We start from the raw sequence: 104,831 nt of genomic DNA on the forward strand, positions 1-104,831 counted from the left end.
AGTGCGATTTCAATATCACGGCTTGAGTTTTCAGCTAAACCTTCTACTTTAAGCGTGGTGCTTTGCAGTGTTTCGCCTTCAGCACGGATCTCTGCGGTAATGGTGTAGTCATCAAGATTTGAGAACCACAGTTTGTTATCTACCGTGAAAATGCCGTTTGCTGCGTCTTTCGCTTGGATTTTAACTGGCGCGATAACTTGTTTGTACTCTTTCAGGCCTGGACCTGGAGTTTGATCTGAGTAAACTAAGCCATCCATACAGAAGTTGTAGTTGTTTGGATAATCGCCGTAATCGCCACCGTATTTTAAGAACTCAGTGCCGTTTTCATCTTTAGCTAGGATGCCGTGATCACACCATTCCCAAACATAATGTCCTTGAATAGAGTCATGCTTGTAGAACACGTTTTGGTATTCAGTTAACCCACCTGGGCCGTTACCCATTGCGTGTGCGTATTCACAAATGATGCGTGGTTTATTATGAGGGTGCTCACCAAAGGCATTCATTAGTTGAGCACGAGAGTACATAGTACTGATGATATCAACCACTTCTGCATCACGGTCTTCTTCGTAATGAACTAGGCGTGTGTCATCAATCGCTTTTGCAGCATCGTACATTGATTTGATATTACAGCCGTAACCCGATTCATTACCCAGTGACCACATGATGATTGATGCGTGGTTCTTTTGAGCGTGAATATGGCGCTCAATACGTTCAACAAATACGTGTTCCCATGCAGGATCATTGGTGATGCGGCTTAAATCTCCAACGTTAGCAAAGCCGTGTGTTTCTACATCGGTTTCACCCATAACAAATAAGCCGTATACATCACACAGTTCATAGAAACGAGGATCGTTAGGGTAGTGAGCAGTACGTACAGAGTTAATGTTGTGTTGCTTCATCAATACGATGTCTTTCTCAACACGATCCATACCTACAGCACGACCTTTTAAGTGGTCGTTATCGTGACGGTTTACGCCATGCAGCATTACGTATTTGTTGTTGATGTAGAACAGGCCATCACGCACTTTAATGTCGCGGAAACCAACGCGGTTTGGGATGATTTCTAGTGTTTTACCGTTTTCATCTTTTAGAGTCAGAACCAATTGGTATAGGTAAGGATTTTCTGCCGTCCAATGCGTTGGGTTTTCCATATCAATCTTGATATCGACACTATGGTTCGCATCAAAAGAAAGCGAATTTACAGAACCTTCAGAAATGGCAGTCTTACCGTCAAACAGTGCATACTCAAGTGAATAGTTAGAGATTGAGCTGTTTGTTAGGTTTTCTAATTCAGCTTTACAAGACAATGTAGCACTTTGATAGTTTTCATCAAAATCAGTGCGAATAGTAATGTCTTGAACATGAACTTGCTCTTTACCAACTAGGTAAACGTCACGGAAGATACCGCCTGTCCACCACATATCTTGGTCTTCAATATAGGTTGAATCAGCCCATTGCATTACACGAACAGAAAGCAGGTTTTCACCTTGTTGTGCAAATTCAGAGATATCAAATTCAGCAGTTAAACGACTGCCTTTACTAAAACCAACGTAGTTACCGTTTACGTACACTTCAAAGTAAGTTTCTACGCCATCAAATTTGATAATAGTTTGTTTGTCGTTCCACGTTTCGCCTAGAGTGAATGTACGTTGGTAAGCGCCTGTTGGATTATCACTTGGTACAAAAGGAACATCGATAGGGAAAGGAAAACCTTCATCTGTGTATTGAAGATCGCCATGACCTTCCATTTGCCACATGTTAGGAACAGTAATATTGCCCCAATCGCTCATGTGATCAGAGTAGAACTCGTCAGGTACAAGCAGTGGGTTAGTGAAGAAGTTGAAAGTCCATTGGCCACTTAATAGTTGGTAGTGGCTGCTTAATTCACGTTGGAATGTCTTTGCAGTTTGAACTGAGTCGTATGAGAAGAAGTAAGCGCGTGGTGCCATGCGGTTCTCATTTAAACGGAAGAAGTTTTCCCAATTGTTCACGTGTAGCCTCCCGGTCGATGCCGATAGTTCTTATAAATAGGTAATAAATCAATCTCTGGTAAAAGATATTAACTAAAGTTTTAGTAAAACAAATCGGTAAATTGTTTTACTTTTAACTTGGTCACATAATGAACTGAGCTTTGTGAGCTTGGTAACGTTAATCTGAGTTGTAGAAACAATTCATTAACTTTAATTGATTAATAAATAGATAAAATAAGTGTGAAGTGATGCGGTATTGTGCAGGAATAGAAAAGAGTAGGGTAATTCGTTAAAATTTAGATGTAAAAAAAGCAACGTATCAACGCTGCTTTTATAAAAGTGAATCAGTGTATTTGTAATTTATTTTTTAGTGGTATCACGTAAACGTAACTTACTAGGAATATACGCTCTGATTGGGATGACTCGTTCATCACGGCGACGTTCTATCAATAAGTTAACGCCTTGGCTTCCCATTAATTCTGAATGAATGCGAACGGTAGAGAGAGAAGGGAAGGTAAACTTCGCTGTCGGAATATCATTCACACTGATTAACGCGATGTCTTCAGGAATACGTAAGCCTTTCTCATGAATTGCACGCAACACACCAATAGCGATTGAATCTGAGGCAATAAATAACGCACTTGGGTGATCGGTTTCTAACATGATTTTTGCAAGCTTATAGCCTGATGAGCTTGAAAATGCACCACGATATAAATCAGATTCAGATACTACGCCTTTTAATTGGCCGTATTCAGTAAAGACTTCTTCTCGAATATCAGAGCAATCAATATCATCTTGCCCACCAATAAAGCCAATGCGATCGTAGCCTTGATTGATAAAGTAGTTGATCACTTCTTTACTGATCCTTGTTAGATCAATATCAACAGAATCAAACTCTTGGTCGTGATCAGTGTAATCAATATAAACAATATTATTGCAGATCTTTTGAATCTCTTTCAGCTGCTTTTTATTTTGGCGGCCAACGAGTAAAATACCATCAACGTTATGGTTTTTAATATCAAGATTACTTTCATAGCTATTGGTTAATGCGATATCAAATTTATCACATTGGGTTTCAATACCATGACGTATAGCGAGGTAGTAGGGGTCATTTACTTCTGTTTCTTGCTTATAATTATAAAGCGCTAAAAAGTGAAGATTCTCTTGTACTTGTTTTGGCAATGCGGCTGCTAGTTTTCTGGTGCTGCTGGTCTTGTACTCTAGCTTTTCTGCAATTTCAAAAATACGTCGTCTGGTTTCTTCTTTTACGCTTAGCGTTGGATCTTCATTTAATACACGAGATACTGTCGCCAATGAAACTCCAGCTTCGTTGGCTATTTCCTTTAACGTTGCCATTCATCCTCCAGCCATAACGTTTTTAATCTATTACTTCTCATAGTACTGAATTAGCACTTACTACGATACTAAAATTATCATGAATTTAGTAAAACTTTTATTATATGAGAGACAAAGTCATCGTATGTTATCGAAGACCCGCTGAGTTAGTCTCCTTTTTAGTTAACTGATTAATATATTGTTGCTATAGCGTGTATTTAATCCATTTTTTTGCTCGCCAGCGATAAGCCATAATCAATCCTCTAAACCACTCATCCATCGCAACGGCAAGCCAGGCACCTAATACGCCATAACCCCAATGTATACCTAAGAAATAACTCATTACAACACCGATGCCCCACATACTCAGTATCCCCATCTGAACAGGGAATTTAATGTCTCCTGTCGCTTTTAAGGCAGAAATAAAGATGAGATTAAATACACGGCCTGCCTCAAGCAGTATTGAGCCTGTAATTAAGCTTGCAACCAAAAGAATAACCTCAGGATCTTGGGTAAATACATCAATGATCTCGAACCGGAAAAGATAAATCATGATCGTTATCAGTAAAGAGGCAATAAAGCTGACGACAAAGTATTTTTGTACTTTCAAGGTGATGTCATCTATCCATCCTTTGCCGACAAAATAGCCAGTCTGAATTTGACTGGCTTGGCCGATAGAAAGAGCAAAGGCAAAAGAAATACGCGCAATATTCTGTGCGTAAGTGAAGGCAGTTAATGACGCGGTACCCATTTGAACGATAAAGAATACAATCGCCATTTGCGCCATATTATAAGAAAGCACTTCGCCTGAGTTCATTGCACCAATGGTTAATATTTTTTTGTATATTGCTTTTGGTACGTCACGATACTGGACTAATGGTAAGGTAATTTCTTTTTTTCGCAGCACAACTAAAAATAATAAGGTGCCGATGCATTGACTAAATACGGTTGAGATAGCAACACCAGCAACGCCATAAACAGGCAGTCCAAAAGGTTGGTACAAAGCACAGTAATTGCCGATGATATTAATCGCGCCAGCAATGAGGTTAATGACCATTGGGGATTTTGCGTATCCGTGGCTACGTAGAATTGTCGAGAATACAATACCAATGGTGATAGAGAAGGTGAATGCCCCGCTAATCAGTAAGTATTCGGTTGCGTACTGTTCTACTTGGGCTTCTAAATTATACAGAGGGATCAAATACTCAGCACCGACTACGGCAAACAAGCTGAGAAATAGCCCGACAATAATAGCCAGAAACACACTGGCAATGCCTACATGGACTACGTCGTCATAACGACCTGCACCATTGTATTGAGAGATTAATATGCCAGTGCCGCTGCTGACCATGCTAGAGACTACGATTAGGAAAAAGGATATTTGAGAAATAACCCCAACCGCAGAAACAGCGTGATCAGAATAACTAGATAGCATGAAAACATCACTGGTATTAATGGCAGTGCGAAGTAGTGTTTCAATGAATATTGGCCAAGTTAAGGCAATAATATTCATTCTTTTATTCATTGTAGCTTCGGTTCTTGGCATGGAAATACGCTCTAAATAAGAAAGCGATTAAAAATAATGACATGCCGAGGGGTCAGCATGCCATGAAAAGTGATTCAGGTTTATAAGTAACGGTTGAGATTACCGATTCTACTTAATTTGGTTATTGTGATTTTTGATATAAAAGCCCAATAGGAGCAATAGCTTGATTAAATAGTCGTTTTCTTTGTGCTAAAAAAAGTTCAGCCGTCGCAATTGCATCGACTAAGGCATGGTGAGCAGGGTAGTTAGGCAGTTTATATTGACGTCTAAGAGAGAATAAACGGAAATCTCTTTGATAGCGATTATGCTGAATTGTATTTTGCTCAATTCTCAACGTGTCTAACCAAATTATGGGTAGGGTTGGAAGTTGGTGTGACAGAAAAAATTGCTTTAAAAAACGCTGTTCTATTGTGGCACCATGAACAATTAAAATACTGTTTGGAAGGCTGGTAAAGAACCATTCCATTGCCTTTTCAATTGATATACCTGTCTTTTGCTGTTCAGGTAGTATGTGATGCAACGAACGAGCGGTATGATCTACCTCTGGATGTTCAGACCGCGAGCTTTCTATTGTTGGTTCATTGATAATGTAATGTTGAGCACTGCTAAGTTTAATTGTATTTTTAATAATATGAACCCAGCCGATACTGACAATATGGTCGCTTTCAGGGTTAAGCCCTGAGGTTTCAAAATCTACGACAGTAAAGGTCATGTTATTACTGTCTTCTTTTGGGCTTGGATAAGGAGATTTAAGTAAAACGTGTAAGTAGTTAGGCAATGTTGGACCTTGGGTAACAATTGCTTGTCTCTGTTCTTCTAAACGCGTTAATGGGTGGCGGTTAGAAAAAAGATCCATCATATGGTTAATTATGTTTTTACGCTCTAATGAGTTGTCTAACATTTTTACACACCAAACTTCATTTTCATTAATTCTTGAAAGGTTGACACAATACGGAACGCATCTTTTATATGCTGACGTTCAAAACTACCAAATAAATCTGGCTGCAATTGGTTATCAATGGGTTTTTCATTTTGTATCGCTTGTAATTGGTGCTGAAATCTCAGGCGATTAACGTAATTATAGGTTTCACTGAGATCTTGGTAAGTGACATCATTTAACACGTTATTCTCATGCAAGAACGCCATTCGCTCACTCGTGTTTAGTGCTGTTCCTCCTTCCATTAATGAATGAATACGAATGAAATCGACCATGCAAGAAATAGCGGCTTTTTTGATATTTAATACTTTATTATTATTGCCGTCCTTTTCTAATACCAAGTTTTTAAATATCCCCAGTGGTGGACGCGTTCTCAAGGTATTACGAAGCATTGCGATAGTGAGCGACATATTTTTACTTACCAATTCATGACGGCAAGCATCGACGTTCTCAAATAGGTCGTCATCACCATAAACCGGACGAATTTCTAAAAATACATTTAGATTAAGCAATAAATCGTATTCAGGATTAGTACTCCATTTACGATAATATTCCTGCCAGATGTGCGCTTTTTGGCACCATTTTGGTGTTGCTGCCATAAAGCGACCAGTACATAAGCTGTAATTTAATTCAGAAAGCGCTTTACATACGTACATTGCAAAGTGATTGAAGTAAATCCTATCAGATCCCGTAGCATCGTCTGCAAGGATGATTGCATTATCTTGATCTGAGGCTAAGTGAACTTCATTTCGAGCATGAGAGCCTGCAACTATCCAAGTAAACTTACAAGGTGGTTGACCGAATTGTTTGATCGCGAGTTCGATTAATCGATAAGTGAAGGCATCGTAAATCATACTCAGAACTTGTCCGATGATGGTTGGTGATGCGTTACTCCCCATCATGCTTTGAAATACGGCACTGCGCTGCTTAGATAAATCGATTAAAGCTGCAATCGAGTCAGCGTGACGAATTTTATCAAGTAAGAAAATAGATTGAACGCTATCGTTTTGAATTAAATGCTGCGGAGTGATAAATCCTGTGACTTGTTTTTGATTATTGAGTACAGGAATGTTTTGAATATTGTGCTTCATCATTAAATGAACGGCACTCATTACTAGCTCATCTTCATACACAGTATGGATATCTTTAGTCATGATAGAACTGATGGGTTCATGCACGTTTTTGGCTTGAGCAACAACGCGCTTAGTCATGTCTTTATCAGTAATCATTCCTATTAAAATTCTGTTTTCATCCACGATAAACGCGCAAGAAACCCCAATAACATTGCGCATTTGATGGGCGACTTCTTGAATCGTATCCGTTGGAAATACGATAGCTATTTTAGGATCTGCAATATCACTATTAGGACGAAGATAGTTTTGATGGGTATGTTGGTCACTGTCTTGTTTAGCATCTTGTGCTCGTAAGCGTGTTTTTAAACTTAGAGCAAGAGATGAAGTGACCTGAGGATAGGCATCAACAGAGGCCATCAATGACGCGTAATCAAAACGATAAAGAAGTGTGTTCTCTAAAGCAAAAATAGAGTAGCCAAATTCTGAGTCATTTTGTTGTAGGTTAAAACCAAAAATATCTTCTTCCCCTAATTTGGCTCGTAGTGTTCCATCAAGGTTATTCTGCTGCATAACGCCCGTTCGAATAATATAAAGATAGGTAGAATTATCGTCATTTGTGATGGTTTCTTCAGGACCAAGTAATAATATATCGACAGTTTGAGCGATGTCATTGAGCGCAGTGGAAGGCAATAAGTTAAAAGGATAAATTGTTTGTAAGAAGGAAACAATGTTAGGGAGGAGTTCATTATTCATAGTGGTTACACCTTCTTATTTATTCATTATGATTGTTAATTACACTTTATTTTAACCAAGTATTGAAGGCTATTCATAGTAATTACAAGGTTCAGATGATTACTATGAATAGCCTCATCACACGATGAGGCTAGAGAAGATTACCAGAATACTGAATACAGCACTGCAAGAATAATCACAACTACATAGGCTGCAATATTAAAGCTGCGCTCAGTGGTAAACATTGAAGAATCTAATGCGATAGCTTTAGGGTCATCATCATTTTCAGAAGAGCTCAAACTGGTAAATGCGATCACTGCCATTGTAAACAGTAGCGTGTAAAGCATTTGGTCCATGAAAGGCATATTCAACGGCATAAACTTCAAGAATAGCGCAAATGGGATAGATACAATCACACCAATAACTGCACCTTTACTGTTGGTTTTTTTCCAAAATAGGCCAAGTAAGAACACAGCTAAGATACCTGGGCTAACTAAACCTGTGTATTCTTGAATATATTGGAATGCTTGACCAAGATTGCTTAGCAGTGGTGCTATTAAACAAGCAATGACCAATGCAACAACGGCAGAAATACGGCCAACATTTACTAATTTATGATCACCGGCTTTTGGTCCAATAAATTCTTTGTAAATATCCATAGTGAAAATAGTGGCAGTTGAGTTCAGCATTGAAGCCAACGATGAAACAATGGCAGCAGCTAGCGCTGCAAATACGATACCTTTAAAGCCAGCAGGTAGGAATTGAGTTAGCCAAGGGTAGGCTTTATCTGCATGAGCAAGAGAGGGAACGTTAACCGTTGCTATATTTCCAAGTTGGGACATAAGCTCTGGTGAAGTAGTGATGACATAGGCGGCAATGCCTGGAACAACAACAAGGAAAGGTACAATTAGCTTTAAGAAAGCGGCAAATATAATGCCTTTTTGTGCTTCAGCAATTGATTTCGCAGCTAAGGTTCGTTGAATTATGTATTGGTTGAAGCCCCAGTAATACAAGTTTGCTACCCATAAACCACCAATGAGAACTGCGATACCCGGTAAATTTATATATTGAGGATTACTTTGGTCTAGAATCATCTCAAAGTGTTCAGGTGCTGCCGCTGCCATTTTAGACAATCCACTGAGCCAACCATCATCGCCACCAATAAAGTCAACTGCCATATAGGTAGTTAGCAGTCCGCCTAGAATAAGGAAGAATACTTGGATGACATCCGTCCAAACTACGGCAGATAAGCCACCGTAAATTGAATAAGCTAATGCAAAAACCGCTAACCCGATAATGGAATACATTAGTGGAATACCAAGGATTGTTTGTAAGGCAAGTCCGCCCAAGTATAAAACAGAGGTTAAGTTTACAAAGACATACAAGCCAATCCAGAATATAGCCAAAATGGTTTTTAAGTTTTTGTTAAAGCGTTTTTCAACAAACTCTGGAATGGTATAGATACCTTTATCAATAAATATAGGCAAAAAGTATTTACCAACAATAATTAAAGTAATTGCTGCCATCCATTCATACGAAGCAATCGCTAAACCAATCGAGAAACCTGACCCTGACATACCAATAAACTGTTCTGCTGAAATATTGGCTGCAATTAGTGACGAGCCTACTGCCCACCAAGGCAGAGATTTTCCTGCGAGGAAATAATCCTCAGTACTTTTTTTAGTGCCTTTTTTATCTCTGGAAACCCAGAGTCCCACACCAATGATGATTGCTACATAGAGAGCAAAAACAATGATATCTACAGCACCTAATCCATTTTCTACATGAGACATAGCATTAAACCTACCATTTGTTATTTTCGTTTGGATCTGGATTGTAAACGTTTACAATTTGAGCTGTGGTGATAAATGTCACAAATTGTTACATATGATTTTTATTTTAAACCTAGGAAGTAAATGACTATTTTTTTGTATTTTCGCTATTATTTACGATTCAGTGTAAACGTTTACATTTTTTGAAAGTGATCACGATATTGTTTTAAATTCGCTGATAAACTTTACTAAAATTCAGTAGGAAGGTTTAACCATGAAAGTATTAGTAACCGGCGGAATGGGCTACATCGGCAGCCATACCTGTATCCAAATGATCGAAGCTGGCATTGAGCCGATTATTCTTGATAACTTAGGAAACAGCAAAGTGGCGGTGCTTGATCGTATTGAAGAGTTAACTCAAGTTCGTCCTGTCTTTTACCAAGGTGACATTCGTGATGAAGCTGTTCTTGATGGTATTTTTGCAGAGCATACTATTTCATCGGTTATTCACTTTGCCGGTTTAAAAGCCGTGGGTGAGTCTGTTGCAAAACCTCTAGAGTATTATGACAACAATGTTAATGGCTCATTGGTGTTGGTTCGCTCAATGCGAAAAGCGAATGTGAAAAGTATTGTATTTAGCTCATCTGCAACGGTTTATGGCGACCCTGCGATTGTGCCTATTACAGAGAACTCTCCAACAGGGGCAACAACCAATCCTTATGGTCGCAGTAAATACATGGTTGAAGAGTGTTTTTCAGATTTGTTTGATGCAGAGAACGATTGGAGCATTACCTTACTTCGCTATTTCAATCCAGTAGGCGCACATCCATCAGGCACTATGGGTGAAGATCCGCAAGGCATTCCAAATAACTTAATGCCATTTATTGCACAAGTGGCTGTTGGTCGTCGTGAATCACTATCTGTATTTGGTAATGATTACCCAACCCCAGATGGCACAGGCGTTCGTGATTATATTCATGTGATGGATTTGGCGGACGGACACATTGCCGCACTAAAAACCGTGGGTGAAAAATCAGGGCTTCATATTTACAACTTAGGTACGGGTAAAGGGTCAAGTGTTTTAGAAATGGTTGAGGCGTTTGCACAAGCATCGGGTAAACCAGTTCCTTATACGTTGTGTCCTCGTCGTGCGGGTGACATTGCAGAGTGTTGGGCAAGCACAGAAAAAGCAGAGAAAGAATTAGGCTGGAAAGCGACTCGAAACGTCATGGAAATGAGCGCAGATACATGGCGCTGGCAGTCAAATAATCCAAAGGGTTATTGAGAGAGCCAAGGTTTCAGGAAGGAGAATTATAAGATAGCCCTTCCTTGAATTAGCTAATCACTTTTAAAGAATTGAGTATGAAAATCATGTCAAATGTTGAATTTAACCCAGTAGATCATCCGCATCGCCGTTATAACCCATTAACGGGACAGTGGATTTTAGTCTCACCGCACCGAGCTAAACGTCCGTGGAGTGGTCAAGATGAAAAACCATCAACGGCTGAGTTACCGCAATACGATAAAGGCTGTTTCTTATGCCCAACCAATGATCGTATTTCAGGTGATACGAATCCTGATTACAAAGGCACTTACGTATTCAGTAATGATTTTGCTGCACTGATGACGGATTCACCAGAAGCGCCAAAGTCAACAAATCCCTTATTTAGAACTGAGGGCGTTCGTGGGTTAAGTCGTGTGATTTGTTTTTCGCCAGATCACAGCAAAACCTTACCAGAGCTGCCAGTTGGTCAAATTCGTAATGTGATTGAAACGTGGAATGACCAAATTGAAGAGCTAGGTAAAGAGTACGTTTGGGTTCAAGCGTTTGAAAACAAAGGTGAGACAATGGGTTGCTCTCAACCGCACCCACACGGCCAAGTATGGGCAAACAGCTTTTTACCCAACGAAATTGAGCGCAAAGAAAAACACTTAAAAGAATATTATCAAGAACACGGCTCAAATCTATTGGTTGATTATGTTGAATCAGAATTAAACGATGGCGAGCGTACGGTTGTAGAAACAGAACACTGGATAGCGGTGGTTCCTTATTGGGCTGCATGGCCATTTGAAACCATGCTATTACCAAAAACACACATTCGTCGTATGAGTGAGTTAACAGATGAACAACGTGATGACTTGGCGTTGGCGATTAAAAAACTAACCAGTCGTTATGACAATCTATTCCAGTGTTCATTCCCATATTCAATGGGTTGGCATTACGCGCCTTTCTTTGAAGAAGGCACTGATATTGAACACTGGCAATTACATGCACTGTTTTATCCGCCACTGCTTCGCTCTGCATCGGTTCGTAAATTTATGGTGGGCTACGAAATGTTAGCCGAAAGCCAACGTGATTTAACCGCAGAGCAAGCCGCACAAAAACTGCGTGATGTGAGCGATGTGCATTATAAGGATTAGGGACTAGAGCAGGGCGCTTGCGACCGACCTGAAACCTAAAAATAGAATTCCCTACACAATTTGAGAACAAGATTATGACAAACCTAATTCAAAACGTAAAAGACGCATTCAATTTAGTACTTTCTTATGCACCAACACACATTATTCAAGCGCCGGGTCGTGTGAACTTAATTGGTGAGCACACCGATTATAACGACGGTTTCGTATTACCTTGTGCGATTAATTATCAAACGGTAGTGGCAGCAGCAAAACGTGATGACAACATCGTTCGTGTCGTGTCGGTTGATTACGGTAATGAAACCGACGAGTTTGATATCACTCAAGAGATTACCTTTCAAGAAAACAAAATGTGGGCGAACTACATTCGTGGCGTAGTTAAATGCTTAATTGGGCGTGGTTTTGAATTCAAAGGCGCAGACATTTCAGTATCAGGAAATGTTCCTCAAGGTGCTGGTCTTAGTTCATCAGCCGCGTTAGAAGTGGTTATCGGTCAAACGTTTAAAGAGCTATATAACTTAAACATTAGCCAAGCAGAAATTGCCCTAAATGGTCAGCAAGCCGAGAACGAATTTGTGGGTTGTAACTGCGGCATTATGGATCAGATGGTTTCAGCAGAAGGTAACGAAAATCACGCGATGTTACTGGATTGTCGCTCATTAGAAACAACAGCGGTAGCAATGCCAGAAAACATGTCAGTGGTTATTATTAACTCAAACAAAAAACGTGGCTTGGTTGATTCAGAATACAACACCCGCCGTGAGCAGTGTGAAGAAGCAGCCCGTATTTTTGGTGTAAAAGCCCTGCGTGATGTGTCGATTGACATGTTTAATGCCAAAGCGCATGAGTTGGATGAAATGGTCGCAAAACGTGCGCGTCATGTCATTACTGAAAATGATCGCACCGAAGAGGCCGCAAAAGTGTTAGCGTCAGGTGATATGAAACGCATGGCTGTATTGATGGCAGAATCCCATGCCTCTATGCGTGATGATTTTGAAATCACCGTAAAAGAAGTTGACGCTTTAGTCGATATCGTGAAAAACGTGATTGGTGAGAATGGCGGCGTTCGCATGACAGGTGGTGGTTTTGGTGGCTGTATTGTTGCTTTAGTGCCACCAACATTGGTTAATGACGTAAAAGCGGCAGTTGAAGAATTGTACGAATCGGCAACTGGCTTAAAAGAATCTATTTATGTGTGCCAAGCAAAAAATGGCGCAGGTCTGGTTGAAAAACACTAAAGGACAAAACATGACAGAACAATCAACATTGTTCGAAACCATGACACAGGAGGCGGCCAGAGATGGTCGCCTTGCTCAGTTATTCGAACTTAAAAATAAAAACGGAATGCGTGCCGTGTTTATGGATGTTGGCGCAACGTGGTTAAGCTGCAAAGTGCCAGTAAAAGGTCAACTACGCGAAGTATTGCTTGGTCAATCATCAATGGCTGATTTTGATAAACAACAAAGTTACATGGGCGTTACCGTTGGTCGCTATGCGAATCGAATCGCTAATGGTAAGTTTAAAATTGATGGAACTAAATACCAAGTAGATACAAATCAAGCAGGTAATACACTTCATGGTGGTACAGAAGGCTTTAATCAACGACGTTGGTCAGTGATTGAAGAAACCCCGAATAGTGTTGAATTTAACCTAGTATCTCCCGATGGCGATCAAGGGTTTCCTGGTGAATTAACCGTTAACGTAAAATACCTGCTCACTGACGATAATGAAGTTGTGATCCGTTATAACGGCAGCACCACTAAATCAACGCCGATTAACTTAACCAATCATGCGTATTTTAATTTGCTTGGTGCAGACAGTGAATATCTCGCTCTTGATCATATCTTAAGTATCAATGCCAGTGAGTATGTTCCAACAACAGACGTTGGCATACCAAAAGGGTTATGGAAAAAAGTAAAAGATACCAATTTTGATTTTACTGATCCAAAAGTGATCTCCCAAGATTTCATGCTCGATAAAGATCAAGAAAAAGCCAAAGGTTACGATCACTCATTTGTGCTTGATAAAACCTGTGCAAAAGGGGAGTGTGCCGCAAGCTTAACGTCTCCAGATAGCTTAGTTACTCTGCATGTATTGACGACAAAGCCTGCAATGCAATTGTATACAGGAAATTGGCTAGCAGGAACCCCGAATCGAGTAGGTGGGGAATACCAAGATTACTCAGGGGTAGCATTGGAAACGCAGTTTTTACCCGATGTGCTTAATCACCCTGAATGGCCGCAACCAAGTGCCCTTTTATTTCCTAGTGAAACGTATCAGCACGAGACTCGTTACCAGTTTATTGTGTAATAAAATTATCACTTATTCGTCATCTTCCCTAGCTATTACTTTGCTAGGGATTTTTCGATCAAAAAATTAATGAGGCTTAGATCATAATTAGACATGCTTTTTTATGACAAAATGCCTATGCTGATTATAGTTAATAACTATACAGATAAACTAGGTGCTGGATTTTTTATGAGTAAAGATATGTCACTAAAGAAGAAAAGCATTCTTGCATTGGGTTGTTATGTTTGTTTTTTAATTGCGATTATCGGTAGTATTACTTACTACGTTGTCGAACCGCCGATCCGCCAGAATCTAGAAAATAACCTTGATTTAAGAACGCAGTTACTGGCTAGAGAAATAGAAGACCCCTTAAATCACTCTATTTCGACGATGCATGCCTTGGTTGGTGTGGCGGTTAGTGGGTATTCCCCCAATATCATTCAAAACATGGTCTCCTCAGTGTTTAAAGAAAGTGATGACATTATCATTAGCGGTGGTATATGGCCTGAACCCAACACACTCATTCCTTCTCAGCGTTTAGCTAGTGTATTCTTCTCACGAAGCGATGATGGCAAGGTTACGTTAATTAATGATTACAACACTCCTAGTGCTTCTCCTTATCAAAACGAATCTTGGTACACGTCAGTCGCTCATGAAAATAGCCGCAATATTGAGTTTTCTTGGTCAGAAGTTTATATCGACCCATTTACTAAGCAAAAGATGATCACCGCTTCTCAGCCCTATTTCGATGACGGTAAATTTGCGGGTGTTGCGACGATTGATATTTCATTAAAAGGCTTAATTGGTGTTATTGAATCTCAAGCTGAAAAGCATGAGCTAGGTATTATCATTCATAATGACGATACGACTATCGCAGAGTATAAATTCAACATACAAGAGAATATGTACATTGTTAAGCACATGATGAATGAGCTTAATTGGAAAATACAGGTTGTAAATTCTTATCACACTGTTGCCGATGAAGTGTTTGCTCAAATTATTCGAGTTGAACTGAGTATTGTGCCGATCTTATTGCTGTGTGTGATTATTGGTTATTATGTAATTAACCGCGGTCTGATTAATCCTATTATTTTAATCTCAAATCAAATTAATGAAACGGGTTCGAAAGAACATATTAATATTGATTACACTTCTAAAGATGAAATTGGTCATTTGATTTCATCTTTTAATAAGAAAACAGAATTCCTTGAAATAGAGAAAGTCAAAGCGGAATCCTCAACCAAAGCGAAAAGTTCTTTCTTAGCGAATATGTCTCATGAAATACGAACGCCGTTAAATGGCATTATCGGTATGTCTGATATTTTAGCGGATACGGATTTGAATCCAGTTCAAACAGAGTATTTGCATACCATTGATACATCTTCGCAAACTTTACTGTTATTAATTAACGATATTCTTGATTTATCTAAAATAGAATCCGGCAATCTTGTGCTTGTTCCACAAGAGTCTAATGTAGCAGAAGTGGCTTACGACACGTTAACCGTAGTATTAGGTAAAGCGTCAGATAAAGGGCTTTCCCTGCAAATTGAGTTGGCACAAAACCTTCCTGAATTGGTGATGTTAGATGAACATCGATTACGTCAGGTTCTGATGAATCTCATGTCTAACGCGGTTAAATTCACGAAAAATGGGGCGGTAATTCTCTCTATTAATTATGAAGAACGTGGAAACTCTCGTGGGGCCTTATTGTTCTCTGTAAAAGATACGGGCATTGGTATTAGTAAAGACAAATTAAAACAAGTGTTTGAACCTTTCATTCAAGAAGACAGTTCTATCACTCGTCAATTTGGCGGTACAGGACTAGGGTTAGCTATTTGTCGTCAATTGGTTGAGCTATTAGGCGGTGAAATTAAGTTGGATTCAGAAAAAGGATTCGGCAGTAAATTCTATTTTATGCTTGATGTTGAGGTGGTTGAATCGACCACTGAAAAATTGAATGAATGCAGTGGAACTACGTGCTTAATTGTGGGTAATAATAAAAATTATGCGTCTCAGTTAAATAGAGAATGCACGAAATTAGGATTACTAACGACGATAGCCGCAAGTAATGATGATATCGAAACACAAGCGGCTCGCTACGATGTGGTTATGTATTGCCAACACGCGCTTACGCCAACGCTTGATGATGTGAAGAAAATGAACGAGATGCATCGTCGTCCGGTCTTAGTTATTTGTAGAAAACAAGAAGATGAAAAGGTCGACTTCAATCATTCGATTGATGGGTTAGTCATGTATCCTTTGCTTGGTAAGCGATTTAGTAAAGTCATGACCCAAGCATTAAAAACGGCGAAACTTAAACAGCAAGAAAGTGAAGAAGGGCAGATAGAAGATGCGTCTTCGATTGATTTAGTGGCAGAGCAAAGCAACGTTGTAGAGCAAAAAATCATACTTGTTGTAGAAGATAACTTAATTAACCAAAAAGTGGCGTCGTTGTTACTGAAAAAAGAAGGCTTCCGTGTTGATCTTGCCAATGATGGTAAAGAAGCGGTAGATATGATTAAGGCACAAACGACATCCTATTCTTTGATACTGATGGATTGCATGATGCCTATCATGGATGGATTTGCGGCGACAGAAGCGATTCGAGAGTGGGAGCAGCAACAGAGCCAAAAACGATTGCCGATTATTGCCTTAACCGCGAGTGTATTTGTGGAAGATATCGATAAATGTTATCAGTCAGGAATGGATGATTATGTCGCAAAACCGTTTAAGAAAGAGCTTATTTTAGAGAAATTAGAGGCATATACTTAGCAGAGTTAACATATTCCTCATATAAACAAAAGGCCAAGCATCATCATGCTTGGCCTTTTTGTTAGCGTTTTTTTACAGACAGACGCTCAACTAACGTTGCTTCAAAAGTTTGACCTTGGGTTTCCCTTGAGTTTCCTTTTGCTAAGGCAAGTGAGAGTTTTACTGCTGTTTCTGCCATCGCCTGAATAGGGTAGTGAATTGTAGTCAGTTTTGGATGAAGGTATTTCGCGATTAAGCCGTTATCAAAGCCCATTAAAGAGATGTCATTGGGTACGGAAATATGCTGTTTCTCTAAGGTAGATAATGCTCCTGCTGCCATGTAATCGTTATAACAAACCACCGCAGTTATTGGCAGATTACGTGTTAACAGCTCCGCCATAGCTTGTTCTCCCCCTTCATCACTTGGCTGAGCTTCTGTAATGTAGTCATGATTGAGCGTGATGTTACGTGCGTTTAATGCTTGTAAATACCCTGCTTTTCGGTGATGTGAATCGTCAATGTCGTGTTCTGAATTGATGTATGCGATATGTTCATGACCTTGAGACAATAAATATTCTGTGGCTACGAATGAGCCATGTTGATTATCAAGGGCAATACATCGGTTTGTAATTTCAGGGATATGGCGATTAATGATCACCAAACCTGGGACTTCTTCTGCAAACTGGATCAGCTCTTGGTTGCTTAATCCTTTGGAATGAATAACAAGAGACTCACAGCGGTTATTAATAAGCAGTTCAAGGGCTTCTTTTTCTGTGGTGGCATCGTGGTAGCCATTACCAATTAATAAATGTTTTTGATGATCTTGAGCTACATTATCTATCGCTTTGATCATGGAACCAAAAAATGGATCAGATACGTCACCGACCATAACACCAATGGTATTGGTACTTTTACTGACTAAGGCGCGGGCATTCGCGTTTGGGCGATAGCCGAGTTTTTTCATTGCTAAACTGACTGATGCAATGGCGGCTTTGCTTGCTTTTGGTGATTTATTTACGACTCGAGAGACGGTGGCAACTGACACACCGGCTTCCTTTGCGACATCTTTAATGGTTGCCATAATCGTTATTTATACCTGTAGTTTGATCAAGTTAAAGTTTTAGTAAATATTTAATGTTGTTTTCTTGCTCAATTGATTATTACTGATTAATGTAAACGTTACCACTCAGTTAAGCTAAGGATAAAGTAAAATGGAAACAATTGCATACGGTGATTTCGCAAAACTGGATATTCGTGTCGGTAAAATTACAGACGTAAAGCGTCATGATAACGCGGACAAACTTTATATTGTTCAAATTGATGTCGGAGAACAGAGTTTACAAACCGTCACTAGCCTCGTTCCTTATTATACAGAAGAAGAATTAATGGGTAAGCAAGTGGTTGTATTGTGTAACTTGGCAAAGGCGAAAATGCGTGGAGAAACTTCAGAATGCATGTTGTTGTGTGCAGAAACAGAAGATGAATCAGAAAGCGTGTTATTAACGCCAGAACGTTTGATGCCTGCGGGCGTAAAAATCGTTTAATTGAATAGGCCTAGAAATAACACAGTTCTAGGCTTTTCTCTTCGTAAGCTCTATTTTTAGTAACTAACCTGCCTAATATTGACTAAATATCATCCAAACCCTGTTTTGGTAGTGTAAATAATCACCAATTCATATCTTCTTAGTTTTATCTATTCGTTTAGTTTATCTTTTTCGTTATTTAGTGCTTTAATTCACATTTTTGTGTCTAAGACTCTTTTCTTGTTAACTTATTGTTACGCATTAGGGTATGGTTTGGTTAAATATTAAACCATATTCATAAACTGAAAAGGATTTTATATGCAAGGTATCGTTGATTTTCTTAATAGCATCATCTGGAGCCCGGTCTTGATTTACCTGTGTTTGGGGTCTGGATTGTTTTATTCCATTCAAACTCGATTCGTTCAAGTTCGACATTTTAAAGAGATGTGTCGTTTGTTGGTATCGAACAAAGAATCAAGTAAAGGGATCAGTTCATTCCAAGCATTAGCCGTTTCATTATCTGGTCGTGTTGGTACGGGGAATATCGCAGGGGTTGCTGCGGCGATCGGTTTTGGTGGCCCAGGTGCTATATTCTGGATGTGGGTAGTGGCCTTTTTAGGAGCAGCAACCGCGTATGCAGAATCCACTCTTGCTCAAATCTATAAAGAAGAAGATGAAGGTCAATTCCGTGGTGGTCCAGCGTACTATATTGAAAAAGCAATGGGTCAAAAGTGGTATGCATGGATATTTGCTATCGCGACGATTTTTGCGTGTGGTGTGTTACTTCCGGGTGTGCAATCAAACAGTATCGGTAATGCGGTTGAAACTGCATTTGGTACGGGTGGTATGATTGACACGGGTATTGGCGTGTTCAGTTTTGCGAAAATTTTCACTGGTGCGGTTATCTCAGTGATTCTTGGTTTCATCATTTTTGGTGGTGTTAAGCGTATCGCGCATTTCACTCAAATTGTCGTGCCATTCATGGCATTGGCTTATATTATTTTAGCGTTTGTTATCATCCTTCTTAATATCAGCGAAGTGCCAGCCATTTTCAGTATGATTATTGGTGATGCATTTACCCCAATGGCAGGCTTTGGTGCCGCAATTGGTTGGGGTGTTAAGCGTGGTGTTTATTCTAATGAAGCCGGTCAGGGTACCGGTCCTCATGCGGCAGCCGCTGCAAGTGTTGAACATCCTGCTCAGCAAGGGCTAGTGCAATCGTTTTCAATCTACATTGATACATTGTTAGTGTGTTCTGCAACAGCATTTATGATTCTAATTACGGGAACTTATAATGTTCAGGGCAGTGGCGAAGGTGTTTTCTTAGTACAGAATATTTCTGAGACGATTGGGGCAAATGGCCCTATGTTTACCCAACTCGCGATTGAAAGTACGTTACCGGGTATTGGTAAAATCTTCATTGCATTTGCGCTGTTCTTCTTTGCTTTTACAACGATTCTTGCTTATTACTACATTGCAGAAACCAACATCGCTTACATTCGTCGTACCGTTAAGGTTGATGGCATGATGTTTATCCTGAAATTGGTGATTATGTCTGCGGTCTTCTATGGCACGATTAAAACTGCCAATATGGCGTGGGCAATGGGGGATATTGGCGTAGGTTTAATGGCATGGCTGAATATCATTGGTATTTTGATTATCTTCTTTATGTCTAAACCTGCACTAAAAGCGTTGAAAGATTATGAAGATCAGCAACGACGAGGGGTGACGACCTACACGTTTAACCCTGTTAAATTAGGGATTAAAGGCGCAACGTATTGGGAAGGGAAGTGGAAAAGAGACCAAGCAAAAAAGAAATAATTAAGTAATTAAATAAATATTAAAACGCCAAGTAGAAATGATCTACTTGGCGTTTTTTATTTAAGGAATAGAAAGAAACATTAACGTTCTAAATATTCATTTATAGAATGGCGTTGACTGTATTATCAACAATGTCTACTGATGTTTTAATCTCATTTCCTAGTGCTGAAGGGTACCAAACTTCTACCCAGATTTTATCTACGTGGTTTGGTAGCATCACATTCGTCGTGAACTCTGTTGTATCATTCATCGGAGTCAGAATAATCTGAGAGGTGTGGTCTACAATGCCTTCGTTAAATTCCGTATAAATAGACATGAATCCTCTATCACTTTGAGAGCTAGCAACAGAGAGGTTAAAACTGACTTCTCGTTCCGTTGAGAAAGAAAAACCTTCAGGAGCCGACAATTCACTAGTACTTACCCCAACTTGTGTTTCAGGTATTGCACTCACGTTTGAGGGAGTAGACCCCGGTGTTGAACTACCGCTACTGCCGCCGTCACCTCCGCTATCACAAGCTGAAAGAAACGTAAGAGTGACAATGCTTAGTAATAAATTGATATTTTTCATAAATCCTCCTTGTTAGTCAGCAGTTGACCAAGTTTTGTTAGATTCTGGGTTAAGGTACCAAGTTGGTTTAGAGACACCTCCTGAAGTTACCCATTCGGCGAAGTCTGGATACGCATGACTAATATCAATGTATTCTGAAGGATGATTCCAAGGTGATGCAATTACGATCCCCCATGGTATATTTTCAGTCGTACGGTAGTACTTAGTACTTGCTGCATCTGAATCGTCTTGAGCGATACCGTAGAACCCTTCAACCAAAGTACCTCTGGTCGTTGGCGGGAAATCTGCGGTATGGATCTCTAGCTCTTTGCCCGGAGGACTAGAAAAACTATCACCATGGTACAAGCCTTGACCTGCTCCAAAAATGAATGGGTCTGCAGCACCAAGTGGGGTTAATGAGACTACGCTTGGTTCAGAGCCACTATTAAAAGGAAGAGAGATACTGAACGTCATTTGTTCTGACTCTAACGATGCACTGCATGATGGATTGGTACGATGGAACTTACATTCCTCATTAATGATAATATCATCGCGTAGATTCAAAGAAGCCACAACGATAAGGTCTCCTGAAGGAGAAGGGACTGCCTTGTCTTCACCAGTGAATGGCGAAATATTTGGTCGAGTAACGCCGTTTTTTTCTACTCTAGATAGTGAAAGGTTTATATCTGATTCAGCGAAACCATCCAATTTCCAACCTAATCCATTACCATAAGATGCACCATAGGCAGTAATGCTACCGGTGAGATCAAATCGTAATACGTCCCCATCTTTGCTTATGATGGTTGTACGATAGTAAGTGACGACATCGTTGAGATCGAAATCCCCAACTTCTGGCCAGTTATCTTCGAAAGCGGCAGTGTAGTAGCCAGAATGTTGAATCGTTGTGCCGGGATCGGTAACATTAAAGACATAGTCTTCGACCTCGCCATCACCCACGTATCCAGAGTTCGGTATATTGGGATTGCTCGATAAACGGAATCGAGTTTGGACTGAGCCAATAACCGCGTTGTCACCGACACGTATTGGGATCACTTGTTGTCCATTAACCACCGGACTGTTTGTTATTATTTGTTCACTGTCCTCAAAGCTGCCATTCATATCCCAGTCGGCCCAACCTTGCAGATAACCACTGCCGGTAACGTTAATATTAAGCAAAGAATCAAGACCTCTTTCTAAGCTTGTTAATACCGTAATACCGTCGTCATCGTTACCACTAATATCGAGATCGTCACCATTTGAGGCAATGCTTGGTTGTCCATCGGTATCTGCATCAATAGTAGAACCTAGATAAAGCGTAGGTGAGATGGCATGTTCGGCACCATTGCTTGCTTGCAATGTACCGTAGCTATCAGGTGCATCACCGAAATCAGATTCGTCAGAGCTTTCTATTGGGGTTGTGAAACCACTTAAATCCCAGTTACCGTCAAACGCAGAGAAAATGGGGTTTGGTAAAGGACTGTTCGCTGCGGTAACGGTTTCAAATTGGAGTGTCACAATAGAGGTGTTTTTGTATGTAAATTTAACGGCGCCTGATGTGTCCGTTTCACTGTAATTGGTTCCTGGGCCGGTGAATAACACGGATAGGCCGTCAGAGCTTTCTTCTGCGGTTAGGCTTGCTCCTGCTGAGCCGGTTTGATAGCTGTAAAAGCCTTCATTTTTGAACACACGAACTTGCTCTGATTGTACCGGCTCACCATCAATATCGTAACCGATCATATCGAACTCAGGGACCGTGTAGGGAATAGAGAAGGTGCCTGATAAACCGTCAGTTCCATCATAAAATTCAAAGGTATAAATAAGACCAGCAGGCCCAGGAGAGTTGGTTTGATAAAGAAAACCTATATCACCAGAGGGCTGTCCAGCACCGTTATCTTTGTAATTTGGAGTGTGGTATCGAAACGTCGCGTCCCCAATTATTCGGCTGCTAATCTTAGCATCAATGATCTTTCCATCATGAGTACCCACATTGAGAAAGTGCATAACAGGGCCATCATAAGACGGTCCAAAGCTGTTACTTAAATTAGTGGCCTCAATATGATTAGAGAAATCCAAGTCTACAGAGGTTGCGTAAACCGGGACAGTTGTCATTGTGAGAGCAACGAGAGCTAAAAGTTGTTTATATTTCATAATAAGCCTCTACTTTTACTTTAATGAGGGATAGCCTCAGCATAATTAATAGATTCATAAACTTGAAATTACGTGTAAATAAAAACAACGAGGTTTTTTAATCAACGAAACCGTCATAACTCTGTGGAAATCATTATTAATGAATAGGGTCAGTTAATTTATTTAAAGCACCGTTTTATTCAAGTAATGAGAGTAATGCAATACATATACCAGCCATTGCTCTGTTAATGTTTTATCGAAGGGGAAGATAAGGCTGATCTTATGTGTATTAAGGTCTGAAGCCATGTAAATAAAAATGAAGGTATGGCTTATGTGTGATATACAGAAAGGCGTAATCAGATTTTTTTTCAAAATAAGAATCAATTTGCTAGATAAAATCGCACCTTATTTATCATGAAACATGTCGCTGAATCAGCTCAATCGCATGTTAGGTTTCTATTGGTAGATAATATAATTATGTCGATTTATGTGCCGACATCGAGTTTTCATTCGTATTAATAATAAAGGTGATACGCCAGTTTTGTTTTATTCTCGTAATTATTGAGGTGTAAAACAGATAACTAATTACAATAATCGCTTATAGCTTGTAACAGTAGAGTATTAATTGAGCATTTTATAATTAGTCTTTACAATCTGTGGTGTTTCCTTTATTTTAAGGATAATTATTTTTCATAGAGTGTGTAAGTTATGTCTACAGGCATCAAAAAACATCAAGCAGGCTCCATAACTGCTTCTAAGCACAATGCTTATGCGCTCGTCTCTGTCGTCGTTGTCATTAACTGATACTGACGATTTTTTATTCGTCAGTTAGGCTGGCGGATAAGAACCTTTCTTTATAATCTTCTAGCCAAATTGACACCACGCTTCATTTTAAAAGGTATGTCGTTTGAACAGAAGAGATCTTGCCGCTATCGGCTTTATGACATTTGCACTATTTCTAGGTGCAGGTAACTTAATTTATCCACCCTTGATGGCACAACAAGCAGGCGACAATTGGCTTATGGCTATTGCTGGCTTTCTATTAACTGCCGTTGGTTTACCTGCCATCACTTTGGTCGTATTAGGCCGTTTATCTTCTGCGGATAAACTGACGTCATCATTACCTAAATGGATGGATCGTTCATTCTGGTTTTTGGTGTTAACGACGTTAGGCCCTGCATTTGTATTGCCTCGTGCGGTAACTGTTGCTTATGAGATGGGCATTAAACCGTTCTATTCTGGTAATGGATTGATGGTGTTCTCGGCGTTGTTCTGTGCACTAACGTTATGGTTGGCATTAAAACCGGGTAAGTTGGTTGATTACATTGGCAAGGTAATGACACCTGCATTGATTGCCATGTTGGCATTATTGGTGGCCGCTGCACTGCTTAATCCTTTGGGTTCTCCAACTCAAGCGATTGATATTTATGAGCAAGCACCGGCGGTTAATGGCTTGATTCAAGGTTACATGACATTAGATGCAATCGCAGCGGTAGCGTTTGGTTGGGTGATTATTCAAACCATCCGTAGTAAAGGGGTTGAGAGTAAAAAAGCGATTTCTTACTACACATTACGCATTGCGGTTATTTATGCGGTACTAATGTCATTGTGTTATTTAGCGATGGGTTATTTAGGCTCAACATCTTCTCAAATTGCACCAAGTGCAACTAACGGAGGTGAGATACTAACAAGCTATGCGGCGGGTGAGTTTGGCGTATTAGGTCAAATCCTATTGGCAGCGATTACCTTGATGGCGTGTCTAACAACAACGATTGGCTTAACGAATGCGAACTCCGAATATTACAAGAATACTTATGGTGTTACGTTTAAAGTAAGTGCTACGGTAATTATGGTATTAACGGCAATCATTTCAAACGTTGGATTAGAAACGATTATTGAAGTGAGCTTACCTGCAATCCTTATTCTGTGTCCGATAGCAATAGCATTGATCATTGCGATGATATTGATGCCAGAGAAAACAGAATCAGAGAAACGTAAGATCTCAGTGAGCCACACAACAGTGGTATGTATTGCGGCGTTGTTTGGTACGGTTGATGCTTTGCATATTTTAGAGAAACTTCCAGAAGGCATTAGCACTTTCTGTGACCAATGGTTACCGTTATTCTCTTCGCACACTTCTTGGTTGATCCCTGTGCTTATCACGATTTTTGTGAATAAAATGGCAAGAACAATGAAGCCAAAGAAAGTGATGGTAAGCAACTAGCCTTATCCTTGTATATTCTTAAAGAGCAGCCATAATAGCTGCTCTTTTTTTATTTCAAATAGGGGTTCTGTGGTCATGTTGCCGTTAATTTATCATCCAATTTATTCGCAATTAGACCTTCCAGAAGGGCATCGTTATCCTATTCAAAAATATCAACGTTTATACCAAGCAATCCAATCCCTTCATTCTGATGATCGCCTTTGTTATTTTGAACCTACCGCATTACCTATCCGTGATATCAAACAAGTGCATGAAGCGAATTATGTTGATGCGGTAATGAATGGCACATTGCCAGCTGCAAAAATGCGACGAATTGGTTTTCCTTGGAGTGACTTTTTAATTGAGAGAACGTTAACGTCTACTGCGGGCACCTGTTTAACGGTAGATAAAGCCGTAGAGTATGGGGCTGCGATTCATTTGAGTGGTGGGTATCACCATGCGCATTACGATTTTGGGAGCGGCTTTTGTTTATTTAATGATTTGGTTGTGGCCGCGCATCATGCATTAAAGCAAGAGTGCATTGAAACCGTCTTGATTGTCGACAGCGATGTGCATCATGGCGATGGGACTGCCACATTATGTGCAGATAAAGAGGATATTATTACCGTCTCTTTTCACTGTGATAAAAACTTTCCTGCTAGAAAGCCGATGTCGAATTATGACGTTCCTTTATCGATTGGTACTCAAGATGCCGAATTCTTAGAAGCGTTTCAACAAGTGGTTGAAATGGCGATTAATCATCATCAACCTGATTTGATCATTTATGACGCGGGCGTTGATATTCATTGTGATGACGAACTGGGTTATTTAAATGTGTCGACTGAAGGCTTATATCAGCGTGACTGTTGGATGAGCACTACGGCAAAGCGGAAGAATATTCCCATTGCTTGCGTTGTTGGTGGGGGTTATCGAAGTAATCATCAAGATTTAGTGGAACCGCACCGACAGTTAATTCAGGCATTTTTAGATTGTGTTTAAAATAAATAAAATTTGGATTGAATATCACAGAATAGAAAACTATTAATCAGAATTACCTATCTATATTAATAAGTCATTAATAGATTTAATGTCTGCATTGATAACGAGTTGTTATGTATTTGACATTGATTTGTCAAAGCTCGATTTATTGGCGCGTCAAATAAAGAACACTAAGGTAAATAGTGAGATTAAATAGTTATTCATTAATCTTGTCTTGTTTTTATTTTTATATTTCCCCTCTGGGTTTTTCTTTTATTTTCTTGTTAAGTTTTTGATTTATATTTAATTTATTGTTTTATTTATTCTTTCGTTTCAATTGAAATGCCAAATGTTAATATCTTTGCTTACTGTTTGTTTTTAAATTTAACGTATTGACAAATAAGATTTTAAATTGGTTTTGTTTTTATTATGTGTGTTTATTGTAAATTTAATGGATTTTTTTATATTGTTTTTCTGCTACAAATTCTTACATTTCTCTTAGTAGCCAGTAATAACATCTGGGACTATTATCTCGCTCCAAATAACTATAAATGAATACGTTAATATTCATAGAGATATAAGTGGATGAACAAAATTAAAACCTCATTATTTGCTCCAACATTGCTTGCTATGTCATTAGGCATGACTTTTTCTATGCCTGCCTTAGCGCAATTACATGTCGATGCAGCCCCTGTTGGTGCTGAAGGGGAGTGGTGGAATAACTACCAACTGACAATTAAGAATACGAGTGCCACCAGTGTCGAATTAAAAGGGGCAACCATTCAATTTGATTCAATGATTGTTGCTTCAACGCCTTCTTGGGCAGCGACGGGGGTGAGCTATCCTAAAATGAGTTTCATCAGTGTTGCTCAAGGTGACACATTCCGCAATGAGTTGTCTTTAAGTTTTGATGAAGGAAGCTGGGTAAACACAACGCTTCCTGCTGGCAGCGAGATTTTATTAACATTGGGTGTTAGTGGTCAAATTGGTATCGATTTGGTCCGTGACACCTTAATCATGACAACCAAAGACGGTGGTGGAGAATTACTGCCTGAACTGGATCTTGCTATTACTTCACCAACCGCAGATGCTGTGTTTATTGAAGGTCAATCCGTCACGTTATCTGCGACCGTCAGTGCCATTAATACCGAAACGGAGTCGGTGACTTTTTATATTGATGGAACTGAAGTAGCAAAAGATACGGCAGCACCATATCAATCATTATGGACAGCAAAAGGCGAAGGCGTGCACACGGTAAAAGCCATTGTTGTTGATAAGAATGGATTAAAAGCCGAGCACGTTGTTTCTATTCAAGTTAAAGCAGAAGACATTCAAGAACCAACCGTAGCTCCGACAGTTAAAGTGACTTCTCCAGTGGCTGGGACGTCGTATTTTGAGCACGATGTCATTACGATTACAGCAAATGCACAAGATGAAGATGGCGATTTAGACCGCGTTGAATTTTGGTTGGGAGAGCGTAAATTAGGTCAAGTATCTAAAGCACCGTTTAACTTTATGTATGTGGCTGATCAAATCGGTGAATTAACGTTAGCGGCAAAGGCTATCGATAAAACAGGATTAACTGCAACAGATTCCGTGAAGGTGTTGGTAGAGGAAGCAATGATAGTGCCTCAACCACCAGTGATTGCGTTAACAAGTCCTCGTGATGGCCAAACGGTGTTCATTGGTAAAGTAATGACATTAGGTGCTGAAGCGACGGATGTTAATGATGATTTAACGAATGTTGAGTTTTTCGTTAGTGGCGTATCTGTTGGATCTGCTTCTGAGATGCCATTTGTTGCGTCTTGGACACCTATGACTGAAGGTGCGTTTATTATCACTGCAATTGCGACAGATGCTGAAGGCCATAAAACCACAGCAGCAAGCGTAACGGTACAGGCACAAGAAGCCGGTAACGGTAATTTAAGTTGTGATATTAAACAAGTGTATCGTGCTGATGGTTCGGAATGTATGGGAGATGATCACCCTCGTCGTATTATTGGTTATTACACATCATGGCGTACAGGTAAAAATGGTCTTCCTTCGTACTTAGCTCACGACTTACCGTGGGAAAAATTAACGCACATTAACTATGCGTTTGCGGGAGTAGCTAAAGATTCATTTGAACTAACGGTTGATGACTCTGCAACGAAAATGACGTGGGAAGGTGTCGCCGGTGCAGAAATGGACCCTGAATTTTCTTACAAAGGTCACTTCAACCTATTAAGTAAATTTAAGAAACAATACCCAGATGTTAAAACACTTATCTCTGTGGGAGGCTGGGCTGAAACAACCAATCTTTATCCGATGACGACGAATCTTGCAACTTGTGAAGTGAACCTTGACGGTATTAAAGCGTTCAATCAATCGGCGGTTGAGTTCATTCGTCAATACGGCTTTGATGGCGTAGATATTGATTATGAATACCCATCGTCAATGAAAGATTCAGGTAACCCTAACGATTTCGAATTATCAAACAAATGTCGTGGTCAATTATGGCCAAACTACATGGAGATGATGACTCAACTTCGAACTGATCTTGATAAAGCGGGCAAAGAAGACGGTCGCCGTTATATGCTGACTATTGCTTCTCCTTCTTCTGCGTATTTATTACGTGGTATGGAAGATTTTGGGATGCAAGATGTGCTTGATTACGTAAACATCATGTCTTACGACCTACACGGTACGTGGAATGAATTTGTTGGACCACAAGCGGCATTGTTTGATGACGGTAAAGATGCGGAACTGGCAAAATGGGGCGTTTACAATGAAGCGTCTTATCAAGGTATTGGTTATTTAAACCAAGCGTGGACGCATCACTTTTTCCGTGGTGCATTTAAACCAAGCCAAATCAATATGGGTATTCCATATTACACGCGCGGTTGGCAGGGCGTAACGGGCGGTGATAAAGGGCTATGGGGTAAAGCCGTAGAACCAAATCAATCGACGTGTCCGGCAGGCACAACCGTCTGTGGTTGGGGGGCTGAAGGGACAGATAACATTTGGCACGATAGCGATGCAAATGGCAACGAAATCAAAGCGGGTGTTGTTCCAATGTGGCATGCAATGAACCTTGCTAATGCCACTAAATTAGGTATTGATGGTATGCCAAGCTACGGCGAAGCATGGGGTCTTGATCCTAATAATCCTAAAGACCTAATTGAAGGTGAATACGAGCGTGTTTGGAGTAATGAACTGCAAACGGCATGGTTATGGAATGAGAGCAAAAAAGTATTCTTATCGATAGAAGACAAAGAGTCTCTAAAACCAAAATTAGACTACATTGTTGATAATGGCCTAGGTGGCATGATGGTGTGGGAAATGGCGGGTGACTATAGCTATGATGCCGTAAAACGTGAATACAAAATGGGAACAGACATGACCGATTTTGCTCATGATGTATTTACACAAGCAACACCAATGGATATTAATCACAATAACTTACCAGCGCCTGATTCTGTCATTGATGTAACCGTATCAACAACAGATTGGCCTGAAGGTGACAGTAATTATCCGATTAACCCAACGTTGGTATTTAAGAACCATTCATCAGTGGCTATCCCTGGTGGGTCAACCATTGAATTCTTAATGCCAACCTCTACGGGTGATATCGTTAAAGACTGGACAGGTGCTGGCCTTAAAGTGATTAAAAGTGGTCACACGGGGTCTAACTTTACGGTTGATGGTGAAAGAAAACTGTTCCATACCGTTGCTGTAACGTTACGCGCTTCAGAGTCTATTCCTGCCGGTGGCGAGTACACTATTTCAATGGTTTACTACACACCAGTATCAGGCGTAGCCAATGGTATTCGCTTTAACGTTGGCAGTGAAGTAGTTGGTCTGAAAAAAGACTTCCCAACATTATCTGAATTTGAAGGCGGTGAAGTTGGAACTGGCCCTGGAGAACCAAGTGCTCAAGGTTGTGCAGAACAAGGGCTAGACATTTCAGGAATCGTTAGCTACCCAACATTCCCTAATGGCGACCATGCCTCTGGCGGACAACAAATCATTCATAATAATATGGTTTGGGCAGCAAATTGGTGGACAAGTTCTGAGCCTTCGTCGGCAGACAGTTCATGGAAATCAGTATGTAAGATCACCGAATAGTTAATGTGTTTTTATAATACGTAATTTAAAAAAAGCCAATTCACACAGTGGGTTGGCTTTTTATTATTCGCATTAATTTTATTGTGGATAAAGAATAAGGGCGTATACTCCTTTCTTTTTTTAATGTGCAAAATGAAAAAAATAATATTATTTATTGCGGGGATCGTTATCCTCACTAGCGCCATGTTTTTTACGGTGAACGAAACTGCATATAATCATAATGATGCCGTACTTATTGCGACTTACAATCAACGCTTAAATTCTTATGAAATAAAGTGTGAAGCACTCGAGTGCGATGTTATTCGTAAGTTTAGGCGTTTGAAGCATGAAGAATATGGCCGCCACCTTGATGATATTGCCGAAAGTATTCGTCCTCTCCTTGCTTATAAGAATGGCGCTAAAATTGGGACGACCATTTTAAACCTCGCATTTTATAGCGGTGGGCTTAATGACGATCAAAAATTACTGGCGTTAGATAAGATATCAACGCTTCGATATAGAGATAATGATCTGTATGGAATGATTGAACCGACGCTAAGGTACATTCGAATAGCACAAGAAAATGGAGATAAACTAAAGAGCGCAAGAGGAGATCTAGATCTCGCGTTGATTATTTCGTATTTTCAAGGGTATGACTTTGCGAGCGAAATGATTGAAAATATGGATCGCAAAGCAGAAGGCCATACCCCCGAATGGTATAGGTTGAAAACTCAAGCAATAGTGAGTTTAGCTGAGAATCAACTCGCAATAAGAGAGCCTCAAAAAGCGTTAAATTCATTAAGTAACATTGAATTAAATAGCTGGGCTTATAATGAAGAAGACTGGCGAGATTATTATATTTATAGTACGGCGCTTAAAGCCGAGGCCTACCTGTATCTGAATGAATTAGATAAATCTAAAAAGAACATAGAATTGGCAAAGTTAACGTTAAGCCAAGATAAATCCCGTTTATTATTAGATAAAAGTATTCTTATTGCTGTTGTCGAGTTTAAGTTGGCGTTTAGAATGCATGACTTTGATTTTATTAAAAAGAATGAAAAGTATTTATTATCAATAGCAAATACAACGAATCAAATTCGATACACAAAAATGGTGTATAAAACGATGTTTGATTACTATCTTGCAACCGATAATATCAAAGCATTTTATGATCTGAATGTGAATTACAATACACTGACCGACGATTTTCAAAGTGCCAGTTATCATTTACTTATCTCTAATAAATTAAAACAAAGTGAAAACAATAATTTAAATGATGACAATGAGCAATCCATGCTATTTCTTAAGATTGGATTTATTGCGTTGTTGGTGACCTCTTCTTTATTGCTTGTAATGATCGTGAAGATTAAATTTTTAAATATCGAAAATGATACGGACCCACTTACTCGTTGTTTTAATCGAAGAAAGTTCATGAGTGATTTTGATGTAATTGCAGAAAAAGAACATGGTTTTTTAATTTTAGATATCGATAATTTCAAATCCATTAATGACTGCTACGGGCACGATATGGGAGATGATGTATTAGAAAAAATTGCGAGTGTGATTGTTCTTGTTCTTGGTAAAAAACACAACTGCTACCGTATTGGTGGAGAAGAATTTGTCGTGATATTTAGAGGTGTGAGCAAGCTAACAACTGTTGAAATATCAGAAGATATTCGTGCTGGAGTTGAAGCTCTTCGATGGGATAATTCTCTTACCGTCACCATTAGTGGTGGGCTAAGTTTCTCAGCCACAGGCAAAGTGACCTACAAAGCGGCAGACAGTTTACTCTATAAAGCAAAACGAACGACTAAAAATACCATAGTGAATGATGCTTATTAAGCAATAGGTCAATCGCGTAAAAAAGCCGTTGGTAATCATCAGCGGCTTTTTTATGAATAGAATATAGAGTTTCTTATATTTCACTTTACTAATAAATATAATTATTTAATACCGTATAACGTTAATTATTTTGTGACCAATATCTAATTAATGCTTTGGTTCATTTATTAATAGTGATTTCAATCACTATTGAATCGTCTTTAAATACACGTAAAAGTTAATTCCTACCTTTCTAGTTCAATAATTGTTACTAATCTCACACTTTAGATTTGACGGTACAAAAGTCCAGTAAATGCTTTAAATATCGACTTACCAATAATCAAATAAATTCATATTATCTATGCATCAACTCGTAACCACTTGAATGTCGTTACTATTTTTATGACGAGATGCATGTCTTCTAAACATTTTATGTGAAATGAAAAGCTCACATAGTGATGTTGTGAGTTTGAGTGGTTAGCTTTCTAAGCTAAATTTTAAATTTAACTTCTTTTATTAAAAAGGAAAAAAAATGATTACTACATTAGTGAATACAGACTTAATTAAACTTAATTTAGATGCAACTACAAAAGAAGGTGTATTTTCTGAATTAGCTGAAATGCTATTTAAAAACAACAGAATTAATAATAAAGAAAACTTTTTAGAAGGTATTCAGGCTCGCGAATCTCAATGTGTGACTTCTGATATGGGTATAGCGTACCCTCATGCGAAACATTCTGCGGTTATTACTCCTGCGATTGCCATCGGCGTATCAAAAACAGCGATTGAATACGATGCTGAAGACGACCAACCTACGGTATTTTTCATGATTGCATCACCAGAAAGCGGTGATCACCACATTTATGCTCTACAAGCTTTGTTTGAAAAATTTGGCGATGACCTAATTGCCGACATGCACAAGGCGACAACGGAACAAGAAATTTTAGACCTACTGACTAATTAATCACACTTTTAGGAATACTTCTTATGTCAACGATGACTGCAACGCAAAGTCCAAGTGATTGGAAAAAAACATTGTCTACCCTTAAAGGGCACTTACTTTTTGGTACGTCTCACATGCTTCCGTTCGTGGTTGCTGGTGGGGTTTTATTAGCACTAGCGGTAATGGCAACAGGTAAAGGCGCGGTTCCTGATACGGGTGTTCTGGCTGATATTTCTACTATTGCTATTAAAGGTTTAGTTCTTTTTCCAATCATCCTTGGTGGCTTTATTGGCTACTCAATTGCTGATAAACCTGCATTAGCTCCTGCTTTTATTGCATCAGGCATCATGGCTGATTTAGGGGGTGGTTTCCTTGGTTGTATCGTTGCTGGCTTCATCGCTGGTGGTGTGGTTCTTCAACTTAAGAGACTTCCTATTCCTGCGCATCTTAGTGCATTAGGGGTTTATTTTATCTACCCTCTAGTTGGTACATTGGTGTCTGCGGGTATCGTAATGTGGGGCCTAGGCGCAGCTATCTCTTCATTCATGATTGTGATGAACGAATTCTTAGCATCAATGGCGGGTTCTTCTAAAGCGGTTCTTGGTGCGATTCTTGGTGGTATGACGGCATTTGATATGGGTGGTCCAATCAATAAAGTGGCAACCTTATTCGCTCAAACTCAAGTAAACACACAACCATGGTTGATGGGTGGTGTTGGTATCGCGATTTGTACTCCGCCGCTAGGCATGGCACTTGCTACTTTCATGTTTAAGAAGAAATTCTCTAAAGAAGAGCAAGAAGCAGGTAAAGCAGCTGCAATCATGGGTTCAATTGGTATCTCTGAAGGTGCAATCCCATTCGCAGCAAATGACCCAATGCGTGTTCTTCCGTCTATTGTTGCTGGTGGTATGGTTGGTTGTGTGTTCGGCTTTATGACTGATGTTTTACTTCATGCTCCTTGGGGTGGATTAATTACCGCTCCGGTATCTAGCAACATCCCAATGTACGTGGTTGGTATTGTTTTAGGCTCACTAACAACGGCATTAATTGTTGGCTTCTGGAAGCCAGTTTATGTCGAAGAAAATGACGCCGTTGCAGCAGCAACTCCAGTACAAGCACAAACAGCGGCACCAGTTGCTGGTGAAGGCGAGTACGATGTTCTTGCGGTTACTTGTTGTCCTTCAGGTGTTGCGCACACATTCATGGCAGCAAAAGCGCTAGAGAAAGCGGGTGCAGCAGCAGGTATCAAGATTAAAGTTGAGACACAAGGTTCTAATGGCTTAATGAATAAACTGACGGCAAAAGATGTTGCGAACGCTAAGTTCATCATCCTTGCTCACGATATTCCAGTCAAAGAAGGTGAGCGTTTCACAAGTATTCGTCAAGTTGAATGTTCAACTAAACAAGCAATGAAAAATGCGTTAAGCCTTATTCAAGGTTAAGTTTCAGCCTAGTAAGTGGGGATCGAAAGGTCCCCATTCTAAAGACAGTTTCGCTATTAATCTTGATTAAGGTTAATACCAAAATTATCAAAGGGGGTGGGTTTACTCATCCTCTTAAACTTTAGAATAAAAGGTATAATAATGAAGTTTAAACGCAGTGCACTTTCGCTTGCTATATTTGTTGGCTTAATAGGATTAACAGGCTGTAATGAAGAAACAACGAACATTACCAATGTAGAACCCAATATATCAATCCCTACAACACCAACAACGCCTCTAGAGCCAAGCACCTCAGTCACGCCTATTGTCGTCGATATGTCCTTAATTCAATATGTAAACCCTATGATTGGAACTGCGGCCAGTGGTCACACGTTTCCGGGTGCGGTCGTTCCTGCCGGTATGGTTCAATTATCTCCTGATACGTTTATTGGTTCAGGGAAAGATAACGAAGTAGATCAAAACCCATGGCATTCCGCATCGGGTTATTGGGATTCTTCAGATTACTCGGATATGGGTATTGTCGTAGATAAAGATGTGCCTATTTACGGTTTTTCACACACTCATTTATCAGGAACCGGGGCGACTGATTTAGGGGATATCTTAGTTCTTCCTTATAGTGATATGAAAGACAATATGATTAACTCGTTTGATAAATCAAATGAGGAGGCGACGGCAGGTTATTACAAAACAACGTTAAATAAAGGCAATATTGATGTTGAGTTAACAACGACAAAGCGTGTTGGCTTGCATAAATATACGTTTGAAAAAGGCGCAGATCGTAATATTAAATTCGATTTAGGTCATACGTTGTTAAATAACAATGGCGAGACGCTCAACAGTAAGATTGAAATTATTGATGATTACACGATTCGCGGGCGTAAGACATCGACAGGTTGGTTCCAAGGTCAAGATCATCAAGGCCAAGATATTTTCTTTTACGCTAAATTCAATGAGCCAGTTGCTAACGCGTTACTAGGTATTGGTGATAATGAGCCTATTCGTGAGATGCGCCAAAATTATGTGTACAAAGAGAGTGATCTTACCGCTTACCTTAACTTTGGTATTGGCGATAAAGAGATAGAAGTTCGTGTTGGTATCTCTCCAGTTAACTGGCACGGCGCGCAAAAAAACCTAGAAGCGGAAGCAATGGTTTATGATTTTACCAAAGTACAAGAGAGTGCAGAGTACGCATGGGCAGAAAAATTATCGAAAGTAAAAGTAGAAGGTGGCTCTAACGCTGAGAAGACGAATTTCTATACCGGCCTATATCATACGATGATCGCGCCTATCGAATTTTACGATGTCGATGGTAAATACGTTGATATGTTAGGGACAACTCGGACTTTAGCGAAAGGTGATACTCCAAATTACTCAATTTACTCTACATGGGATACTTTCCGTGCAGTGCACCCACTCTGGACAATCATCGATCCTAAACAAGCGACCTTGTATGTTAACGATTTAATTCGTAAATCAAATGACGAGTTTGGCATGCTTCCAAAATGGGAAGGGCATGGTTCAGAAACAGGAACGATGATCGGTTATCCAGCAACCGCCATTTTGGGTGACGCGGTAACAAAAGGATTAGCGGACGCTCAAACGGCGTTAGACGCCTCAATCAAATCGGCTCGTTATCGTCCGCATGATTTCCCTCAAATTAATGATGGAATTTTAGGTTCTTTAATGGCAGGACAATTGAACTACCATGAAAAAGAGCAATGCGTTCGCGCGCCCAATTGGAACTCGGTGTCTTATTCTTTAGAGTTTTCGTTCTATGATTGGACGATTGCGGAAATGGCGAAAGCCGCAGGAGACAAAATAACGTACAACGAATTTAAAGCGCGTTCTTATAACTCGTTAACTCATTGGGATTCAAGTGTTGGGTTCTTTGTTCCGACTGAATTGAAGGATGGGGACCCGTGTGTCTTTAAGTATTCAACAGAAACATTTAATCCATACAAAGCAGACCCATTGTACTTTACTGAGGGCAATGCGTGGCAGTGGAAGTGGTCGTTCATGCAAGATTTGGACAAGCTAACGGAAATCATGGGTGGGACGGATGGTCTGAATACTCAATTGAATGATTTGTTTGCGGCGGATTCAAGTAGTGGCGATCAGCATCAAGATATGACGGGTTACATTGGGCAGTATATTCATGGTAATGAACCTCCACACCATGTTATTTACCTTTACCAACGCACAGAAGAGTCATACAAAACGCAAGAATATTTAGACAAAGTGTACAAAGAATTTTATACCCCAACGCCTGATGGGATTATCGGAAACGAAGATGTTGGACAGATGTCGGCGTGGTACATCATGTCTGCGTTAGGTTTCTATCAGATATCACCAACCGATCCAACGTACACCATTGGTCGACCGATCTTTACTCGTGCGACGATTAACTTTGGTTCTGGTTTGTTCACTGTGGTGGCAGAAAACAACAGTGCTGAAAACATGTATGTGAAATCAGTCAAAATTAACGGTAAGCCACTGAACGACTTTAATACTTTTGAGCACGAAGAGATTAAGGCCGGTGGTGAATTACGTTTTGTGATGACTGGTGACAAAGCGCAAGCGATGAAAGCCAACCTTCCTAAGTAACCATCCATATCAATTAAGGGGTGTCGACCCCTTTTAATGAAAGAGACAAATCGAAAATGAAATTTAAACGGAATTTATTATCAATTGCCGTACTTATTGGTATGGTCGGTTTAACGGGTTGTAATGAAGAAACAGTGAACGTCAGTGTTACCAACCCTAATATCTCAATACCAACAACGCCTATTGGTCCTAGTATCTCTAGCGATAGTGTATTGAAATACGTCAATACACTGATTGGTACAAAAGGTCTTGGTAACGTGAATCCATCCCCTGTGATGCCAGAAGGAATGATTCAACCTTCACCAGATAATTATGATCCAAACGGATGGAATGGCAAAGGCTCACCGTCTGAATACGACCCTTCTAATAAGTACCTTTCCGGTTTTACCATGACGCACATTTCAGGTGCAGGAAAAGGGGACTTGAACGATTTCGCATTTTTACCGTATTCAGAATTCAATACCGACGCACCAACAATGAACAAAGAAACCGAAACCGCGGAAGTGGGTTACTACTCGATTGAATTGGTTGAAACGAGTGTGAAAGCTGAATTAACCGCAACGGATCGTGTTGCGTTTCAACGTTTTACCTTTAATAAGGGCGGCGATCGTAAAGTTCGTATCGACTTACAGCATGAGTTATTAGAACAATACGGAAACCATTCACGCAGTATTTATTATAAACGAATTAATGACACAACAGTGGCAGGGGCTCGCACCTCAAATGAATGGGGCCAATGGCAAACCGTGTTCTTTGTGGCTGAATTTTCAGAACCTATTATGGAAGAAAATTTATACGCAAAACTGGCATCAGAAAGTAAATTAACTCCGGTTGATGCAACTGAAATAGGCCTTGCTGATTATCGTGGCTATGCTGAGCATCAAGTCATGCCAAACGAGCCAGAACCGGATACATCGCGTTTAGCCCGTCGTGCAAACGATGTGATGACACACCTTAACTTCGGTTCAGGCAGTGCTCCAATCACGGTTAAAGTGGCAATTTCTGGAACGAGTGTGGAAGGCGCAATTAAGAACTTAGACGCTGATGAAAATGACTTTAATTTTGATTCGGTTGTGACGAAAAACCGTCAAGCATGGTCAGAGGTTCTGGGGGATTTCGAATTAGAAGGCGGAAAAATTGCGGATAAGACCATGTTCTTTACCTCACTGTATCGTACTTTTGTTGCTCCTTTTGTGTATCAAGATGTTGATGGGAAATATCGCGGAATGGATGGCAAAGTACATCAAGCAGACGACGGTTTTACGAACCTATCTGTCTACTCTATGTGGGATACTTTCCGTGCGTCACATCCACTTAAAACGATCATCGATAAAGATCGCTCAATTGATTATGCCCGTGATTTAATCAATAAATTTAAAACTGGTGGAGTACTTCCTAAGTGGGAACTTCATTCTGATTATACGGGAGAAATGGTGGGGTACCCTGCGGTGTCGGTCATTGCCGATATCATGGTTAAGCATCCAGAAGCCTTTACTCAGGCTGAATTTGAATTGGCGTTGAACGCGGCTGATGTCTCTGCGAATTTTGATGAATCGATTACTAATAGTTGGGTTCCTTACAAAGATGCATGGAGTGGAGATAAGCGATTTACAGTAATGACTCGTCATGGTGAATACGCAGAAAAATTAGGGTATGTGCCTGCTAACGTTAAATGGAATGCCGGTGAGGGCAATAAACCCGCTTATGTAGAAGGCTTAAAACAAGACAAATATGATGAGTTGGTGAATGAGTCGGTCGCGTATGGTTTAGAAAATGCGTATTACGATTGGACGATTGCACAAATCGCACAATTAGCGGGCAATGACGAAATGTTTGGTCGTTATATGAAGCGCTCTGAAACGTTCAAAAATTATTTTGATTATAACCCTGATTATTACGGAAAAATGCAGGGTAAAGATAAACAAAGCCTAGGCGCAACAGGGTTTATGCGTCCACTGTATCAAGTATCTGGTTCTGTTGACCCCGTGTTTGCAAATAACATGAGTAGCCAATGTTTGGATGAGAACCTGACGTTATCTATTCCTGAAGGTAAAGATTACGACTGGTGTAAAGATCGTAAAAATTTAATTCAGGGTGATAGCTTTTGGCCTTATCGTGCAGAACATCGAGGGGAAGATTTTACGGAGGGTAATCCGTGGCAGTGGACATGGTTCGCCCCACAAAACTTAAATGGTTTGGCGAACGTCATGGCGGGTGAAGTGATAGATCGTACGGATTACACCTTACCTGAGCAAATAACAGATCAAGGGAAGGCGGCATTCTTAGCGAACTTAAATGCTTTATTCAATGCCGATTCAAACGCAGACACGACTCAGTCTCATGATATGTCAGGTTTCATTGGGCAGTTTGTTATGGGTAATGAACCAGATCATCACGTTCCTTATCTTTATAACTGGACATCTGAGCCTTGGAAAACTCAAGAATACGTGAATCAAGCGATGAACGAATTTTATCATCCAACTCAAGAAGGTTTGATAGGAAATGAAGATGTAGGACAAATGTCCGCTTGGTACATCATGTCGGCATTAGGCTTCTATCAAGTCACACCAGCCGATCCAACGTATACGATTGGACGACCTATTTTCGATAAAGCCGTCATTCCTGTTGGGGATAATGGGTCCTTTACGATCACATCAACGAATAATTCTGAAGAAAACATTTACGTTAAGAGCGCCACGATCAACGGCAACGAACTTGGTGAAAACCTATCGTTCAATCATAGCGATCTTAAGGATGGCGGTGTTCTTCACTTTGTAATGACAAATGATAAATCTCAAGCTTTGAAATCTAATTAATTTGCACACTAAAAATGAAGGGGAGAGTTCCCCTTTTTACTAACAATAAAGGCATAAAATGAAATTTAAACGGAATTTATTATCAATTGCTGTAGTAATGGGCGTGGTTGGGTTAGCTGGCTGTAATGAAGAAACGGTGAATCATAATTACGATGGGAATACTGATGTTGCCCCGCCAACGATTGATCCTGATGGTGAGAAACCAGTGTGCCCACCCACAGATGACGATTGTGATGATAAACCAAGTACAGAGAATCCGGTTATTGACATGGGAGTTCATGTTCCAGTTGATTTCTCTGACATGGACATTACTCGTCATGTTAATCCATTTATCGGAACGGGGAACTTAGGGAATAACTATCCAGGGGCAACAACGCCTCATGGCATGGTTCAACTTTCTCCAAATAATGGTTCAAATGGGTGGGAGTATATTTCGGGTTATTATTACCACGATGCGCGTACTTCTGGCTTTTCACATACTCATCTTTCTGGCGCCGGGGCGGGCGATTTGAATGATATTTTAGTGATGCCAATTAATACCCGTTCAGATTATATGTTGAATGAAGGTTCTCCAACGTTGAATCTTGAAGCGTCTCGTTTCCAGCATAAAGACGAGCAAGCGACGGCGGGTTATTATAAAGTTGACCTTATTGATTATGACATTACCGCGGAACTTACGGCATCAGATCGCGTAGGGGTTCACCGTTACACCTTCCCTCGTGATGATAAATCCGAGATCATTGTAAACACTGGTTTTAAGATTAACTGGGACTACACCTCTGATTCTTATCTTAAATGGGATAAAGAAAATAACCGTTTAGAAGGTCACCGTTTCTCTGATGGTTGGGCTCCCAATCAGAAAGAATTCTTTGTTATGGAATTTGATCAACCGATTAAAAATATTCGATTTGCTTATTACGATAAACTAACAAAACAGTACACTGATGCGCCTGCTGAAACGACAGAAATTGGTGGCCTCACGTTAGGTAAATATCAATATGCTCGTGCGTACGTTGAATTTGATACCGAGAAAAAAGGGCTAACAGTCGAAGCGAAACTTGCCCTATCAAACGTTGAAATTGGCAAAGACGGCAAGAAAGGGGCTTCTTTAAACATGACAGAAGTTGCGGGCATGAACTTTGACCAAGTTCGTCAAGCCGCAACGAAAACATGGGAAGATGAATTAGGCAAGATCCGCGTAGAAGGTGACGAAGATTATAAACAAACCTTTTATACCGCATTGTACCGTTCTTACTCTGGCCAAACGATGTTATCAGATTTAGACGGACGTTACCGTCAAACACATCAAGGTCGCAATGCTTACCCTGATGGAAATACGCCGTGGGGCGATAAAATTGATACCCTGAAAGAATCGATTCGAACCGCTGATGCGAACAAAGATGGTAAAGCCGATTATATTCGTTACGATACGTTCTCACTTTGGGATACGTATCGTGCCGTTCAACCGTTAGCCTCTATTACAGAGCCAGCTCGTATCGCAGATATGGTGCTGTCTATGCTGTCTTATGCCGAAGAAACATGGACCAATGATAAAGGTGAAACTAAGCGTGGTCGCTTACCTGAGTGGACATTTAAGGGCAATGAAACGGGCATGATGATGGGAATGCACTCCACGCCAATTATTTATGATGCTTTGTCTAAAGGGTATTTAGACACTCGAATGATCGATTTAGGGTTTACTGGTGCTGAGCGTCAAGATATAAAAGAACGTTTAGTGACGGCCATGATCACCGATGCGCGAGCAATATCGAGCCAAGGTGTCGCGTGGATTGGCGAGTATGAAAAACAAGGTTATGTTCCTGCACAATTGCATGATACACCACCAGATTCATACGGTTCTCATTCACCATTTAAAGATGCATGGACAGCCTCATACTCTTTAGAGTACTCAATGAATGACTGGAACATTGCAAAATCCATCGCACTTGTTTTGGGTGAAAATTCTGCAGATTACAAAGAGTTTGCTGATCGATCGAATAACTGGCAAGCACAGTTTGATTTTGGGGGCTCTAAATATCAAGGATGGTTTAAAGCCCGTGATTATGACGGTAAATTCATTGATTCAAATTGGACCGATCCAATAACAGGCAAAGCGATTGGTAAAGATTGGCGACCTGATATGTTCAACTGGGCGTTCTCTGAATCTAATGGATGGCAGTATTCATTCAGTGTTCAACATGACATTAATGGCCTTGTTGAACTTATGACTGAATTTGAACAATCGACGCTTGAGGCGGGTGAAATTGCCGACCGTGGTGGCTTATTTGCAGCACGTCTGGATGAGTATTTTAGTACTTACCCTGATCGTAATGCGGGCGATAACCAATTTCCTGTCTTTAACACCGGTAATGTAGGGCAGCATGTGCAAGGTAATGAACCCGATATTCATGTTCCTTACCTTTACAATTACGTAGCTCAACCATGGAAAACACAAGTGGCAGTGACCGCGGCAACAAATATTTGTTATGACAATACCGCTGATGGCATTTGTGGTAATGATGACTTTGGGACGTTATCTTCTTGGTTTGTGTTCCGTGCGTTAGGTTTCTTCCCTGTGAACTCTTCTTCGGGTATTTATGAAATAGGTACACCTATGTTTGAAACGGCATCTATCGCGGTAGAGAACGGGCAGACGTTTACGGTAACCGCTAAGAATGTAAGCCGTGAAAATATCTTTATTCAATCGGCTTCGTTAAATGGTCGAGATTTCAATAGAACGTACTTGATGCATAAAGAAATTATGCAGGGTGGTGATATTGAGTTTTTGATGAGTGATAAACCCAATCAACGTTGGGGTGCAAACATTCACTTGGATACGCCACCTGATTTAGGTATCGGTGAATTTAAACACGCGGGTGAACTTCCTGTAGGTTCTCGTTAATGTAGTCAAACGATTTTTTTGATTCAATATAAAGCCTCTTAATGTTCCTAAGAGGCTTTTTTGTCTAATCAAATCGATGTGTTTATAACCAGAGAGCGGGTTACTGAGAGTCATTTAAACAACAAAGTCCACCATACTATTCTTAGAAAGAAGCATCGTGGGCTAGGTATATTATTGGGTGCGTGTTGCTCTAGTTAGTATTGTTAAGCAGTTTTTTCATATTGAAACCAAGGAAGATAAAGCTGATCCCTTCGATTAATAATGAAACACCAACAAATGTACCTAGTAGTGATAATGAAAACTCAGGATTATTTAAAAGGAAGAAGAAATATCCACCAATAACAACAGAGAGCAAACCACTTAGAACCACCATATTGCTACCAGGAAGGTTTTTGTTTGTGAACCCAAAAATCATACGGGATAGACCATTAAAGATCATTACCACGACCATGATGGTTGTGATTGTCATCAAACCTTCTAACGGTTTAAAAAGAATAGATAAACCACCAATAATATAAAGCAGGGCACTAACAACGTACCATAGCTTTTCTTTCCACGAATGAATGCGGAACGTATGGTAAGCCTGAACTAAACCAGTAATGAGTAATACGACCCCGATAATCGTTGAAATCGTCACACCAGCCATTACAGGTAGGCTTGTTGCTCCTAACCCTGCCACTGCGGCAATGACACCAACAGTAATAAAGTATTTCCAGCTTTTTGAAATTAATGCCTGACTTGGCGTTTGAGTTTCCATTTTAACCTCTGAGTTAAATGTAAGGGACCTAGGTAGTGTAGTGGATAAAATGCTAATTAACTGATAAGCAAACTAAGTTTCCAAATTTTGTGATTACGCTCACGTTTTATTCTTATCGTACAAGAAAAGTGCAGACTGGTAATGATTACGTCGACTCTACGGAACTCTTTTGGTTTGTGAGAGCTATACTGAAAATAGCGCTTGTAGCAAACAATTCAAGAGCCTAAAATTATTATCATTTCAAAGTGGTATACGCATACTGCATTCTTCTTTATCTCTGTGATATAAGAAAAAATAAGGACAGTAACTTGCTAGAGCATCATGTACGTAATTATATTTCAGATAAACTGAGTTCCTTCGGTATTAATAGTGACCCTTACGGTTTAGAGCTTACTGCGGTATTTGTCCTCGTTGTTATTGGTGTTGCAACGATTAGTTATCTCATTACTCGCCATATTATTGTTCGAACGATAACGAATGTTCTTCATCGAGCAAACAAACCTTTATTAGAGAGTTTTTCAAATAATAAAGTGTTCGAAAAGTTGACTCTTCTTGTGCCTATTACTATTCTCGATTTACTTATTCCTCTGGCGCTAGGGCATTACAACTTACTTTCTGCGATTGCTGATAAGCTGCTGAGTATTTCGATTCTTGTTATATTTCTCGCTATGTTGTTTGCATTACTTGATGCACTTAATGATTTTGCGACTTCTAAAGGCATTACGCGTCGTATGCCGATAAAGAGCTTTGTTCAGCTGACTAAACTGTTTGCTTTTTTTGTCGGTATTGTGGTCTCAATGTCCATTCTTGCTAGTGAATCACCCGTGATATTTTTAAGTGGGTTAGGTGTGGCAACGGGTTTTGTTATGTTGGTATTCAAAGATACCATCTTAGGATTTGTGGCAGGGATACAGCTTTCAGCTAACCGAATGATTAGCTTAAATGATTGGATCGAAATGGATGCCTATAAAGCAAACGGTACGGTGGAAGAAATTTCATTAACCACGGTTAAAGTGCGAAATTTTGATAATACGGTAAGTATGTTACCGGCTTATGCACTTGTTCAAAATGCGTTTGTAAACTGGCAAGGAATGTCAGATTCTGGTGGCCGACGTATTAAGCGCGCGGTTAATATTGATGTTAATTCTATCCGCTTTATGACAGATGAAGAGGTTGAATCACTGAAAGATATTCGAATTCTTAGAGAATATCTATTTGAAAAAACAAAAGAGATAAAAACATTTAACGAAGAGTTAGATGATATTCCGCATTTGGGCAATATCCGTCAAATGACTAATATGGGGATCTTTCGTGCCTATTTAGCTGCTTATTTACGTACCCATAAAGACATACATCCATACATGATGTTTATGGTTCGCCAGCTAGAGCCGACGGCTGAAGGTCTGCCATTGCAAATCTATGCGTTCACTAATAATACTGACTGGGTCTTTTATGAAGGGGTACAGGCAGATATTTTCGATCATATTTACTCGATTATGCCATTGTTTGATTTACGTCCTTTCCAAGTGTTTGGAGGGTACGATGCAGTCACTCTTGGTCTCTCGAATGCGAACCGGTCATCCACTTCAAAACCGACAGTATAAATAATGGGTTATCGTGTGTAATCAACGGGATATTAACTGTATTGATTTAGAAAGGCGGGTTAAAAAGAAACAGATAGTGTGATTGGTTTCTGAGCGGGACGAAAAGAGACATCGTCTCGCTTAATACTTATTGTTGTGATTTATAATGCAGTAGATACAAAAAAGCCCCAGCATTTCTGCTAGGGCTTAGAATGTGGTGGAGGGATAGGGATTTGAACCCTAGAACCGCTATTAACGGTTGCCGGTTTTCAAGACCGGTGCTTTCGACCACTCAGCCATCCCTCCAATGCCGCGTATCATAGTGTGAGTTGATTTTCTTGTAAAGTATTTTCTCTAAAATTTAGTTCAACTGCCTGAAAAACAAACGTTATTGTTTGTTTTTAACCATATCGTTCAAATAACGATCGCTAAATTAATTATTTTTAATAGATAGAGAGTGATCACACTTACTTTTTCTCGTGGATTTACGTTGTTCAGTAAGTTGAGGTTGAGGATTATGAGTAACCTGAGAAAAGGCTTCTACATCATCATGAAGAAGCCCTTTTATTACTGAAGATTGTGGTGTTAATTATGAGGTTTTTCAAAAACGGCCACAGACCATGCAGGGGTATTTATTTTATTGTTAGTAATACTTGATACGGCCAACTTATTTTGTGAAATTGATTTATTTCCTTTCGTTGCTTGAATTGAGTGAAGGGTGTAGCCAGTTGCATCAACGTTAGCAAATTCACGGATGGCTGTTGGGGTTGCGTTTACCACAATGAGTAGACCATCACGTTGTTGGTCAATAGTGATGTCGTAGTTACTGCCGCTGTTATCGATGCTCATTACAATGACACCAACGGTTTGACTGTTGCCTGTATTGTGGAATTTCACACGTTTAATAATTTCATTGCCATGGCCTAAGGTAAGTAAACCTGAAGAGGCTCGCAATGATGCAAACTCCTCATAGAAGGCTTTCATTGCTTCGATATTTTCGGCTGTTGGTACGGTATTCTCCGCAGAGTTATCGATGACATCTTGAATCACCGTCCAGTTACTTCCGTCTTTATCTTCACGGGGTAAACCCACATCCCAGTTATTATTTTGTGCTGTAAAATCGACACGGTTGTACCAATCACCTGAGTCATAAGAATCGCGCTGCATTGATTTAGAACGCAATAATTCACTGCCCATATGGGTAAATGGAACCCCCTGACCGAGCATCGCAGTTGCTAATGAAACGGCTTGCATACGAGTTCTAATTTCTGCAGAAACACTGTAACCAATTTTATATTGGTTGTTGTCCCATAAGGTTTGGTTGTCATGCTTTGAGACGTAATTTTGTATTTCCCATGCGTCTTTTGCGTAACCAGCCGGTTGACCGTTGTAATCTAACTCTGAGCCTTTAATACTGTTATTTTTACTGTCAATAAAAAGGAAGTCAGATAAGTTGCCCGCCATACCTAGACGAGTTAAATCAGCGAGGTGTAGTGCTGTTTCTTTGCTTGTTTTATCCTGTTCGTTAGGTAATACAAACACACCATTACCAAAGCCTTGGTTTTCACGCAATCCCATTTCTGAATCGAATGGACCACCGCCACGAACGGAATCACGTAAGCGATCGGAAAAAGTACCTATGCCTGTGCCGTACATATTTGATTGAGTCGCTTGAGTAAATTGACGATCATTTTCTACTTCACCAAAATTCCAACCTTCCCCGTAGAAATAGGTGTTAGGGTCTACTTTTTGAACCGCTGAAAGTGTGTCCATAATTTGAGTTTTTGGATGATGTCCCATTAAATCCCAACGGAAAGCATCGATTTTATAATCTTGGGCCCAAACGACTAATGAATCAGAGATTAATTTCCCCATCATGGCATTTTCTGGTGCTGTATTTGAACAACAGGTTGAATTTTCGACGCTACCCGTCACTTCATTCAAGCGTTGGTAATACCAAGGAACAATGCGATCTAAAACCGATTTATTGCTTACTCCGGCTTCATTGGTGTGGTTATAGACAATATCCATGACCACATTCATTCCGATGTCATTTTTTATGGCCATAACCATTTCACGGAACTCTTTAATTCGAGTCATACCATCAGGGTTACTTGAGTAAGAACCTTCAGGGACGGTGTAGTGGTATGGGTCGTAACCCCAATTAAAACCATCAACATCACGTACATAACTATTTAAGCGTTGTATGACTGCATTTTCTGGAGAATCTTTTACTAGCATGGCCGTAAATACAGAGGCAATGCTGTCGTTTGTATTGCAGTAACTACCAAAATCATTGTCATTTTTTATTGTTGGTTTTAAACCGCATAATTTTACGAATGATTCGTCAATATTAGCGACTTGTGTCGTGTCTTCATTAATGGTCGCGATATCAAAAGTTGGTAATAAATGTAAGTGTGAAACGCCAGAGTCAGAGAGTGACTTTAAGTGCTTAACGGGTGCTGAATCAGCTTGACTGAACGCTGAATATTTTCCTCTGTTACTGGTAGGGGTTGATTGATCTAATGCTGAAAAATCACGTATGTGAGCTTCATATAAAATAAATTCAGCAGGGTTATTTTGTGCATGAGGAGAGGTGAGTTTGTTCCAACCAGTAGGCACCACTTCAGCATTATTTAAATCAATCACCTGGCTTAATTCTGAATTGGTTGAAAGACTCAGTGAATAAGGATCAGTGACTTGATAGGTTTCAATTTTATCTGTAGCAGGATGATAAACAGTGACTTCGTATTTATAGAAATCACCGTGTGTTAATTCTGTCTCTTCAGCGACCCAACTGCCGGTTGTTTGGTTAAAGACCATTGGGATCTTTTTATTTTCTTGCTTGTTGTTGTCATAAGAAACCAAAGAAACTGACTGAGACGTTGGTGCCCATAGGCGGAATGTGGTGCTGTTATTTGAATTAATAATGGCACCAAATTTTTCGCTGGTTGCTTGAGATGCATACAGTGAATCTAGGGCGCTGGCTATTTGAACTTCGGTCGCTTTAATTGCACCGTTATCATCAGAAGCAACAAGTAATAATTGCCCTTTTAATGCCTCTTTTAGAGAGAGGGTTGATTGAGAAAAATCGATATCAAAAGCGATAAAATCAGAGGCTAGGTGTGGTTTTTTTTCGGCACCTTTCCATTCTTCAGATTGACTTAATGTACTGCTGTTAATCACACTATCGGAACCAAGCACTTTTCTGGTTCTGCTATCAAAACTCATCCCTGCATTTTTTGCATAATATAACTCTATTTTAGTCGCTTCTTTACTGTTTATGAGTAGGGTGTTGTCGTTAGCGAAAATAGCACTGGCTCCTAATAATTCGATTGAATTAACGGGTTTATTTGCCATCGGATCGTAATAGACTTTATCGGTACCTTTGAAAATGAAAGCGGCGTTACCTATTGCGGTCGTTTTATCAAATTCAATTTTTAAATTTGCGGTTTGATAGTCACCGTCTTGTCTTGTATTTGGGATAATATTTAAACAGTTATCAGTACCATTGATAGGAATATCCCAATACACACCATAAGTATCACTAACCCCTGAAGATTCAATTCCCGGCCACGCTGAGTTAATGCCGTTAAGGTTAGTACACGAGCCTTCATTCCATACATGAAGACGGAATGCATTGGTATCCCCATCAGGAGTATTCATATAAACACGAGCATGATTCACTGGAATCTCACCAGTTGGAATAAGCTCAGGGTAAACGGCAGCAACTCCTTCTTGTGTGAATACTTCCCCTTCAGCATTTGTTTGGGATAAATCGACTCTACCGTTGAAATCATCTAAAGGTTTGTCGTTATTCTCGCCGATTCGTGGAATAAAATTCACACACTGAGAAGCGTGTGTTTTATCTACGTTGAGTGACCAATACACTCCAAATTTCGAATCTTTACCATCGGGTTTTAACCCTGTATTCCAATCATTGGCATTTGGGGTTTTATTAACATAAGCACCACAGTTTTCATCATTCCAAACATATAAACTGGCATTATCGTAGTGATCAGATATTGATTTAAAATAAACTTTAATGGTGTTGTTTTGTTCAACCGGAAGCTCGGTCTCTTCAGACGGTGAATTGCAGCCAAAAAGTAGTGAGGATGTTATTATTGTTAAAATAGATTTAGCCAAATAAGAATGTTTAAATATTGTATTAATATTATTCACGGTTAATTATTCCCATATATTTATTAGTAGAGGTTATAAATTAAGTGAAGAATAATATTATTTACTAAGTACATATTGTGATCGACTTAACCAGAAGTTATTTATTTTTAAAAAATATCATTCTGTTTGTTTTTACTAACAGGAAAAGCCCTTAAGGATGATCCTTAAAGGCTTTTTTGTGTTCTGTTTATTTTATTTTATTTTTTACTTTCTAACGCGTTAACAAAAACCGTTTTGGCATCTTTAATCCCTAATGCTTTTGCTTCTTCTAATAAGGCGAGTGCTTTCGTTATATCATTTGTTTTCACCGCTTCAATAATCGCATTATGGTAAAACGATTGAGTCTCAGGTTGAGCTGATACAGTGAGAGGTGTCATTTGCTGTTTTGGTGCTTTATGCGCATGTAATGACAGTGTTTTTACTGACAAGGTTAGCTTTCCAAAACGCTTATAGGTATAAGTCGGGTCTGTGACCATTGGCATGGCTTCACCTAATTCTTCAGCTCTGATTCTTGCTGGGTGTTTTACTTTTATTGATTGACCTAAATAAGCCTCTGACGAGTAAATAATAAAATAAGGGGTTTTTGTCGCATCAAGATTGAAATTTAATTGAAATTGAGTACGGGTAAAAGCGTCAGACGTTTTAATATTAAATTGTTCTAAATTTGTGGTGCTGATAATTTTGAACTGGTCGTCAAGCGCGATCAATTTAGGAGCAACGACCGAGTCATTAATCATTAAACTAGAAAGACGTAATTGCACTTTTCCTGAACGTTCAGATAATTTGAAGGCATTAAAATAACTATTACCATCAGAGAAATGACCGATGGGTGAATCTGAATCGAGTTGAAAATCGATATTTTCAGTTGTATTTAATGAGATCCATGGAAATTGAGAAAAGTTACTGCAACAAACTTCAGAAGAGGCAATAGGAACAATGGGTTCTTGAATGATTTCTGTCGAAGAACATGCGGTTAAAGAAAGGCCGACAAATAAGCTAAGTAATAATTTTTTGGTGTTCATCAAGATTCTCCATGATCAGATAAATAAACGCAAAAAGGCAGCCGACTTGGCTGCCTTTAATTTTAAAGTAATTAGAACCAAATTTCAGTGTGAACACCGATAATTGTTTCTGATTTACCATCTTTAATGCCAATACGGCTTGCACTTGCCTCATCATCAGCTGAAATGTAGCTTACGTATGGTTTGATTTGTGGTCGACCAAAGTAATCTGCATTAACGGTAAATGCAGCGGCTAATTCAGCATTTAAATAGGTATTTTTTACCGCGTCTCCAGTGCGTCCCCAATAACCGTTTTCACCTTCTTCGTGACCATAAGAACCCGTCATTTCGATACGTAGGTTGTCATTCACTTTATATGATGGACGAGCAGCAATTAGGTAGCGCTTTAAATCTTTGGCACCAAATAGTTCATCTAGAGCTGCAAAATAAGTGATTTCAGAACCCATTTGCCAGTTTTCAGAGATGTTTACGACACCATAAGAAGTTAAGAATAAAGATTCTGCATTGTCATCACCACCAGACCAGCTACCAAAGTTTACGCCTCGGTTTTGAGCCGCACCTTTACCGTAAGCGATAGCGGTTTGTGACCAACCATCTAAGCCGTAGTAGCTAGAGTTTAATGTGATAGAAGCACCGATACCATCATCATGTTCAGCGTTAGCTTGAGTTATGTATTTGAAATCAAAATCTAAGCTACCAAAACCAACATCAACACCGTAATAGTATAAATCATGCGATGTTAACGTTTGTCGACCATCAGTACCTGGACCGTTATTTATATCACCATCAGTATCCGCAGCTACAATAGCAAAACCTGCAGTATTGCCAGCAATTTTAGTTTGAATACCTGCGCCAACTCCTGATGATTGTTTCCAAAATTCACCAGAAAGAAGTCCTGCAGCACGGTTTAGGTAACGTTGGCCACCCCAGATAGAGGTATCTTCGCCTAGGTAAGATAAGCCACCAATCTCAACAAAGGTTTCTTTAATTTCAAACTGGGCTGTTGTGTTGTCTTTTTGGCTACCAGGAGATGAGTAAGCATAAGAGTTTCCGTTACCGTATTCAGAACGAACAACAAAGTCAGACCAAACACCATTCGCATGCTCGGTGTGTTTTTTGATTACAAATTCAACTTGGTTAGTACTTTTTCCGTGAGTACCAGCCGTTAGGTAATCAGGTTTACCAAATTCAGTATCTACTGTTTCGCCATCGACCATACGGAAGTTCATAGACCCGTAACCGTGTATTTCCCAACCATCTGTTAATACATCAGTTCCATTTACTTTTTCAACTTGAGGAGCGGCTTCGTCTCCCGTAATCACATCTAAAGCAATGTCTGTTTCTGCTAGAGCAGCGCCTGAAAATAACGCTGTAGAAACAGCGGCAGCAAGCAAAGTGTATTTATTCATTTTCATCTTAAAATCCTATTTCCTTTTTAAAGGATATTTTGATTTGAAAATGTTTACTTAACTAAAGCTGTGTAGGGAAGCAAGTAAACATCGTCGTCGTTATTGAACGAGATACAGATTAAAAATAAATGAGAATGTTTAACTCCTCCTCCTTTTATAAAAGAGAGGGCGTAGGCTTAGGGATGAGAAAACGAGGCAGGAGGTCTTCTGTTGATAAAAATCACACTTGGTGTAGATATTGGATTTATTTATGAGAGAAGAGTCACGTGAGGAGATATTTAAAAATTGAAAATAATGCTGAAATAGCGAAAATAAAAAAATTGGAAATAATCAAAAATGTGATCTAGCTAATAGTAGACTTCACTGACGATAAATAGTTCAGTTTGTATTGTTTATTTACACAGAGAAACCATGATTGGTTTACGTCTTTTTGGCGTTGGATTCTAGACGGCACCCCCATTTTCTTTGATGATGTAGCGCTGTGTTTTATTTATAATTACTTTTAATTAACGTGTTGTTTTGTCTAGTTTATGGTGATGAAAAATCAAGAACCTATCGATGGTGAGTATTTTTTACATATTATACTTTATAAGATTTTAGTTTTTTCTTCGTTGTTGCTAATGTATTTTAATCTCTGATTCTAACTGGTTTTAAGGATGCTCATTGTTTAGGTTATTAATCGTTTAGTCTTCCGATATGTACTCATGTTTTAGATTGTTTTTTGGAATAGAGTGAATGAGTAAGCGTTAGTAGCGTACTCTTTTTCTTGTTTGCTCTAATATATATTAGAGCGATAAATAATACGTTAAGATCTAGTGTAGTACATATATTTAACATGTTTTAGCAAGAAAAAACCAGTAAGTGGCAATACTTTAAATGTATTTAAAGAGAGAGGTTTGAAGAGCGATAAATAAATTGAATTTGGAGTGGATAGTTTAGAAAATAACGCCCTATTTACTCGTAAAGTAATAGAGCGCTATAGTGGGAGGGGGTATCGATTAAGTGGATATCTAGCTTACATCCTTACAACAATACTTTGATATGGTGCGAGTGTTAGTTGCTCTCCAAAATGAATTACTGGTTCTAGATTTGCAATTAAACACTCTACTTCTTTGCCCGTTAAATGCTCAGGAAGAGTTAACGTCTGAGGCTTGGCAGTAAAGTTATTTAGCACGACTAAATGTTGATCTGCATCTTTACGCTCATAAGCAAATACCGAAGGGTGATCTTCAAACAGTGGAATGAAATCACCATATACAATTACAGGATTCTGTTTTCTCAGTGCGATCAGTTTTTGGTAATGATAGAAAACAGAATCTTTATCTTCCAAAGCCGCAGCAACGTTTATCTCAGGGAAATTCGGGTTCAATGAGATCCAAGGCGATCCTTGAGTGAAACCTGCGTGCGCAGAGTTGTCCCAATGCATTGGTGTACGCGCGTTATCACGGCTATTGGCATGAATGCCTTTCATCATGGTCTCATGATTGACGCCTGATTCAGTTTTCACTTTATAGAAGTTCAGTGTTTCAATATCTTTGTATTCTTCTAACGTATCAAATGCCACGTTAGTCATGCCAATCTCTTCACCTTGGAAGATATACGGTGTTCCCTTCAATAAATGCAGAGTTGTCGCTAACATCTTCGCGGATTCAACACGATATTGACCATCACAACCGTACTTAGAAACAACACGAGGCAAATCGTGATTATTCCAAAATAGTGAGTTCCAACCATTATTGCTTAACTCAAGCTGCCATTTAATCATCACTTGCTTAAAGGCATTAAGATCTAACGGTTTTGGTTTCCACTTATCGCCGTCTTCCCATAACAGAGTAATGTGTTCAAACTGAAACACCATTGATAGTTCGTTACGAGCAGGGTTGCTATAAAGCTGCGCGGTTTCTGGCGTGGCATCCCATGTTTCACCCACAGTTAATAGATCTTTATTACCGAAGGTCGCTTGGTTCATTTGTTGAAGAAGCGGGTGAAGACGTTCCCCGTTCCCTGTGATCTTTTTGTCGATTTCTTTACCGATCAAATCAATCACATCCAGACGGAAACCACCAATACCTTGGTCTATCCACCAGTTCATCATATCAAACACTTTTTGATGAACAGCAGGGTTTTCCCAGTTTAAATCTGGCTGACGTTTTGAAAATAAGTGGAAAAAGTATTGTTGATTCTTTTCATCCCACTCCCATGCAGTCCCACCAAAGATAGAGCCTAACTCACTTGGCGCTTCACCGTTTTCATCAGCATCACGCCAGATATAGAAATCACGGTATTCACTGTCTTTGTTGTTTTTTGCTTCAACAAACCAAGGGTGCTCATCGGAGGTATGGTTAACGACTAAATCCATTACGATTTTAATGCCACGTTGCTCTGCTTTTTGCATTAACTCACGCATGTCATTCATTGTACCAAATTCAGCGGCAATGGCTTGATAATCAGAGATATCATAGCCGTTATCATCCATTGGAGACTGATAAACAGGAGAGAGCCAAATAACGTCGATACCAAGAGTGGTTAAGTAATCGAGTTTACTGATAATGCCTTGTAAATCACCAATGCCATCATTATTTGAATCATAAAAGCTGCGTGGGTAAATTTGATAAACCACACTGTTATGCCACCAACGTTTTTCCATCTTGATATCCAATATTCATTAAAGAAAGTAACGTTAATATAGCGAAATTAAGTCGGCATGAATAATTGATAATTTGAACTCTGATATAGAAAAAATTTATATCACGAGTATGGTAGAGTTGAACTTATGATATGGATAGTAATGATGGAAAAGCAGTATCGCTACTTTTATGAAGTGGCTCGCCAAGGAAGCATTAAAGCCGCGGCAGATAAATTGTGCATTAGCCAACCAACGTTAACGACGGCCATTCAAAAATTAGAAGCGTTATTGGATACGTTATTGTTTCATCGTAAATCTAAAGGGGTTGAACTTACCAGTGCTGGCTGGGTTTACTACCGCTATGTACAAGATATTTATGAAAAACATGGCCAAATGATGCATCAACTTTCAGACATGAAAGCCCGCAGCCAAGGTAAAATTAAAATCGGTATTGGTGAAGCGTGGTGGGAATGTTTTGCTGCGGATGTAATTAAACAGTTTATAGAGACACATCCCAATAATTCGCTTTATATTGAATTTGGTAATGGCTTATCAATGTTAAGTCATTTGCTTAATGGTGATATAGATCTATTTATCGGTCATGAAATAGAAAATATTGATTCTCGTAACCGAGTGCGGTTTATTCCATTATTTACTGAATGCGAAGCCTTATATGTTCGAGAAGGGCACCCTTTATTAAGTAGAGGAGAACTAAACGTGCATGATTACCCACAGATAAAAGTAACGCCAGATCATAGTCGAGACGGGAAAGTACTTAATGATAAAGGGGCTGAAACCTTTGCAATCAAAGCGCAGCAAGCCAAAGTGGTTTATGAATTGGACTCACTAAAAGCCAGTATTGATATGCTTAAAATGAGCGATGCCATTATGCCTTATACCGATAAGATCAAAGAAAAAATGACACAGCAAAACATTGTCACCTTACCAATGAAAGAGAATAAACAAGGCGTAGTCGGAATTTATTCAAATACTGAAGTACTGTCTGAAAATATGGAATACCTAGTGAGTTTATTTAAGTAATATTTACCGAGATTCTATGTGGTTATAATAGCTAAATATAAAAAAGGAGACCGTATGTTCTCCTTTTTTAGATTCAAAAAATGACGAGAAAAATCAAAATGGCCCATTGATTTTTGGATTGTTTTTAATTAATTCTTTGAGTTGTTCTAATAGTGCGACGCTTTGTTTATTTTGTAATTTATCTTTGTGTAGATATGCGCCAATCGTTGCTTTACTAAAACACTCTTTCATCTGTAAAGGAACGAGATCAAACCCATCAAAATAATCTCTCATTGTAATTGGATAAGGCAAAATAGCATCACTGTTTTGTAATAAATCAATGGCGGTTAACAGTGAGTTGGTATTGTAGATAACCTTTTCTTGTAAATAGTGACGCTTCTGAAAGGAGTTTAACGCTTCATTTTGTTTTTGAACTAAATGCAAAAAGCGTTTTTTTGCTGCCCCTAAATCAACGGATGGAAAGCGAGCAATGTCTTCATTACTACACGTGATTTCAAGTAAAGGGTGTCCCTTTCTTACGTAAACTTCTTCACTGCATTGAAAAAGGGGATGGAATAAGATGTCTTCATATTGCGCTAAGCCTAATATTTCATGACCAACGAAAATACTGATTTCATCACTTAAGAGAAGATTCATTAATTGAAGGTGATTACCAACATCAATTGAGATATTACTGTGAGGATAAGTGTCTTTAAATTCTTGTACGTAATCACGAATAAATAAATGCCACCACGCGTCACCGCATCCAATTTTGAGTTCAGTCTGGTGTCTCAGTTTATTTTTTTCTAGTTTATTGAGCGTGTTTTCATACAGATTTTGCATCATTTTTGCTTGCTCATAAAGTAACTCGCCACTTGATGTGAGAGTGATCCCTTTTGAGTTACGATCAAACAGTTTACTGCCAAGCTTTTCTTCTAATTTTTGCATGTTATGGCTTAATGTCGGCTGGCTTAAACAGAGGTTATTGGCTGCCTGAGTGACATTTTGTGTTTTAGCTACTTGAATGAATTGAATCATTAACTTAAACATAATAGCTCTTTGCTTTGATAAGAAAGAGCTATTTTATGTTGCTTATAATTGGATTTCTACTGATTGCTACTCGTTTTGATACATGGCGAAGCCAAATGGAGGCAATGTTATTGTTTTCATCAATGTACAAGGTGTTTCGTTATAAATATCAATGACATTTTGTTCAGAAAGTAGGCTTGGTAATGTGATGTCTACTGATTTTTCACTGTTATTCATAAAAATGGTAATGCAGTCAGTGCCATTTTCTTTTTGATAAATCAGAGATTGCTGCGTGTCGTCCGCCATTAACCATTTAATACCATGAGTGCTTAATGCAGGATGTTTTTTGCGTAATTTAATGATCTGCATGATGTGATGTTTCATGTTCATATCATGCTGAGTTTCATCCCAAATCATGCATTTACGATTTAATGGATCAGCCCCGCCATCTAAGCCAATTTCACTACCATAATAAATACAAGGTGTACCGCTGTGAGTAAATTGGAATAAGTACGCCAGTTTTACTTTGTCTTTATTACCAGAACAGCGATGAAGAATACGAGCCGTATCATGGCTATCTAATAATGAAAACGCCACTTCATTAACCGTAATAGGGTAGCTGGTATTGACATCATTGACTGCATATTTGAACTGATTAGCACTTAGATTTCCTTGAGCAAAAAATCCTATCATGGCGTCGGATAATGGGTAATTCATTACGGCATCAAATTGGTCACCAGCAAGCCAATTCATTGAGTCATGCCATGCTTCACCTAAAATATAGATCTCAGGTTTGATTGCTTTTAACTCATCACGGAATCGTCGCCAGAAGCGTTGGTCTACTTCGTTTGCAACGTCTAAGCGCCACGCATCAATATCAAAATCACGTACCCAGTATCGACCGACTTCAAGTAAATATTCCATCACTTCTGGGTTTTCAGTATTTAACTTTGGCATGTTTTGCGCAAAGGCAAAAGCGCGGTAGTTGAGATACTCTTTACTGTGTTGATCTTTTTTAGACTCGTCCACAAGAGGGAATTGTTCAACATAGAACCAATCAATGTATTTGGAGTTCTTGCCGTTTTTGATGACATCTTGCCATTGAATAGAATCGGCACCAATGTGATTGAATACGGCATCTAACATTACCTTCATCCCACGTTTATGGGCTTCCGAAATTAAGGTTCTTACGGTGTCGTTGTCACCAAAAGCCGGATCAACGTTTAGATAATCAACAGTGTCGTATTTATGGTTAGTTTTACCTTGAGTAATTGGTGTGAAATACAAACCGGTAATACCGAGATCTTGCAAGTAATCAAGATGGTCAATAACACCTTGTAAGTCCCCCCCAAAGAAGCTGTTAGTTTTAGGATCTTTAGACCCCCAAGGCAGTGCATTTTTAGGTGAAATTGATGGATCACCATTGGCAAAGCGCTCAGGGAATATTTGATACCAAACCGTTTCTTTTACCCAGTGTGGTGGGTTAAATACATCGATAGGGTTCATGTATGGGAAGCAGTAAAAATTGAGTAATTGGCTTAATACTGGATCTGCATCATCGGTGATTGTGAAGATTTGTTTTTCAGTAACGAGCAGTGTTTCGCTCTCTTTACTTTCCAGAATAAAAGCATAACGAGCACGTAAAAATCGAGGCTGTGCTTCGCAGAACCAGTAATCAAACAGTTCTGTTTCACACTCTTTTTCCATAACAAAGTTTTCGCCGCCACTCCAACCCATTGCATCTTCTGCATTGAGGTTGCCGCCACCGCCACCGGATGTCCAATCGTATGGGTCTCCAATTCTTAGCGTGGCGTTATTGACTTCGCCTTTTGCGGTGCGAATGCGTAAGTGGAGGGTATCCTTATCATAAGTATAAGAATAACTTGAGTGAGATCTATGATAAATCGCTGCTTTTGTAATCATGATTAATACCGTTTAATGAAAGTACCAACCAGAATAACTATCTGACGTAATAGCTACTCAGGTTGGGATAATACCAATCGTAGTAAATAACTGATCATCCTAGCTGGTTAAAATGCTCGATAACTGTGTTGAAATTTTTGATTGTAGAATAACTACTTATCGAAACTATTTTGTTGAAAAGTGCCGCCTTGTTCTCAAGCATTTTTCCTGCGCTATTTATGTTCACTTACTTACTGTGATTGGTATAATATTTAAATATGAAATTCTATTTTTGGTGCGTTTGTTCGTAATATTTCACGACGCGTAATACTTCACTGACGCTCCACGCTTGAGCAAAACAACCACGAGATTGACTTGGTGCGTAACCATCATAGATTTCAGCCAATTGACCAATACAACCTTCATATAGGCCATCTTGGTTATGCTCAATAAACTGCTCCACAATACGAACTAAGTCTTTATCTTGTGGGAATTGACGTAAGATTCCCATTAAGAATTGACCAATCATAAAGCCCCAAACTGTGCCTTGGTGGTAGGCCATATCTCGGTCAAAATGCGAGCCTGTACACACGGCTTTAAATTCAGGATCACTCATTGCAAGCGAGCGTAAACCCAAGGGTGAATATAGCTCTTTATAAATGGTAAGAATGACCGAACGTGCTCTTTCTTGACTTAATATTGGGTAAGGAAGGCCAACGGCATAAGCTTGATTTGGGCGAATTTGTTGGTTTACTTCACCTTCTTTAATCCAATCATTTAAGTAACCCGCATCATTGTAAAACTCGTCGTTAAAGGTGGTTTTTACTTGTTCTACAAGCGCTGGTAATTCTGGCATTGGTTTGTTCAGTTTTTGGTTAAAGAAATCCAAAATAGACAACGCATTAAACCAAAGCACATTGATTTCTACAGCGCAACCATGTCTTGGTGTCGGTACGATATCTCCGTAACGAATGTCCATCCAAGTCAGTTGGTCAAAGCCACTTCCGCCGCTAATTAATCCATTATCTAGCATCTTAATGTCAAAATCGGTGCCGTTGCGATAGTGCTGATAGATGTTGCTCATGCACTGATATGCTTCATCACGAATGAACTCTACATCACCACTGGCTTGGTAATACTCATAAAGACTCACAATGAACAACAGAGAGGCATCAATGGTGTTATACATTGGCTCAACCCCAGCTTCTGGGAAGAGGTTTGGTAATACGCCACGACGCTCATAACGAATAAAGGTGCGGAAGATCTGTCTTGCGTCTTCAAACTGGTTGGTCGATAAATTACAACCCCATAAGGCAATCATGGTATCGCGTCCCCAATCAGCAAAGAATGGGTAACCGGCAATGATGGATTTTGATTCGGTAGAGTCACGATCAACCACAAATTGCTCACTGGCGCGCACGAGTTGTTGGCCAAAAACACTCTTAATTTGAGCTTGTTCAATATAGGTTTTTTGGCGTTTAATTTCAGTATCAATCATGGCATCTACTGATTGAGTTGCTAGTAAGGCAGCGCGTTCTTCTTCTGCTTCAAAGATGACATAAAATGCTTCGTGAGTGTCGCTACCGGTAAAGTCGATAGTATGCAGTGACATTTGAGCGTCAGTCGCAGGGCGGCCATCTCGTGCATCATAAGAGAAGAACAGGCCTGATTCATAACGAGGCGTGTCTAATGCGGAATCTACGCCATTATGACGATAAGCTAAGGTCTGGTCATTACTGCTGATGTGGCCATCTTGATGTGTAAATTCTTGTTGTCTTGATAGATTCTGTCCTTTTGCACAGAAGTGATATTTTGGTGTTACATTCAACGTAAATGCTTGTTCCAATGGATTGAATATTTGATATTTTACGGCAAGACGATTTACACCCTGAACCATCACAATCGTTTTAGTGATTTCAATACCACGAATACGATAAGTAAATTCAGGAAGATGAGTTTGACTGAAGTTATCAAACAACAGCGTTGAATCAACGGTGTCATAAGGATTTACATTTGCTTGTGAAGAGAGTGGGTGGCATTCACCGCTTGGTAAGGTAATGCGATCATCCAGATGACGAACAAAACTAAAACGATTGTTTGGTGCCACAAGGCTTGCCATAAATAAGGCGTGATCGGTACGGGTGCACGATCCTGCAAGGGTAAGAGAAGAGTAACCACCTAATCCATTCGTTAATAAGTAGTTTGATTCTTCAAGGCGATCCATATCGCGAAAATTGGCTTTAGAAAGAGATATTTTCATGTGAACCTTACGATTTAATGTTAAATATTTCCCCGCCTTTACTCACTTTTGTTGGTGGTTTAAATTGGCAGGGGAGTTTATTGTTAGCTTTTTATTTCGTTATAAACGAGCAATAGTTTTTGTACTTCGCCTTGGGTATACGCGAGATCTTGGCTCTCTTCATATCCCCAAAGTGGCGTAATTTTTACGTTATCTTTCGTTGGTATTACTTTGATGGCGACAATGCGTTCTTGCTTATTATCTGAGATGAAAAAGAGGTAAGGCTGAGGCTGTTTAAGTAAGGCATTGTATTGCGATGGGGTGGTGTATACGGCATTTACGGCTTTAACATCTTTAATGCCATAAAAGTGCTGTGCGTAAGCTAATACAGGCAGCGCCATTTCTTGTAATTGTTCATAACTGCTTTCTACATGAAATGATCCACAGTTGCTTGGGATCTGATCATGCAGTGCCTTGTATTCGGAATGAATAGTCTCTAATGGCTGTGTTAAATAGTGTTGCTCAAACTGTTTAGCCACAAGAAATAACTCATCATTATTCACGCATTGTGTAAAATTACGTTGTTGCTCTGTAAAGGTTGAGTAGTCAAATGATGGCTTAGGAAGGCTACTATAAGCAATGATAAAGCCGGTAATGAAAATAACAACAGCGACTGCAATATGAAGCATATAGTCGTGAATGCGTTGAAGTTGGCCGCGAAAAATCAAAATGTGACTCCTTTTACATCATCTGTCTAACTTAGTTATTAGCCTCACTGCCCTTTAATAATGCAGAGGGCAGTGAGTCTATTCGTCGGTTTATGCTTAGGCTGATTATTTATTAAATTCAGCTGATTTTATTAAGTATTTGATTGATTCTTCAGTCTCGCTATCAAAGAAATGCAGTTTGGTATTGTCGATAACAAGCGTGATTTTTTCGTCAATCTCAACATCGGGTTCACCGGTGCCTAATGTGCCAACAAAGAGATTCATTGGTGCGGCATTGAAAAACACATTAATCGCATCGCCTAGGTATTCACTGTTCATTGCGGTGGTTTCAAAGCAACAATCAGGGAATGCATCGCGGTATTTCTTACCAGAACGAATCGCACTTGAACGTGCGCCTAAGGTGACGGATTTACCGTTATAACCCGCGTTATTTAAAATCTCTTGATCGCTTTCATTTAAGGTAATAGTAAAGGCGTGGCACATGAATTGGCCGCCTTCGTACATGCCTTCAATCAAGTTCATTGATGGCATGCCCATAAAGGTCGCCACAAAACAGTTTTTAGGATTAGTAAATAACTCTTTTGGTGAGCCAATTTGTTGTACTTCACCCATCGACATCAATACGATGCGATCCGCCATGGTCATTGCTTCAACTTGGTCATGGGTAACGTAAATGGTGATGGCACCTTTGTCTTTGTGCATACGAGATATTTCAGTACGGGTTGTGGTACGTAATTTCGCATCCAAGTTACTTAGTGGTTCGTCCATCAAATACAATTTAGGGGTACGAACCATTGCTCGGCCTAAAGCCACACGCTGACGCTGACCGCCTGAAAGCTCTTTTGGTTTACGCTCAAGGTATTCGGTTAAAAATAGATCTTCTGAGATGTTATCAACTGAGCTTTTAATGTCATCACTTGGGTAATTACGCAACTTTAAGCCGTAGCCAATGTTGTCACGAACGGACATGTGTGGATAAAGCGCATAGCTTTGGAATACCATCGCAATATCACGATCTTTTGAGCTAACATCGTTTACGACTTCGCCATCGATGATGAATTCGCCATCGGTAATGTCTTCTAAGCCTGCAATCATGCGTAGTGTGGTGGATTTCCCACAACCCGATGGACCAACAAGAACAATGAATTCACCTTCTTCAATTTCTAGATTGAAATCACGTACCGAACACGTATCAGAATTAGGGTATTTTTTATTGATGTTTCTTAATGAAATCTTGCTCATTAGCCTTTTACTCCACCAGACGTTAAGCCGCCCACGATATAATCTTGAAATTTATAGAACACAATAACAGGCGGAATTGCTGCTAAGACCGCGCCTGCTGCGAATACGTTGTAGCTAGATTCTTTAATATTATTGATAAGTCCCATAAGGCCAACCGCCAGTGTTTTCGCTTCTGAATCCATACTTGCAATCAGGAACTTAGGCATGATGATGTCGCCAATTGGACCTAAGAAACAGAAGATAGCGATAACCATGATCATTGGTTTGACTAGTGGCAACAGTATTTCTTTGAAGATTTGCATTTGAGTTGCACCATCAATTTTTGCTGATTCATCTAATGCGCGAGGAATCGAATCGTAGTAGCCCTTCATTAAAATCGTATTCATTGTGATGCCACCTGTGGTGTAGATGAGGATCATAAAGATATACGTATAAAGTGTGGCGTTGGCGGAGCTGTAAATACCGATAGAGTTCGCAATCGCATACAGAGCAATTAAGCCACTGCCTGATGGGATAATTTGAATGATCAGTAATGACATTAATGCACTCTTACGAGATTGATAACGATAACGAGAGTAAACAAACCCCGAAATAGTTACGATAAACGTAGAGAGGATCATGGTGATTATTGACACTAAGAAGGTATTTCTGTACCAACTTAAATAAGGCGTATTATTGAAAAGCTGAACAAAGTTCTCGGTTAAACTAAAATTTTCAGGGAAAAATGAGGTTGAATACAGTGAATTACTCACGTTAAACGCACTCATTAAGGTAACTAGTATTGGGTAAAGAATGATCACTGCCATCGAGATAAGAAACACATAACAACAAGCCACACCCATGTTCTTAGTGATGACATGACGATTAAAACGTTTCGCTTTGATTTGACGAGTTAAAGGGATTACTTTGTCCATTACATCACTTCCTCATTTTTAAAGGCACCCGCTTTCAGCCATGAATACAAGACCACGGCACCAACAACAGTACTGGTGATTAAGGTATATACCGCCGCTTCGTTGTATTTAGCATCCATCATTAAACGGAAACCAAGGGATGAAATCGTATCGAGTGGTTTGTAGATTGAGCCTACCGTTTGAACCGTGGCTTCACCTAACATGTAAACGATGGTGACGTTATTAAAGTTGAAGGTAAATTGAGTAATAAATACCGGAGCAACACTTATTAATATCAAGGGTAGAGTGATGTCGAAGAAGTTGGTCCATGCATTACCACCATCGATGGCACTCGCTTCATATAAGTCATCAGGGATAGTTTGTAATACGCCTGTCACCAAGATAAATACGTAAGGGAAGCCTAACCATGCTTGAATTAAGATGATGGTGATTTTGGCGTAATCTGCGTTTAGGAAGAAGCCAATAGCTGTGCTTACATCGTATTCGTTACCGGTGAAAAACGGGATAACCATGGTGTTCATGCCGCCAATCTTTGAGAAGAAAAGTTGGAAAACAAGAATGGTTAAAAAAGCAGGAACTGCCCAAGGTAAAATATACACAGTACGGAAGAATTTTTTCCCTCTGATGTGTTTATTATTAGCGACAACGGCAAGGACTGTACCTAATACAATCGTCAGGGCAGAAGCACAGAAAGTCCAAGTTAATGTCCATGATAAGGTTTCTTGGAATGCGGCAGCTGTTCGTTCGTTCGTAAACAAACGCTCAAAGTTGGTAAAGCCTTTCCACTCAATAAGAAATGCAGGTGGTAACACCGGGCGCTTAAAGTTAGTAAAGGCCACGACAATGGAAACGATCGCAGGCAGTAGAGCAAACACAAACAGCAATATGAACTTAGGTGCGGTAATTAGATTCGGAACGATTTCGTGTGATAACCCACGTACTTTTTCAGTAAAGGTAATCGCAAAACCAGATTCATCTATTTGTCGTTTTACGTCTTTTGCATCGCGAGCAAAAGCGTAATGCAATGCGAAAAAGACTAAGATCATCATTGCGCCAACGGTTGAACCTACCATGATAAGGAAAGAATCATCGACAAAGCGTTCAGCACCAATGGTGATTTTTCCATTCGGTTGTTCGACAGCTAAAAGACGGAAGTTAGGAAGGGTGAATTGAATAAAAACCAATATCTCTAAAGCCAATATAGAGAACCCAAATAAAGTCTCTCGCATTCGACGCAGTAGAAGGTGCCCACTACCAGGAATCAGCATAGAGAGCCAGAATACAAACTGTTGACTCATGTAAATAACCTACTTATTTATCTAGTTGTTGTGTAGATATGTCATGTCTTTGTATTGCACGATGCCGTTATTTGGCATCGTGCAGATAGATTGAAATCGAATGGATGCGGATTACATGTCTTCGATATCAATTTCGATCGTATCAACGGCTGCATCTAGTACCGCTTTTACATCTTGACCTTGTGCTATTTGAGCAAGACCCGTTTTCATTGGTCCCCACACTTTCATGAACTCTGGGATGCTTGGCATCGGTTGGCCGATGTTTGTCGCATCAAAGATAGCTTTGTGTAGAGAGCCTTCTTTGTAATTTACCGATAGGCTAGGTGAGACTTCACGAGTGTCTGCATACCATTTGTTTGCATTTTCAGGCGTTGCTAGGAATTTAATAAACTCGCGTGCACCTTCTTGATTATCACTGTAACCATTTACAGTCATCCCTTTTGTGCCTGTTAGGGCTTTATATGGATGACTGCCATCCCAACTTGGAATTGGTGCTGCACCAACGTTAATGCCTGCTTTTTCAATATCAGCAATTGCCCATGGGCCGTTGATAATTGCTTTTAGCTTACCTTCCATGAAGTACTTCATCATGATGTCATAAGCAACGGTATCATCTTGCATTAGTGTCCAATGACTCACACCACTGTTATATAAACCTTGAGCCGCTAAACCTGCTTTGATTGCGTCTGGTGTATTTAAACCAATATCTTCAGGGTTATTGTCTTTGAAGATATAACCGCCATTAGACATAAACAGGCCGCCAGTGAAGTAGAAATCAGTAAATTTCGCAGCCCACTCTGATGGTGGGATTTCTTTCAGTGTTTGTGGAGCTTCTTTTATCATGTCTTTGTTGTACAGAAATAGGGTTGTATCGGTAGACATTGGAAGCATGTAGGTTTGGCCGTTATAGGTTGATGCGTTGGTTGCGGCATCGGTATAACCGTTAACGGTGAAATTGGTTGGGGCAATTAAATGTTGATCCGCTAGTTCACCAATACGGTCATTTGGGATCATGAAAATATCAGCAATGTTGCCTTTTTGAGTCGGTAGGGCAGCCAGTAAATCAAACATACTTGTTGCTGCGACTTCAACTTTAAAGTCTTTACCTTGGTTAAATTGCTCTGCCAATTCGGTGAAGTAAGGTACGTAGCTTTTTTCTACACCGATAACAATGTTTTCTGCGGCCATTGCGGTATTGCTTAATAGTAGGGTGGCTGAAACGGCAAGCGATATTTTCTTAATCATTTTATTGCTCCTGAAAAGGGATAGAGTTTTAAACCGATAAAATCACGTTGGTATAATTTAATGGTATCAACAGCTTATATTTAGTATTAAGCGGTCTCTCTAGAGTGCTTCCTGCGATACATGTTTGCCTGTTTATAAGGCTAACGTCATTGGATTTATCATAGGCCGCGGGTGAGACAGGGTGAAATACTATTTATCTTAGGAAGCCATAGATAAAATGCATATCACATAGATAAATGTTATCTAACGCAACGATATCTAGGGTATTTATTATCTTTGATAGGTTAAAAACGTGAGAGTAATAACAGTCTGTAGGACGAGACAGAAGAGAGGGGCAAATAGGTAGGGTAAACAAAAGCAACTTTAGATCACAAATGTAGATAAAATTAAATATAGGTATTTGATAAAAACAGGCTAAGTCAAAGACGGAAGCTTGCATTGTAACTCAATATGAAGAATGAGCCCCCAGTTAAGGGGAAGTGATAATACAAAAAAGACAATATAAAAAAAGGCCAAGTTGAGTACATTCAACTTGGCCTTTCTCTGTTAATCGAACCATTACTCATTGTTGGTTTATTGATTATTCCTTTAAATTACGTAAAAAGGTGACGTAATCATTATCAATTCTATATCACGTGGTTCGAAAACAAAAAAGCCCTAGCATTTCTGCTAGGGCTTTAGAATGTGGTGGAGGGATAGGGATTTGAACCCTAGAACCGCTATTAACGGTTGCCGGTTTTCAAGACCGGTGCTTTCGACCACTCAGCCATCCCTCCAATGCCGCGTATAATAGGGGGAGATGATTTTCTTGTAAAGCGTTTTTTCTATAATTCAGTTTAAGTGATTAAAAAATAAGCGTTATTCGACATTTCTTTCAACATCGACTAAATAATCACCTTCAAGCCAGTTACGACCTATCAATAATTTATAATCCAGCTTGCTTCGGTCACGTAAATTAACCGCGACTTTCTTTTCTTTTCCATTGAATTCTAAATGCATACGAACGGCATAACGACGTTCAACCCCTTGAGCATTACGAATCTTACTGACACGGATGATACGACCGGTGTGCTTTGATGCTTCATTTTTTTCATTGTAGGTTGTGAATTCAATGGTATCACCGAGGTGATCACGCATGTTTTTACTTTCACCTTCTTTATTCAGGATTTTGATGTCTGTTTCATGAATAGAGGTGGTGGCAGCGCCTGTATCTATCCGAGCTTTATAATTTGAGTCGAGCTCTTTAATGTGAATCGTTTCAATTTGACCAACAATTTCTTTATTTGAGCATTCTTCGTGAGCAAAACTAGAAAATGAAAGAAGCAATAAGCTGAAAGATAACAGTAATTTTTTCATGAAAACCTTATAAAGATGAGAATAATGTAATAGTAAGAATAGACTCCATTTAATGGAATGAGTTCAGTTGATGTAAAAAATACGACATTTTTATGTAAATAATTTTATGTTAATTGGAATGAGATAATAGGATTTAAGAAGCGGCCATCAGAGTTGATGGCCGCTTAAGGTTAGTTATGCGTCTTGTGATTTATTTTTGTAGATAGAGCCTACAATCGCTAAAGTGATAATACCGACAATCGTTAATAACGAGAAAGCAGTCGGGACTTCATAAGCCGTATCAACAAGGAACATTTTAATCCCGATGAAACCAAGGATGAATGCTAATGCAGGTTGTAAATAACAGAACTTGCTTAGCATGCCTTGCAATACAAAGTATAAAGAGCGCAAACCAAGTAAAGCGAATACGTTTGCTGAGAACACTAAGAACGGTTCTTGAGTAATCGCAAAGATGGCAGGAATGGAATCTAATGCAAACATGATATCGGTAAACATAATAACAATAACCACAAGTAACAGTGGGGTTGCTATCATTTTCCCATTTACTTTGGCAATCAATTGATGGCCGTAATACTTATCATCAAATGGGATGTGTTTTTTCAAGAAAACGACAAATTTTGATGATGAAAAATCACTTTCTGCTTCAGTATCCGTAAACCACAATTTAATACCTGTGATAATCAAGAATACGGCGAAGATGTAGAGGATCCAATGGTATTGAGTCAATAACTCTGCGCCAACAAAGATCATGATGCCACGTAAAACAAGTGCACCGATGATACCCCATAATAAGATCCTTGGACGGCTTTGTTCAGGCACAATAAACTGACTAAAGATCAACGCAAAGACGAATAAATTATCGACACTCAGCATTTTTTCTAATAGATAACCAGTAATGAAGGCCATGCTTGCATCTGAAGGCGAGTAAGTACTTTCTGGCGCCATTAACGGCCAGTATACGTAAATAATTGCACAGAAAATAAAGGCAAGAACAAACCAAAAAAATGACCATACTAATGCTTGTTTTAAGCTAGGTGTGTTTTTTCTTGTTTGAAATAGGTCTAGAGCAAATAGAGCGAGAACAACGAAACCAAATAGTTCCCAAGTTAACGGTGACATAGTAATTCCTTAAAATAGGTAAAAGGACTATGGCACTAAAATTGAGAGCACAGACCTTCTACCATTAACAATAATAATTAACGTTATGGTATTGGTCTTGTCAAAGTGATTGGCATTCATTGCCCACTTACAGATACCGGAAGTCGAAACTTCGGGATGACGATATCTGAACAAGATTAAGTATTAAACCTTGTGACTACTCCCCAAGACTCGGATAGTAGTCCTACTTTCTAAATAATTCAAACAAAATATCAATGAATGAAAAATATTTAATAAAATAATGACTTATCAGTGTGAATATTGAATCTATATCACTAAATTATTGTTAATGTTTTGCTTATAAAAGCCGATAATAGGAGTGATATCAAAAATATAGAGTAATGGTGTAGCATGGATTGGATACAAGTAGCAGTCACTGGACTGGTTGTTTTATTAGTAATGGTGTGTATTAATTTCTTTTTTGCGAACAGTAAGCAAAGAAAGGTCGACGAAAGAAAAGAGAGAGAGGCGATCTCTTACCGTAGGGCGCTTTCGGAAGCTCGAGCAGCAGAAAGGCAAGAACGAGTATATAAAGCACAAACAGGGCATATTTCGACACAGCTTTTTTTAGCCAAAGAAGCGGAAATGAATAATTTTGAAGAAGCATTGCATTGGTATGAAATGGCTGCAAATCACGACAACGCTATTGCCATCCGTTCTGTCATCCGCTTATGTGATAGTCGTCGTGAAGATTCTGAGTTAAAAAGTAAATCTAAATTTTGGGGGCAAGTCCTGGCTGCAGAAGAAGGTGGGGCCGAAGAAAAATTAGCGTTAGGTATCGCCTTTATACAAGGTAATGGCGTTGATGCTAATATTGAAAAAGGCATTGCATTAATTGATGAAGCGGCAGAAATGGAACATATTCCTGCTCAACTATTTATTGCAGATTGGTATGTAGCAGAAGCAAACCCTCAGCCTAATGCGAAATTGGCGGCGGAATGGAATTTACGAGCAGCGATGTTAGATAATACCGAAGCTCAAATACGTATTGGTAAACAATATGCCGAAGGTAAAGGCGTTGCCGTCGATCCTAAAAAAGCGACATATTGGTTAGAACTTGCAGCAGAAAGTGGTGATCCTAAAGCGCAATATTTTGCGGGTGAAATGGGCGCAGACACGACTGAAAAAGGCAATTCTGTTGCGTATATTTGGTTTTGGTTAGCGGCTGCAAATGGCATTGAAGCGGCAGCAAGTCGACGAGATCATGTTGGACACTTAGTCGGTGTGGATGCTGTGATTGGTTTACAAGGAATGGCAAAACCTCTTCATGATAAAATGAAACGAGGAAAGCTGAGAAAGCACGCGGTTATTAAGTCTTTAGATAAACTGTATCAAAGACAAAGTTACTTTCCTGATGAAAATGAATTTATGGTCGGTGATGAGCCTAAATTGGATGCTAACGAGAAAGGTCTCGTGTCAAAACCAAGTACAACAACGGCTGAGATAGAAAAAGATAAGAAACCTGATACTGTCAATTTTAGCCAAACAAAGATGGATGGCAGCGCGAAGTTTTAGTTTTTGTTGATGTAGATACTTCGAAATAGAGAACAATAAAAAAGGAGCGATTATTCGCTCCTTTTTTGCATCTATAACTGGATGATTTATGTGCCGCTATCATCGGTTACTGACAGAATAAATAAATATTATTTACCTGTTTTCTTTGCGTAAGCTTCAAGACCGAGCACTAAGCCAATGCCTAAAAGAACACCGACAACCGCGAAGCCAATTAATGCGGGTTGTTGAGTCACATGCTCGTAGTTAAATGGAGATAGGTTATGTTCAATGAGAGGCACTTGCTCTCCTTTTGAATTAATACGCCATTCAATAACTTCTTTCCAAGGCCAAATCTTGCCTAATGTACCCGCCATTAATCCTGTTAAGAAAATTAAAGTCAAATCGCGGAAACGTTTTAAAAGAAAAGATAAAACATGAGAGAAACTCAATAAACCAATTAGACAGCCTGTAGAAAACAACGCCATGGTGACCAGATCAAGAGATTTAACGGCATCAAGAATTGGGCTGTACATACCAAGTAGTAATAAAATAAAACTACCAGAGATCCCCGGCAAAATCATGGCACAAATAGCAATAGAGCCAGCCAAGATAAATGTGAATGTTGATGGTGTTAATGCAACAGGATTAAGGACTGTGATGGTATAAGCAAACACAGCCCCAGCCACTAGCATGATAATTCGGCTAATTGACCATTCTTCAATTTGTTTTGAAATATGAACAATCGAAATGATAATTAAGCCAAAGAAGAAAGACCACAATGGAATCGGATGTGTGTGAAGCATCCAGGTGATTAATTTTGCTAATGAAAGAATGCTGGTTAAAATGCCACCAAACAGTGAAATAAGAAAGAAGCCGTTAATGTGATTAAATGCGGCTTTAAATCCGTCGCGTTTCCATAAACCAAATATTGAAGGGTTTATACGTCGGATACTTTCTAAAAGCGTATCGTAAATACCTGTGATAAAAGCAATCGTACCGCCAGATACCCCAGGAACAACATCTGCTGCGCCCATTGCCATACCTTTAAAAAATGTCGTTAAGTAGTTCATTTTAGCTCTGTATATAAAGAAGAAAACCTATGCATAATGCATCTATGTTGGATGATTATACATAAGTTAAGTATAAAAAATGTCGTAAGAATGACTCTAGGAGTGATTATTTCATCATGCTTACTAACTCATCAGCCATTGCAATGGCTGCTTTACGGTTTGGAAGGTTAAGTTTTTGATATAAATTACGAATATGAGTTTTGATTGTCGTTGGTGCAACATCAAATTCAGCGGCGATTTGTTCATTACTAAACCCGGAATAAATTAACCCTAATACCTGCCATTCTCTGTGAGTTAATGGGCTGGCTCGGATTAATTCGGGCACTTCTGGTGTATTGAGCACTTTTTCAATAAAAGCTTCATCAAAGTGAGCAGAGCGAGATCGCTTATTGTTTGATAACGCTTTCTGTAATTGGTCTACTCGATGTTTTTCTAGTTCGGTTAAATTTCCTTTTTGTTGTAATTTAGCAAGAGGTTTGAGCACTGCTTGTCCTGCCATTAAGAAGCTACCGATTATCCCCGTTTGGTTCGATTGCTTGATCGCAAGATGCATTGCTTCAATCGCGGCATCGACTTGTTTATCTTCAAAAAGAAGAACGGCTTCCATTATCGCATTACGGTTGATATCCGTGATTAATTTATGTTTTTGAGCAATGATCTGAGAGTCTTTTAAGGTATTAATTGCCGTATCTATATCACCAAGGTGAAAGTATGCCCTTGCTATGTTGCGCCATTGAAGCTGTGTAAAGTGATTGCAACGAGTTTCTGGGCGATCAGCATGAGCTAGCCAATAATTGATTGATTCAGTATTGCCTTTCGCTTGCCAATAGAAAAGTTGCGCAGAAGAAGCATTGGCTTTCCAGTCGATATGATAATCGGCTTGTCCAAGTAATTGTTGGCATTTTTCTAGGTAACGCTCTGCTTTATCAAACTCTCCACGGGCAACGGCTAAACGAGCAAGCATTGAATAGCCGCGCAGATGTTTAGTTTCATCAAAGGGTGAAAGTACGTCTAAGCCTTTCCAAGTGCATTGTTCTGCTTCATCAAAACGGAACCAGAACCAATAGATTTGAGCACGAGAACGCAATAAGAATTCATGAAGTGGTAATTGATATAAATCTTGTTCTTCAATCAGCTTGAATCCGTTATCTTGCAGATCAAACGCGGCTTGCATGAAGCCTTGTGCCATTAGAATTTCACTTTGTTGCAAAATAGCCCAGAGTGCTTGATGATAAATGCCATAGGTCATCGCCATTTTTTCAGTTTGTTGCATTAACGCGAGGGCTTGCGCCAAATTTCCCGAAACATGATGATATTCACCAATTACGGAGGTAGCGACAATACGACTACGGTATTTATTCATTTCTAACTGTTCGAGAGCTTTCTCTGCGAGAAGCAATGCATTCTCTGGTTCGTTTTTGTTGATAGCGACTTGCGCTCTCAATGCATCTAACTCACCTTGAACATGGCGATCTAATATAATATTACGTGCTGACATCTCTTGTTGAGCTTCAGACAGTAAATCGTCAACATGTAAATAGTTGTGTTGGCTTTGAGCCAACCATGCACGAATAATGGCTAAACGAGGAGAGGCGAACAGGGTGTCTTTGTCTAATTGATCAATCGTTGACTCTAATAGTACAAGCTCTCCATTATTAAACAAATGCCAACCATGTTCTGTCAGTATTTCAGCAATCAGAGTGTCATTTTTTGCTTTCTTTGCATGACGTAAGGCTTGATAAATATTCTTGTGAGCTAACCAGGCATGAGCGGCTTTAAATTGTAATTCGTTTTCTTCATGAGCTAAGTGGTTCTGGCGTTGGTGAGAAAGAAACTCTGCAAATAAATTATGATATTTGTACCATTCGCCGTGCTCTCCATCGCTATTAATGAATAAACCAAAACGGTTTAGATTTTCGATGATAAGTTGAGAGTCACTTCGTTGGGTTAAATCACTCACCAATGCGGCATCAAAATGTTCAAAGACGGCACTGCGCATTAAAAAATGTTGTGTTTCACTGTCTAAGTGGTCAAACACTTCTTCGGCAAGGTAGTCCCACAAATGCGCTTGATTTAAGTTGGTCATTGCTTCTGCTGAATTCATTAATGATTGTTTGTTTTGAATACTGTGCAATGCAATTAATTGAAGAGCAGAAGGCCAACCTTCGACATGCTCGCGTACGTGGGTAATGGCATCTTGGTCAATGTCATCATTTAAACGTTGGCTAAAAAAGAGGGACGTTTCTGATTGGTCGAATGCCAAGCTTTGATTATCGATCTCAATAAGGAAATCTCTCACTCGTAGATTCGCCGTATTTAAGGGAGGTTGAGAGCGACTGGTGATCACCAATGTGAGGTTATCAGGTAAGTGTTTTAAGAAAAATTTCAATCCTAAATGAATAGCCTCATTAGTAATGAGGTGATAATCGTCTAATACAATGTAAGCGTCTTTTTGAAAAGGGAGCAGTTCGCTAAAAACTTGAGAAAATAAACTAGATAAAGAGGCAAACTGACGTTTTTCGGTTAACGCTTTAGAGTGAGAAAGCTCAAGGCTTGTCGCATTAGCAATGGCTTGGACAAAATATTTTGCGAATTTGAATTCATCGTTGTCTCCGTCATCAAGACTATACCAACCAGTGTCGTCTTTTTCTGATAGCCATTGCGCAGCCATCGTTGTTTTACCGTAACCAGCAGGGGAGCGAAACAAAACAAGTTTGTAGTGGGCAGCATCGACTAGAGAGTCAAGAACACGAGATCGTAAGATGGCATTATGTAGACGTCTTGGAAAATGTAATTTTGATGGTATTAACATAATTTTCATTCTTCTTAAAAATACTGAGTTTATTATCCTCAATAATGAGAATGAATGAATCAGCTACGCCCTATAATTGTGATCTATTACTCCTTTTCTTTCTGGATCAATTTATAAATTCAAATTAAAAAATACAGAGAAATCGTTTTATTTACCGAATGTCTAAAAATGTGATCTTGTTATCATTTTGTGTTTAATGCTGAAGAAATGTGTTTATTATCACGCCAGAATAATAGATAGCCCTACAAATCATGATTATGGTCACACTTAGATTTGGTAATTATACCTACGCCTTAACGCTTTTTTATCTCCTCCCCCTAGGTAGGAGGATGCGACGTTAATTTGAACAGTGCACGATATACACAGTGATTATAAACCTTCGTGAGAGTTCTTATTATGAAAACGAATAGCATCAAAAAATTTGATAAAGCCGCGTTTCAAGCGTCTGTAAAACAACACTTAGTGTCCACTTTTGCCGCTGATGAAAAAACAGCGACGTCTAAAGTATGGTATTTAGCGATGGGTAAGGCCCTTGCTGAATTAACAACATTTGATTTAGTTAATACTGAAAACGATGAAAGAATTAAGAATGCACGAAGTGTGAACTACTTATCTCTTGAGTTCTTAATTGGTCGTTTAACAGGTAATAACCTTATTAGCATGGGTTTATATGAAGATATTACGGATGCAATGGGTGAACTTGGTCATAATTTAACTGACTTGCTAGAAGAAGAGCGTGATCCCGCATTAGGTAATGGTGGTCTTGGTCGCCTTGCTGCGTGTTTTATGGATTCACTTGCAGCACAAGAATTTCCTGCGATTGGTTATGGTCTGCATTACGAATACGGTTTATTCCGTCAATCATTTGATGATTGTCGCCAACAAGAAGCGCCAGATGCATGGCGTGGTATTGAAGGTTACCCATGGGAAGTGGCTCGTCCTGATTATGCACAGCAAGTTGGTTTTTACGGCAAAGTTGAAGTATATGAAGAAAATGGCGCAGAGAAACGTCGCTGGACTCCTAGTATGTCTGTGGAAGGGATGCCTTGGGATTTACCGATTGTCGGTTATCAAAGTGATACCGTTTATCCATTGCGTTTGTGGGAATGTCGAGCTAAAGCTCCGTTCAGCCTTGCGAGCTTTAATAATGGTGATTATTTTGAAGCTCAACATGCTTTGATTGATGCGGGTAATGTAACGAAAGTCTTGTACCCTAATGATAATCATGAGAAAGGGAAAACACTGCGTTTAATGCAACAGTACTTTCATTGTGCTTGTTCAATTGCGGATATTTTACGTAGACATGATGCTGCGGGTCATAAAATTGAAGATCTGCCTAAATACGAAACGATTCAATTAAATGATACACACCCAACAATTGGTATTCCTGAATTGATGAGAATACTGATGGATGATCGTGGATTAAGTTGGGATTCTGCATGGGCAATTTGTTCTAAAACATTTGCTTATACAAACCATACATTATTACCTGAAGCATTAGAAACATGGAGTGAGTCTTTAATTTCACGCCTACTTCCTCGTCATATGGAAATCATTTTTAAGATTAACTATTTATTCCTTGAAGGTGTAAAACAAAAATGGCCTGGAGATGTATCTAAGCTGCGTAAGCTTTCTATTATTCAAGAAGGCACTCACCGTATGGTGCGAATGGCGAATTTATGCGTAGTTACCGCTTATGCAGTTAATGGGGTGGCCGCATTACACTCGGCGTTAGTTAAACGTGATTTATTCCCAGAGTTTAATGAATATTTCCCTGGTAAATTAACAAATGTTACCAATGGTGTGACCCCTCGTCGTTGGTTGAAATTCTGTAATCCTGATTTATCTGCGCTTATCTCTGAAAAAATTGGCAATGAATGGCCAGCAAAATTAGACCAATTGTCTAATATCGCAAAATTTGCGGATGACGTGGCATTCCAAAAAGAATTCATGGCAGTTAAAAAGAAAAATAAACAACGCCTTGCCGATTGGGTTCAAGAGAATATGGACATTGAGCTAAATACAGACGCCATTTTTGATGTTCAAATTAAGCGTTTGCATGAGTACAAGCGTCAGCATTTGGATTTGTTAAACATACTTTCTTTGTACCATCGTATATTGAATGAACCTGGTTTTGATATGCACCCTCGTGTGTTCTTCTTTGCTGCAAAAGCGGCTCCGGGTTATCACTTAGCAAAAGAAATTATTTTTGCTATCAATAAAGTGGCAGACAAAGTGAATAATGACCCTCGAGTGTCTGATTTCATTAAAGTCGTCTTTATTCCGGATTACCGTGTGAGCATGGCTGAAATTATTATTCCAGCGGCAGACGTTTCTGAGCAAATTTCGACGGCGGGTAAAGAGGCATCGGGTACTGGTAACATGAAAATGGCACTTAACGGGGCGATTACCGTTGGTACGATGGATGGGGCAAATGTTGAGATCCGTGAGGAAGTGGGTGATGAAAACATCTTTATCTTTGGCTTAGAAGTTGACGAAGTTGAAGCGCTTGTTGCGTCAGGCTACAACCCATATAAATACTATGAGGCCGATCCATTATTACAAGCGTCACTAGATTTATTGGCTGGAGATGAATTTACCCCAGGTCAAATTGGTCAATTGTCGGCCATCCGTGACAACTTGCTTTACGATGGTGATCAATACTTAGTCTTGGCTGATTTCGCAGATTATGTTCGTGCTCAGAATGATATTGATGCGGCATACCGAGACCAAAAACAGTGGGCAAAAATGGCTATTTTGAACACGGCTTTAGTCGGTAAGTTTAGTTCTGACCGTAGTATTCGTGATTACGTCAATAATATCTGGAAATTGGAAGCGATAAACCGTTAATCCTATTTAGACTATAAATACAGAGGGCAGTATAAGGCTGCCCTCGGAGATTAAGTGATGACAAATAATAACAATGCGCTCTATCAAGTCGCAGAAATGGCCGGGTTAGCAAATAGCTATATCAGTGCATGGGGTGATGAAGAAAAAGTCAGTGATGACACTCTAACTCGTTTATTAGCCGCTTTAGGTTATGATACTAAAAACGATAAAACGTTATTAAGTTCGGCTGAAAAAAAACATAAGAAAGAAGTGCTTGAGGCGGTTAAGGTTGTTCGTGATAACGAACCGCTTCACGTTGAACTTCATCTTGGAAAAAGTGCACGTATTAGTGAGTTTAGTTGGAAATTAACGACGGAAGAGGGTGAGGTACTTGAAGGCTACTTACAGTCTCAAGTTATTTCTGATGACCGTGTCGATGGAGGGGCGTTATTATTTTCGTTACCTACATTGAAATGGGGGTATCATTCATTAGAAATCATACGCAAGCGTCGTAAAGCGCCGTATGTAATGACTCTAATTGTGACGCCTCAGGCGTGTTACAAACAAGACGCAATTAATGACGGTAAAAAGCTATGGGGGCCGAGTGTTCAACTTTATACGCTAAGAACCGCTCATAATTGGGGAATCGGTGATTTTGGCGATCTTAAGCAACTTGTCGGTGAGATAGCAAATAGAGGTGGAGATTTTGTCGGTTTAAATCCAATTCATTCTTTGTTCCCTGCGAATCCTGAAGGGGCGAGTCCTTATAGTCCATCGTCTCGTCGTTGGTTAAATATTCTTTATATTGACGTGTGCTCAGTGCCTGAGTTTGCATTATCGAATCAAGCTCAAGAAGTTGTCGGCAGTGCTGAATTTCAACAACGTTTGAATGAGGTGCGTCAATCTCATTGGGTAAATTATACTGAAGTCTCTTCACTTAAAATGGGTGTATTACCTTTTTTATTCGCAGAGTTTAAAACGCGTCATCTTGATAAGAATAGTGCTCGTGCGAAGGCTTTTTTAACGTTTGTTGAAGAGGGGGGCGATAGCTTATTACAGCAAGCGGCATTTGATGCGTTACATAATACCTTATACTCAGAAGACCAAAATGTATGGGGATGGCCTGTTTTTCCTCAAGAACTTCAACAGTTTGATAATAAACAAGTGCAGCAATTTATTGCAGATAATAGCGATCAAGTTGATTTGTACATGTACTTACAGTGGTTAGCTTTTACCCAAATTAATGATGTTCAACAATTCGCTGAAGATAAAGGAATGGACATTGGTCTGTACCGAGATCTGGCGGTTGGTGTTGCTGATAGTGGCTCTGAAACGTGGGCAGATCATGGCAGTTTATGTCTTGATGCCAGCATTGGTGCTCCACCAGATGTATTGGGTCCACTTGGTCAAAATTGGGGATTACCTCCATTAAACCCTCAAGTTTTAAAAGCAACTGCTTATGATGCTTATATTGAATTACTTCGTGCGAATATGCGTGCTTGTGGTGCATTGCGAATTGATCATGTTTTAGGTTTACTTCGTTTGTGGTGGATCCCAAAAGGGGAAGATGCAACGAAAGGCGCATACATGTACTACCCAGTAGAAGACATGTTATCTATTCTTGCTTTAGAAAGTCATCGTAATTCGTGCTCAGTTATTGGTGAAGATCTAGGGACAGTGCCTGATGAGATTGTCGATTTACTTGCAGATGCCGGCATTCATTCTTATAAAGTGTTCTTCTTTGAAACCGCAGAAGATGGCGGGTATTACTCACCAACGCATTATCAAGAGCAATCTATGTCTGCATTATGTACTCATGATATGCCGACATTACGTGGTTTTTGGCACTGTGATGATTTAAAAATGGGCGAAGAAATTGGCTTATATCCTGATGCAGAACAGTTAAAAGAACTCTTTCTTAGCCGAACAAAATCAAAACAAGAGATCTTAAATAGTGTTGATTTTCATGGTTTTCTTCCAGAAGGTGTAGGGCGTGATGCTACGTTTGTGCCAATGGACAGATATTTAAGTGATGCATTGCAACTTCACTTAGCTGCAGGATCGAGCGTACTTCTCAGTTTACAACTTGAAGATTGGCTTGAAATGGATAAACCAGTTAACATACCGGGTACGGTTGATGAATATCCAAACTGGCGTCGTAAATTGTCTGTTACTTTAGATGATATTTTCAATCGTCCCGAAGTGAATGAATTAACTAAACAGTTAACTGACATTCGTGCCCAAGCTAGTAAAAAATAATAGGAGTGTTTACGTTGAACTTACTTGTTGAACGTAAAGAAAAGGACGTCTACATGCAGCTCAATCGAGCTGCATTTTGTGATCCATTTTCTTTTTTAGGTCCACAGTACCAATCTCAAGATATCGCTCTACGTGTTTGGTTGCCTGATGCAACGAACGTAAAAGTAAGAATTTCTGCTGATCTTGAGTACCCTTTAAGCCCAGAACCTCATTCTCGCAATTCGGGTGGTTTCTTTCTTTCTAGTCCGATTGATTTGACGGACAAGCATTATCAACTTGTTGTTGATTGGAGTGGAACGGAACAGATTATAGATGATCCATACCAGTATCATTCTATTGCCCCAACGGAAAGTAGTGTCCATACACCAAAAGAAATGTATCACCATTTAGGTGCGCATGTTTTCACTGTTGAGCGTGATGGTAAATTAATTAAAGGTGTGCGATATATTGTCTTTGCACCAAATTCATCTTCTGCAAGTGTAATTGGTGACTTTAACCAATGGGATGGTCGTCGTCATCCTATGCAGCGTATTGATAATGGACTTTGGGCGTTATTTATTCCTGAGCATGCTGTCGGAACGAAATATAAATTTGAACTAAAAGGACCGCATGGGGAAATTCTTCCTCATAAAATGGATCCTTTTGGTGCGCATAACGAACAATATCCTTCATTTTCTTCTGTGGTTTATGATCAATCAAGCTACGAGTGGCATGATACGAAATGGCAGAACCGTCCTGTAACCGCAAAGCAAAAAGAGGCGTTATCTTTTTATGAATTGCATATTGGGTCGTGGAAACGAAATGAGAAAGGTGAATTTCTAACGTATCGTGAACTTGCTGAAGAATTAATCCCCTACATCGTTGAAATGGGCTATACACACATAGAATTAATGCCAGTTTCTGAGCATCCATTCTATGGTTCATGGGGTTATCAACCGATTGGTTTATTCTCACCAACAAGCCGCTTTGGTTCACCAGATGATTTTAAATTCTTTGTTGATGAATGTCATAAAGCCAGTGTCGGTGTGGTATTGGATTGGGTTCCAGCTCACTTTCCATCGGATTCTCATGGTTTAGCTAATTTTGATGGAACCTCATTGTTTAACGATCCGGATCCGCGTCGTGGTTGGCATAATGATTGGCAGAGTTATATTTATAATTATGACCAATTGCATGTTCGTGAGTTTTTAGTCTCTAATGCCTTGTACTGGTTTGAGCATTTTCATATCGATGGTTTACGTGTCGATGCCGTTGCATCAATGCTCTATCTTGATTATTCACGTGAAGATGGCGAATGGATCCCTAACTGGGATGGGGGTAATCATAACCATGGTGCCATTGCTCTGCTTAAATGGATGAATGAAGAAGTGTATTCTCATTTCCCTAATGCAATGACGATAGCAGAAGAATCTACGGCGTATCCTGGGGTGTCAGCACCAACGTTTGATGGCGGTCTAGGTTTTGGGTTTAAATGGAATATGGGTTGGATGCATGACAGCTTAAATTACATTCAAGAAGATCCAATTCATCGTCGTTATCATCATGATACGATTACTTTTCCATTAGTCTATGCGTTCAGTGAGAATTTCATATTATCGTTGTCTCATGATGAAGTGGTGTATGGAAAAGGGTCTATTCTGGATAAAATGCCAGGCGATGAATGGCAGAAAACAGCGAATATGCGTGCGTACATGGGTTACATGTATGGACAACCTGGTAAGAAACTGAACTTTATGGGAGCAGAGATTGCTCAAAGTGCAGAATGGGATCATGATGATCAATTACAATGGTTCTTAACACAATTCGATCGTCATTCTGGTATGCAGCATCTGGTTAAAGATTTGAATCAGTTATATCGTAATGAAGAAGCACTTTATATTAATGACTGTGAACCTTGTGGGTTTGAATGGCGTTTACAAAATGACGCTGAGCAAAGTGTATTAGCCCATGAGCGTTTAGGCGATAACGGTGAGCGTATATTAGTGATCAGTAACTTTACTCCTGCACCAAGAAATGACTTCCGTTTAGGAATGCCAGTTTCAGGTGAGTATGAACTGGTTTTAAATACGGATGCTGATTATTACGGTGGCAGCAGTTATGACGTCGTTAGTAATGTACAGACAGAATCGGTGGAATCTCAAGGGCTAGCGCAGTCTTTAGTCGTAAACCTACCGCCATTATCTACGGTTTTCTATCGTTTAAAATAATGAATTGAACAATAAAAAAGCCCTAAAGATTTTGATCTTTAGGGCTTTTTTATGAAGAACATACTTTATTGATAGTTTGAATAATTATTCAGTGAGTAAATATTCATCAAACCCTAGTTTGGTTAAGTTTTCAAATGCTTTCCATACATCATCAGGAATCGTTTGTTGTTCTTGATACCCAAGTGTAGGGTAAATTTTTAGTCGATGTAATTCACCTAAAATAATACTCGCGACATGATCAAAAGTAACCTCATCTGTTGGGTAATCTACAAATCTAATATTAGGCGAACTTATACAAAATTCTATATCGTTCCAATTTTTTAGAAAGGTGGCTAATAAGCGTCTTTCCATATAAGGTTTTTGTACAAGTAATAATGAATTAAGAGTAATATTTTTTTCTTTGAGTAAGTCTTGAGTGAAGAATATATTTTCACCAGTATTAGTGGCTTTTGTTTCGAGTAATATAGCGGAAGAGGGGACCCCCATATCTTTAGCGACATTAGCAAATGTTTCTGCTTCACTCAACGTAAATAAGCCTTCAGTTGCACGGCCTTGAGCACCAGAAAAAATGACTAAAGGAGCAAATCCATCTAAGTAAAGTTGAGCGGCATGTTCAGCTACACGTAAGTCATAACTACAAAGAACAAAAATGGCATCACTTTTTTTTATCGGTTGGTTAAGTAAATGATAATCCCAAATGCGTTGTAATTGAGTAAAAAGAGACAATGACATAAGAACCTCTAAACCATAAAATTACCTTGATAATTACATTCACTAAATTAATATGCAAACAAATGTTTAGTGAACGTCATATTGTATGTACATTTGGTTCTTATTGTGTAAAATAAATGTTACTTGAAGTAATTAAAGATTGACCTAAAGCACATTAACGAGTGAATCTATTTTGTAAATATATAGAAGTTACATGGTTCACAGTTTTGTAACGACAATGTGTTAAGTTAATCTCAAAATAAACATATTAAGCGCTATTTATTGATAGTGACTATAAATAATAATTCTTTGGGAGAAGAAATGGCTGGTGTACTAGGAATGATTTTGGCTGGTGGTGAAGGATCGCGTTTACGTCCTTTAACTGAATCTCGTACTAAACCTGCAGTACCTTTTGGTGGCAGTTACCGTTTAATCGATTTTGCGTTAAATAACTTCGTAAATGCTGATTTAATGCGTATTTATGTATTAACCCAGTTTAAATCACAGTCTTTATTTCAACATATGAAAAAAGGCTGGAATGTAAATGGAATTACCGATCGCTTTATTGACCCTGTGCCAGCTCAAATGCGTACAGGTAAACGTTGGTATGAAGGTACTGCGGATGCGATTTATCAAAATATCAGTTTTATTGAATCAACGGATCCTGAACATGTTTGTATTTTTGGTTCAGATCACATTTACAAAATGGATATTCGACAAATGCTCGATTTCCATAAAGAGAAAGAAGCGGCATTAACGGTATCAGCACTTCGTATGCCAGCAAAAGATGCGTCTGAATTTGGTGTTATTGAAGTTGACGAGCATGGGAAAATGATTGGTTTTGAAGAAAAACCTGCAAATCCTAAGTGTATTCCTGGTCAACCAGGTATTGCTCTTGTCTCAATGGGTAATTACATTTTTGAAGCTGAAAACTTATGTAGAGAGCTTGAGATAGATGCTGAAAATACGGCTTCATCGCATGACTTTGGTAAAGATATCATTCCAAAAATGTTCCCTGTAGGGAATGTGTACGTTTATGATTTTAGTACAAATAAAATTACGGGCGAGAAAGAAGAGGTGTACTGGCGTGATGTAGGTTCTATCGATTCTTATTGGGAAGCGCACATGGATCTTCTGAAAAAAGATGCTCCGTTCTCTCTTTATAACCGTAAATGGCCTCTGCACACATATTACCCACCATTGCCACCTGCAACCTTTACTGATTCTGCCAATGGCCGAGTACAAATCATCGACAGCTTAGTTTGTGGTGGTAGTTATGTTCGTGGCTCACGTATTGAAAAATCAGTACTCGGTTTTCGAAGTAATATTGCATCGGCGTGTGATATTAGTGAAAGTATTCTTTTAGGTGATGTGAAAATCGGTGAAGGGTGTGTATTACGCCGTGTAATTATCGATAAAGGCGCAGATATTGCACCTGGAACAGAAATTGGTGTTAATCTTCAGGAAGATAAGAAGAAATATCATGTTTCAGATCAGGGTATCGTTGTTATCCCTAAAGGAGAAAGAATTGGCTACTAAAACGCTTTCGATTTTATTTGCTGCATCTGAAGTCGAAGGATTGATCAAAAGTGGGGGCTTGGCAGATGTTGCCAAGGCTCTGCCTAAATCATTAAAAGACTTAGGTCATGAAATACATATTGCTATGCCTGCTTATAGTGCAATCCCAGAGCGTGATGATGCTGAAGTATTGTTGAGCACGACATTAGAGCATTGGCCTCATACACCATACCAAGTGAGATCATTGAGTGTTGAAGGGATCACGGTATTAGGCATCGAATGTGCTGATTATTTTGATCGTGCAGAAATGTATGCTGAAAACAATCAAGCTTATGCTGATAATGGTGAGCGTTTTGCTTTTTTTAGTGCCGCTTGTTTAGACATGCTGCCTAAATTAAAGATTAAACCCGATGTTATTCATGCCAATGATTGGCATACTGGTTTATTGCCGTACCTTCTTAAAAAACGCTATGCAAACGACGCTTACTTTTCTCAAGTACGCAGTGTTTTATCTGTTCATAATGCGGTGTTTAAAGGTATTTTTCATTACGATGATATTGGATGCCTTTCTGAATTTAAAACGCATTATGTGCCTGAAGCGGCCGTTAGTCATACTCATATTAGTATGCTCAAAGCGGGTGTTCAATGTGCAGATAAGATTAATGCGGTAAGTCCAACGTATGCAAAAGAATTGCTAACAGAACTGGGTTCTCATGGAATGGCTTCTGATTTTCAAGCAAGAGAATCTGACTTGTTTGGTATTTTGAATGGTTGTGATTATAGTGAGTGGAGTCCGGAGACGGATACTTTCATTCCTAAGCAATTTAAAGCCAATCGAATTAGTATGGTTCGTGGTAAGAAAGTATGTAAAGCAGCTCTGCAAGAAGAAGTCGGTTTACCACAAAAAGAAGTGGCAATGTATGGCATGGTTTGTCGTTTAACAAACCAGAAAGGCATTCATTATTTACTTCCAATTTTAGAGCAGTTTTTAAAGCATGATTTGCAAATTGTTATTGTTGGTACGGGTGATCCTGTTCTTGCTGCACAATTAACAGAAATTGCAGCGATACATTCTGATAAGTTTGCGTTTGTCGAAGCATACAGCAATAAGCTAGCTCATTGGATAGAAGCCTCATCTGACTTTTTCTTGATGCCATCAGAATTTGAACCTTGTGGTTTAAATCAGATCTACAGTATGGCCTATGGAACCTTACCTATCGTTCGTGCGGTTGGTGGGTTAAAAGACAGTGTGATTGATTATGATAGTGACAATGAAAATGCGACGGGTTTTAGTTTTATTAACCCTGAGCCAACAGAGTTGCTATTGGTATTAATGCGTTCGTTGTTATTGTATGCCCAAGATTTGAATGAAGTTAAACGAATTCAACTACATGCAATGAAACAAAACTTTAGCTGGTCTGATGCCGCAGAGAAATATGTTGAAATGTATCTAGATTAATTACGACTCAGCAACTTCATAACAAAAGGAAAGGTGCAGACCTTTCCTTTTTTATTTGCGACAGATCATCCATTTCTTTGTATTTGAGTATAGAATATCCGTCTTTACGACTTGGTAAATATATTGTGATTTCAAAACTACCAAAATGGGTTGAATACGGTACCTTTTTTCTGGCCTTACTCGCTGGTATTACTAACTCTGTCGGTTTGTTGGGCTTCCAGCATCAATCTATTTCTCATTTATCTGGTACTGCAACGCTATTAGGTACTCAGTTGCTGGCGTTTGATGGTACGACCTTACATTTATTTTATATCATTGTTAGCTTCGTTTTAGGTTCTTCGTTAAGCAGTTTAATCGTAGGGTGTAGTGCGTTAAAATTAGGCCGCAGATATAATTTTGCCTTATTAATCGAAAGTTTATTTTTGTTTGCTGCAATGGTGATTTTAAATGAAGGAAGTCAATGGGGGCATTATTTTGCTTCGGCGGCTTGTGGTTTGCAGAATGGATTAGTAACAACATACAGCGGGGCAGTCGTTAGGACGACTCATGTTACGGGAGTCTTTACTGATTTAGGCATCATGTTAGGGATGAAACTTAAAGGTGAAGTGATTCATCGCAGACGGTTAGCTTTGTATCTGTTTATCGCATTTGGTTTTATTTTCGGTGGTGTTATTGGCGGGTATTTTTATCCTATCCTTGGAACCAATACGTTAGCGATTCCAGCGACATTGTGTGCGTTATTGGCGTTATCTTACTCATTGTATTTATATCAACATCCTGATCATTAAAAATCGATTGTATTTATGGTTTCTTACTAAATTTGAAATAGACATCATTAATTGATTATAGATACAAAAATGGCAGCGATAATTCGCTGCCATTTTTTATTTGTATCATAAAACCAAATTAGTTTGTTTCTTGTACTAGAGGTTTGTATGGGTTTTCTGCAGTGCGGCATGCGGCTGTAGTGAAAAGAACGTCTGTCGAGCTATTTAGGGCTGTTTCAGCTGAATCTTGAACTACACCGATGATGAAACCAACAGCAACCACTTGCATTGCAATTTCGTTAGGGATACCAAATAAGCTACATGCTAATGGGATAAGTAATAATGAACCACCAGCAACACCAGAAGCACCACACGCCGAAATAGCGGCCACTAAACTAAGTAGTAATGCCGTAGGTAAATCAACCTGAACACCAACCGTATGAACCGCCGCCAGCGTAAGAACGGTAATGGTAATCGCTGCACCAGCCATGTTAATTGTTGCACCTAGTGGAATCGATACTGAATAGGTATCTTTATGCAGGTTTAAACGCTCACATAATGCCATGTTTACTGGGATATTTGCTGCTGAACTACGAGTGAAGAATGCGGTTACACCACTTTCACGTAAGCATAAAAATACCAATGGGTAAGGATTACGTTTTGTGCGGATAAATACGATTAATGGGTTAACGACTAATGCGATAAATGCCATTGAACCAAGTAGAACGGCCAGTAGGTGAGAATAGCCTGCTAATGCATCAAAGCCTGTTTCTGCAAATGTGCTAGACACTAAACCAAAGATACCGATAGGCGCAAAACGGATAACGACCGTTACAATGCTTGATATACAGTTTGAAAGGTCAATGAACACTTTCTTTGTTGCATCAGAAGCAGAGTGAAGACCTAAGCCTAAAGCGATTGCCCAACCTAAAATACCAATGAAGTTCCCCGTCATTAATGCATTAATTGGATTATCAATAATTTTGAATAAAAGTGTATGCAGAACTTCCATTATGCCTTCTGGTGCACTGTTCGTTGCTGCATCAGTGACAAGAGAGAGAGTCGTTGGAAAAATAAAACTCATTGCTACAGCGGTTAATGAAGCACAAAAGGTACCGACTAAATACAAAACAATCACTGGTTTCATATTTGAGTCTTGTCCACGTTTCTGATTTGCAATCGATGATGCAACGAGAATAAAGACAAGAATTGGTGCAACTGCTTTTAGCGCACTAACAAATAATTGACCAAAAAGGCCGGCAGAAACAGCAAGATCTGGAGCAAGTACAGCAAGAGCAACACCGGCAATAATACCGACGAGTATCTGAAGAACGATGTTAGTATTCATCATTCGAACGAGTAGGGGTTGTGCTGGTGACATATAAAATTCCTTTAATTTAGTGCAACATACATCTTATCTGATGCTTATTCGGCGAATAGTAACATTATTGTCTATTTTTTTGCACTAACTTGTTAAAGACTTCTCAAATTTGCCGATAATATCTATATAACGTGCTGTAGAAAGCATCCTTGATTATATTATCAACATATCTTATTAAGTGAGCGATACCGATGAGTGGAATGTTAAGTAGCGTTGATCAACGTACCCAACTAGTGGGTGAAAATCGATTGGAGTTATTGCTGTTTAAGCTTAATACAACCCAAATTTTTGCAATTAATGTATTTAAAGTAAAAGAGATCCTTAAGGTTCCTAAATTAACAAGGCTGCCGGGGTCTCACCATCATATTGCCGGAGTCGCAAGCTTACGTGGTGAGTCTGTTCCTGTTATCGATTTACGTGGTGCCATTGGCATGAAGCCAATGGAGATCGATGAAGATACTAATTTGATCATAACTGAATATAATCGTTCAACTCAGGGCTTTTTAGTTGGCCAGGTTCAAAATATTATAAATACAACATGGGCTGATATTCAACCGCCACCAAAAACCGTGGGTCGTCATAATTATTTAACGGCAATTACGCAAGTGGAAGTCGAACCAAAACAAAGCCGCATTGTTGAGATTATTGATGTTGAAAAAGTCTTAGCTGAAATTATTGAATATGATATTTCGATCTCTGAAGGCGTTTTAGACGAAAATCTTATTCATCATATGCACGGGCGTAAAGTATTAACGGTTGATGACTCAAGCACTGCGCGTGCACAGGTTCGTAGTACATTGCAACAGCTAGGTTTAGAGGTAATAGAATGTAGTGATGGTCTACAAGCCTTAAATTTATTAAAACGATGGTGTGATGAAGGTAAAGTGGTGACTGATGAGATTTTGTTGATGATCACAGATGCTGAAATGCCAGAAATGGATGGTTACCGTTTAACGCATGAGATTCGAAATGATCCACGTATGAAAGATTTGTTCATTACATTGAATACATCATTAAGTGGCAGTTTTAACGATGCTATGGTGCAGAAAGTAGGGTGTGATCGTTTTATTTCTAAGTTCCAACCCGACTTAATTGTGGGTGTAGTGCAAGATCGCTTATCTCAGATAATTTAATTTATAGCATTATCGGTGTTAATTACTTGTGTTGCTTTATTTTTCCAGTCAATGCATTTGGCTAGGGGTTATGTAAAGTTAATGACAAAATTGTTACCTTTAGGTATTATTATTGACGGCTCTAATGTTATTAGAGTGATAAAGAGCAAGACACTTTGTCTTTTACACACCAATTTTAAGGTAGATTGTTCGTATATGATCTGGATGACATCCAAGCTAATAATTACGCTGACGGTTTTAGCGTATAGAACATATCACAAGGGACGTGTAAAATCTGAAACTGAACATTAAGTTTAGTGCAGTATCAAAAAGGAGGCCTACGCCTCCTTTTTTATTAGTGGTTTATTGTGTCGCGAAGATCGCAATAGAAAGAGGTGACAAACTATAGTCAAATACGGTTTGTTTTGGCGTTAATTTATTGTATTGAGTATCACAAATTAACAACCAACGACGGTGTTCTGTGGCTTCTGGAAGTATAAATTGGGTCGCTGTATTTGCCTGATTAATAATGATTAATAATTCTTTATCCCCATTATCAACATTTAGATGTAAGCATAATGATTTAGCTCCATGCCAATCACTGTGGTTCATCACATGCCCATCAGGCGCGTACCATTCAACTTTCTGTCCATTTCTTCTTGAACCACTGAATGCATTTATTATCGGAACCATATGCGTTTGACGAGCGTGAATCATCTCTGCCAACCATACTTTGAATTCTTTTGCATTTCGGTTGAGTGACCAGTTAACCCAGCTAATAGTACTGTCTTGGCAATACGCGTTATTATTCCCTTGCTGTGTATGTGAGCAGGCATCAGCAGCGAGTAAGTGTGGAATGCCAAAACTGAACAGAAGGGTTGTCATCATATTCCGTTTTTGTTTTTCACGTAGAGCAATAATTCTTGGATTATCGGTCGCCCCTTCAATACCATAATTATCTGAGCGATTATCGCCATGCCCATCTCGATTATCTTCACCATTCGCATGATTATGGCGATCTTTATAACTGACCAAATCTTGCAATGTAAATCCATCATGATAACTGACGTAGTTTACGGGTAATTTGTGAGGCCATCGTGAAGCACTAACCAGATCTCGAGATCCCATTAGCCGTGTTGCTAAGGATTTAATGTAATTTTGTTCACCGCGCCAAAAGCTTTTTGTCGTGTCGCGATACTTATCACAACATTCGTTCCAACCATCAGGGAATTCCCCTACTTGGTAACCGTTAGGGCCAATGTCCCAAGGTTCTGCAATCATCTTCACTCTTTGAAGAATAGGATCTTGAGCGACTGCTTTGAAGAAAGCATTGTTAGGGTTAAATTGGTCATATTCTCGGCCTAATGTGGCGGCTAAATCAAATCTAAAACCATCAATGTGATATTGTTCTACCCAATAACGTAAAGTGTCCATGACTAAATTTAAGCTTGCTTGATGGGTAATGTCGAGTGTATTCCCACAACCTGTATAGTTAGTGTAGTTACCGTGATGGTGCAGATAGTAGTCTTGATCTAATCCTTTTAAATTAAATGTTGATCCGCCATTGCCGCCCTCCGCCGTATGGTTATAAACAACATCTAAAATGACCTCGATGTTGTTTTTATGAAGCTCTCTAATGGCAGTTTTTAATTCTATAACGGCATCGCTTTTTGCATACCGAGGATCTGGGGCCATGAATGAGAGTGGATTGTACCCCCAATAATTGACCATTTTCATATCAAGTAAATGTGGTTCGTGCATACAAGCAGCAACAGGAAGTAGCTGGATTGAAGTAATCCCTTGTTGTTTTAAATGTGCAATATTCGCTGGATCCGCTAAACCAAGATAAGTTCCCCGAACTTCTTCTTTTATCTTAGTATTAAGTAGGGTAAACCCTTTTACATGGGTTTCTAGTAAGATAGTTTCAGAGTGGGGGATCATTGGTCTTGAGGTTTGCTGCCAATCAAATTCATTATTAATAACGACGGATTGTGCCAGTGTCCAACTTTGCTCTGAGGTATAAGGGGGTTGATAATGAGGTGTATTAGCTAATGCTTTTGCATAAGGATCAAGAAGTAATAATTCTTCTTTATCTTTTATGATTTTAAAAGCATAAATGCAGCCAGCAGTAACACCTTCGATAAAGGTATATTTTATAGCACCGTATTCTTCAGTAAATGGGTATTCTTGATGACTACCATCATTATTAAAAATCACTAATGTTAATGGGTAATCAGAAGCATAGTGAACTGAAAAATTACATCCGTGTGCTTTTAGGTTTGCACCTAAAGGGTAAGGGAAAGCTTGGTTGGTAATCACAATGTTCCTCTGGATAAACAACAAAAGCCCAATGCATTATTGGGCTTGTTAAATTTGACTAAGGTTTTTATGTTAAGCCCCAGCTTCTTTATAAAGTCTTTGGCATGCTTTGCCATCGTTATGGAATAAATGACAACGATATGCAGGGATCCCAATCGTAAATTTATCACCAGCATTAACAAGAGCAGTATCAGGTACACGATATATGATATCGGCGTCCGCATCCTCAACGGTTAAATAAATTTGTGTTTCATATCCCAACTTTTCTACCACAAGAACATCGCCATGAATAATGGCATCTGCTTTTTCTGCTGCAATAAGATGTTCAGGTCTTATACCAAGAGACATTCGTTCGCCACGAACCACATTTTTTCCATCTACTGGGATCCAAAATGAAGAGCCGTTTGCAAATTGAACCTTAACTTGATCGTCTTCTACATCATCAATGAAAACACTAATGAAATTCATTTTTGGTGAACCAATGAAACCCGCAACAAAGCGATTTTTTGGGTAATGATAAAGTTCTAATGGAGCGCCAACTTGAGAAACGTAACCGCCATCAAGGACCACAATCTTCTCAGCCATTGTCATCGCTTCAACTTGGTCGTGTGTTACATAAATCATCGTCGAGCCAAGTTTTTTATGCAGTTTAGCTATTTCGATACGCATTTGAACACGGAGTGCAGCATCAAGGTTAGACAAAGGTTCATCCAATAGAAACACATCAGGTTGGGACACTAATGTACGTCCAATCGCGACACGTTGACGTTGTCCTCCAGATAATGCTTTAGGCTGACGTTCAAGTAAATGCCCTAATTGTAGGATATCTGCTGCGTGATCAACTCTTTGTTTTATTTCGTTTTTGTCTTTTTTTGCTAACTTCAAACCAAATGACATATTATCAAATAGATTAAGGTGGGGATAAAGAGCATAAGATTGGAAAACCATGCCGACACCACGCTTAGATGGCTCTACATCATTCATCCGTTTATCACCCATGTAGAGATCGCCAGAAGTGATGTCTTCTAAACCTGCAATACAGCGTAATAGTGTGGATTTACCACAACCTGATGGCCCAACAAAAACGACAAATTCACCAGAATTAATCGTTAAATTAACATTTTTCGAGATCTTAACGTCGCCATAAGATTTGCAGACGTTGCGTAAAGTGACACTCGTCATTGTGTCTGTCCTCTATTCTAATTTTAAATAATTCATTCGAATTGCTTTATGGTTCCATTCTTACGGAAAAGAACCATGCCGTCATCCTCCTCCCTTTGATTTTTTTTGGGGGAGTAGGGGGGAGGAGTACCTAGATCACGTTTTTGAATAAAATCGATGAGCTTCAAAGTTTTATCAACTTTCAGTGTGAGGATTATCCCACTTCAGTGGTATTTTGTGATCTGATACTGACCTAATCAAGATTGAGATCACGCTTTTTATCAAGATAAGTAAAGGCGTAGAAAGTAGGAGGATGAATAATCGGTGTTAATTGCCGAAAATACATTCTGAAAACTGAGTCATCACCCTTATTACTTCAACCCTACGGATGATTCATTAATTATAAAAGGAAGGATTCACAATGAAAAAAGTCCTCAGCACTGTTGCTATTTGCACAATGGCAGCTCTTGGTTCTATTAATGCTTCTGCTGCAATTGAAGAAGGTCAATTAACGATTTGGGTTACTGGTGATAAGGCGTACGAAGGTATGGCTCAGATCGGTGAACGCTTTGAAGAAGACACTGGCGTAAAAGTGACTGTTTCTTTTCCAGATAAAGCAGAAGAGAAATTTGCTCAAGTAGCCGCAGCAGGTGATGGCCCAGATATTCTTTTTTATGCCCATGACCGTTTTGGTGGGTTTGCTGAGGCGGGTCTTTTAGCCGAAATTAAGCCATCTGAAGAATTGAAATCAGAGATTGTCGATTTTGCGTGGGACGCGGTGTCTTATAAAGGTAAAACCATCGCTTATCCTGTTGCTATTGAATCAGTATCATTAATTTATAATAAAGCCGTGATTAAAACGCCACCAAAAAATTGGGAAGATATTCCAGCATTGGATAAAGAGCTTTCTAAAAACAATCAAAAAGCAATCATGTGGCCATTACGTGGCGGAGCCTACTTTACATGGCCGTTGCTTGCGGCTGATGGTGGCTATGCATTTAAAAAAACAGCGGATGGTTATGATGTAAAGAATGCCGGAGTTAATGAACCTGGTGTTCAAAGCGCGATGAGTTTTATCGAGAAAATGGTACAAGACAACGTCATTTCAGCTGATATGGATTACTCGGTTGCTGAATCTGAATTTGTTAAAGGCAATGTCGCTATGATGATTAATGGCCCTTGGGGTTGGTCAAACATTGAGAAAGCAGGTATCGATTATGGAGTTACTACATTACCGAAATTCCATGGTCAGGTATCAAAGCCGTTTGTTGGTGTGTGGGTTGGAGGCATTAGCTCTGCGTCGCCAAATAAAGATCTTGCTGTTGAGTTTTTCGAAAGTTACTTATTAACAAATGAAGGCTTAAAAACACTCAATGATGATAAGCCACTGGGCGCAGTTGCATTAAATTCATTCCAAGAGCAACTGGGTAATGATCCAAGAATTGCAGCCACAATGGATAATGCAATGAATGGTGAAGTGATGCCAAACATCCCTCAGTTCACTACTTTCTGGTATAGCATGGAAGAAGCGCTTGGTAACGTAGTTGATGGACGTCAAATGGTAAAAGACGCATTGGCTGCTGCTGAACAACGAATGACTAAATAAAGCAGTTATGGAGGGAGACTTGTCTTCCTCCTTTTTATTCTCTCATCGTTATACTCCCCTAAATAAGTCTATTTTATCTGATGAGTTGATTTACTAGGTTGGTATTTTTAAAAGGTCTTGAAGCTTATGACAACAACAATTGCTTCGCAAACAAACTATAAATTAATGGCTAAGTGGGGATTGCTTTCAGCCATCGCTGCGATTAATGGTTATGTTTGCGTACTTATGTACTCTCGTGGCGAAACTGCATTCGCAATGTTAACGTTAGTATTAACATCTCTTGCCGTTTACGTATTTGGAAGTAAAAAAACATACGCTTATCGTTATACTTACCCTGGTATCGCAGGGATGATTCTCTTTATTATTTTCCCTTTGATGTACACTATTGGACTGGCGTTTACCAATTACAGTGCAACAAATCAGCTTTCTCTAGAGCGTTCTCAGGCGGTGCATTTAAGCAAAACATTCCAAAGCGGAAAAAGTTATCCTTTTACTTTAATGGATCAAGGTAACGGTTATGCGTTAACGATAAAAGATGCAGGGCAATTATTGGCAACAGAGTCGTTTGACCTAAACCAAGATGCAGAGAGAACACTGGCTTTAGCACCAGTTGAGTCTATTCGAGGTAAAAAAGCAAAGATTAAACAGATTATTGCTAAGCGTCCTTACCTTAATTTAATCTCATTATCACTGCCTTCTGGTGAGCAAATTAAAATGAGTGGCTTGCGTAAGTTTGCAGCGGTTGGACCTTTATTTACTTTACAAGAAGACGGTGAAACACTGTTTAACAATAAAACAGAACAGTATTTCAAAGCGAATCATGAAATTGGTTTTTATCAAGAAATTAATGATAACGGCGAGTACGTAGGTGATCCTATTTCACCTGGTTTTGTTGTTAATATTGGGACAGCAAACTTTGAACGTATTTGGAAAGACGATGGCATTAAAGAACCGTTTATCAGTATCTTTATCTGGACGGTTCTGTTTGCAACATTGACCATCGTATTTACTTTAGCGATAGGTTTAATATTAGCGTCTGTTGTTCAATGGGAAGCGCTAAAAGGCAGAGCGGTATATCGTTTACTATTGATCCTTCCTTATGCGGTCCCTGCGTTTATTTCAATCTTGATATTCCGTGGTCTTTTTAACCAAAGTTTTGGTGAGATTAACATGCTGCTTGATAGTATGTTCGGGATTCAACCTAACTGGTTCTCTGACCCATTTACCGCCAAAGTCATGGTATTAATCGTGAACACATGGTTAGGATTTCCGTACATGATGATTTTATGTATGGGGCTATTAAAGTCTATTCCTGAAGATTTATACGAAGCTTCCGCTATCGATGGTGCGGGCCCGATTCAGAATTTCTTTTATATTACGGTACCCATGATGGTGAAGCCATTAACCCCATTATTAATCGCCGCATTTGCCTTTAACTTTAATAACTTCGTAATGATTGCGCTATTAACAAAAGGTGGCCCGAACATGATTGGTACAACAGAGCCCGCAGGTTATACCGATTTATTAGTGAGCTACACCTATCGAATTGCTTTTGAAGGCAGTGGTGGTCAAGACTTTGGTTTAGCCAGTGCAATTGCAACACTTATATTCTTATTGGTTGGTGGGTTAGCGCTATTGAACCTACGTTTCACTAAATTATCAAATAACTAATTATTTAATAAGGAGTCATTGTTATGCCAATGGTCCAAGGTAAAAACTTAAAGTATCGTGTATGGGCAACGCATGTCGCTATGTGGATTTTCTTGGCGATGATTATTTTTCCATTGCTTATGGTTATTACTATTTCATTTCGTGAAGGTAACTTTGCAACGGGAAGTATTATTCCAGAAAATCCTTCTTTAGAGCACTGGAAATTGGCACTAGGCATTGCCGTTGAGCACGCTGATGGATCATCTACTCAACCGCCGTTTCCTGTATTAACGTGGTTGTGGAATTCAATAAAAATCGCAGGTATAAGTTCTATATTAATCGTTGCATTGTCGACAACCAGTGCTTATGCGTTCGCAAGACTACGTTTTAAAGGAAAAGAAACTATACTTAAAGGAATGATGATTTTTCAAATGTTCCCCGCGGTATTAGCCCTTGTCGCGTTGTATGCATTGTTTGATAAGTTAGGGCAGTACATACCGTTTTTAGGGTTGAATACTCATGGAGGGCTTATTTTTGCTTATCTTGGTGGTATCGCGCTTCATGTTTGGACCATTAAGGGATACTTTGAAACGATTGATAATTCACTTGAAGAAGCAGCAGCATTAGATGGTGCAACACCATGGCAGGCATTCCGTTTGGTGCTATTGCCACTGTCGGTTCCAATCTTAGCGGTTGTATTTATTTTGTCATTTATTGGGGTAATAACGGAGGTTCCTGTAGCATCTTTACTACTTTCTGATGTAAACTCGTACACATTAGCAGTTGGCATGCAACAATATTTGTACCCTCAGAACTACTTATGGGGTGATTTTGCGGCCGCTGCAGTATTATCAGCATTACCTATTACATTGGTTTTCTTACTCGCGCAGAAGTTTCTCGTAGGTGGTTTGACAGCCGGTGGTGTAAAAGGATAACGATAATAATACGGACCCGTACATTTTTATGGGCAGGGTCCTTTGCGTAAAGAGCTTTATGATGGTTTGGTCGCCGATTGGTAAAGTGTTCAACGCAGTATTGGCATTACGCATAGCTGGGTAAGTGTTGCAGGATGCAACTTTACTTTTTGTAATGAGAGCCTGAGTTTATTTCTCAGGCTTTTTTCTGTCTGTAAGGTAGGTAAATCTGAGGGTTAGGCTAGATCAGGATGATAAACCGTTGACCTATTTCGTCCATTTTCTTTTGAGTGATAAAGTGCTTTATCGGCCATTTCTAACCAAGATAAATAATCAGTATGTTCAGGTGCTAATTCACATACACCCAGGCTAACTTGGTAACTAACGTTTGCCTTTTCACAAACTACAATCGCTTTTTCTATTCGCTTGCGGAGCCTTTCTGTGAAATACAATGCTTGTTCTGCATTGGTACCTGGAAGAATAACGGTAAATTCCTCCCCTCCATAACGACCACAAATGTCGGTGTTACGTGATGTTTTGCGAAGTAGATCTGATGCGTTTCGGATGACGTCATCACCCACAGTGTGTCCATAAGTGTCATTTACTTGCTTGAAGTGATCGATGTCAAAAATGACGATTGATGATACGGCGCCAGACACTTGTGCCGTCTCAAATTCTTTCTTCAAACAAGACTCCCAATAAGCCCTATTAAATAGGTTTGTTAATCCATCTGTTTTACTTAGGTTAGAGAGTTGTTGATTTGACTCTTGTAAGTGAAGCTTGTTTTTGGCTATGTCTGTAACATCATTAATAACCAAACTGACGTGTGAAGCGAGTCCATTTAACGAAGTCAGTGGTGAGAAAGTAATGTTTTGACGCATTTCAGTCAAGCCGCTAGAGATAGGGGTAAAGTTTTTAAATTTGAATAAATAGGGACGGTCTTCCCAAGATGAAAAGCCTCTAGTTTTTAGACTAAAAGAAGCATCTACTTTTTTTCTAAGCCAAGAGGCTGGCAAATCAGGAATGATGTCAAAAATAACGTGACCAAGAATCGAATCAGCAGTGACGCCACTGTAAGATTGCATAAAAGAATTCCAAGCGCATACTCGATATTCTTTATCTAATACGATTAAGCCAGCGTCTAAATCTCCAATGACTTGCATTGCCCAATGAAAGTCATTCATTGCTGTATTTTTCGTATTCATACTAGATGCTCCAAGACTGTTTTAATGGCATCTAAAGAGTCATTATCCATAAGAAAAATCACATCACACTTTAAATCTAAACTTTCGGCGGAATACACAAATTCGATAGTGAAAATATCCTTATCATAATCTTCTAAAAAAGAATGCTTATCTTTTAAGGCGACTTTTAAATGCTCAGTATCTAGCACGATTGGTTGTCTTAGAGAAATACTGATGTCTAGTTGTTTACTGAAAGACAGAAGGAAAGAAGAAACTAATACATTTGAGATATCAAGAATGGCTTCATTGGTTGTCGTCACTTCTGTTTCATTTGTTGTTGTAATTAATTCAGTTAAATCATTACCATGCAGACAAACTAATGCTTCTCCATTAATACCATTACCTACAAAACGCTGTGAAATAGCGCGATATTCAGAGTTATTAACAACATCCTGCAGTACCATTCTTAATTCTGAATGATGTAAAGAGGCGACATTAGGTAAAGGCATATCAATAAAACGATCAAATTGTTCAGAAATAAGAGAAGCACTGACTCCTAAAGCAATATTACTGATTTCTTGAATACTAACGATCACATCGATAGCAGGTGTCACCGATGATAAATAGGGGGATTTTACTAAAAAAGGAATACGGTATTCATAAAATAAACTCGAAATTTCATCTTTTTTAAACGGCTTTTCAATAAAACCTTTAGCGCCAAGATTAAAACACCGTTGCTTAGCTTTTTCTTGGATATCGCCAGAGACAATAATGATGTTTGTGTGGTGAGAATTAACAGGGAGGGCACTCAGAACTTCAAAACCGTCCATTACTGGCATTGTAAGGTCAAGAAAAAGTACATCAATAGAATGTTGACTTAATATTTGTAATCCTTCCTTTCCATTTTCAGCATAGAAAATCTCTATATTAGGAGAAGGATCAATGTTGCTAGCAAGCGCTTTACGGGCAATGGTTGAGTCATCGCAAATCAGAATTTTCATTATTATAATATTTGATTAATCACAGGCAGTACACCATCCTAATTTATATGAGCAGCAAATCAACTTTTATCCTGCTTTTGCTCATTTAACTACGATCTGCTTAACATTAACTTTGTAAATTATTATCGAGAATAAGGTTTCCATAGATAAAAAATACGTTTTAAAAAATTGATCTAAGACATGTTATTCATAAAAATTCACATTAGGTGCAAAACAAAAGTTGAATCATTAAAAAATAGTTGAATAATGGTATTAGTTACAAAAGGGCACGAATATACGTGCAACCTACGATTTATAAAAAGAGAATAATGATGAACAACGAATACGTATTAGTTATCAATTCAGGCAGCTCTTCACTTAAGTTTGCTATTATTGACTCCGTTTCTGGCGATGCAGTATTAAGTGGCCTTGGTGAATGCTTCGGTCTTGAAGATGCTCGTATGAGCTGGAAGTATCAGGGAGAGAAAACAGAAATAGCCATTGAAGGCGAAGAAAACCATCATAAGATTGCGATTGGCAAATTGGTAGGTTTAACAGAAAAATTTGGTTTTACCGATGGTATCGTTGCTATCGGTCATCGTATTGTTCATGGTGGTGAGAAATTCACAGAAACAGTACGCATTAATGAAGAAGTAACAAAAGAAATTGAAAGTTTATCTGATTTAGCACCTCTTCATAACCCAGCAGGTGCGATTGGTATTCGTGCGGCGATTGAAGCTTTCCCAAGTCTTCCTCAATTCGCAGTCTTTGATACGGCTTTCCATCAAACAATGCCAAAGCGCGCATACACAGGTGCTATTGCTAAAGAGCTTTACACTGATTTTGGTGTACGTCGTTACGGTTTCCACGGCACAAGTCATTATTACGTTAGCCGTGAAGCAGCAAAAATGCTGAATAAACCAGTAGAAGAATTAAGTGTTATTTCTGTACACCTAGGTAATGGCGCATCAGTATGTGCAATTAAAGATGGTAACAGTGTAGATACAAGCATGGGCTTTACCCCGCTTTCTGGTTTAATGATGGGAACGCGTTGTGGTGATTTAGACCCAGGTATTATTGAATATTTATTGAAGAAAGGTTGGTCACAAGATCAAGTATTTAATTCTCTAAATAAGAATTCAGGTTTCTTAGGTGTATCTGGCCTAACAAGTGATGCTCGTGGTATTCTTGAGGCAATGGAAGAAGGCCACGAAGGCGCAACTCTTGCTTTCCAAGTATTTACTTACCGAGTAGCAAAATACGTGGCGTCATACCTAGCGGCTTTAGATTCACTTGACTGCATTATCTTTACGGGTGGTATTGGTGAAAATGCGTTACCAATTCGTCGTGAAATTTTAAACAACCTTAAAATTCTAGGGTTTGTGGAAGATCAAAAAGGCAATGAAGCTGCTCGCTTTGGCAGTGCAGGAATCATCGCTAAATCAGAAATGCTAAACGCAGTAGCGATGGTGATTCCAACCAACGAAGAATTCGTTATTGCTCAGCAGTCGGTTGAGCTTCTGTAATTTCTTCTAAAATATAGAATATTGAAAAGCGAGTTATGATGGCTCGCTTTTTTTGTTTCTGGGATTTGTGATTGCATATACATACAAAGGAAACACTTGCAGATAATCAATGTTAAATTTCATATCCTATTGATTTTATTATTGATAAGTTATCTCCAACCTTATAAATAAAAATCACTTATCTTCCTACAATCTCTTTCATTTAAAATGTGAACCGTCTCGGGTCGATTTGATTTTTAAACCCTAAGAAAGGGGTTTTTATTGTGTCTTATTTCTCACCTATATAGAGTTTTCACATCTCGATTTTACAAGAAATCTTACTTGTTGGTTTTTTGTAAGCAACCACCAGTCAGAGTAAATGCTAAATACATTATAAGGAAGAATATTAAATGAGTACTGCCAACAAAGCTGCTATGTGCGCATCAACCCGTGACGCAAAAAGTCCTGCTGGCTTGTGCCCCTTTCAGCGTAGTGATATCGGTATTATTCCCGTGCGTTATGCCTTGGACGATACGAATGAGCAAGGGCTACAGATGCACCCATTCCCAGCCTCTGACCCGCAATGGAAAGGTCGATTTACGCCTAAGCAGCGTCAGTATACGTTAAGGCAACTCCGTGATGGTTGGTTGTATGTGTATGATGAAACAGATACAACGTTTCATGAATATCAAATTGAAGGGTATGAGTTTACCAACATTGATTGGTCAAGCGATGAAGCCGATAAGCCCGCTAATAAACGAGGTAGCAAAGGTGAAACGAAGAGTTGCTTAGTGTACCCTGCAAAAAATACTATCTATATGGCATTTGCCCATCAACGTTGGACATGGCGAATGTGTGAGTATATGCGTTCTCATGAATCTAATTGCTCAGTATGGATGCGTAAGGTTAATTTAAAACAATTTAAATCGACCTTAGCTCACCCTCATGCGGGGCTTTCTTCTAAGCTTGGCCACTATGCAGCAGATATAGGAGTCAATGGTGCTCCAGCTGGGATTTTTGATTCGACTTGCACACCATTAGCTTCAACTGAAGCTCAAACTGACAGTTTTAAACATGTAGCAGATAAGCCAGGGTGTTGGGATGTAGATTATCGAGTCGATTTACCAGCCCAAGATTGTGGGATGTTTATTGCGCTTGATGATCCTTTAGCGGATGTATCCGATTTATTCTTACCACTTGCAGAAGAAATCACACTACGCAGTGCAATACACAAAGATGAAGATAATATCCATAAACTGCAAATGGCTGAAATTACCCGTAATCTTGGTCGAGTAAGGTTAAAGCCTGAGGAGTTACCTGAGCAAATTAGCGATGATCCAATGAAGATATTGGAATTTGAGCGTCAGTTAACCGAATATCTAGCCATTCAATCTCTGGCAGATAAAGAGTCTGCCGCTTTTGATTCAAACCCAAGCATTGGCAATGCCCCATTTACCCCACTTCAAGAAGAAGCGTTAGAGAAACACTCTGAACTAAAAGAGAAATACCATTTTACGCCCAGTGATGAGCAGAAAACCACTTGGGAAAAGAATACTCTCTTCAGTGATGAGGTTAATTGGAGTGAGTTAGATGAGTTTCTTACCCAACACTACACCCAACTTAAAGATCAAGACAAGCGCATTGCCATGCTCTATCAAGATTTTATGGAGGCGTTTGAGCAGCTAGGAACGGATCCATTCGTCATTGGTATTGATAATCAAGATGAAGCACACCTCACTTATTTACTAAGTTTAATTAGCCAATATGTACAGGTAATAAAACAAGCGGTGAATACCGAGAAGGAGTACGCCACTCTAGAAAGCGCACTTTCCCTCGATTCTCCAAAAACACTGTTTTCATTAGCGTCATTGGGTTTTTCAAACGACAATTTACAAGCGCTTAATGATCATGTGGAAGAGTTGAGTAATCACCTTCTTTCTACCAATAGTTCAGGTGATATGGGGGCATTATCGGGAGCGATAGCGAGTTGGGGAGGTTTTACTGATGATATTCGAATTCAAGATAATAAATGGTTTAAAGCGCTAGCTGAGCCTGTACAGTTAAGTTTTATTGCTCTGAAAAATGCAGTGACAGGCCAAGCTAAAGATAGTTGGCGAGGGATAGCGAATTTACTGTTTCCACATCAAATGAACACAGCAACAACGCCTCAGGGGATGATCAGTAATTTAAGGTTGGTCATATTAGAAGCTTTGGTTAACCCCGAGGCAATTGTGATACATAACCCAGATTATCCTGCACACTTTGCCGCGTGGCAGCGAAAGATTAATGCAGAAGTGATGATCATCCGTCAAATTAGTCAGCCACCATCAGGGCAACTGACACCGAAAAACCATCAAATACAAACCATGCGCAGCGCTCAACAAAGAATGCAAAAGCTATTGAGTAGTGAACTTCCAGTGATGGTGATGCTCAAGTATGAAGCCGTCAATAATGCCGCCAAGCAAATGCTCAATGAAGCAATTGAGCGCAGTTGGCAGCAAGGTAAAGATATTACTCAAGCATCGTGGAATAAAATGGGGAAGATGGGAGGGGTTGTCGCCATCCTTAACCTTTGGAATACGGCAGCAGTGCTTCAAAATATCCACCATAAAGCAGAACAATATCCAGAGAGTGATTTATGGACCAATCCAGCAGTCAGAGAAGCAACCTATGCGACGAGTTATGCGGTATCGGCTGTTACCGCAGTTTGGAGGGATGCGGCTTGGGGCAAGATGGCGACTAACCAATCTTTGCTTTCAGAATCACTGAAAATTGCATTACGAAGTAGCACTCATTCATACGAACTTAGACAAAGTTTAGCAACCTTTGCCAAAACAACCGCTGCGGTATCTTTATTTGGTTTAATCGCGACAGCATTAGAGACGTGGGAGAGCTATGATAAATTTAAAGATATGAGTCATTCACCGATGGAACGGTTTGGATATGGGTTAAAGGGTTTCTCTACCGTTATTCAAACGATTGCCTTTGGAGGTCAATTGACCGCATTAATTTCTAGTCGATTAGGGTGGACTTTCCGTTCATTTGGTCTTCTCGGTTCTATTATTGCGCCCTGGATTCTTACTACATTTATGGTGGGGTCTATTCTCTTTCTTATCTCGATTATAATTATCAATGCTTTTAAGCGTACCGAACTAGAAAAGTGGCTATTACATTCCGCATGGGGGAAAGATGCAAAACATTGGGAAGCCGTTGATGAGTTGACCCGATTGGAGCAGATTATTCATAAGCCTCAGGTCAGGCTAAATAAGGTAATTTCTAGCCTTCCTTCTAAAGCAATATACGGTTCTGCTGCGGGGCAACAATGGCAATTAGAGATATCTTTGCCCATGCACACAAAAGGTAAGTCTATTGGTTTACAAGTTACGCGCACACCAACGCAAAATAAATATAGTTATGTGACATCTTCATTAAAAACGGCTGTGATGGTAAACGAACAAAATGGCATTTGGAGTAAAGATGAAACGGGAAATTCAGTCTATCGTTTAGATTTAGGTGGTACAACCAAAGATAGTACTACGGTCTTCATTAGCCTGCCTTTTAACTGGCAAGCATCAGAGCATGATATGTTGGGCTATATTGCTTCAGGTAGTAGCAAGGGAGAACTCGTTATATTGCCAGCACGGAAAGATAACGTCATCCGCACTATTAAAGTTGAGGTGAATGATGGGTTCTAAAGAAAAAATAGATCAATTAAAAGAACAGCTATATCAGGCAAAGATTATCTACAGTTGGGAGGATGTAGGAGGAAGTTTAAAGGATAAATTAGTAGTTTGGGGAGTTGCTGCTTTTATTGGTTGGCTTTTACCTTTATTTCTAATATGTGTTGAAAGTATTCCTTTATGGAGTAATGAATTTTGGTTTTTTACAGGTTGTGCAATAGCTGGAATGCTGGTCGTGAGGTATTTATTTTTTCCAGATAAACATCGTTGTTATCACTTGACTCCAATGGGCATTCATTACACTGAACAAGACATGATCCCTGAAGTGGCTTATAAAATCGCAAGAGGCTTTGCTTGGGTTGGTATTGTGGTCTGTATTATCGTTGCCTTTATGTTTGGTCCTTTAGCTTTTGTTGGAGCAGGGGCCTTTGCGCTCATGTCATTTGGGATGACAAATTTCCAGTCAACTATACAAGAGCATGAAGTTTTTTTTTCTGAGAGGCCAATTTTATTTAATCTACTTAACGATACTATGTTCAGAGTAGACAGTTATACAGCTCCTGGTTATTGTTGTCGTCGAGACTTTTACGTGCCTTCTTTAGAGCAAAAGAAACAAATTATAACAGCGATTCAAAATAGCCAAAAAAATATAGAGTACGTAGAGTTAGCTAAGTTAAATGATATGTTTAAGCATTCTATTTTCATTCAAGATTAGAATGAAGCAATCGAAATTGATCTACCTATTAGATTTAGGCGGCACAATCCGAGATACCATTACGATCTTAGTTAATATGTCTTTTAACTGGCAAGCATCAGAGTATGAACAGTTAGGTTATATTGCTTCAGGTAATAGCCAAGGTGAGCTTGTTATATCACCTGCATTTAAAGAATCTTCTATTAGAACAATTAATGTGGATGTGAACTAAATGAATGCAGATGAACAAAAAAACGACTAAGAGATCAACTTTACAAAGCGAATACAATTTATTCTTGGGAGTATCAGGGCGCGGGTCAAAAATACACTAATTTAGCCTATTGGATTTTGTCAATATTTTCGGGAGGGATACCACTATTGTTTCTTTGGTCGGTTACTGACCTGACAGTAGACTCACCTGTTTTTTTGGGGCTCTTTATTTTATCAACGACGTTGGTGTTTATAGGGAGATACTTATTTGCACCCGATAAAGACTATTGCTACTACTTAACTCCAATGGGGATTCATTACACTGAACAAAACATGATCCCAGAAGTGGCTTATAAAATTGCGCGAGGCTTTGCTTGGGTTGGCATTGTGGTCTGTATTATCGTTGCCTTTATGTTTGGTCCTTTGGCTTTTGTTGGAGCAGGGGCCTTTACGCTCATGTCATTTGGGATGACAAATTTCCAGTCAACTGTAGATAAGAGCTATATATTCATTGATGAACGCAGTGTTGTTTTTCACATAATTAATGATGGTGTGGTGTCATTTACGATCCCAGAAAAAGGTAAGCTTCAATATAAAGGCCTTGTATACACTTCGACTCTCGAAGAAAAAATGGAGTTACTTACCAATTTACAATCACTTTCTATAGATATGGAAATCATGGAGATCAAAAGATTAAATGATCAATACAAGCATCCAATTTATCAGCAAGATGAAGTTGCAGAGTGATTTATTGAACCTAGATGTCTGAACGCTGAAATTTATAGCATCATAAAATTAGGAATATTTAAGGTGCGATACTTTACCAACCCCAACCAACGAAGAATTCTTTATTGCTCAGCAGTCGGTTGAATTACTGTAATAATTCAGTAATTACCTATTTATATTAAAAGGCTCAGACTTAGGTTTGAGCCTTTTTTGTTAATGTAGTCTGTGAAATTTGAG

66 protein-coding genes and 2 tRNA genes are annotated in these 104,831 nt (G+C 39.2%); 34 read left to right on the forward strand and 34 right to left on the reverse strand.

Features of this window, described 5'->3' with window-relative positions; translation table 11 throughout:
• The 6 genes from AACV33_RS19465 to AACV33_RS19490 form a co-directional block, all read right to left on the reverse strand.
• A partial coding sequence (locus tag AACV33_RS19465) for a glycoside hydrolase family 2 TIM barrel-domain containing protein (protein ID WP_339379729.1) occupies window positions 1-1,991 on the reverse strand: 1,991 nt, incomplete at its 3' end.
• A gap of 339 nt (window positions 1,992-2,330) precedes the next feature.
• A complete protein-coding gene (ebgR, locus tag AACV33_RS19470) occupies window positions 2,331-3,326 on the reverse strand; it encodes a transcriptional regulator EbgR (protein WP_182699540.1) in 996 nt (331 codons plus the stop codon).
• A gap of 184 nt (window positions 3,327-3,510) precedes the next feature.
• On the reverse strand, window positions 3,511-4,851 hold the full coding sequence (locus AACV33_RS19475; protein WP_182699541.1) for an MATE family efflux transporter: 1,341 nt from the start codon (window positions 4,849-4,851) through the stop codon (window positions 3,511-3,513).
• Between the two features lie 121 nt (window positions 4,852-4,972).
• On the reverse strand, window positions 4,973-5,752 hold the full coding sequence (locus tag AACV33_RS19480; protein ID WP_182699542.1) for a 3'-5' exonuclease: 780 nt from the start codon (window positions 5,750-5,752) through the stop codon (window positions 4,973-4,975).
• A 2-nt stretch (window positions 5,753-5,754) separates the two neighbouring features.
• On the reverse strand, window positions 5,755-7,614 hold the full coding sequence (locus AACV33_RS19485; RefSeq protein WP_182699543.1) for a DUF294 nucleotidyltransferase-like domain-containing protein: 1,860 nt from the start codon (window positions 7,612-7,614) through the stop codon (window positions 5,755-5,757).
• A 140-nt stretch (window positions 7,615-7,754) separates the two neighbouring features.
• Window positions 7,755-9,386 (reverse strand): sodium/sugar symporter, encoded by a 1,632-nt coding sequence (locus tag AACV33_RS19490; protein WP_182699544.1) that lies wholly within the window; start codon window positions 9,384-9,386, stop codon window positions 7,755-7,757.
• A gap of 253 nt (window positions 9,387-9,639) precedes the next feature.
• On the opposite strand from AACV33_RS19490, the gene galE reads away from it, so the two are divergent.
• The 5 genes from galE (at window position 9,640) to AACV33_RS19515 (ending at window position 16,844) form a co-directional block, all read left to right on the forward strand.
• Window positions 9,640-10,650: a UDP-glucose 4-epimerase GalE gene (gene galE / locus AACV33_RS19495; protein WP_182699545.1), complete on the forward strand. Its 1,011-nt coding sequence runs from the start codon at window positions 9,640-9,642 to the stop codon at window positions 10,648-10,650.
• An 86-nt stretch (window positions 10,651-10,736) separates the two neighbouring features.
• Complete coding sequence (locus tag AACV33_RS19500; protein ID WP_182699575.1) at window positions 10,737-11,786, forward strand: UDP-glucose--hexose-1-phosphate uridylyltransferase; 1,050 nt, start codon at window positions 10,737-10,739, stop codon at window positions 11,784-11,786.
• Window positions 11,787-11,860: 74 nt separating this feature from the next.
• A complete protein-coding gene (gene galK / locus AACV33_RS19505) occupies window positions 11,861-13,021 on the forward strand; it encodes a galactokinase (RefSeq protein ID WP_182699546.1) in 1,161 nt (386 codons plus the stop codon).
• 10 nt (window positions 13,022-13,031) lie between these two features.
• Window positions 13,032-14,093, forward strand: a complete 1,062-nt coding sequence (gene galM, locus AACV33_RS19510) for a galactose-1-epimerase (RefSeq protein ID WP_182699547.1) — start codon at window positions 13,032-13,034, stop codon at window positions 14,091-14,093.
• A 168-nt stretch (window positions 14,094-14,261) separates the two neighbouring features.
• Entirely contained in the window at window positions 14,262-16,844 is a 2,583-nt protein-coding gene (locus tag AACV33_RS19515; RefSeq protein ID WP_182699548.1) for a sensor histidine kinase, read from the forward strand.
• A gap of 61 nt (window positions 16,845-16,905) precedes the next feature.
• Here AACV33_RS19515 and AACV33_RS19520 read toward each other — a convergent pair whose 3' ends face one another.
• The gene (locus AACV33_RS19520; protein ID WP_182699549.1) at window positions 16,906-17,904 is read right to left on the reverse strand and encodes a substrate-binding domain-containing protein; all 999 of its coding nucleotides are present in this window, start codon (window positions 17,902-17,904) and stop codon (window positions 16,906-16,908) included.
• 130 nt (window positions 17,905-18,034) lie between these two features.
• Here AACV33_RS19520 and AACV33_RS19525 point away from each other — a divergent pair, with 130 nt between their 5' ends.
• Both AACV33_RS19525 and AACV33_RS19530 read left to right on the forward strand, forming a co-directional pair.
• Window positions 18,035-18,367 (forward strand): tRNA-binding protein, encoded by a 333-nt coding sequence (locus AACV33_RS19525; protein WP_012552240.1) that lies wholly within the window; start codon window positions 18,035-18,037, stop codon window positions 18,365-18,367.
• Between the two features lie 297 nt (window positions 18,368-18,664).
• Window positions 18,665-20,167 carry an alanine/glycine:cation symporter family protein gene (locus tag AACV33_RS19530; RefSeq protein WP_017021807.1) on the forward strand — a complete coding sequence of 501 codons (1,503 nt, stop codon included), beginning with the start codon at window positions 18,665-18,667 and terminating at the stop codon, window positions 20,165-20,167.
• Window positions 20,168-20,267: 100 nt separating this feature from the next.
• On the opposite strand, the gene AACV33_RS19535 is transcribed toward AACV33_RS19530, so the two are convergent.
• A complete protein-coding gene (locus AACV33_RS19535; protein WP_182699550.1) occupies window positions 20,268-20,735 on the reverse strand; it encodes a hypothetical protein in 468 nt (155 codons plus the stop codon).
• 12 nt (window positions 20,736-20,747) lie between these two features.
• Window positions 20,748-22,862, reverse strand: a complete 2,115-nt coding sequence (locus AACV33_RS19540; protein ID WP_182699551.1) for an LruC domain-containing protein — start codon at window positions 22,860-22,862, stop codon at window positions 20,748-20,750.
• Window positions 22,863-23,748: 886 nt separating this feature from the next.
• On the opposite strand from AACV33_RS19540, the gene brnQ reads away from it, so the two are divergent.
• From brnQ to AACV33_RS19585, 9 genes are all read left to right on the forward strand, one after another.
• A complete protein-coding gene (brnQ, locus tag AACV33_RS19545) occupies window positions 23,749-25,065 on the forward strand; it encodes a branched-chain amino acid transport system II carrier protein (RefSeq protein ID WP_017021804.1) in 1,317 nt (438 codons plus the stop codon).
• Window positions 25,066-25,140: 75 nt separating this feature from the next.
• Window positions 25,141-26,043, forward strand: a complete 903-nt coding sequence (locus AACV33_RS19550; protein ID WP_017021803.1) for a histone deacetylase family protein — start codon at window positions 25,141-25,143, stop codon at window positions 26,041-26,043.
• 564 nt (window positions 26,044-26,607) lie between these two features.
• Window positions 26,608-30,129, forward strand: coding sequence for a glycosyl hydrolase family 18 protein (locus tag AACV33_RS19555; protein WP_182699552.1), 3,522 nt, complete (start codon window positions 26,608-26,610; stop codon window positions 30,127-30,129).
• Between the two features lie 132 nt (window positions 30,130-30,261).
• On the forward strand, window positions 30,262-31,950 hold the full coding sequence (locus tag AACV33_RS19560; RefSeq protein WP_255458481.1) for a GGDEF domain-containing protein: 1,689 nt from the start codon (window positions 30,262-30,264) through the stop codon (window positions 31,948-31,950).
• Window positions 31,951-32,461: 511 nt separating this feature from the next.
• Window positions 32,462-32,893 (forward strand): PTS sugar transporter subunit IIA, encoded by a 432-nt coding sequence (locus AACV33_RS19565; RefSeq protein WP_017021800.1) that lies wholly within the window; start codon window positions 32,462-32,464, stop codon window positions 32,891-32,893.
• A 23-nt stretch (window positions 32,894-32,916) separates the two neighbouring features.
• Window positions 32,917-34,314: a fructose-specific PTS transporter subunit EIIC gene (locus AACV33_RS19570; RefSeq protein WP_017021799.1), complete on the forward strand. Its 1,398-nt coding sequence runs from the start codon at window positions 32,917-32,919 to the stop codon at window positions 34,312-34,314.
• A gap of 141 nt (window positions 34,315-34,455) precedes the next feature.
• Window positions 34,456-36,918 carry a GH92 family glycosyl hydrolase gene (locus tag AACV33_RS19575; protein ID WP_182699554.1) on the forward strand — a complete coding sequence of 821 codons (2,463 nt, stop codon included), beginning with the start codon at window positions 34,456-34,458 and terminating at the stop codon, window positions 36,916-36,918.
• Between the two features lie 56 nt (window positions 36,919-36,974).
• Entirely contained in the window at window positions 36,975-39,734 is a 2,760-nt protein-coding gene (locus tag AACV33_RS19580; protein WP_182699555.1) for a GH92 family glycosyl hydrolase, read from the forward strand.
• 58 nt (window positions 39,735-39,792) lie between these two features.
• Window positions 39,793-42,636, forward strand: coding sequence for a GH92 family glycosyl hydrolase (locus tag AACV33_RS19585; RefSeq protein ID WP_182699556.1), 2,844 nt, complete (start codon window positions 39,793-39,795; stop codon window positions 42,634-42,636).
• 190 nt (window positions 42,637-42,826) lie between these two features.
• On the opposite strand, the gene AACV33_RS19590 is transcribed toward AACV33_RS19585, so the two are convergent.
• A complete protein-coding gene (locus tag AACV33_RS19590; RefSeq protein WP_017021795.1) occupies window positions 42,827-43,393 on the reverse strand; it encodes an HdeD family acid-resistance protein in 567 nt (188 codons plus the stop codon).
• A 308-nt stretch (window positions 43,394-43,701) separates the two neighbouring features.
• On the opposite strand from AACV33_RS19590, the gene AACV33_RS19595 reads away from it, so the two are divergent.
• On the forward strand, window positions 43,702-44,997 hold the full coding sequence (locus tag AACV33_RS19595) for a mechanosensitive ion channel family protein (RefSeq protein ID WP_023604515.1): 1,296 nt from the start codon (window positions 43,702-43,704) through the stop codon (window positions 44,995-44,997).
• 194 nt (window positions 44,998-45,191) lie between these two features.
• On the opposite strand, the gene AACV33_RS19600 is transcribed toward AACV33_RS19595, so the two are convergent.
• The 5 genes from AACV33_RS19600 to AACV33_RS19620 form a co-directional block, all read right to left on the reverse strand.
• A tRNA-Ser gene (locus AACV33_RS19600) sits at window positions 45,192-45,282 on the reverse strand.
• A 279-nt stretch (window positions 45,283-45,561) separates the two neighbouring features.
• The gene (gene pulA, locus AACV33_RS19605) at window positions 45,562-49,158 is read right to left on the reverse strand and encodes a pullulanase-type alpha-1,6-glucosidase (protein WP_182699557.1); all 3,597 of its coding nucleotides are present in this window, start codon (window positions 49,156-49,158) and stop codon (window positions 45,562-45,564) included.
• 197 nt (window positions 49,159-49,355) lie between these two features.
• The gene (locus AACV33_RS19610) at window positions 49,356-50,180 is read right to left on the reverse strand and encodes a MalM family protein (RefSeq protein WP_182699558.1); all 825 of its coding nucleotides are present in this window, start codon (window positions 50,178-50,180) and stop codon (window positions 49,356-49,358) included.
• A gap of 71 nt (window positions 50,181-50,251) precedes the next feature.
• Window positions 50,252-51,595: a carbohydrate porin gene (locus AACV33_RS19615; RefSeq protein WP_017020906.1), complete on the reverse strand. Its 1,344-nt coding sequence runs from the start codon at window positions 51,593-51,595 to the stop codon at window positions 50,252-50,254.
• Window positions 51,596-52,604: 1,009 nt separating this feature from the next.
• On the reverse strand, window positions 52,605-54,236 hold the full coding sequence (locus tag AACV33_RS19620) for a glycoside hydrolase family 13 protein (protein ID WP_182699559.1): 1,632 nt from the start codon (window positions 54,234-54,236) through the stop codon (window positions 52,605-52,607).
• Window positions 54,237-54,380: 144 nt separating this feature from the next.
• On the opposite strand from AACV33_RS19620, the gene AACV33_RS19625 reads away from it, so the two are divergent.
• Window positions 54,381-55,256: a LysR family transcriptional regulator gene (locus AACV33_RS19625; RefSeq protein ID WP_065609460.1), complete on the forward strand. Its 876-nt coding sequence runs from the start codon at window positions 54,381-54,383 to the stop codon at window positions 55,254-55,256.
• A gap of 93 nt (window positions 55,257-55,349) precedes the next feature.
• Here the strand turns inward: AACV33_RS19625 and AACV33_RS19630 are convergent, their stop codons facing one another.
• The 11 genes from AACV33_RS19630 to AACV33_RS19680 form a co-directional block, all read right to left on the reverse strand.
• Window positions 55,350-56,285, reverse strand: a complete 936-nt coding sequence (locus AACV33_RS19630; protein ID WP_182699560.1) for a LysR family transcriptional regulator — start codon at window positions 56,283-56,285, stop codon at window positions 55,350-55,352.
• A 66-nt stretch (window positions 56,286-56,351) separates the two neighbouring features.
• Window positions 56,352-58,187, reverse strand: coding sequence for a glycoside hydrolase family 13 protein (locus AACV33_RS19635; RefSeq protein ID WP_182699561.1), 1,836 nt, complete (start codon window positions 58,185-58,187; stop codon window positions 56,352-56,354).
• A 265-nt stretch (window positions 58,188-58,452) separates the two neighbouring features.
• The gene (locus AACV33_RS19640) at window positions 58,453-60,426 is read right to left on the reverse strand and encodes an amylo-alpha-1,6-glucosidase (RefSeq protein ID WP_182699562.1); all 1,974 of its coding nucleotides are present in this window, start codon (window positions 60,424-60,426) and stop codon (window positions 58,453-58,455) included.
• Window positions 60,427-60,509: 83 nt separating this feature from the next.
• A complete protein-coding gene (locus AACV33_RS19645) occupies window positions 60,510-61,133 on the reverse strand; it encodes a hypothetical protein (protein ID WP_182699563.1) in 624 nt (207 codons plus the stop codon).
• 105 nt (window positions 61,134-61,238) lie between these two features.
• Window positions 61,239-62,375, reverse strand: coding sequence for an ABC transporter ATP-binding protein (locus tag AACV33_RS19650; RefSeq protein ID WP_182699564.1), 1,137 nt, complete (start codon window positions 62,373-62,375; stop codon window positions 61,239-61,241).
• On the reverse strand, window positions 62,375-63,289 hold the full coding sequence (locus AACV33_RS19655; RefSeq protein WP_182699565.1) for a sugar ABC transporter permease: 915 nt from the start codon (window positions 63,287-63,289) through the stop codon (window positions 62,375-62,377). Before AACV33_RS19655 ends, AACV33_RS19650 begins: the two co-directional genes overlap by 1 nt.
• Entirely contained in the window at window positions 63,289-64,587 is a 1,299-nt protein-coding gene (locus AACV33_RS19660) for an ABC transporter permease subunit (RefSeq protein ID WP_017020915.1), read from the reverse strand. Before AACV33_RS19660 ends, AACV33_RS19655 begins: the two co-directional genes overlap by 1 nt.
• 111 nt (window positions 64,588-64,698) lie before the next feature.
• A complete protein-coding gene (locus AACV33_RS19665) occupies window positions 64,699-65,832 on the reverse strand; it encodes a sugar ABC transporter substrate-binding protein (protein ID WP_182699566.1) in 1,134 nt (377 codons plus the stop codon).
• A 685-nt stretch (window positions 65,833-66,517) separates the two neighbouring features.
• Window positions 66,518-66,608: transfer RNA gene (locus AACV33_RS19670), tRNA-Ser, on the reverse strand.
• A gap of 82 nt (window positions 66,609-66,690) precedes the next feature.
• A complete protein-coding gene (locus AACV33_RS19675) occupies window positions 66,691-67,188 on the reverse strand; it encodes an ATP-dependent zinc protease family protein (RefSeq protein WP_182699567.1) in 498 nt (165 codons plus the stop codon).
• Between the two features lie 174 nt (window positions 67,189-67,362).
• Window positions 67,363-68,307, reverse strand: coding sequence for a TerC/Alx family metal homeostasis membrane protein (locus AACV33_RS19680; RefSeq protein ID WP_017021366.1), 945 nt, complete (start codon window positions 68,305-68,307; stop codon window positions 67,363-67,365).
• 390 nt (window positions 68,308-68,697) lie between these two features.
• Between AACV33_RS19680 and AACV33_RS19685 the strand changes: the two genes are divergently transcribed.
• Window positions 68,698-69,861 carry a tetratricopeptide repeat protein gene (locus AACV33_RS19685; protein ID WP_023604517.1) on the forward strand — a complete coding sequence of 388 codons (1,164 nt, stop codon included), beginning with the start codon at window positions 68,698-68,700 and terminating at the stop codon, window positions 69,859-69,861.
• 128 nt (window positions 69,862-69,989) lie between these two features.
• Here the strand turns inward: AACV33_RS19685 and AACV33_RS19690 are convergent, their stop codons facing one another.
• Both AACV33_RS19690 and malT read right to left on the reverse strand, forming a co-directional pair.
• The gene (locus AACV33_RS19690) at window positions 69,990-70,910 is read right to left on the reverse strand and encodes a DUF368 domain-containing protein (RefSeq protein ID WP_012551472.1); all 921 of its coding nucleotides are present in this window, start codon (window positions 70,908-70,910) and stop codon (window positions 69,990-69,992) included.
• Between the two features lie 106 nt (window positions 70,911-71,016).
• The gene (gene malT / locus AACV33_RS19695; RefSeq protein WP_017021368.1) at window positions 71,017-73,722 is read right to left on the reverse strand and encodes an HTH-type transcriptional regulator MalT; all 2,706 of its coding nucleotides are present in this window, start codon (window positions 73,720-73,722) and stop codon (window positions 71,017-71,019) included.
• A 396-nt stretch (window positions 73,723-74,118) separates the two neighbouring features.
• On the opposite strand from malT, the gene AACV33_RS19700 reads away from it, so the two are divergent.
• Genes AACV33_RS19700 through glgB form a run of 3 tightly spaced genes read left to right on the forward strand, consistent with a single transcriptional unit; the run spans window position 74,119 to window position 81,017 of the window.
• Window positions 74,119-76,572 (forward strand): glycogen/starch/alpha-glucan phosphorylase, encoded by a 2,454-nt coding sequence (locus AACV33_RS19700; RefSeq protein ID WP_023604519.1) that lies wholly within the window; start codon window positions 74,119-74,121, stop codon window positions 76,570-76,572.
• A gap of 57 nt (window positions 76,573-76,629) precedes the next feature.
• Window positions 76,630-78,810, forward strand: a complete 2,181-nt coding sequence (gene malQ, locus AACV33_RS19705; RefSeq protein WP_182699568.1) for a 4-alpha-glucanotransferase — start codon at window positions 76,630-76,632, stop codon at window positions 78,808-78,810.
• Window positions 78,811-78,824: 14 nt separating this feature from the next.
• Entirely contained in the window at window positions 78,825-81,017 is a 2,193-nt protein-coding gene (glgB, locus tag AACV33_RS19710) for a 1,4-alpha-glucan branching protein GlgB (protein ID WP_370527108.1), read from the forward strand.
• A gap of 84 nt (window positions 81,018-81,101) precedes the next feature.
• Here the strand turns inward: glgB and AACV33_RS19715 are convergent, their stop codons facing one another.
• Complete coding sequence (locus tag AACV33_RS19715) at window positions 81,102-81,749, reverse strand: YdcF family protein (protein WP_017021372.1); 648 nt, start codon at window positions 81,747-81,749, stop codon at window positions 81,102-81,104.
• A gap of 300 nt (window positions 81,750-82,049) precedes the next feature.
• Between AACV33_RS19715 and glgC the strand changes: the two genes are divergently transcribed.
• The 3 genes from glgC to AACV33_RS19730 all read left to right on the forward strand — a co-directional run bounded on the left by glgC (window position 82,050) and on the right by AACV33_RS19730 (window position 85,493).
• The gene (gene glgC, locus AACV33_RS19720) at window positions 82,050-83,267 is read left to right on the forward strand and encodes a glucose-1-phosphate adenylyltransferase (RefSeq protein ID WP_023604522.1); all 1,218 of its coding nucleotides are present in this window, start codon (window positions 82,050-82,052) and stop codon (window positions 83,265-83,267) included.
• Window positions 83,257-84,705: a glycogen synthase GlgA gene (gene glgA, locus AACV33_RS19725; RefSeq protein WP_017021374.1), complete on the forward strand. Its 1,449-nt coding sequence runs from the start codon at window positions 83,257-83,259 to the stop codon at window positions 84,703-84,705. The genes glgC and glgA overlap by 11 nt, the downstream gene beginning before the upstream one ends.
• A 125-nt stretch (window positions 84,706-84,830) precedes the next feature.
• The gene (locus AACV33_RS19730; RefSeq protein WP_017021375.1) at window positions 84,831-85,493 is read left to right on the forward strand and encodes a YoaK family protein; all 663 of its coding nucleotides are present in this window, start codon (window positions 84,831-84,833) and stop codon (window positions 85,491-85,493) included.
• Between the two features lie 118 nt (window positions 85,494-85,611).
• On the opposite strand, the gene sstT is transcribed toward AACV33_RS19730, so the two are convergent.
• Window positions 85,612-86,853, reverse strand: a complete 1,242-nt coding sequence (sstT, locus tag AACV33_RS19735) for a serine/threonine transporter SstT (RefSeq protein ID WP_017021376.1) — start codon at window positions 86,851-86,853, stop codon at window positions 85,612-85,614.
• Window positions 86,854-87,044: 191 nt separating this feature from the next.
• Between sstT and AACV33_RS19740 the strand changes: the two genes are divergently transcribed.
• The gene (locus AACV33_RS19740) at window positions 87,045-87,986 is read left to right on the forward strand and encodes a chemotaxis protein CheV (RefSeq protein ID WP_017021377.1); all 942 of its coding nucleotides are present in this window, start codon (window positions 87,045-87,047) and stop codon (window positions 87,984-87,986) included.
• A 342-nt stretch (window positions 87,987-88,328) separates the two neighbouring features.
• Here the strand turns inward: AACV33_RS19740 and glgX are convergent, their stop codons facing one another.
• Window positions 88,329-90,284: a glycogen debranching protein GlgX gene (gene glgX, locus AACV33_RS19745; protein ID WP_182699570.1), complete on the reverse strand. Its 1,956-nt coding sequence runs from the start codon at window positions 90,282-90,284 to the stop codon at window positions 88,329-88,331.
• A gap of 72 nt (window positions 90,285-90,356) precedes the next feature.
• Window positions 90,357-91,466, reverse strand: coding sequence for a maltose/maltodextrin ABC transporter ATP-binding protein MalK (gene malK / locus AACV33_RS19750; protein ID WP_182699571.1), 1,110 nt, complete (start codon window positions 91,464-91,466; stop codon window positions 90,357-90,359).
• A gap of 400 nt (window positions 91,467-91,866) precedes the next feature.
• Here malK and malE point away from each other — a divergent pair, with 400 nt between their 5' ends.
• From malE to malG, 3 genes are all read left to right on the forward strand, one after another.
• Window positions 91,867-93,051, forward strand: coding sequence for a maltose/maltodextrin ABC transporter substrate-binding protein MalE (gene malE, locus AACV33_RS19755; protein WP_023604524.1), 1,185 nt, complete (start codon window positions 91,867-91,869; stop codon window positions 93,049-93,051).
• A 126-nt stretch (window positions 93,052-93,177) separates the two neighbouring features.
• Window positions 93,178-94,722 (forward strand): maltose ABC transporter permease MalF, encoded by a 1,545-nt coding sequence (gene malF / locus AACV33_RS19760; protein ID WP_182699572.1) that lies wholly within the window; start codon window positions 93,178-93,180, stop codon window positions 94,720-94,722.
• Window positions 94,723-94,745: 23 nt separating this feature from the next.
• Window positions 94,746-95,636: a maltose ABC transporter permease MalG gene (malG, locus tag AACV33_RS19765; RefSeq protein ID WP_012552182.1), complete on the forward strand. Its 891-nt coding sequence runs from the start codon at window positions 94,746-94,748 to the stop codon at window positions 95,634-95,636.
• A 215-nt stretch (window positions 95,637-95,851) separates the two neighbouring features.
• Here malG and AACV33_RS19770 read toward each other — a convergent pair whose 3' ends face one another.
• Together AACV33_RS19770 and AACV33_RS19775 are read right to left on the reverse strand one after the other, a co-directional pair.
• A complete protein-coding gene (locus AACV33_RS19770; protein WP_017021382.1) occupies window positions 95,852-96,820 on the reverse strand; it encodes a sensor domain-containing diguanylate cyclase in 969 nt (322 codons plus the stop codon).
• Window positions 96,817-97,800, reverse strand: a complete 984-nt coding sequence (locus tag AACV33_RS19775; RefSeq protein WP_023604527.1) for a response regulator — start codon at window positions 97,798-97,800, stop codon at window positions 96,817-96,819. Before AACV33_RS19775 ends, AACV33_RS19770 begins: the two co-directional genes overlap by 4 nt.
• Window positions 97,801-98,111: 311 nt before the next feature.
• Between AACV33_RS19775 and AACV33_RS19780 the strand changes: the two genes are divergently transcribed.
• From AACV33_RS19780 to AACV33_RS19800, 5 genes are all read left to right on the forward strand, one after another.
• Window positions 98,112-99,305 (forward strand): acetate/propionate family kinase, encoded by a 1,194-nt coding sequence (locus tag AACV33_RS19780; protein WP_182699576.1) that lies wholly within the window; start codon window positions 98,112-98,114, stop codon window positions 99,303-99,305.
• Window positions 99,306-99,694: 389 nt separating this feature from the next.
• Window positions 99,695-102,979 carry a T6SS effector BTH_I2691 family protein gene (locus AACV33_RS19785; protein ID WP_182699573.1) on the forward strand — a complete coding sequence of 1,095 codons (3,285 nt, stop codon included), beginning with the start codon at window positions 99,695-99,697 and terminating at the stop codon, window positions 102,977-102,979.
• Entirely contained in the window at window positions 102,966-103,679 is a 714-nt protein-coding gene (locus AACV33_RS19790; RefSeq protein WP_026469810.1) for a hypothetical protein, read from the forward strand. The genes AACV33_RS19785 and AACV33_RS19790 overlap by 14 nt, the downstream gene beginning before the upstream one ends.
• Before the next feature lies 1 nt (window position 103,680).
• Entirely contained in the window at window positions 103,681-103,890 is a 210-nt protein-coding gene (locus tag AACV33_RS19795; protein ID WP_182699574.1) for a hypothetical protein, read from the forward strand.
• Between the two features lie 146 nt (window positions 103,891-104,036).
• Window positions 104,037-104,615 carry a hypothetical protein gene (locus tag AACV33_RS19800; RefSeq protein WP_255458484.1) on the forward strand — a complete coding sequence of 193 codons (579 nt, stop codon included), beginning with the start codon at window positions 104,037-104,039 and terminating at the stop codon, window positions 104,613-104,615.
• Window positions 104,616-104,831 lie beyond the last annotated feature (216 nt).

Source organism: Aliivibrio sp. SR45-2 (assembly GCF_963890165.1).
GTDB lineage: Bacteria > Pseudomonadota > Gammaproteobacteria > Enterobacterales > Vibrionaceae > Aliivibrio > Aliivibrio salmonicida.

What these genes read in the sequence shown, in the direction of transcription:
- ebgR (WP_182699540.1), bottom strand. Translation starts at nt 3,326, where the DNA reads ATGGCAACGTTAAAGGAAATAGCCAACGAAGCTGGAGTTTCATTGGCG.
- AACV33_RS19475 (WP_182699541.1), bottom strand. Translation starts at nt 4,851, where the DNA reads ATGCCAAGAACCGAAGCTACAATGAATAAAAGAATGAATATTATTGCC.
- AACV33_RS19480 (WP_182699542.1), bottom strand. Translation starts at nt 5,752, where the DNA reads ATGTTAGACAACTCATTAGAGCGTAAAAACATAATTAACCATATGATG.
- AACV33_RS19485 (WP_182699543.1), bottom strand. Translation starts at nt 7,614, where the DNA reads ATGAATAATGAACTCCTCCCTAACATTGTTTCCTTCTTACAAACAATT.
- AACV33_RS19490 (WP_182699544.1), bottom strand. Translation starts at nt 9,386, where the DNA reads ATGTCTCATGTAGAAAATGGATTAGGTGCTGTAGATATCATTGTTTTT.
- galE (WP_182699545.1), top strand. Translation starts at nt 9,640, where the DNA reads ATGAAAGTATTAGTAACCGGCGGAATGGGCTACATCGGCAGCCATACC.
- AACV33_RS19500 (WP_182699575.1), top strand. Translation starts at nt 10,737, where the DNA reads ATGTCAAATGTTGAATTTAACCCAGTAGATCATCCGCATCGCCGTTAT.
- galK (WP_182699546.1), top strand. Translation starts at nt 11,861, where the DNA reads ATGACAAACCTAATTCAAAACGTAAAAGACGCATTCAATTTAGTACTT.
- galM (WP_182699547.1), top strand. Translation starts at nt 13,032, where the DNA reads ATGACAGAACAATCAACATTGTTCGAAACCATGACACAGGAGGCGGCC.
- AACV33_RS19515 (WP_182699548.1), top strand. Translation starts at nt 14,262, where the DNA reads ATGAGTAAAGATATGTCACTAAAGAAGAAAAGCATTCTTGCATTGGGT.
- AACV33_RS19520 (WP_182699549.1), bottom strand. Translation starts at nt 17,904, where the DNA reads ATGGCAACCATTAAAGATGTCGCAAAGGAAGCCGGTGTGTCAGTTGCC.
- AACV33_RS19525 (WP_012552240.1), top strand. Translation starts at nt 18,035, where the DNA reads ATGGAAACAATTGCATACGGTGATTTCGCAAAACTGGATATTCGTGTC.
- AACV33_RS19530 (WP_017021807.1), top strand. Translation starts at nt 18,665, where the DNA reads ATGCAAGGTATCGTTGATTTTCTTAATAGCATCATCTGGAGCCCGGTC.
- AACV33_RS19535 (WP_182699550.1), bottom strand. Translation starts at nt 20,735, where the DNA reads ATGAAAAATATCAATTTATTACTAAGCATTGTCACTCTTACGTTTCTT.
- AACV33_RS19540 (WP_182699551.1), bottom strand. Translation starts at nt 22,862, where the DNA reads ATGAAATATAAACAACTTTTAGCTCTCGTTGCTCTCACAATGACAACT.
- AACV33_RS19550 (WP_017021803.1), top strand. Translation starts at nt 25,141, where the DNA reads ATGTTGCCGTTAATTTATCATCCAATTTATTCGCAATTAGACCTTCCA.
- AACV33_RS19555 (WP_182699552.1), top strand. Translation starts at nt 26,608, where the DNA reads ATGAACAAAATTAAAACCTCATTATTTGCTCCAACATTGCTTGCTATG.
- AACV33_RS19560 (WP_255458481.1), top strand. Translation starts at nt 30,262, where the DNA reads ATGAAAAAAATAATATTATTTATTGCGGGGATCGTTATCCTCACTAGC.
- AACV33_RS19565 (WP_017021800.1), top strand. Translation starts at nt 32,462, where the DNA reads ATGATTACTACATTAGTGAATACAGACTTAATTAAACTTAATTTAGAT.
- AACV33_RS19570 (WP_017021799.1), top strand. Translation starts at nt 32,917, where the DNA reads ATGTCAACGATGACTGCAACGCAAAGTCCAAGTGATTGGAAAAAAACA.
- AACV33_RS19575 (WP_182699554.1), top strand. Translation starts at nt 34,456, where the DNA reads ATGAAGTTTAAACGCAGTGCACTTTCGCTTGCTATATTTGTTGGCTTA.
- AACV33_RS19580 (WP_182699555.1), top strand. Translation starts at nt 36,975, where the DNA reads ATGAAATTTAAACGGAATTTATTATCAATTGCCGTACTTATTGGTATG.
- AACV33_RS19585 (WP_182699556.1), top strand. Translation starts at nt 39,793, where the DNA reads ATGAAATTTAAACGGAATTTATTATCAATTGCTGTAGTAATGGGCGTG.
- AACV33_RS19590 (WP_017021795.1), bottom strand. Translation starts at nt 43,393, where the DNA reads ATGGAAACTCAAACGCCAAGTCAGGCATTAATTTCAAAAAGCTGGAAA.
- AACV33_RS19610 (WP_182699558.1), bottom strand. Translation starts at nt 50,180, where the DNA reads ATGAACACCAAAAAATTATTACTTAGCTTATTTGTCGGCCTTTCTTTA.
- AACV33_RS19615 (WP_017020906.1), bottom strand. Translation starts at nt 51,595, where the DNA reads ATGAAAATGAATAAATACACTTTGCTTGCTGCCGCTGTTTCTACAGCG.
- AACV33_RS19620 (WP_182699559.1), bottom strand. Translation starts at nt 54,236, where the DNA reads ATGGAAAAACGTTGGTGGCATAACAGTGTGGTTTATCAAATTTACCCA.
- AACV33_RS19625 (WP_065609460.1), top strand. Translation starts at nt 54,381, where the DNA reads ATGGAAAAGCAGTATCGCTACTTTTATGAAGTGGCTCGCCAAGGAAGC.
- AACV33_RS19630 (WP_182699560.1), bottom strand. Translation starts at nt 56,285, where the DNA reads ATGTTTAAGTTAATGATTCAATTCATTCAAGTAGCTAAAACACAAAAT.
- AACV33_RS19635 (WP_182699561.1), bottom strand. Translation starts at nt 58,187, where the DNA reads ATGATTACAAAAGCAGCGATTTATCATAGATCTCACTCAAGTTATTCT.
- AACV33_RS19640 (WP_182699562.1), bottom strand. Translation starts at nt 60,426, where the DNA reads ATGAAAATATCTCTTTCTAAAGCCAATTTTCGCGATATGGATCGCCTT.
- AACV33_RS19650 (WP_182699564.1), bottom strand. Translation starts at nt 62,375, where the DNA reads ATGAGCAAGATTTCATTAAGAAACATCAATAAAAAATACCCTAATTCT.
- AACV33_RS19655 (WP_182699565.1), bottom strand. Translation starts at nt 63,289, where the DNA reads ATGGACAAAGTAATCCCTTTAACTCGTCAAATCAAAGCGAAACGTTTT.
- AACV33_RS19660 (WP_017020915.1), bottom strand. Translation starts at nt 64,587, where the DNA reads ATGAGTCAACAGTTTGTATTCTGGCTCTCTATGCTGATTCCTGGTAGT.
- AACV33_RS19665 (WP_182699566.1), bottom strand. Translation starts at nt 65,832, where the DNA reads ATGATTAAGAAAATATCGCTTGCCGTTTCAGCCACCCTACTATTAAGC.
- AACV33_RS19675 (WP_182699567.1), bottom strand. Translation starts at nt 67,188, where the DNA reads ATGAAAAAATTACTGTTATCTTTCAGCTTATTGCTTCTTTCATTTTCT.
- AACV33_RS19680 (WP_017021366.1), bottom strand. Translation starts at nt 68,307, where the DNA reads ATGTCACCGTTAACTTGGGAACTATTTGGTTTCGTTGTTCTCGCTCTA.
- AACV33_RS19685 (WP_023604517.1), top strand. Translation starts at nt 68,698, where the DNA reads ATGGATTGGATACAAGTAGCAGTCACTGGACTGGTTGTTTTATTAGTA.
- AACV33_RS19690 (WP_012551472.1), bottom strand. Translation starts at nt 70,910, where the DNA reads ATGAACTACTTAACGACATTTTTTAAAGGTATGGCAATGGGCGCAGCA.
- malT (WP_017021368.1), bottom strand. Translation starts at nt 73,722, where the DNA reads ATGTTAATACCATCAAAATTACATTTTCCAAGACGTCTACATAATGCC.
- AACV33_RS19700 (WP_023604519.1), top strand. Translation starts at nt 74,119, where the DNA reads ATGAAAACGAATAGCATCAAAAAATTTGATAAAGCCGCGTTTCAAGCG.
- malQ (WP_182699568.1), top strand. Translation starts at nt 76,630, where the DNA reads ATGACAAATAATAACAATGCGCTCTATCAAGTCGCAGAAATGGCCGGG.
- AACV33_RS19715 (WP_017021372.1), bottom strand. Translation starts at nt 81,749, where the DNA reads ATGTCATTGTCTCTTTTTACTCAATTACAACGCATTTGGGATTATCAT.
- glgC (WP_023604522.1), top strand. Translation starts at nt 82,050, where the DNA reads ATGGCTGGTGTACTAGGAATGATTTTGGCTGGTGGTGAAGGATCGCGT.
- sstT (WP_017021376.1), bottom strand. Translation starts at nt 86,853, where the DNA reads ATGTCACCAGCACAACCCCTACTCGTTCGAATGATGAATACTAACATC.
- AACV33_RS19740 (WP_017021377.1), top strand. Translation starts at nt 87,045, where the DNA reads ATGAGTGGAATGTTAAGTAGCGTTGATCAACGTACCCAACTAGTGGGT.
- malK (WP_182699571.1), bottom strand. Translation starts at nt 91,466, where the DNA reads ATGACGAGTGTCACTTTACGCAACGTCTGCAAATCTTATGGCGACGTT.
- malE (WP_023604524.1), top strand. Translation starts at nt 91,867, where the DNA reads ATGAAAAAAGTCCTCAGCACTGTTGCTATTTGCACAATGGCAGCTCTT.
- malF (WP_182699572.1), top strand. Translation starts at nt 93,178, where the DNA reads ATGACAACAACAATTGCTTCGCAAACAAACTATAAATTAATGGCTAAG.
- malG (WP_012552182.1), top strand. Translation starts at nt 94,746, where the DNA reads ATGCCAATGGTCCAAGGTAAAAACTTAAAGTATCGTGTATGGGCAACG.
- AACV33_RS19770 (WP_017021382.1), bottom strand. Translation starts at nt 96,820, where the DNA reads ATGAATACGAAAAATACAGCAATGAATGACTTTCATTGGGCAATGCAA.
- AACV33_RS19775 (WP_023604527.1), bottom strand. Translation starts at nt 97,800, where the DNA reads ATGAAAATTCTGATTTGCGATGACTCAACCATTGCCCGTAAAGCGCTT.
- AACV33_RS19780 (WP_182699576.1), top strand. Translation starts at nt 98,112, where the DNA reads ATGAACAACGAATACGTATTAGTTATCAATTCAGGCAGCTCTTCACTT.
- AACV33_RS19785 (WP_182699573.1), top strand. Translation starts at nt 99,695, where the DNA reads ATGAGTACTGCCAACAAAGCTGCTATGTGCGCATCAACCCGTGACGCA.
- AACV33_RS19790 (WP_026469810.1), top strand. Translation starts at nt 102,966, where the DNA reads ATGATGGGTTCTAAAGAAAAAATAGATCAATTAAAAGAACAGCTATAT.
- AACV33_RS19795 (WP_182699574.1), top strand. Translation starts at nt 103,681, where the DNA reads ATGAAGCAATCGAAATTGATCTACCTATTAGATTTAGGCGGCACAATC.